The organism is Pseudomonas helleri (genome assembly GCF_009600315.1).
In the GTDB taxonomy this organism is placed as follows: Bacteria; Pseudomonadota; Gammaproteobacteria; order Pseudomonadales; family Pseudomonadaceae; genus Aquipseudomonas; species Aquipseudomonas helleri_A.
Genome location: NZ_WIWC01000012.1, coordinates 1 through 115,343, shown reverse-complemented (window position 1 = coordinate 115,343; position 115,343 = coordinate 1). Strand labels below are relative to the sequence as shown.

Sequence of the window (115,343 nt, the reverse complement as noted above, 5' to 3'; positions counted from 1 at the left end):
CAGCCCGGCCACCGCGATTATTTTGCTGCTGTGCGTTCTGGTGGCGGTCGTCACGCAATTGGGCGACAACCTCTCGACCTTGAGCGGCCTGACCTTTGTCGATTACACCATTCGCGGTCAATACATCCAGTTTGCGCCGTTGTCCGAGACCTTGGCGTCGGGGCAATGGTGGCGCCTGTTCACCCCCATGCTGATTCACTTCGGTTTCCTGCACATCGCCATGAACGGCATGTGGTTCTGGGAACTGGGGCGACGTATTGAACTGCGTCAGGGCAGCATCAACCTGATCGGCCTGAGCCTGTTATTCAGCCTGGTGTCCAACTTCGCCCAATACCTGTTCGGCGGCCCGAGTCTGTTTGGCGGCTTGTCGGGAGTGTTGTACGGCTTGCTGGGGCATATCTGGATTTACCAGTTGATGGCGCCCAACCCGATGTACAACCTGCCTCGCGGCGTGCTGGTGATGATGCTGGTATGGCTGGCGTTGTGCATGTCCGGGCTGGTGTCGATGATTGGTTTTGGCCAGATCGCCAACGCGGCACATGTAGGCGGATTGGTGATCGGTTGCCTGACCGGTTTGCTGGGCGGCCTGTGGGCCCGTCGCAAAATTGCGATGCACCTGTAGCAGCCGCCGAAGGCGGCGTCCGGCGGCGCAGCCGTCGTAAAATCAGGCAGTTCGGTATGTCTGTTAAACCTGGTATTCGGGTTTTACGATCGCTTCGCAATCGGACGCAGCCTTCGGCAGCTGCTACGAACAGCGGTGCGACATTTACCTCACTATTTTTCAAAGAGCGGAAACAGAACCATGTCCTCTTTCAACGAAATGATCAAAAACATCACTCCCGAGATCTATCAGAGCCTGAAACTGGCCGTAGAAATCGGTAAATGGGCTGACGGCAACAAGCTGACCCCCGAGCAACGCGAGCTGTCGTTGCAGGCCATGATCGCCTGGGAAGTCAACAACCTGCCCGAAGACCAACGCACCGGCTACATGGGTCCGCAGGAGTGCAGCTCCAAGTCGGCGCCGGTGCCGAACATCCTGTTCAAGTCGGATGCCATCCATTGATTGAGATTGGTCGCGGTGCAATCAGTAAAATGTCGGCACGTCTGGAACAGCCGACCGTTCAATACGCGTTTCGTTTGGGCGATACCGAGGTGCCGGTCAATCCATTGATCGGTACCAAACTGCGTCTGGAATTCCTGGGAGAGATCCACTGCTCCCACTGCGGACGCAAAACCAAGAAGAGCTTCAGTCAGGGCTATTGCTACCCGTGCATGACCAAGCTGGCGCAATGCGATGTGTGCATCATGAGCCCGGAGCGCTGCCATTACGACGCAGGTACGTGCCGTGATCCGTCGTGGGGCGAGCAATTCTGCATGACCGATCACGTGGTGTATCTGGCCAACTCCTCCGGGGTCAAGGTCGGCATCACCCGCGGTACTCAATTGCCGACCCGCTGGCTCGATCAGGGCGCCAGTCAGGCCTTGCCGATCGTGCGCGTCGCCACCCGTCAGCAGTCGGGTTTTGTCGAAGACCTGTTGCGCTCGCAAGTGGCTGACCGCACCAACTGGCGGGCACTGCTTAAGGGCAATGCCGAGCCGGTTGACCTCGCCGCGGTGCGTGATCAGCTGTTCGACAGCTGCGCCGAAGGTCTACACACCTTGCAGGAGCGTTTTGGCTTGCAAGCGGTCCAACCCTTGCATAGCGTCGAGCCCATCGAGATTTGTTACCCGGTTGAGCAGTACCCAAGCAAGATTGTCAGCTTTAATCTGGACAAGGATCCGATCGTTGAAGGCACGCTGATGGGGATCAAGGGCCAATACCTGATCTTCGACACCGGCGTTATCAATATTCGCAAATACACGGCCTACCAGCTGGCCGTGCATCAGTAAAAGGACACCCGCATGCGCACCGAACAACCGCAAATGATCTACCTGAAGGACTATCAGGCGCCCGAGTATCTGATCGACGAGACGCATCTGACCTTTGAGTTGTTCGAGGATCACACGTTGGTCCATGCGCAGTTGGTGATGCGCCGCAACCCGGCGCGCGGCGCAGGTTTACCGGCGCTGGCGCTGGACGGTCAGCAACTGCAGCTGTTGAGTGTGGCGATGGATGACGCCGAACTGACCCCTGCAGATTATCAACTGAGCGACAGCCACCTGATCCTGCACCCGACTGCCGAGCAGTTTGTGGTCGACACCAGCGTCAAGATCCACCCCGAATCCAATACCGCGCTGGAAGGCTTGTACAAGTCCGGCACGATGTTTTGCACCCAGTGCGAAGCCGAAGGGTTTCGCAAGATCACCTATTACCTCGACCGCCCGGACGTCATGAGCAAGTTCACCACCACCGTGGTGGCAGAGCAGCATCGTTATCCGATCCTGCTGTCCAACGGCAACCCGATCGCCAGCGGCCCCGACGAAGACGGTCGGCACTGGGCGACCTGGGAAGACCCGTTCATGAAACCGGCTTACCTGTTTGCCCTGGTGGCGGGAGATTTGTGGTGCGTTGAAGACACCTTTATCACCATGACCGACCGCAACGTCGCCTTGCGCATTTATGTCGAGCCGGAAAACATCGACAAGTGCCAGCACGCCATGACCAGCCTGAAAAAGTCGATGCGCTGGGATGAGGAAACCTACGGCCGTGAATACGATCTGGACATCTTCATGATCGTTGCCGTCAGTGACTTCAACATGGGCGCGATGGAGAACAAAGGTCTCAATATCTTCAACTCCAGCGCCGTGCTGGCCCGCGCCGAAACCGCCACCGACGCCGCGCATCAGCGCGTTGAAGCGATTGTCGCCCACGAATACTTCCACAACTGGTCGGGCAACCGCGTGACTTGCCGTGACTGGTTCCAGCTGTCGCTCAAGGAAGGCTTCACGGTGTTCCGTGACTCGCAATTCTCGGCCGACATGAACTCGCGGGTGGTCAAGCGTATTCAGGACGTGGCTTACCTGCGCACCCATCAGTTCGCCGAAGATGCTGGCCCTATGGCCCATGCGGTGCGCCCTGACAGTTTTATCGAAATCTCCAACTTCTACACCCTGACGGTCTACGAAAAAGGCTCGGAAGTGGTGCGCATGATCCACACCCTGCTGGGCGAAGTGGGCTTTCGCAAAGGCAGCGACCTGTACTTTGAGCGCCATGATGGTCAGGCCGTCACCTGCGATGACTTTATCAAGGCCATGGAAGACGCCAACGGCGCCGACCTGTCCCAGTTCAAACGCTGGTACAGCCAGGCCGGTACACCGCGTCTGGCGGTCAGCGAGCACTATGATGCGACGCAAAAGACCTACAGCCTGACCTTCGCCCAAAGCTGCCCGCCAACTCCGGACAAGGTTGAAAAACTGCCGTTCGTGATTCCGGTAGAACTGGCCCTGTTGAACGCACAGGGCGCTGAACTGGCGTTGCAACTGGCGGGCGAGACGAACGCTGCGGGCACCACGCGGGTGCTGTCGGTGACTGAAGCCCAGCAGACCTTCACCTTCGTGGGTGTGCCTGAAAAACCGTTGCCATCGCTGTTGCGCGGTTTCTCGGCACCGGTCAAGTTGCAGTTTGCCTACAGCCGTGACCAGTTGATGTTCCTGATGCAACACGACAGCGATGGTTTCAACCGCTGGGATGCCGGCCAGCAACTGTCGGTGCAGGTGTTGCAAGACTTGATCAGCCAGCATCAACGTGGTGAAGCACTGACCCTGGACCCGCGTCTGGTTGAGGCGCTGCGCAGCGTGCTCAACAACGCGCAACTGGATCAGGCCATGGTGGCGGAGATGCTGTCGTTGCCGGGCGAGGCTTACCTCACTGAAATCAGCGAAGTGGCCGATGTCGACGCGATCCACGCGGCCCGCGAGTTTGCCCGCAAGCAATTGGCCGATAGCCTGTTCGATGACCTGTGGACGCGTTATCAAGCCAATCGTGCGGTGTCCAAGGCCACGCCATACGTGGCCGAAGCTGAGCATTTTGCCCGTCGCGCCCTGCAAAACATCGCGCTGTCTTACTTGATGCTGACCGGCAAACCCGAGGTGTTGGCGGCGGCGCTGGAGCAGTTCGAGCACAGCGACAATATGACCGAGCGCCTGACCGCCTTGGCAGTGCTGGTCAACTCGCCTTTTGAGGCCGAGAAAGCCGCCGCGCTGGCCAGCTTTGCCGATCACTTCAAGGACGATCCGCTGGTCATGGACCAATGGTTCAGCGTGCAGGCGGGCAGCACCTTGCCCGGCGGTTTGCAGCGCGTGCAGCAGTTGATGGAGCATCCAGCGTTTACCCTGAAAAACCCGAACAAGGTGCGCGCGCTGGTGGGCGCTTTTGCCGGCCAGAACCTGATCAACTTCCATGCGGCGGACGGCTCGGGCTATCGCTTCCTGGCCGATCTGGTGATCCAGCTGAACGCCTTGAACCCGCAGATTGCTTCGCGCCAATTGGCGCCATTGACCCGCTGGCGTAAATACGACAGCGCCCGTCAGGCGTTGATGAAGGCTGAACTTGAGCGCATTCGCAACTCGGGCGACCTGTCCAGCGATGTGTTTGAAGTGGTCAGCAAAAGCCTGGCGTAACCTCTGATGTAAAAAAAGGCCCTACCCGAGCAATCGGATAGCGCCTTTTTTATGTCAGCCCGTTCAGTGTTGCATAGTCACCAAACGTGACACCGGCACCTTATTGATTTCCACCGTGTAGTTGACGTTGCCATTGATGTCTTTCACATCGTTATCGATGTATTCACCTTGATGGTTGGGCACTGAGGCGATGTGCTGACCGTCGCGGTAAATATGCACGGGTTCGCCCCGGGGTTTGTCGCCTTGCCATGTCAGCACCACCTGCGAGGTGGCCGGTAAAACCTGAGTTGTGAGCTGTCTGACGCCCAGTGCGCCAATCAAAGGCAGGCCGTCCATTGAGTGCTGTGCCGCATCCGGTTCAACGCCAAAATGTTTCAGAATTGTCGGCGTGATGTCCGCCTGACTGGCAAAGCCATATAACCCGCTGTGTCCCGGGTTAGTTGGGGCGCTGACAGGATCGGTCAGTTGCGCGTTAGCCAATTTGTTCATCGCAATAAAAGTGGTCTTTTCGCTCAGGGTTTGTTGGCCGTGGCTGTAACCGTCCGGTAGGCGGCAGCCGTGATCGGGCGAGACGATGACTAACCAGTCCTCCGTCGGGTGGGTCGCTTGACGGCGTTTCAGCGCTGACAGCAACTGGCCCACCTGCGCATCTACACCCTGTATGGCCTGCTGATACTCGGGGGCGAAACCATGATCGTGACCCGCCAGATCAGGCTCATCGAAGTGGGCGAATACCAGGTCAGACTCGCCATGTTCAAGTTCGTAACCGGCTTTATCGGCCACACATTGATCCACGTCCAGGCATTTGGTGGCACTGTCGATATAGCCCTGAGCGATGTCTTCGGCGAAGTTGTCGTTGATGGTGCCCCAACTGACAATACTGGTGGTTTTACGCTGTGGTGCCGCGCGTTTGAGTTGTTCGAACAGGCTGGGCGCCTGATTGCGTAATGCACCATTGTTGGCGTCGACTTGATGCCGGTCGACCCAACTGCCGGTCAAGATAGTCGTCCACCCCGGGCCGCTGTTGGTGAGTTGTTCGGTTGGAGTACCGTCAATGCCGCCGATGTAACTTTTGGCCAGTTTGAGGCTGCCAATGTGCGGCGCCATGTTCTGTGCGATGGCTTCCTGCAGTTTTTCGTACTGCATGCCATCCACACCAATCAACAAGGCTTTTTGAGTGTTGGAAGTTTGGTTGTCGGCAGAAGAGGGGGGGAGTGCATGAGCGGCCACAGAGGTCAAAGACAGGCTCAGGCAGGCAGTGATGGAAAACGCAACAGTGGAATAACGCATGGCAGATCTCAGTGATTGAATGGACACCGGGCGAGTATTCAGTCGGTGTATTTCACTGGGGTGAATCTGCTGCAGCCTTTAAACCACCGAATGTTTCTGCACCCGGTCAGGTTCACAGTGTGACGGGATCTTGCCTAAGCACCACATCCAACGCCGTGCGTGCATCATCCAATTGCACCAGCGTGGCATGTCGCGCGCCCAGTGCGTCGTGATTTTCGATGGCCGTCAAAATGGCTTTGTGCCGAGGCAGCGCCAGTTCATGCAAGTTGGGACGGCGATTTGAATGCTTTAACGCTTCACGCAACGCCAGCGACAGCATATTGCACAGGTTGGCGAGCAAGTCATTGTGAGTGGCATCGGCAATGCGGCTGTGAAAATCCAGATCGGGCTGTAATAACGCTTCAGGGGTATCGGCTTTCTCCATGCGCTCATAAGCATCACGGATAGCGGCGACTTCTTCATCGGTCGCATGCTGAGCGGCGAGGGCGGCCACGGCGGGTTCGATAATGCTGCGTACACTGGTCAGCAAGGCAAAAAATTCGTTTTGTGGCGAACTTTGCATTAGCCAATGCAGCACATCCGGGTCAAGCATGTGCCATTCGCGGCGCGGCTTGACCACCGTTCCCACGCGCGGTTTGGAGTACACCAGGCCCTTGGCAAGCAACACCCGGGTGGCTTCGCGCAGCACCGGACGGCTGACCGCATACTCTTCGCACAACAAGGCTTCTGCGGGCAGTTTGTCATCGGGTTTAAAGCGCCCGGAGACAATTTGCATGCCCAGTTCCTGAACGATGCGCGCGTGCATGCTTTTGCGCTCGGAGGGCTGACGATAATCCATAGGGCGTAGGTCGATCCTGTGGCAGAAAGGCACCGATGATAACAGCCACGCGAGGCGTAAACCTCACAAAACCCCGATGCAGCGCCGTTTTGTAGTCGCTGCCGAAGGCTGCGAAATGCCCGCCCGCTGATCAAGTCGTAGCAGTTGACGAGTAATGCGAGGCTACGTCCGACGATGCAATCGTCGCAAACACTATGAACGCGGTGTGCTTGATCCACCGGGTAGCATGGTTTTACGACGGCTTTGCCGCCGGTCGCAGCCTCGCAGAGCTCGTCAGCTCCTACAGTTTTTTTGCCCCTGGTGCGATTACGGGTGTTGCAGTGTCAATGCGAATGACGCGGCACTTCTGATCCGCGGCAACCCACCAGAAAGTCAAAGTCGCAGCCTTGGTCGGCCTGCATCACATGGTCGATGTACAGCTGGCGATAGCCGCCAATCAGCAGGTTTTTTGGCGGTTCGATGTCGGCCAGTCGGGCAGCCAGTTCGGCGTCGCTGATGTCCAGATGCAAACGCCCGCTGTGGCAATCCAGTTCGATCCAGTCGCCTTCCTGCACGGCGGCCAATGGCCCGCCCGCTGCAGCTTCGGGGGCCACATGCAAGACCACGGTGCCATAGGCTGTGCCGCTCATGCGTGCATCGGAAATACGCACCATGTCCGTCACGCCCTGGGCCAGCAGCTTGGCCGGCAAGCCCATGTTGCCCACTTCGGCCATGCCCGGATAACCCTTGGGCCCACAGTTTTTCATCACCAATATCGAGTCGGCGGTGACGTCCAGCTCCGGATCGTTGATGCGTGCTTTGTACATGTCGAAGTTTTCAAACACCACGGCTTGCCCTCGATGCTTCATCAACGCCGGAGTGGCAGCCGACGGTTTCAGCACGGCGCCCAGTGGCGCCAGATTGCCGCGTAATACGCAAATGCCGCCGTCCGCTACCAGCGGGTTTTCAATCGCACGGATCACTTCGTCGTCGCCATAAATGGGCGAGTTTTTCACGTTGTCCCACAAGCTCTGGCCGTTGACCGTCAGTGCATTAGGGTGCGGGATCAAGTTGTTTTCCCCCATCCGGCGCAGCACGGCCGGCAGGCCGCCCGCGTAGTAGAACTCTTCCATCAGGAAGCGCCCGGACGGCTGCAAATCCACCAGTGTCGGTGTGCCGCGTCCGATGCGGGTCCAGTCATCCAGTTCCAGATCGACGCCGATGCGTCCGGCGATGGCTTTCAAGTGGATCACCGCATTGGTCGAGCCGCCAATGGCCGCATTGACCCGGATCGCATTTTCAAAGGCTTCTTTGGTCAGCACTTTGGACAGGCGCAGGTCTTCGCGCACCATTTGCACCGCCCGCATGCCGGACATGTGCGCGAGCACGTAACGGCGCGAATCGACCGCCGGAATCGCCGCGTTGTGCGGCAACGAAGTGCCCAACGCTTCTGCCATGCAGGCCATGGTCGAGGCGGTGCCCATGGTGTTGCAGGTGCCCGCCGAACGTGACATGCCGGCTTCTGCCGAGAGGAATTCGTCGAGGCTGATATTGCCCGCCTTATAGGACTCGTGCATCTGCCAGACGATGGTGCCGGCGCCGATGTCTTTGCCCTTGTGCTTGCCGTTCAGCATCGGCCCACCGGTCACTACGATAGCGGGAACGTCGCAACTGGCAGCCCCCATCAACAGGGCAGGGGTGGTTTTGTCGCAGCCGGTCAGCAGCACAACGCCGTCAATCGGGTTGCCGCGAATGGCTTCCTCCACGTCCATGCTGGCCAGATTGCGGGTCAGCATGGCGGTGGGGCGCAGGTTTGATTCGCCGTTGGAGAACACCGGGAATTCAACCGGGAAGCCGCCTGCTTCGATGACACCGCGCTTGACGTGCTCTGCAATGGTTCGGAAGTGAGCGTTGCACGGCGTCAGCTCTGACCAGGTGTTGCAGATACCGATGATCGGTTTGCCCTGAAACTGATGGTCGGCAATGCCCTGATTCTTCATCCAGCTGCGGTACATGAAGCCGTTTTTGTCCGCGCTGCCAAACCATTGGGCGGAGCGCAGGGGAGGCATTTTATCAGACATGGCGGACTCTCTTATTGTATGACTAATTGATTTTTATGCTCCTAAAGTAGCTGGAAAAATGCCGTCTTGGAAGTGTTGTTGGGTAAATAGTATTACTATATAGTCGCTTTTAACTGAGAGATGATCCTGGCATTTTCCCGCCTGAGGCCACTCCAGAGGTGCCATAACAAAAACAATGGGAGACCGTCATATGAGCCAGGAACTCGGGCTTATTCGCCGCATTACGTTAAAACTCATTCCGTTTCTGATTCTGCTGTACCTCATTGCCTATGTAGACCGCTCCGCTGTGGGCTTTGCCAAGCTGCACATGGGCGCAGACGTCGGCATTGGCGACGCGGCTTACGGGTTGGGCGCGGGGTTGTTCTTTATCGGTTATTTCCTCATGGAGATCCCCAGTAACCTGATGCTTGAGCGCTTCGGTGCCCGGCGCTGGTTTGCCCGCATCATGCTGACCTGGGGTGCCATCACGATTGGCATGGCGTTTGTGCAAGGGCCGCACAGTTTCTACGTGATGCGCTTTTTACTCGGCGTTGCCGAAGCTGGGTTCTTTCCGGGCGTTCTGTACTACATCACTCAGTGGTTCCCGGTGCGCCATCGCGGCAAGATTCTGGGCCTGTTTATCCTCTCGCAACCGATCGCCATGATGATCACCGGGCCTATTTCTGGCGGCTTGCTGGGGATGGAAGGGGTACTCGGCCTGCACGGCTGGCAATGGCTGTTTATCGTGATCGGGATGCCGGCGATTCTGCTGACCTGGCCTGTCCTGCGTTACCTGCCGGATGGCCCGCAACAGGTCAAATGGATGACCCTGCCCGAGAAGGACTGGCTGGTCGGTGAGCTGGAAAAAGACTTGCAGGCGTACGGCCAGACCCGTCACGGCAACCCGCTGCATGCGCTCAAGGACAAACGTGTGTTGCTGCTCGCGCTGTTCTATCTGCCGGTGACATTGAGCATCTACGGTTTGGGCCTGTGGTTGCCGACGCTGATCAAACAGTTTGGCGGCAGTGACCTGACCACCGGCTTTGTGTCTTCGGTGCCCTACATCTTCGGCATCATCGGCCTGCTGATTATTCCGCGCAGTTCTGACCGTCTGAATGACCGTTACGGCCATCTGGCCGGGTTGTATGTCGTGGGCGCGATTGGCTTGTTTTTCAGCGCCTGGCTGACGGTTCCGGTGTTGCAATTGGGGGCCCTGTGTCTGGTGGCGTTCTCGCTGTTTTCCTGCACGGCGATTTTCTGGACCTTGCCGGGTCGCTTTTTTGCAGGCGCCAGTGCGGCGGCCGGGATTGCCTTGATCAATTCGGTCGGCAACCTGGGCGGCTACATCGGCCCGTTCGTGATTGGTGCGCTCAAGGAATACACCGGCAATCTGGCCTCGGGCCTGTACTTCCTCTCTGGGGTGATGGTGTTCGGGTTGTTCCTGACCGTTGTTGTGTACCGCCTACTGGAGCGCAAACACGTGCTCAAACCCACTGAATTCGCGGCCAGCGCACGTGCGGCCACTCATCCTTAAGGAAGCTTGTTATGCGTTTAGTACAGTTTGAATTGAACAACGGTGAGCGCCGCGTCGGGTTGGTTGACGGCGGTCTGGTGCGTGAAGTGCAGGATGCACGCAGCGTGCGTGAGTTGGCCCTGGCCGCGATTGAAGCGGGCATCGGGCTTGCTCAACAAGTCGACCAACAGGGTTTGGGAATGACTCATGATTATCCGCAGTTACTGGCGCAGTTGAGGATTTTGCCGCCGCTGGACCATCCTGATCCGGCGCACATGCTGATCAGCGGCACGGGCTTGACCCATCTGGGCAGTGCTTCGGCGCGTGACAAGATGCACCAGCAGGCGGGCGATGAATCGACCCTGACGGACACCATGCGCATTTTCAAATGGGGCGTGGAGGGCGGCAAGCCAGCAGCGGGGCAGGCCGGTGTCCAACCTGAATGGTTCTACAAAGGCGATGGCAGCATTGTCGTACGCCCCGGCCAGCCGTTCCCGTTGCCACCGTTTGCCGAAGATGCGGGTGAAGAGCCGGAAATCGGTGGCCTGTATGTCATTGGTCACGATGGTAAGCCTTATCGATTGGGCTTCGCCGTAGGCAACGAATTCTCTGACCATGTCATGGAGCGCAAAAACTACCTGTATCTGGCCCATTCCAAGCTGCGCAGCTGTTCGTACGGACCTGAGCTGCGGGTGGGCGAGTTGCCGCAGCATTTGGCGGGCAGCAGCCGGATTATGCGTAACGGCCAGGTGCTATGGGAGAACGAGTTCCTGAGCGGTGAAGCCAATATGTGCCACAGCCTGGAAAACCTCGAATACCACCATTTCAAGTACAGCCAGTTCTTGCGCCCGGGTGATGTGCATGTCCACTTTTTCGGCACGGCGACCCTGTCGTTTGGCGATGGCATTCGCACGCAACCCGGCGATAGTTTTGAAATCAGTCAAGCCGAGTTCGGCGCACCGCTGGTCAACGGTATCGCCCCGGTGAGCGCGGCTTTTGAACCCGGCAGCATCGGCACACTTTAAAAGGAAACCCCATGACGCAGATTCTCGGTCACAACTATATCGGCGGCCAACGCAGTGCTGAAGGCAGCACTCTGGTCAAGAGTGTCGATGCCACCACGGGCGAAACACTGCCCTACGACTTTTATCAGGCCACGGCGCAGGAAGTGGATCGCGCCGCGACCGCTGCTGCCAGCGCCTATCCGGCATTTCGGGTCTTGAGTGCCGAACGCCGTGCTGAATTTCTCGACGCCATTGCCGATGAGCTGGATGCACTGGGCGATGAGTTTGTCGCCACCGTGTGCCGTGAAACGGCATTGCCTGCAGGTCGAATTCAGGGGGAGCGAGGTCGTACCAGCGGGCAGATGCGTTTGTTTGCCAAGGTGCTGCGCCGTGGCGATTTTTATGGCGCACGTATTGATCAGGCGTTGCCGGATCGCACGCCATTACCTCGTCCGGATCTGCGCCAGTACCGCTTGGGTGTCGGGCCAGTTGCGGTGTTTGGCGCCAGCAATTTCCCCTTGGCGTTTTCCACCGCTGGCGGTGACACCGCTTCGGCACTGGCGGCTGGTTGCCCAGTGGTGTTCAAAGCGCACAGCGGACACATGGCTACCGCCGAATGCGTAGCGGACGCGCTGCTGCGTGCCGCTGAACGTACGGGCATGCCAGCGGGTGTGTTCAACATGATTTATGGTTCGGGCGTGGGTGAAGCGCTGGTCAAACACCCGGCGATTCAAGCCGTTGGCTTTACCGGGTCGCTGCACGGCGGCCGCGCGCTGTGCGACATGGCAGCCGCACGGCCGCAGCCGATCCCGGTGTTCGCCGAGATGTCCAGCATCAACCCGGTGATTATCCTGCCGCAGGCATTGGCGGTACGCAGCACTACCATTGCCCGTGAACTGGCGGCGTCGGTGGTGCAAGGGTGCGGGCAGTTCTGCACCAATCCCGGTCTGGTCATCGGCATTCGTTCACCTGGGTTTACGGCCTTTATCGAACAATTGGCCGGACACATCAGCGAGCAACCGGCACAGACCATGCTCAACGCCGGTACCTTGCGCAGTTATGGCAAAGGTCTGGACGCGTTGCTCAGCCATGACCGTATCCAACACGTGGCCGGGAACACGCAGCAAGGAAGTCAGGCCCAGCCGCAGCTATTCAAGGCGGATGTCAGCTTGTTGCTGGAGGGCGACGAGGTGTTGCAGGAAGAGGTCTTTGGCCCGACTACAGTGGTCATTGAGGTCGCTGATCAAGCCCAGCTCAGTGCAGCCATCAACGGCCTGCGCGGTCAGCTGACTGCAACCCTGATAGGCGAAACAACGGACTTTGAGCAGTTCGGCGAATTGACTGGGTTACTGGAGCAAAAAGTTGGACGTATTCTGCTCAATGGCTACCCGACAGGTGTTGAAGTTTGCGATTCGATGGTCCACGGCGGGCCGTACCCGGCGACCTCAGATGCGCGCGGTACGTCGGTGGGTACCTTGGCCATCGACCGCTTTCTGCGACCGGTGTGCTTGCAGAACTACCCGGACAGCTTGCTGCCGGATGTGTTGAAAAATGCCAACCCGCTGGGCATTCAACGCTTGGTGGATGGCCAGTTCTCGAACCGGGCCATCGGCTGATTTGATCAAAACAGGCGACGTGCTCAGCGAGCACGTCGCTGGGCGTAGGTTCGTTCGTTTATTTGGCCTATCATTACGCCTTTCCAACAGGTGAATGATTAATGAGCGAATCCAACCAGACCTTGCGTGCGGCCCTTGAAACCAGCGATATGCTGGAAATCGATGGTTTGCACGCCTTTGAATTCTCTATGGACGAGAAGGGTCTGTTCATTCAAGCCATGGACGGTCGAGCAGAAAAACGCTGGAATTTTACAGCCGCGCAAATTGACGCGGCTGTTTTTAACGATCAATTGCAAAGCTGGTTACTCAACGGTGATGCTGGCGAGCACCGCCTGGTCTGCTTAAGCGCCTTTACGGGCAATAATAATGATGATGACGAGTCCGAGGTTGCTGATGAAGCTTAAATGGTTGCCCTTGTTGTTGGCGTCGGGTGTCGGTGCAATGTCGGCGCAAGCCGCCTCCGAGAACGAAGTTGAGCTATTGGTCGGCTCTTACACCCAAGGCAAAAGCCAAGGTATCTACCGTTTGCAGTTCAACAGCGACAGTGGCCGCATCACGCCTGAACCCCTGCAAGTGTTCAAAACCGCCAATCCGTCCTGATTGACCTTGTCCAAGGATCAGCAACGCCTTTTTGTGGTCAATGAAAACGGCAAAGTCCAATCCGATGTAGTAGGGCGCATCAGTAGCCTGGCGATTGACCCGAAAACCAATGAGTTGTCACTGATCAATCAGGTCAAGTCATTGGGCGAAGAGCCGACGCATTCCAGCCTCAGCGCTGATGAGCGCTACTTGTTCGTGGCCAACTACGGGGTGTATGAAGACCCGGGTGGCAGCCTTGCCGTGTTGCCCATCAATGACCAGGGCCAATTACAGGCCGTGACGCAAATGAGCAGTCATCAGGCCAGCCTGGTCAACCCTGAGCGTCAGATGTCTGCTCACGTTCACTCAGTCGTTTCATCGCCGGATGGCAAGTTTGTGTTTGCCAATGACTTGGGCGCGGACAAGATTTTTGTCTATCGGTACGACCCGGCGGCCAACGTCGAACACCCGTTGGTTGCCGCCAATCCTGCGGCGGTTGAGCTGCCTGCAGGCAGCGGCCCTCGGCATCTGCTGTTTTCCAAAGACGGCAAGCACGCCTACCTGACGACTGAAATGAGCGCTCAGGTGTTCGTGTTCGATTACGCAGACGGTCATCTAAAGCAGCGTCAGGCGGTGGACCTGGCCCACGGCCAACCTCAGGAAAAACGTGCGGCGGGTGCCTTGCACACCAGTGCTGACGGCAAGTTCCTGTATGTCAGTAACCGCGGTAAAGCCAATGAGTTGCTGGTGTTCACCATTGATCCGATGACCGGCGAGCTGACTGAAATCCAGCGCCGTTCGGTTGAAGGTGATCATCCGCGCGAGTTCACTTTGAGCCCCAATGGCAAGTTTGTGCTGGTTGCCAACCAGATGAGCAACGCCATCGTGGTTATTGAACGCGATGCTAAAACCGGCAAGCTGGGCAAGACCGTACAAACCCTGCCGATGGATGCGCCGTCTGATGTGAAATTCATCAACCGCCCGTAAACACGGGCTGGCAGCTTTCTATCAATCCGCCTGATAGACGCTAGTGCTGCAATGAATTTCTGTGCAATGGCCCTCGGCGGTAAGTTGGTTTCACAGCCTTAAACGGCAAGCAAGCCAACCGAATCGTCGAGGGTTATCGCCATGAACTTCAATCTTTTCTCTGTTATCGCCGCTTCTGCCATCTCTGCCACTTTGGCCCTGCCAGCCAGTGCCAACACCATGGTTAGCGACAAGAAATCCACGGTTTATACGCAAAAATACCTGCAGCAAAGCGTCAATTTCTATGCCGCGTTAGCCCCTAAACCCCAACGGTGAATACCTGCGTTGTTCGTGAGTGAACACATGTTTGTGTTAACGGAATACCGCAGGCATGGAGATTAAGTTCTTTTAAATGAAGTTCGATCGCGGGCTAGCCGCTCGCACCACTTCATTGGAAAGAACTCGCCCATGACCAACCCCACAGAAACTCAAGCGCCATTAAGCCGACTCTCCTTGCTGACACAAGCAGTCAGCCGACATTTCGCGGACCGCCCCACATTGCGCACCGTGGTGAGGGCTTTGCTCGAGAAATCCCTTAAAAAAAAATTCAACCCTCCTATTACTCCAATTCACCTCGATCTATTGAAAATTATCTGGACTGTCGATGAAACGGAGCGAACGCTGGACGTTGCTCGTCAGCAGCCGATAGTTGAGGCTGTGCTTGAGCATATAGCGCTAGGGACGCCAATTAATTACACCTTCTATGAATATGATCAGTGCTATTTGGCTGAATTGTCTGATGGCACTGAACCCTCAAGTCAAACACCACCGTTTCTATCCATGTTCCAAGTCGAACAGTCGATACGTGAAGTCGTGCGGGACTGGCTGTGGGGCTACCAACAAGCATTGGTTGATTATTGGAACCAGCCCGTCGACGGTTACCGCAGTCGGCAACATTGGCTGGGAGCATTCTTTGGCGAGTTGATCATTTCTTATGCCAATACTGGCGAAGGGTTTAGTGATGAACAAATTGATGTGCTGCGCCAGGTGTTCAAGTATCCGTTGCATGCCGACCGCTTACGCTTTCTGGGGCGCACACGCCCACGGGTTTATTTCGCACAGGTTCAGGCCACTTCCTCTTCCGAGCGTATCGAGTACCTTGTGCCCGATATATTGGTCGTATATTCCATAGAGACACGTGAGCAACTTTTGGTGTGCAAGCCATCAGGTCACATAGAGTCCTTTGCATCCTTGAGCGCTTATGGTCGGTACTTGGGTCGAACTGTCAGTGCTTTGGATCAGGTAAATACCCTGCTCTGGAAGCGATATGAAGCGGATGATGATGCGCTGCAGACCCAAGCCATGATTGTGCTCAACCTTCAACTGGAGCGTATAAAAGAATTACAAACGGCGCCGGGAGCAGACAAGCCTGGCCTCGTCAGTCTTGAGCGTCAGTTATGGCTAATGAGTGATCCAGCTTGCGTCTTTGATGAAGAAAGTGAGGTGCTGTCCCTGCCTTTGGGGCGTGTATTGCAAGCGCTACCCGACTGGCTAAAAAATGCCAGCGTCAGTGACCGATTTGCCTATCGTTCGCACATGATTGATTTGGCTAATGTCATGCGTAAAGCCAAAGGACGGGTGTTTGATGAAGGTATCCCGGACTTGCACAGCTATGCGTCGAACGTACTGCGCGAACAAATGCTCAAGGATCAACCCCTGGCCCCCGGCTATTACTCCGATGACATTGAACTTGAGTTCACTGTGGCTTCAGGCCAATTCAATACCGCGGGAGTCATTGAACATGTCAAATACACACTGACCGAGTTGGCCTTGCAAAACTTGATAGCAGTGCCCAGCGGCCACATGACGATCAAGCATAAGCACAATCAATTGATTCAGGATTGGTGGATGACACCTGCTTATATCAAGTCACTGATTCAGCGGGTCAATGTGGGGGGCAACTATCCGGCTCTGATAAAACGCTTGCTGATTGACGACCTGCCCGAAGCGCAACGACGTGAAATGCTTTACACCGATCAATTACGGGCCGCATTACCCATGCTGGCCCTTGAAATGATGTTGAAAAAGCAAGGCGCAATGACATCGTGGGGATACAACTGTATTGCTGCGCTGATGAAAGTTGATCCGAACGCCAGATTGCTGGATGGAAAATCAGTGTGTATTTGCCCTTTGGCGTTGCTCAAAAAACCTAAAGAAGCCCCGGATTTTGTGCGCGCAATGTTTGTTATTGGACTCCGTGATGACCCGATGGGCCGTTGTGTGCTTTACCGGCCGTTATTCAAGGAAGTTCTGCTTGAATATCCTTCGGCACTGGTATTGCACAAAGCAATGTCCACACCCGGAGCGTTGCGTGACAGTGTGCTCCACTGGCTGCCCGATGCGGCCCGTGCTGCATATACCTCTGGTCCTCTGAATCCTGGCGCTACTCCATTGAGTGGGGACGATATTTTTTACCTGCGAGCGCTCAATACCAGTTTTTTACATAATGTCTTCCGCGACAGTGCCTTGGCCCTGGCGCTTATGGCTGATCAGCAGTCCGTATCCAACAGTGAAAGTCGTTGGGCCAGTCTTAAACAAGGCGGATGGTTACTGCTGAACACGTTTTTACCTATGCTGCGGGGGCCCATTGCCATTGCAGGATGGCTATTGCTCACCGTGTTGGCAGTGAAACAAGATTTCAAGGCGCTCGAGAGTGACGATGAAGAAACCAAAGCCCCCGCCATAATTGATTTGCTCTTCAATATTGCTTTGGTTTTGCTGCATGTTGCGAACAAACCTGATGTGTCTTCCCCGCAGATACAGCCGATCGATGACGCTCACTTGCCCACTGTCGAGTCCTCGGTTACAGCAACTGATAAGCAGTACATGGCCCCGGTTGAAGTTAACGTCCAACAAGGCTCGGTCTACTTCTCCGATGTGCCGGTTGGCAATCAGCTTAGTACCCTGGATTTTTCCTGGTTCAAGAACCCGGCCATACACTTCAATTCTGCCCAGTTATCCTGGCTGGACAAAAACCGCGCCCCGTACCCTGAAGGTAAAACCCCCGTCGCATACGGCCCGGAAAAAGGCCTCTACGTGGTCAACAATAAGTGGCATGCCGTGATCAATGGCTTTAGTTATGAAGTGTCGCCCGAAGATGAGGGCAGGGTGGTCGTGAGCCCAAAAGATCCTCTGGATACAGGCCCATGGATTAAATCCAACGGCGACGGGGTTTGGCAGTTTGATACGGGGATGTATCTGCGCGGTGGCGGTCCGAAAAGACGTCAACAGGCAACTGCCCGGCTCTTGGCCCGTGATCAGCGAATCAAAGAGTTAAACGAGAAATACGAGGCGATGGGACGCAGGGAAACCCAGGTCAACGCCGAACTTAACGCAGCACGCGCACGGGTCAATGAAACCCACAGTGGCGCGACTGCCCAGACGCTCACCTATCTTGATAAAACGGTGCGGATCAAACATTTCAGAGCGCTTCTGGAAAAAGCAAAAATTGATTACACCCTGGAGAGAGGTAACTTTCGCGAACGACATGCTTTGCTCAAACAGCCTCAAGACCATCTAACAGAGGCTAATTTCAACCGGACACTGTTCAATATTGCCTCTGATATCGCATATGCCCAACATGTCTTTATCAGTTTACTGCTCAGCCTTCACCCCGAGTTTATGGAAGCGAATTATCAGACGCTGGCCATCAACGATGTTGAACGCTTTATTAATATGCGGCGCGATTTGTACAACGCTCAGCACACGCACCTGGAGGACTTCCGCACTCAAGTCATCTGTTTGCAGGCACTTCGTGAATCGCCCAGGGTTGGTTTTAGCATGGCCAAGGAAAGTAGCCGCACCGTGATGCCTACGGTGGCACAAGCCGAAGGCAAGTCTCGATTGGCCACAGAGCTGGATTTTTTGACAACTCACATGTTGACGTTGGCGGACTTGGTACCCAAAACGCCTTTCGGTCCGCAGTGGCATGCTCTGGTCGAGATTGTTTGGCCACTGACGTTCACTGTGCAGTCACAGGCGCAGTTGATGGAGCCCGAGTTGTTCAGTCACGCTGAAAGAGTCGAAGTGCTGTTAGACATTCAGGAGCGTTACGCGCGAGCACATGACGCTTTGGCCATTTTGCATCTGGACGTGGGTGATCAATTCAAGCTGAGTGATTTCAATCGTCTGGCCGAAATGATCCAGGGATTCAGCATCAATTGCGAAAAACAACTGAACGAAGAACTCCGCCAAGAGAACGAATGGCTGCCTGCGCAACCTGGCCCTTTGCGGCCTGTTAATCAAACGTCCAAAATTATCCGAACTCGAAAACATGGGATCCTGATTGGCGTTCAACGTGCGGTTGGTCCAGGAACTCAAGTGGTTGAAGTGGGCGAGTTTGTGTCGAGTGACCCTTTTGATCGTTCACACAGCCCTGTCTCAAATAGGCCAAAACTGACATTTCGCGAGTCTTCCCCTGACCAATGGGAAGTGGTGGAGCCTTTGCTTGTATCACCTGCAAAGCGTGCCATTGGTGCGATTCGCAGTGAGTGTAATGAGCAGTTGGGACGGGTAGATCAACAAATAAATCGGGTCAAGGTGTATGCTAAAAACTCGAAATTCCCTTTGGAACTTGAAGAGATTTTGGAGCGTGACGCACAAAAACTTGAAGGCTTGGTTAATGAATTAGAGCGAGACTTTGCATCAGAGCTTCACGTCGAAAAACCTAAACCCGGTACGCCACAGTCTCTGCGCAATCGTCTGCGCGAGGGTGCCAAAAAGCTGCGTGAACAGGCCATTTGGGTTTTGAAATCTTTGCCGCCAACTGAGGCTGTCGTGGAGTTTCTGTTGACAAAGAATGAGGTACGGCTGGTCAAGGAGGGCGTGCGAATCAAGATGTTTGGGCCGCGCAACGATTATGTTCAAGAGTATCAAGTGCTCAACACCAATAATCAGGTGTTGTGGTACGCCCACTTGCATTACTCGCAGTTGAACACCGCTGTGAACGCTCCGAATGCTGCCCATTTCAAACTCAGGCTTCAGCGCAAAGTCAGCAAGCAAAGCTTGGACGCTAAAGCAAAACCCGGTGAAAAAGTCCCTGATGTTCATTACGGAAAAATCAGCAAAAAAATGCTCACTGACCGGTTTGTACCTTTGGAACACTGAGCCTCATAGCAAGGGCAGGGGCTGTGTATCCCACTAAAACTTCACTGTATTCAACACCTGCGCAGTCGGGCCTTCTGCAGGTCCGACCATCGCATAGTTGTAGTCAGGGCCTGACCAGTAGTCGGCCTGTAAATCGCCCTCGTGTCGGCTTCCCCGAGGCAGCAAGGTGTTCTGCGGGCCGGGCGGACGAATGTAAAAACTGAGGTGTTGGCCTTGCGGATTTTCGTACAGCACTATGGCCGCACCGCCCTCATCAGTGGTGAGCAAGCGGGAACTGACAGGTCTGAATCCCGCACGACTCAAGTCCGGCAAGCGCTCGGCATTGCTGAAATAACGGTCCATCCAGACTTGCATGTCGCTGTTATTCTCCACGTTATAGTCGGCTGGCATAAAACCTTGTTCAGCAAACATGCGGTGTGCGGCCAGCGCATCAGTCATGGGTAACGGGCTTGGGTTCATGGCCATTTGTTTGGCCTGCCAGCCGCCCAACCCACCCACGCTGACGGCAAGCAACAGCAAAGCAGCGGTTGCCCAATGGCGCGCGGTTTGTCGACGTTGACGTTGGCGAATGGCCGCCGGGTCGAGTGCAGGGTTGGCCGGTTGCAGCAAGGTTTGCTGCAACGCCATGCGCAGGTTTTGAGCGTCGTGCTGCCAGGCGTGGACTTGAGTTGCAACCTCCGGGTGGGCCTCCAGATACAGTTCAACCTGCTGACGCTCTGACTCGTTGAGCGCGTGATCAACGTAAGCATGCAAGTCGCGCTCACTGGGTGGGGTGGTGATCATTTAAGTCTCCGCAAAACAGGACGGGTGATTTCGCCTTCGCTGAGCAGGCGCAACGCCTGACGCGCGCGAGACAGGCGAGACATCACGGTGCCAATCGGTACATCAAGCATGTCGGCGACTTGCTGATAACTCAAACCCTCAACCGATACCCATAACAACAAGGCGCGCTGTTCGGTGCTCAGTTGATCGAATGCTTGCAGGGTCGATTGTGCGATCACTGTGCGCTCGGTGGAGGGTTGAGTGTCGTCACGACCGGTAAAAAACTCGAGCATGCGGGTGTAGCGTCGAGCGCGCCGGTGGTTGTCGACAAACTGTCGGTACAGGATGGTAAACAGCCACGCCCGCAAATCACCTTCAGGGCGTTTGCTGGCCACACTGGCAAGCGCTCGCTCCAGACAGGCCTGTACCAGATCGTCAGCATTGCTGGAGTGACGCGTCAACGACAACGCAAAGCGCCTTAGGCGCGGCATGAGCTCGCGCAGTTGCTCGTCAAATGGGGGCATGGGGATCTTTACGGTTTAGGTCTGTTAATCGGGCTGGAACCTTAAAGACGACCCGGCTTGATAGTTATTCCCGAGGCGGGAAAATAAATGCGTTAAAAATAAACGCTGCGCTGCGGGAATAAGCCTGATTGGCCTGCGTCTCATAGGCCATCCACTTGATGGCCCCGTGGCCTCGGAGTTCTTACATGGTAGATCAATTGCCGCCTGCGCGGCCCGTCAAACCTGCGTTGAGCCCGGCCAGTGTAATGCTGCGACTGGCGGCAATCGGTGCAGTGGTGGCGGTCATTGCGGGCACGTTTTTTTACGTGAACGGCACCCTGGACGCTCAGCGGTTGCGACCAAAAACCTTGGTAAATGCCTTGGAACAGAACAATGGTGTGCATCCGGGATATCGACGCAATCATGCCAAGGGTATGTGCGTGATCGGCTATTTCGAGAGCAATGGCAATGCGCAGCCGCTTTCCCGTGCGCAAGTCTTTCAGGCTGGGCGCACGCCGGTGGTCGGGCGCTTCGCCTTGCCCAGCGGCAATCCTTATGCGCCTGACAGCAGCGTGCCGATTCGCAGTTTGGCGTTGGGTTTTACCCAGGCCAATGGCCAACAATGGCGAACCGGGTTGAACAGTATGCCGGTATTCCCGGTGGGCACTCCCGAGGCGTTCTATGCCATGTTGCAAGCCGGGGCTCCGCAACCCGCCACCGGCAAGCCCAAGCCAGATGCCATGCCCGCGTTCTTTGCCGCCCACCCGGAAACGGGGCCTTTTTTGCAGTGGGTCAAGACAGCCAGACCGTCCGCCAGTTTCGCCACCGAAACCTACAACGGGATCAATGCCTTCTATCTGGTGAATGCCTCCGGGCAGCGTCAGGCTGTGCGCTGGGGGGTGGCGCCTGAAGGTCAGGACGCTCCAGGCGCGAGTGCGCCCAACGAGGCAGATTATCTGGAAAATGATCTGGTGCAACGCTTGTCGGTCGGGCCATTGAAATGGCAGTTCAACCTGACATTGGCCGAGGCGGGCGACCCGGTCAATGATGCAAGCAAACCCTGGCCAGCCGAGCGCAAAGTGGTCAAGGCCGGGACTTTGGTTCTTCAACGCGCAGAGCCGCAAAACACTGGCGAGTGCCGCGACATCAACTATGACCCGCTGATTTTGCCCAGTGGCATCGAAGGCTCGGCAGACCCTTTGCTCGCAGCGCGCTCAGCCGCCTATGCCAGTTCCTATCTGCGCCGAACCAGTGAAGTTGATCAGCTCTCCCAGGAGAAACGTCCATGAACACACCCACCTCGCATTTCGCGCCCCTGGCACGTCTGCTGCACTGGCTGATGGCGCTGATGATCATTGCCATGCTGTTTATTGGCGCGGGCATGGCAGCTTCAGTGTCTGAACGCCATGAATGGCTGCTCAACCTTCACAAACCTTTGGGTATCGCCATTTTGCTGTTGGTGGTGGTGCGTCTGTTTGTGCGCTTCTCGACTCGGCAACCGCCACTGCCAGCTGACTTGCCTGCTGTGCAAGTGCTGGCCGCCAAACTGTCCCATGTGTTGTTGTATGCGCTGATGTTTATTTTGCCGGTGGTGGGCTGGGCAATGATTTCGGCCGCGGGTGACCCGGTGATGCTCAGCAGCTCATTGCAACTGCCCTCAATTTTGCCGGCTAACCCCACGACCTTTGCCTTTCTGCGCAAGGCCCATACGTACTTGGCATATCTGCTGTTTTTGACCGTGCTGCTGCATCTGGCGGCGGCGCTGTTTCACGGTTGGATCCGCCGCGACGGTGTGCTGCAAAGCATGCTTCGCGGCAAAGCGTTGTAGGTTTACTGCGTTTTACCCATCACCGAGGTGAACAACTCAGAGGCTAAAAACCGTTCCAGCCAAGCGCGCAGGTGCGGGTAGGGCGCCTGCGTAAACCAGTCCCGGTCAACGTGGGCGAACTGGCGCACAAACGGCGCCAGGGCCACGTCGGCCAGGCTCAGTGAGTCGCCAGCCAAGTAAGGACTGTGTGACAGCAGCGTCTCCAGACGCAGCAAAAATGACGCCCCCTGCGCCCGATAATGTTCCATCGGGTACTCGGGGTAGCGAATCGCATATTTATAGCGATCCAGCTGCACCTTGAACACGCGGTCATTCTCATCCAGCAATTGTTCAATCAATGGATTGCCCGATTGCAGCCAGTTATCCGGATCATTACAGGCCAAAGCCCACCGCATGATATCCAGACTCTGCTCTATCACCCGGCCATCTGCACACACCAGCACCGGCACCGTACCTTTTGGCGATGCCAGCAGCATGTCGGCAGGCTTGGCCTTCAAGCTGACTTCAATCGTGTTCAGGGGCACGCCGCTGTAGCGCAACGCCATGCGCGCGCGCATGGCATAGGGGCAGCGGCGAAAGGAATACAGCAGGTGCGCGCTCATTTCACCTCCAGTGTGCTCAGGCCGTTACCTTGACGCTGCACGCGTATCTGCACGGGAATGCGCTCATGCATTTCCTGTACGTGGGAAATCACCGCTACCTTGCGGCCCTGCGCTTGCAGACCATCCAGCGCGTCCATAGCCAGTTGCAACGATTCAGGGTCGAGGCTGCCGAAGCCTTCGTCGATAAATAATGACTCGATTTTCAGCGTACTTGATGCCATTGAGGCCAGACCCAGCGCCAGTGCCAGCGACACAAGAAAGGTTTCACCGCCGGACAGCGAATGCACGGAACGCAGTTCATCTCCCATTTCGGTGTCCATGACCAGCAACCCCAGCGTGCTGGAGCCACGCTTCAGGCGATAGCGGCGCACCAGTTGACGCAGTTGCACATTGGCGTGGTGCACCAGTAAGTCAAGGTTGTAAGCCTGAGCGATTTTACGGAAGGTGTCGCCCGTCGCGGAGCCGATCAGCGCATTGAGCCGCGCCCAGCGCTGCCATTCGTCATAAGCTTGGGCGATACGCAGGGCCAACGCCTGATTGGCATTTTGGCGGCGTTGGTCTTCGCTTTGCCGGGCGCGCAGTTCGGCGCTCTGCTGCTCGCTAACGCCCAGTTGACCGTGCAGCTCGCTGAGCGCCTGATCCAATGCGTCGGCATCGTGATTGCCATTGGCCATTGTGTGATGCTGGGCCAACCGTTCCTCACGTTCTTGCAGCAGGACACGGGCGTGTTGCACGGCGGCGTCGGCGTCTTTCTGCGCCTGGCGCAATCCCCGCGCGCTCGCTTCGTCGTAGCTCAGTAATTGCTCAAGCCGCAGATCATCCAGCTGCGCATGGTGTGTGCGCCATTGCGCGACCTGCGCACTCAATGCGTCGTGTTCTTGTTGCAAAGCGTGCAGGCGATCCTGCTCTGCCTTGAGTTCGGCCGCCAGCTGGATCAGTTGATGGGCCGTGGCCTGCAGGGCTTCGCTGGCCTGATTGTGGGCCGCAACGGTCTGTTCCACGTGCTGGTCAAGGTGTTGTTGCCAGGCGTCGGCGCTACTGAAGTCGCCGAGCAAGTCTTTGAGCTGTTGCTCGCAGGTCTGCTGCTGTTCGCTCAGTTGGCTGACGTTGCGTTGCAGCGTGTCCAGTTGTTTAAGGTGGTTGGCGTGCTGGTCTTTCTCGCGTTCGATGTTGCGGATGCGTTCAGCCTGCTCAGTGTGTTCATCGTGCAGTTGTTCGGACTGCGCCAGACGCTCGGCGACGCGCTGATCCAGCGCCATAAAGCAGGCCGAGGCGTTTTCTTGCAAGGCTATTAACAGTGCGTCAGGCAGCAGGCTGGCAAAGGTCGCCAATTCTTCATCCAGCCGCTTGGCATCTGCGTTGAGATGCAGTTGCTGTTGAGCCAATTGCTGGGCCGCTTCTAGGTTGGTTTCGTTGGCACGCAGCATTTGCTGTTGGAGCTGTGCGGCGTCTTTTTGCAGGGTCAGCAATACGTTGAGGCGCTGTTCGTCCTGCTCGATGCTGTGCTGCAGCTGACCAAGGCGCTGGGTCAGCCAGTGCTCGCGCTTGGCAGGCTCTTGCGCTTGCCACTTTGAATACAGCGGATGCGCCTCAAGCAGTGGCGCGTGTGCCGTTTGTTCGTCGATCAGTTGCTGATGCTGTTGCTGAATTTCGCGCAGTTGGGCATTCAGGCCGCCGACTTTTTCACGCAGTTGAATCAGCACTTCCTTGAGGTCGTCGACCGCCTTGCGTGCAGTGGCTTCTTCCTGCTCGTCGTGACGGGTCAAGGTATGCAACAGGGCTTCGGGCTGGTGATACGGGTGCTCGTGGCTGCCGCACACCGGGCAGGGCTGATCGTCCTGTAACTGCTTGCGCAGTTCTTCAACGCTGGCACTGCGCGCCAGTCGCTGTCGTTCGAGCAATTGACGGGTGATCTGCAAGGCCTGTTCGGCGGTTTCGCACTGGGCCTTGGTACGCGTGCCCTGGGCGATCAACTGTTCGCGCTGGGCTTGAAGTGTTTGCAGTTTTTCGTGCAGGCCTTGCAGGCGGGTTTGCAGCGTCAGTTGAGTGTTGCACAGGCGCTGTACGTCTTCGTAATCACGCTGTTGCTGGCGGTTGTCCTTGAGCAGGCTGCCCAGCGTTTGAATTTGTTCGTTGATGGCATGGGGCTCGGCGCCCGCTTCCTGAAATAGAATCTCCAGGCTGCTGCGCAGTTCACTCAGATGGCTTGCGGCCTGTTCAGCTCGAAGCTCCAGGGCTGGCAACTCTGTGCGCCCGGTTGTGAGCGTCGTGCTCAGCCGCACAAGCTGTTGCAGGCGCGGCCGATAAGCGTCCCAACTGCCAGCCAAAGGTGCCAACTCGGCACTGTGTTCCAACTGTGTGGCGATCACTGCCGCCTTTTCAACGCCTTGTTGCTGGCGTTCAAGCAGTGACTGCAGATTTAATTCGCCCGCCTGACAGGTCTGTTGCGCCTCGCGTGTGAGGGTTTGCAAACCGTGCAGTTCTTCATTCAGGCGCTGGAGTGTGGCCTGTTCAAGGTGGGCATTCTTGAGGCGCGGGGCGCTGGTGCGCTGTTGCTGCTGCGCCTGTGCGGCCGCCAGTTGGGCGGCTTGCAGTGTGTGCTGCAAATGGGTTTGTTGCTGATTGAGTGCGGTTTGCTGGTGAAGATACCCGGCAATCTGTTCGGCCAGCGGCGACAAGTGAGTCTTGAGTTCCACCAAGCGGGCAAACTGATGGCGCTGCGGGGCCAACTGATCGAGCAGTTCCAGGGTCTGGCGATCGGCGCTCTGACTTTCCCACAGTGTTTGTGCCTGTTGCAGTTGCTCGGCGGCGCTTTGTTGCTGTTCCTGCAATTGGCGCAGGGTCTTGAGCCAGGTGTGTTGCAGCTCCAGTTGCTTGAGTTGCGCCTGCTGGTGTTTAAGTTGCTGTTGCGCCTCGTTGAACTGCAGATCCAGCTCGGTGCGGGCTTCAGGCGTCAGCGGGGTGACGCCGACCGCTTGATCCTGCAATTGTTTGTGGGCGTCACGGGCCTCTTTGGCCTTGTCGAATGCGCGCCTGCCGAGTCGGGTGTACAGCGCTGTGTCCGTGAGCTTTTCAAGCAGTTCACTGCGCTCGTTGTCATCCGCCTTGAGGAAGGCGCTGAACTCGCTTTGGGCCAACAGCACGGCGCGGGTGAACTGTTCGAAGTTCAGCCCCAGACGCGCCTCCAGCTGCACTTTGTAATCGCCTTTTTGACTGGCCAGCAGTTGATCGCTGTCCAGGTCGCGCAGGCTCTGGCGGCTGGCTTGCAGTTTGCCGGTGGCTTTTTCGCGGGCACGGTTGGCTTCCCAGCGGGCCCGATAGCGGCGCCCATCGATACCGACGAAATCGACCTCGGCATAGCCTTCGCCCGTGCCACGGCGCAGCAAGGTACGCGGATCGCCGGTGGCGATTTCGCCGTCGGCGTCCGGGACTTTGGCATCACGGCCAGTGTTGTTGAGCCGTGGCACATTACCAAACAGTGCCAGGCACAAGGCGTCGAGCAAGGTGCTTTTACCGGCGCCTGTGGGGCCGGTGATGGCAAACAGTCCAGCGCTGGCCAGCGGCTCTGCGGTGAAATCCAGTTCAAAGGGACCGGCCAGCGACGCAAGGTTTTTCAGGCGAATGGCAAGGATTTTCATGGCTGTTCACCTTCCAGCTGGACTTCTTGCAGCAACACGGCGAAGTCTTTGAGGGTTTGTTCGTCTGCCTCACTGCCATAGCTTTCTTGCCAGGCGCGGCTAAACAGCTCTTGTGGTGTCATCTGGTCGAGTTCGATCAGGCGGGCTGCGTCGTCAGCGGAGGATTGATTGCCGCTGCCGGCGTATTCGGCGGCGATTCGCACCAACCTGACCGATTTGCCTTGCAGCGCCGTTTCAATTTGCTGACGCAAATCGGGCTGTGGTTCGTCGAGGATGACGCGAACTTCCAGCCAAGGCTGGCGCTGGGTATCGGCCAGCAAATCGGTGTCAGGCAGTTCAGCCAGTTGCGTCAGAATCTCGGCCAGTGGAGCGGGGCCAATACGTTGCAGGTTGACTGCGCGGGGGATCAGGCGCGGTTCAACACTGATCAGGGTTTCGCCCTCAAGCATGACGTCGAGAATCTGATGCTGGTAGCCGATTTCCGAGAACGACAGCGGAATCGGAGAGCCGCAGTAGCGAATGCGTTCTTCGCTGTTGACCCGTTGTGGCTTGTGCAAGTGACCCAATGCGACATAGCTGATGCTTGGGCCAAACAGGCTGGCGGGCAGCGCTTCGGCGTTGCCGATGATCAGGCTGCGTTCGGAATCTTCAGAAACCGACCCCCCCGCCATGTGCGCGTGGCTGATGGCGATCAGCGCTTGCCCCGGCTGGCGTTTGGCGTTGGCGGCGGCAATCAGCCATTCATGCACCTGACCAATGCCACGCAGGTAGTTGTCGCCCAGCTGCGCGCCGGTGACTTCGGCGGGGCGCAGGAACGGCAGGGCCAGGCACCACGCAGCCGTTTCGCCTGATGCGTCGGGTAGCGGGATAAGCAGTCGCTCGGCATCCAGTTGGCCATCATCGAGCCATAACACCCGGCCCAATGCATGAGTGCGCAAACGGCGCATCAGGGGGGCGGGCAGTTCGATGCGAGAGCCTGAGTCATGGTTACCGGCAATCATCACGATGGTCAGCGCAGGCTGTTGCTCGTGAGCGCTGACAATAAAGTCGTACAGGCGCTCCTGCGCTTTGACCGGCGGGTTTACGGTGTCGAAGATGTCCCCGGCAATCAGCAGGGCATCGGGTTGTTGTTCAGCCAGCTGGGCCAACAGCCAGCTCAGAAAACAGGCGTGTTCGAAATCGCGTTCCTGACCATGCAGGTTTTGCCCCAGATGCCAGTCGGACGTGTGAAACAGGCGCATAACAAAATCCGTAAAAAGTGCTTTGAATGCGGCTCAGTCTTCCCGGTCGCGAACTCGCGTCTTCAGAAAGCCATCGCCGTCAATTATTTGGGGTAGAGCGGCGGCAGGCTGCTGGTGTCACTGCCTGCGTCTTGCTCGCGTTCGGCGGCAGGGATGTTGCGAATGGCCTTCCACAACTCTTCACCTTGCCAATGCTGGCCGGTTTCGCTGTAGAGGGCACCATTGAGGCCGTCCAGTGCGTCGGACAGCAACACAAAGCGTGCCGCCATTTCGGCCAGGGTTTCGGGTTGCTGACGGGCCCAGGCATCCAGTGCCTGTCGTGTGGCTTGCGGATCGTTGGCCAGGCAAGCGCGTTTAAGGTCATCCAGTAACGTGCGCGGGCTTGGCCCGGTTTGCGCTGCACGCAAAATCGCAGGCTGCCATCGTGCTCGCCACCACAGGCCAAAGCCGAGCAGAGAGGTTAACGTCAGAATCATGGTGCTCAGTTGCCACCGCCACAGGGTTGAATCGTCGCTCACGGCAAGCAGCTCGTTGTTGACCGGAGCATCCACAGCAAGGCTCGGGTTTTCTGCTACCTGCAAGGTGCGGGCAGGCAAGTAGCTGCGTTCCAGACGGTCTTCGTGAGTGTTCCACCACACCACTTCAACCGCAGGCAGTTCGACTTGGCCGACGCGGGTCGGCACCAGTGCTTCGCGTTCTTCGCGGCTGCCGATCAGGCCGTTCTCGCTGATTTGGTTGCTCAGTTGCGGCAGGTCCGGGTAGCGCCGTAGACCATTGACGTCGGTGGCCGGCAGGGCGGGTAATTGGGCGCTGGAAAGCCCTTCGGCCTTCAAGGTCAGGGTGCGCGTCAAAGAATCGCCGACCTGGCAATGGTCAGGCTCGGGGTTCCACGTTTCGCTCATGCTCAAGCTGCGTGCTGGCAGCCAGGCGGCGGTAGTGGGGTAGTCCGCGGGCTTGGGTTTGACCTCCAGCGCAATCTCGGCCGAGGTGACGTGAACCATTTTTCCGGGTTTGGGACCCAGCGGCGCAGGCGCGGTGGCTTGCTGGCTGTCGACCTGGGTGGCACTGAAGGTTTGCGCCGGGATGATCAGTTGGCCACTGTGTTGCGGATAAATGCCGTAGCGCACTTCGATGACGCCGTGGCGCACGCCGTTGATCATTTTCTCGTAGGTGCGCGACTCGCCCAGTTGCTCGACGATGGCGTCGCTCAGGAGCAACGGCGTCAGGCTGCTGTCGTCGTAAAGGGCGACAGAGTGATAGATGCGCAGGGTCAGGATGGCCTGCGCTTGCACGTAGACGCTGGGTTGATCAAGGCTGGACTCGATAAAAACAGGGGCCAGTTCGTTCTCGCGGGCACTGCTTGGCGAGACCGTCAAACTGATCGGCTGACTGTGGTAATCACCGACCTGCAAGGGCGGAATGATGACAGTGCCGGACTGTTTGGGCTGCAGCGTGATGATCCAGCGCGTGGTGGCTTTGTTGTCATCGCCCAGATTGGTCAGGTGGTTGACCTGACGCGTACCGCGCACCTCGAACAGGGCGTCGAGGGGTGTCAGATCGGGTTTGCCGAACAGCGTAGCGTCGTTGGATTCCAGCGTCAGTTCGACGGTTTCGCCGGAATCGAGCTGATCGCGGTCCACGCTGGCGATCAAGCCTAGCGCGTGGGCTGGCAAGGTCCAGCAACAGAGCAAAAGAAGCAAGACGCAGATGCGGTTCATTAAGGCGAGTCCTGATGTTGCTGCTGTTCGTACCAAAATTTTCGTCGCAACAGTTCGCTGGGGTTGTCAGGTATCTGTCGTAGCCACTGCTCCAGTGCCTGGCGATGTTCTTCGTCTAAATGGTCAGAAGTCGGTGCCAGAGGCCGTGTGGTGGTCGAGTCATCGTTGGTGTTTTCGCCGGGTTGCTGTTCGCTGCCGGGTGGCGGTTCGAGCGAGTCGTCGCTATTGGCCGGCGCATCAGGTTCAGTGACTGAACTACTTTCCTGATGTTGCGTGGTGTCGCCCGTTGCACTGCTGTTGCTGTTGCTGATGGGCGGCGCTTGTTCAGGTTCAGCCGGGTTTTGATCGGTTTTATCGGGCGTCGGGTTGCTCTCGGCGCGCTGTTGTTCAAGCATCTGTTCAATCAAGGCTTTGTTCTGCGCTGCCACCTGTAAGTCAGGCTGTAACTCCAGCGCCTGCTCATAGGCATCGAGGGCGGCTTCCAGTTCGCCGCTTCTGGCCAATGCATTGCCGCGATTATAATGCGCGCTGGCGCTGTTGACCTCAGCAAAGCGTTCGGCGGCCGCGGCGTAATCACCGGCCTGATAGAGGGCAATGCCTTGCCAGAGAGGGTCGTTGAAATGCTCGACCGCCTCCAGCGGTTTTTTCTGCTCCAGCAAGCGCTGGCCTTGTTGGTCAGGACGCAGCCATAGGTCGGTGAAACTCATGGCGTAGCTTGGCTGAGGCACCATAAACAGCAAGGGCAAGCACAGCAGCCAGCCGCGACGTCCGGCGCAGGCGGCCAGTAGCAACAAAGGCAACAACAACCAGTAACCTTGATCGGCCCATGTGTCCAGGTGCACGGTCTGGTCTCGATCGCGCAGGTGCCGGGGACCGTCGAGCAGACCCAGACCGCGCAAGTCGTTGTCATCCAGCCGGGCCTGACGATAACGGCCGTCGACTTCTAGGGCAAAAGCCCGCAGGGCCGGGCTGTCGAGGCGCGGTACAAGGATCGCGCCCTGATCGTCCTTGAGAAACTGCCCGCTTTCATCCACCACAGGCGCGCCGTCGCGGCTACCGATGCCCAGCATCAATAATTGCGCGTTATGGCCTTTCAGGGCCTGACGGATGCCTTCGCGCTCCTGCTGGCTGAGGGATGAGGTGATCAGCAGCAAGCGGCCCTGGCCCAAGGCGCCCTGGTCGAGAAGTTTCAGGGCTTTTTCCACCGCCAGATCAGCACGCTGGCCGGGCTGAGGCATCAAGGAGGGCTTGAGCGCTTCGAGCAAATTGCGGCTAGTGGCCAGATCATCTGATAGCGGTACCAGCGTGTGCGCGCTGCCCGCGTACACAATAATGGCCGTTTGCGCATCGTCCCGGCTTTGCAGCAGGTCATAGAGTTTGCGTCGCGCCTGCTCCAGCCGGTTGGGCGATTTATCGGTCGCGAGCATGTCCGGGGTCAGTTGCAACATGACCACCAGCGGGTCGGCAGGTTTTTGCGTGGATTGTTCCACGCGCTCCCAGCTTGGCCCGAGCAGTGCCAGCAAGGCCAGCAGCCAGGCACCTCCCAGCGCTATCCAGGGCAGTTTGCTGGAGCGGCCATTGCCGCCACTGAGCAATACCCGATGAAAGGCAACGGGCAGAATCATTTGCCAGCGCCCTGTGCGTTTTTGCCGGTGCCAGAGTTTCCACAGCAACCAGCCGAGCAGCGGCAATGCCAGCAGCCATTCGGGACGAAACCAGTGCGGCCAGAGGGCGCTCATCGGCGTCTCCGCAGGCGCAGGCGTTCAAGGCGTGAGCGCCAGTCAGGGTGTTGTTGCAGAAAATGTTCCTTGCTCAGCAAGCGTTGCAGCGGGTTGTTGGGCCACAGTTCACGGATAACCAGCAACACGCTCAGCAGCAGCGCTCCGGCCAGCGGCCAGCAGTATAACGACTGCGCCGGGCGTGCCTGGGTGGGTTGCTGGGCCACGGGTTCGAGCTGGTCGAGGGTGTCCTTGATGGCCGCTAACTCTTGGCCATCGTGGGCACGGAAATATTGGCCGCCGGTCGCCTTGGCAATCGCCTGCAAGGCGGGCTCGTCCAGATCGATGCCGGGATTGCTGCCGAGCATCCCGTTTGCGCTATTAGCCTGCGGGTCGGCGCCGATGCCGATCGGGTAGATGCGCACACCTTCCTCAGCGGCCAGTCGCGCGGCGGTCAGAGGGTCGATCTGGCCACCGTTGTTGGCACCGTCGGTGATCAGAATCAGTACCCGGCTTTGCGCCGGTCGCTGGCGCAAGCGTTTCAGGGCCAGGCCGATGGCGTCGCCAATGGCGGTGTTTTTACCGGCGACGCCGATGCGTGCGTCGTCCAGCCAGGTGCGTACGGTGTGCCGGTCGAAGGTCAGGGGCGCTTGTAAATACGCTTGGCTGCCGAACAGGATCAAACCCACCCGGTCGCCCTCACGATCTTCCAGAAAGTCGCCGAACAGACTTTTGACCAGATCGAGACGGCTGATGTCGTCGTTTTGCCAATGCATGTCGGGGAAGTCCATTGACCCGGACACGTCTACGGCGACCAGTAAATCTCGGCCACTGGCGGCAATCGGCAAGGGTTCGCCTAACCATTGCGGGCGTGCTGCAGCGGTCAGCAGCAACAGCCATATGGCCAGATACGGGATTTTCTGGCGCCATACGGGCATCGTGTTTCGGGCTTTGCGTTGAGCCAGTTCTTCAAGGTCGCTGAGAAAGCTGACTTTGAGGGCGGCTTCGCCGCTGTCGGCTGCCGGGAGCACCCAGCGCATTAACCAGGGCAAGGGCAGCAGAACGAAGATCCACGGCCAGGCAAATTCAAACATGTTTGCGAATCCAGGTTTCAACCGCTTGATTGAGCCCGGCAATGGCCTTGTCATCGAGCTTGCACTCGGGTTTATAGGCGCCTTCTACCAAGACCATCCAGCGCGTGAGCCCCGCAGCCGGGCAGCGGTTATCGAGGAACGCCAGCCACTTGCGGCCGTTGAGGGTGTGGCTCTGGCTGTAAGGGTAGTGGGTGCGGCACAGACGTTTGAGCAGGCCATTGAGTTGTTGCAGCCAGGCCCCGGCGGGCGCGCCGTCGTAGGGTTTGGGGAACCGGGCCAGCTCTTCAAGTGCCGCCAGCCGTACCGGGTCCAGAGGTTGTTCGATACGTGTGCTCTGGCGTTTGGCCGGCAGGTAACGGCGCAACCACCACAGGCCCCAGCTCAAGGCCGCAACCACGATCAACAGCAGCCACCAGCCCGGTGCGGGCGGCCAGAAGCCGAGAGGCGCTGGCTGGATCAACGGTTGCAGGTGTTCGAGGTCATTCATGGCGTTTTGCCGGGTCGTTTGGCGTTGAGGTATTCACGCAATTGCTCAACCATTTCGCTTTGTGTGCTCAATGGCATCAGCATGACCCGCAATTTTTGCGCAAGCAGCTCCCATCGGGCAATACGCGCTTCGGCTTGAGCGCGGTAGGCCTGTCGCAAGTCGTAATTAAGCGTGTCGAGTTCCAGTTGTGCGCCGCGTTCGGTAAAGCGCAGCAGCCCGGCGGCGGGGAGGGCGTGATCCAGTGGGTCAGACAGCGGTAGCAGCATTAAATCGCAGTGACGTGCCAGCAGACTCAGCTGTTGCTCGGCGGCGTCGGTTAGGGCGCGCTCGTCGCAGATCACAATCACCAAACTGCCGGGACGCAGCACTTCGCGGGCCCGAATCAGGGCCATTCCCAGCGCATCGCGATCGGACTGCACTTCGGTGTGCAGCGACTGATTGACCCTCACGAGCCGGTTCAGCAGTTGCAGCAGGCTCTGTTTGCTGCGTCGTGGCTTGATTTCGTAATGTTCATGGTCGCCGAACACCAGCCCGCCCACCCGGTCGTTGTGACTCAGGGCGGCCCAACCGATCAAGCTCGCGGCTTGGGCACCAAGGACTGATTTGAACAGCAGGCCTGAGCCGAAAAACAGCCGTCGGCTTTGTTCAGCCAGAATGAAAATGGGGCGCTCGCGTTCCTCATGGAACATTTTGGTGTGCGGCTCTTGGGTGCGGGCCGTCACGCGCCAATCGATGGTGCGTACATCGTCACCAGCCTGATAAACGCGCACCTGATCGAAATCCACCCCGCGCCCGCGCAATTTCGAGTGATGCAAACCCGCCAGTGGGCTGCGCTGGCTAGGGGAGGCGAAGAGTTGAACTTCGCGTACCCGATGACGCATTTCGATCAGTTCGGCGAGTGTGACCCGAATACCGGGTTCGGCGGGCAAGGGGTTGGTCATCGGTCAGGCAACGGCAACAACATCAAGAATGCGCTGCACGACACGGTCCTGATCAATGCCGGCTGCTTCGGCTTCAAATGACAAAATAATACGATGGCGCAACACGTCAAACAGCACGGCCTGAATATCTTCGGGGCTGACAAAGTCGCGTCCGGCCAACCAGGCGTGCGCCCTTGCGCAACGGTCGAGGGCGATTGAACCCCGCGGGCTGGCGCCGTAAGCGATCCAGTCGGCCATTTCCGGGTCGAATTTGCCGGGTGTGCGGGTCGCCATGATCAATTGCACCAGGTATTCCTCTACGGCATCGGCCATGTACAAACCGAGGATTTCCTTGCGCGCCGCGAAAATGGCTTGCTGGCTGACGCGGCGTTCGGGTTTGGTTTCTCCGTTCAGCGCTTCGCCGCGTGCCTGTTGCAGGATGCGGCGCTCGACGGCGGCGTCCGGGAAGCCGATTTTGACGTGCATCAGAAAGCGGTCGAGCTGAGCTTCAGGCAGCGGGTAAGTGCCTTCCTGCTCAATAGGGTTTTGCGTGGCCATGACCAAAAACAGCGGCGACAGCTCGTAGGTGCTGCGACCTACGCTGACCTGACGCTCGGCCATGGCTTCGAGCAACGCGGATTGAACCTTGGCAGGTGCGCGGTTGATTTCATCGGCCAGCACCAGATTGTGAAAGATCGGCCCTTGTTGGAAGACAAAGCTGCCGGTTTCGGGGCGATAGATCTCGGTGCCAGTGATGTCGGCAGGCAACAGGTCAGGGGTGAACTGAATGCGATGGAATTGTGCTTCGATGCCTTCGGCCAATTCTTTGATGGCTTTGGTTTTAGCCAGGCCGGGAGCCCCTTCGACCAACATATGGCCGTCAGCCAGCAGCGCGATCAACAAGCGGTCAATGAGTTTTTCCTGACCGAGAATCTGTGTTGAAAGAAAGGTTCGCAGCGCTAACAGCGCTTCACGATGTTCCATCGATGACTGTTCCTGAAAAGGCCGCCTGCAGCGTAAGAATTACGCCGGGGTTGGGGGCGTTACTTTAATCCATTGCAGGGGGTTGGCACTAATGGCGGGCGGGCATTTGTTGAAAAAACCCGAAATTTGCCCGGTTGTTGAGAATGCTGCTCATCTGTAGGGGCTCACAGGCGCTGAAAGTGCCATGACCGCAGGGCGACAAAGGTATAGCGGGCGCTGTACAGGTCGGGTTTGCTGGGCAGAATGGGGCTCGGGCCGCCATTGCGCTGATAAGCGTATGAATCGGTGGTTGGTGTAATAAACCCGGCGCATTAAAAAAGGCGACATCCGTAGCCTGAGCCACCGTAAAAATTGATTCAGGGTATTACATTACAGCCCCGAATTGAGCCTTTACGATCCTTAAGCAGAGGTACATCGCCTTGGTCAGCTGCTGTGTGCCTGAAGTTTATTGACCCAGCAAGCTTACGTAGTTGCCGCTGCCGCTCAGAATATTGCGCAGGGTTTCTTCTACCTCAGGCAAATCGCTCGGGTCGGTGCTGTGAAAAATCTCTAGCTTGGTGTCACCGTTGAGTGCGTCCGCGTCGTCGGCATTGATTTCGATCAGCAGAACAGTAGGGCTCAGGGTCGCCTTTACGCCCAGCAAATAGGCTGGTTCGTCAAAACTGAATTCCACGTCGTCTTCGTCCGGAAAGCGCGACATCAAGAAAATGTCATCGTCACTGCCAAAGCAGGACAGTACGGCCAGATTGTCTTCTTCAACGTCGCACGGGTTGACGACGAGCGTGGTGGTGGTCATTTGCATGGTAAAAATCCTGGCGCTCAGCGCGCATCTATAAGCGGAATAAAGGCCCGATTTTGACACTCTGAACAGATTTATGCAGTGTTGAATGAAAATGTGTCAACGAGTTCTGTAAGAGTCAGGTAAGTCATTTCTGATAATAGCTGAGGTTTTTGAGTTTCCTTTAACAAGTTTTTTCACCCGAGGCTGCTAGGGTTGTTCTCAATCAAGTCACAAGCTTACGTCCCGATGTCCGAATATGTCGCCGCACCGCAAGCAGGCCAGGCGCTTCAATCGTTAAGCTGCGTTCGGGATTGTTATCTCTAAAAAGATCCAGCCTGTTCAATCGGCAGTCGTTTTGCAGATACCCGTCCTGGAACGTGAATGTGACCCATGGGTCGCGGCCAGCTTCACTTCCTTGCCCTGCTGTTTAGTCAGCACTGGCAACTCCCCTCGCGGGAACAGCATGCGACGCTTCTCTCAATAACAAGCCCAAGCGGAGTACCACAGATGGCGTTCTTCACCGCAGCCAGCAAAGCCGACTTCCAGCATCAACTGCAAGCCGCACTGGCCCAGCACATCAGTGAACAGGCATTGCCACAAGTAGCCCTGTTTGCCGAGCAATTCTTCGGCATCATTTCTCTGGATGAACTCACCCAACGGCGCATGTCCGATCTGGCAGGCTGCACGCTGTCGGCCTGGCGTCTGCTGGAACGCTTTGACCCGGCGCAGCCGCAGGTCAAGGTGTTCAATCCCGACTACGAGCGCCATGGCTGGCAGTCCACGCACACGGCGGTAGAAGTACTGCACCACGATTTACCGTTTCTGGTGGATTCGGTTCGCACCGAGCTGAACCGTCGGGGTTATAGCATCCATACCCTGCAAACCACGGTATTGAGCGTGCGTCGCGGCAGCAAAGGCGAACTGCTGGAAATCCTGCCCAAAGGCACCAGCGGCGAAGGCGTCTCCCAGGAGTCGCTGATGTTCCTTGAAATTGACCGCTGCTCCAATGCGGCTGAATTGAATGTGCTGAGCAAGGAGCTGGAGCAGGTTCTGGGTGAAGTTCGTGTGGCCGTGGCTGATTTTGAGCCGATGAAAGCCAAGGTTCAGGAGCTGTTGGCCAGCATTGACAACAGTCCATACCTGGTTGCTGCGGACGAAAAAGCGGAAATCAAGAGCTTTCTCGAATGGCTGGTGGGCAATCACTTCACCTTCCTCGGCTATGAAGAATTTGTGGTACGTGATGAAGCGGATGGCGGCCATATTGAATATGACCCGCAGTCGTTCCTCGGCCTGACCAAGCTGCTGCGCGCCGGCCTGACGGCCGAAGACCTGCGCATCGAAGATTACGCGGTCAGCTACCTGCGTGAACCGACCCTGCTGTCGTTTGCCAAAGCCGCACACCCAAGCCGCGTACACCGCCCGGCTTACCCGGATTATGTATCGATCCGTCAGATCGACGCGGATGGCAAGGTCATCAAGGAATGCCGCTTCATGGGCCTGTACACCTCTTCGGTGTATGGCGAAAGCGTGCGGGTCATTCCCTACATCCGCCGCAAGGTCGCTGAAATCGAGCGCCGTTCAGGCTTTCAGCCCAAAGCTCACCTGGGCAAGGAACTGGCTCAGGTAGTTGAAGTGTTACCCCGAGACGATCTGTTTCAGACGCCCGTGGACGAGCTGTTCAACACCGTGATGTCGATTGTGCAGATTCAGGAGCGCAATAAAATCCGCGTGTTCCTGCGCAAAGACCCCTATGGCCGTTTCTGCTACTGCCTGGCTTATGTACCGCGTGATGTGTATTCCACCGAAGTTCGTCAAAAAATCCAGCAAGTACTGATGGATCGTTTGCAGGCTTCGGATTGCGAGTTCTGGACCTTCTTCTCGGAGTCGGTGTTGGCCCGTGTGCAGTTGATTTTGCGCGTAGACCCCAAGAACCGCATCGACATCGATCCGGTCATGCTGGAAAAAGAAGTGGTTCAGGCGTGCCGCAGCTGGCAGGACGATTACGCCAGCCTGGTGGTTGAAAGCTTCGGTGAAGCCAACGGCACCAAGGTGCTCAGCGACTTCCCGAAAGGTTTCCCGGCGGGCTACCGTGAACGCTTTGCCGCGCATTCGGCCGTGGTCGATATGCAGCACTTGATGAGCTTGAGCGATAAAAACCCGCTGGTGATGAGCTTTTATCAGCCGCTGGGTCAAAGTGCCGGTCAGGAATTGCACTGCAAGCTGTATCACGCCGATACGCCGCTGGCGTTGTCCGACGTGCTGCCTATTCTGGAAAACCTCGGCTTGCGGGTTTTGGGCGAGTTTCCGTATCGCTTGCGCCACGCCAACGGCCGTGAATTCTGGATCCATGACTTCGCCTTCACCGCGGGCGAAGGGCTGAATCTGGATATTCAGCAACTCAACGACACGCTGCAGGATGCATTCGTGCATATCGTCAGCGGCGATGCTGAAAACGATGCCTTCAACCGTTTGGTGCTGACCGCAGGCTTGCCGTGGCGTGATGTGGCGTTACTGCGTGCCTATGCGCGTTATCTCAAACAGATTCGTCTGGGCTTCGACCTGGGCTACATTGCCAGCACCCTGAACAACCACACCGATATTGCACGCGAACTGACCCGTTTGTTCAAAACGCGCTTCTATCTGGCCCGCAAACTGTCGGCAGAAGACCTGGAAGACAAGCAACAGCGTCTGGAACAGGCCATTCTGACGGCGCTTGACGACGTTCAGGTGCTCAATGAAGACCGCATCCTGCGTCGCTATCTGGACTTGATCAAAGCCACCCTGCGGACCAACTTCTATCAGCCGGATGCCAATGGTCAGAACCGTTCGTATTTCAGCTTCAAGTTCAACCCGCACCTGATTCCGGAATTGCCCAAGCCAGTACCGAAGTTTGAAATCTTCGTGTATTCGCCTCGGGTCGAAGGTGTGCACTTGCGTTTCGGCAACGTAGCGCGGGGTGGTTTGCGCTGGTCGGACCGTGAAGAAGACTTCCGTACCGAAGTGCTGGGTCTGGTAAAAGCGCAGCAAGTGAAGAACTCGGTCATCGTGCCGGTGGGGGCCAAAGGCGGGTTCGTGCCGCGTCGCTTGCCGTTGGGCGGCGGTCGCGACGAGATTCAAGCCGAAGCGATTGCCTGCTACCGGATCTTCATTTCCGGCCTGCTGGACATTACTGACAACCTCAAGGACGGTGCACTGGTGCCGCCGTTGAACGTCGTGCGTCACGACGACGATGACCCGTATCTGGTAGTTGCGGCGGATAAAGGGACTGCCACCTTCTCTGACATTGCCAACGGCATTGCCATTGATTACGGCTTCTGGTTAGGCGATGCGTTTGCCTCCGGCGGTTCGGCCGGTTATGACCACAAGAAGATGGGCATCACCGCCAAAGGTGCCTGGGTGGGCGTGCAGCGCCACTTTAAAGAGCGCGGCATCAACGTTCAGCAAGACAGCATCAGTGTTGTGGGCGTTGGCGATATGGCCGGTGACGTGTTCGGTAACGGCTTGTTGATGTCCGACAAGCTGCAACTGGTCGCTGCATTCAACCACCTGCATATCTTTATTGACCCGAACCCTGAACCGGCCAATAGCTTCGTTGAACGCCAACGTCTGTTCGACCTGCCGCGTTCGGCCTGGTCAGACTACGACACCAGCATCATGTCGGCAGGCGGCGGGATTTTCTCGCGCAGTGCGAAAAGCATCGCCATTTCGCCCGAAATGAAAGAGCGCTTCGCGATCACGGCCGACAAACTGACCCCGACCGAGCTGCTCAATGCCTTGCTCAAAGCGCCGGTAGACCTGTTGTGGAACGGTGGCATTGGCACCTACGTCAAGGCCAGCAGTGAAAGCCACGCCGATGTAGGTGACAAGGCCAACGATGCATTACGCGTCAACGGCAACGAACTGCGCTGCAAGGTGGTGGGTGAGGGCGGTAACCTCGGCATGACTCAACTGGGTCGCGTGGAGTTCAACCTTAACGGTGGCGGCTCCAACACCGACTTTATCGACAACGCTGGCGGCGTGGACTGCTCAGACCACGAAGTGAATATCAAAATCCTGCTCAACGAAGTGGTGCAGGCTGGCGATATGACCGAGAAGCAGCGCAACCAGTTGCTGGGCAGCATGACCGATGAAGTCGGCGGTCTGGTGTTGGGCAACAACTATAAACAGACCCAGGCCATATCGCTGGCGGCCCGCAAGGCTTACGAGCGGATTGCCGAATACAAGCGTCTGATGAGCGATCTGGAAGCCCGTGGCAAGCTGGATCGTGCCATTGAGTTCTTGCCGACTGAAGAACAACTGGTCGAGCGCGTCGCTTCAGGCCATGGTCTGACCCGTGCAGAGCTTTCGGTATTGATCTCGTATAGCAAGATCGACCTCAAAGAAGCCTTGCTCAACTCTCAGGTGCCGGATGACGATTACCTGACTCGCGATATGGAAACGGCTTTCCCGCCGATGCTGGTGAGCAAGTTTGCCGCGGCCATGCGTCGTCACCGTTTGAAGCGTGAAATCGTCAGCACTCAGATTGCCAACGATCTGGTCAACCACATGGGTATCACCTTTGTGGAGCGACTCAAAGAGTCGACCGGCATGAGCGCAGCCAATGTGGCCGGGGCTTATGTGATCGTGCGTGATATTTTCCACCTCCCGCACTGGTTCCGTCATATTGAAGCATTGGACTACCAAGTGCCTGCTGAAATCCAGCTGGCGCTGATGGATGAGCTGATGCGTCTGGGGCGTCGAGCCACGCGCTGGTTCCTGCGCAGTCGTCGCAACGAGCTGGATGCCGCACGCGATGTGGCGCACTTTGGGCCGCATCTGGCGGCGTTGGGGCTCAAACTTGACGAGCTGCTGGAAGGGCCTACCCGCGAAGGCTGGCAGACCCGTTATCAGGCGTATGTAGCGGCTGGCGTACCGGAGTTGCTGGCGCGAATGGTGGCCGGTACGACGCACTTGTACACCTTGCTGCCGATTATCGAAGCGTCAGATGTGACGGGACAGAACGCAGCGGATGTGGCCAAGGCCTATTTCGCGGTAGGCAGTGCGTTGGACCTCACCTGGTACTTGCAGCAGATCAGTAACTTGCCGGTAGAGAACAACTGGCAGGCGCTGGCGCGTGAAGCGTTCCGTGACGACATCGACTGGCAGCAGCGGGCAATTACCGTCTCGGTACTGCAAATGGCGGATGCACCGGTTGAGATCGAAGCGCGTCTGGCGTTGTGGCTTGAGCAGAACCATTCCATGGTTGAGCGCTGGCGCTCAATGCTGGTGGACTTGCGTGCCGCAACGGGCAATGACTATGCGATGTACGCCGTGGCCAACCGGGAGTTGCTGGATTTGGCTCTGAGTGGTCAAACAGGGCTCTGACAGCCTGAGTGGTAAAACAAAGCCCCGGCTCGGATGAGTCGGGGCTTTGTTGTTTTTGGCCGATACGGACGTTTAGATGCCAATATTGCCCAGGGTTTGCACGATATTACGCAGCGTACCGGCCAGCGCCGGATGTTCCAGTTCGAAACGCTCTACGGCGAGATTGACGCTATCGGCCAGACTCGAGTCGTTAGTGGCTTTTTCAATATCAATCTGAGCCTGAATTTGTGCGGAGAGATCATTTAAATGATCACGCTCTTCTTGAGTGAGCGGCGGATTCTGTTCCAGTTGCTCGCGCAAGGTGTCGAGTTGTTGTTGCAGTTCGCGGGCAGGCATAGCATTCATCCTTTATTGATAGGCTCTGGTATAGACCTTCGATGTTGGCAAAAGGTCGGCAGCGGGTTTCTAGATTAATCCACCCAGGCTGCACGTGCATGATTTCAATCAAAAACACCGGGGCCATTGGCAGGCTTTACGGGCAAACTCGCAGTGCATTGAACGTCCGGCGTGGGCATATGTCTGTGTAGGGTATTTCTTTGGGGCTGTGATAAATGCAATTGCCGTTATACTCCATCCCTGACCCAGGGCGTAGCGCCCAAGTATTAAGTATTTTCAAGGAGCTTTGCTATGCGCTGGACTGATCGTCTCGCTCAAATTTTTGTCTGTGCCGGTGTGGCGATGGCGCCATTCGCTGCCAATGCCGCGACCGAAGATGACCCATGGGAAGGGGTCAACCGCGTCGTTTTCATCTTCAACGAAAAACTCGACACCTATGCCCTGAAGCCGCTTGCACAGGGTTATCAGTTCATTACGCCGCAGTTTCTGGAAGATGGCATCCACAACATGTACCGAAATGTCGGTGACGTGCGCAACCTGGCCAACAATGTGTTGCAAGCCAAGCCCCATGCGGCGGGCGTAGACACCGCTCGTCTGTTGATGAACACCATTATTGGTGTCGGCGGTTTCTTTGATGTGGGCACAAAAATGGGCCTGCAACGCAACGATGAAGATTTCGGTCAGACGCTTGGTCGTTGGGGCGTAGCTAGCGGTCCGTATGTCGTTCTACCGCTATTGGGGCCTAGCACCGTACGTGATGCGATTGGTATCTACCCGGATACCTTTGTCGAACCGTACCGCTACATGCATGACATCCCGGCGCGTAACACCACTGCAGCCATGGAAATCATTGATACCCGTGCCAGCTTGTTGTCTGCTGAAAAGCTGATCACCGGCGACCGCTACGTGTTTATTCGCAATGCCTATCTGCAAAGTCGTGAGTTCCGTGTGAAAGACGGGCAGGTTGAAGACGACTTTTAATTCTGCTGTGGCTGAGTAAAGAACGGCCCCGGTGGCCGTTTTTTTATGGGCTGGAGTTGAGTATTAATCGCGTTTAACGCTGTTTATACCTTGGTTTTAGTTGGGGTTGTTGGGGTTCTTATAACTCGCTGGAATTTAACCCGCGGAACACTCAAGTCGACCATCGCCCTGAGCTTGAAACCCCGCGCGGATGGGAGTACCGTCTGCGCCTTACACGGGCACCTTTTGCGGATCGAGCACGACAGCCGATTTGAAACAGGGATGTTCACAAGCCATTTCCGTCGTTGAATCCGATGCGTTCGTGATTCTACGCCAACCCCATTCTGGCGCCGTTTGCCCACATGCAAAAAACCAGTGCCACGCTGCTGATCATTGATGACGACGAAGTCGTGCGCGCCAGTTTGGCGGCCTACCTTGAAGACAGTGGCTTCAGTGTCCTGCAAGCCAGCAATGGCATACAGGGTCTACAGGTGTTCGAGCAACAATCGCCAGATCTGGTGATCTGTGACTTGCGTATGCCGCAAATGAGTGGCCTGGAGCTTATCCGTCAGATAAGCGAGCGCTCACCGCAAATGCCGGTGATCGTCATATCGGGTGCGGGGGTCATGAGTGATGTGGTTGAGGCGCTGCGCCTGGGGGCGGCGGACTACCTGATCAAGCCGCTTGAAGACCTTGCCGTGCTGGAACACTCTGTTCATCGAGCGCTGGATCGTGCTCATTTGTTGCTTGAAAACCAGCGCTACCGCGACAAACTGGAGTCAGCCAACCGCGAACTCGCAGCTAGTCTGAATTTACTGCAGGAAGACCAAAACGCCGGCCGGCAGGTTCAGATGAACATGTTGCCCATCAGCCCATGGTCTATTGATGAATTCGACTTTGCCCATCAGATTATTCCGTCTCTGTACTTGTCTGGCGATTTTGTCGACTACTTCAGGGTTGATGAGCGTCGGGTAGCTTTTTATCTGGCTGACGTTTCCGGCCACGGTGCTTCTTCAGCCTTTGTGACCGTACTGCTTAAGTTCATGACCACACGCTTATTGTTTGAATCCAAACGAAACGGAACCTTGCCTGAGTTCAAACCGTCTGAAGTACTGGGGCATATAAACCGTGGCTTGATCAACTGCAAGCTGGGCAAGCATGTGACGATGGTGGGTGGTGTGATCAATGAAGAGACCGGTGAATTGACCTATAGCATTGGCGGTCATCTGCCATTGCCTGTGTTGTATACGCCGGACAGCGTGAGTTACCTCGAAGGGCGAGGGCTGCCGGTGGGCTTGTTCAACGAAGCCACGTATGAAGATCATGTTTTGAAATTGCCGGACGTTTTTAGCTTGACGCTGATGTCGGACGGCATATTGGATCTCTTGAATGAGCCTACGCTCAAAGAGAAAGAAGCTGCGTTGCCTCAATTGGTCAAAGCAGCAGGCGGCAGCCTGGATGGTCTGCGTCAGGTTTTCGGATTAGCTACACTCGGGGAGATGCCGGATGATATCGCCTTGTTGGTGTTGAGCAGGAATCTTAAATGAGTACCGGTAGAATTCAGTTCGCCGAACAGGACGGTACCTTCGTCCTGAAGTTTGTGGGTGAAGTGCGTCTGACGTTGTGTTCGGCTCTGGATGCGACAATCGAGAGGATCTTCACCGCGCTGAACTTCAACGCCATCGTGATAGACCTCACTGAAACCCTGAGCATCGACAGCACCACGCTGGGTTTACTGGCGAAGCTGTCTATTTTGTCGCGGCAAAAAATAGGTTTGTTGCCCACCGTTGTTACCACCCACGAAGACATCACCCGACTGCTGGAATCGATGGGCTTCGATCAGGTGTTCAACATCATCGGCAAACCGATTCCGTGTCCTGATTGCCTCACAGACCTGCCGTCTCAGGATCAGACTGAAGAAGTGGTGCGCGTCAAAGTACTGGAGGCTCACAAAATACTGATGGGCCTCAACGACTCCAACCATGAAGCGTTCCATGACCTGGTGCACGCTCTGGAGCGTCATTGAGTTGTAGTGAGAACTGATCAAAAAAGGGGCCGTTCCTGCACAGGAGCGGCCCCTTTTTTTGATGAAGATTAACGGCCTTCCAGCAGCTCCGCGGCTTGATCAAGCAACGCCAAAGGGTCCGCAGCTTTGTGAATATCCACCGACAGCAACTGTCGAAAGCGTCGCGCACCCGGAAAACCCTGACCTAATCCAAGAATATGCCGCGTGATGTGATGCATCGCCCCACCCGCTGCAATATGCGCGGCGATATAAGGTCTTAACAGCGACAACGCTTGCGCCCGAGTAATCACAGGGTCAGTACTGCCGAACAACTGCTGATCGACCTCGGCCAGGATATACGGATTGTGATAAGCCTCACGGCCGAGCATCACCCCATCAAACACCTGCAAGTGTTCCTGGCATTGTTCAAGGGTTTTGATCCCGCCATTGAGGATGATCTCAAGCTCAGGAAAATCCTTTTTAACCTGTGCGGCCACGTCATAGCGCAGGGGCGGAATGTCACGGTTCTCCTTGGGTGAAAGCCCTTCCAGAATGGCGATACGCGCATGCACCGTGAAACTGGTGCATCCGGCCTCGCGCACTGTACCGATGAAATCACACAGCTGCGCATAACTGTCGCGGCCATTGATACCGATACGATGCTTTACTGTGACGGGAATCGACACCGCGTCGCGCATTGCTTTCACACAATCGGCCACCAGCGTTGGGTGTGCCATCAAACAAGCGCCAATCATATTATTCTGCACCCGATCACTCGGGCAGCCGACATTCAGATTCACCTCGTCATACCCGGCCTCCTGCGCCATGCGCGCGCATACGGCCAAATCTGCCGGAGTACTGCCACCCAATTGCAGAGCCAGAGGGTGCTCAGTCTCGTCATGGCGCAAAAAGCGTTCTGCATCCCCATTGATCAACGCGCCAGTGGTGACCATTTCGGTATACAGCAATGCGTTTTTGGACAACAAACGCAGGAAGAAGCGGCAATGACGATCGGTCCAATCCATCATAGGGGCCACGCTAAAGCGGCGAGATGGCTCTGAGCGTGAAGGGCTAGTGTTTACTGGGGATTCGGCTTTTTCGGAATTCATTAATACTGATCTTTTATACAACGATTTTACCCATTTACCCTGCTTTCTGATGTCGACTGCTACGTTGTAGCGATCGCATTGGGCAATGTAGCAACTTGAATGGGCACGATTACAGCACGTAAGCGCAAGGACAACTCATCAGCCTACAGGGCGCGGATACGCATTTATCGGGATGGCTGGCAGTTTATCAGGAAAGCTTAACTTTCACTCCGAACTGGACGACTTGCAGAACCCATTGCGGTGACGTGCTCAACACCCTCTGCCAGAATTACTCCGCCCACCTCAACGGCACCGTCGAAGCTGTGCTCGTTGCCAACCAAGGGCAGGCCGATGAGGTCCAGCCGTTTCGGGTGGGGGGGTAATTATTCATCTGCTGGATTTGCCGGTACCGAGTGATGAGGTGGTGATGTTGTGGAGTTAGCCTAAAACGCATTCTAATTCCGCCACATCAGATGCAAAGGCAATTGAGGTGTTTGCGGCAACAATCCTCCATCGCTCGCCAGTTTCCCGCTACTGATCGGCACCACACCATAATGCAGCGCATCAGTAGCAACCTCGATTCGTAACAGCATTTCATCGACACCAATGTCGAACAACTGCCCCACGTGCTTCAACTTAAATGCCTTAGGCAGCCTGCATGTTCCATTGCACATCAAAGCGTATGTCAGCGCATGACAAGTGCATGCAAGGTATGAAACAGGTGCTCGAGAATTTTTCCAGCGGATGCATCAGTGTCAGGCTTCGAGGAGGCGCTCGTGAATGGCCTGTGCCCTGGGTAAAACGTATCCTGCAAGCTCAGCGCTTGTACTTGCTGTAATCGCGCGGGCATGCAGGGTGCGGTGCTGGAAAGCACCAGGCAAAGGATCGCCGCCTCGCGCAATGCCCCCCTAGGCCGACCGTCATTCGATCTGGCCAATGCCTCAAACAACTTATGCAGGAAGCAGGACAGGTGAAACAGTTCGTCTTCGTTCAACTCAACCATGTGGCTCCAGGAGATGTTGACGTGACAATTGAAACGGTGCTGTTTGTCGATTTCGGGCAGCGCCCGCCCCAGAAAAAGACACTCGCTGGCTGCCACCAGCACATCCGGCTGTACGTCCTCGACGACAAAGGCAAAGCCCTTGAGTAGATGTGCTTCTTCAGGATCTGCCGGGTTGTGATGCAACATCACCGATGGCAAATAAGGCTCTTTGGATGATGCGTCACACAACTCGGCCTTGATGAAAAAGCCGAGTGCGGCCAAGCCGTTCAGTGCCCGCAGAATGATCTCGACCAGTTGCTGACGGTAATCCCGGTTGAGTTGGCCTTGATGGTCGAAGATGTGACCGTCAACTTCCTTGATCTCCCACAGGATGTTATGCAGATAACCGGTTGTTTCGTGATACCAGTACTTCAACCTCCGCGCGTCATCGCCGATCGGCTCCAACAATGTTGCAGGAGGTTTGGTTTGCCTCAGTTCCTGCAATTCTTCTTGCAACCTCATAACTTCCAGCTCGGACGCCTTGAGCCTGGCTTGTAACTGCCGGTCGCGAGACTTGAGGCTGGCGGCGAGCTCCTCCCCAATCGCGAGCTTGCCCAGTCGGATTTGCCCCGGAACTGGATTAGCAAAACGCGCAACCGGAAGCCGCACACCCGGACCCAGCAACTGATCACGCCAGTGAGCGAAGGTCAGTTCCTTCGACGCGCTCGCAGACAATCGGCCCTTCAGGGCACGGTCAAGCACCACTTCTTCCACGTCAGTAAAGTCTGCCAATACACCATATTTGCTCAGAACACTCAGTTGAGCTGCCTTTGCTTTGCTCTCTGAACCCATAGTCGCTCTCCCTGCCTCAATGCTGTCTACCGAAAAATCGTCGAGAGCATGCCAGCAGGCTTGGCAAACTGCCACTATCGCGTGAGTTGGGTATATTGGCCGATGACCTCTGCCATCCGTACCGGGAAATTTGCCTAGGGTTGAGTTTGCTGCTGAACCACAAATCTCTTGTCACTCGATAAGTCGGACGCGACATACTGACTTGCGCCCAACCCCTGGACTCAAGATTCCAATTGCATTGCGAGTCTTCTAAAGGTTAACGCCCGGACCCACGCCTACATACTCGTCTTCACTGACACCATGAAATTACGCGGACACCCATAATATTTGCCAAACGTCTCAATGCCGATGGTCGAGTAATAACGCTTTGTGGCGACCGTCAGCGCCTGTCAATCTGCCGCCTATCATCGCGGGCAGCTCGGTTGGACGCGTCAAAGAAATCAGGTCGACTCAGCAGAGGATTCACCCACATTCAAAGTAAGGTATTAGCCATACCTAATCGTCCTGACGAATTTGGATGTGGAACCTAGTGAGTAAAGGCACAATTGCCCGGCCCGCGTTCGCTGGCATCATTCTTGAAGAAGGACCAGAAGTGCTTATTACTATCCTAGACCTTCTTGAAATGCTCAGAATTTTCGAACTCTGGGATGTCTGGAAGGATGCCAGGAACGCTACTGAAGGGACCAGACTCTACCGCTGGAGGTATGTTGTTCAGGGCCTCGTGCTTCTGATTGTGATCCCCGTGGTGCTCCTTCTACCTCTGTGGGTCGTTTTTTTGTTCTTTAAGGCATGACGATTGCTGTGGCTCATTTCGCCAACGGTCTGGGAAATCTCCTTTTCAACGAGGTAATTAATCGTGTCGTGGAGAGGGATATGACACATTACGCGCGGAAAGTTGGTAAGTACCAGTGGTGCCATTTTCCGTACGAAGCCATTGCTATCCTACGATCAGCCACTCACGGCTCAAGAGGAATCAGCAATCGGTCGATAAGCTGGCGCAACGTGTCGCGCTCGGTGGCACTCAGTTGCTGTGTCAGCACTCGCTCGACGTTGCCTACCCGTGGCTTGAGTTCCGCCAGCAACTCGCGCCCAGTTGTGGTCAGGAACAGGGTATTACGGCGTTTGTCTTGTGGATCGCTGATCCGTTCGACCAGACCATTACGCACCATGCGTGCAGCCAGTTCGGCGATGGTGGAACGGTCAAGGTCGAGTTCATCACCCAATTCGCGCTGACTGACTCCCGGGCGTTGCTCAAGCACCAGCAGCACCGCGTATTGCACGCTGGTCACATCAGTGGACACTTCGCGCATCCAGATAGCAACGTGACGCTGTTGTGCTCGACGTATCAAGCTGCCGGTATGCACGAGAATCCTGGGTGTGTTGTCAGTCGGCACGGTGGGGCCTTATTAGTGAGGGATCAAAACGGATTCAAAGAATGCCTCCAGTTCGGTGTATCCGTCCAGTCCAAGGACATGCGCCACATATTGGTCAGGTCGTACCAGCACCAGGGCTCCGCGTTGACGATCAATGCCGCGCAATTCAAAGATGTTGGCCTGTGGGTCAACGCTGAACGCTTTCTCGTAGTCAATCAGTCCAAAACGTCCTTTTCGCGGCAATAAGAGTGAGGGGAGTTGTTCGACGTTAAGGTCTCGGTGCGACTGCTGATAAACGGCACGGACATCAAGCACGCTGTCGAGGTCCGCGCCCGGTGGGGTGAATTTGCGAACAGGCGAGTCCGGATGGTGCTCCAGATAGTCGCACAGCGCGTGCAAGGCCTCACCTGAGGCATCGGCAAAGGCAAAAAGTCTCCAGCGGCCATCGGCGGTCACTGTGTGACCTAAGTGCATGGGGCGTGCGTCGGCCAGGCGAATCACCGGTGCCGAGTGAAAACGTGTGCCTATGGTCAGGCCGCTGGCGAGGGCTTGCCAGGTGCCTGGCCCGGTCAAGGGGCCCGGACGATAGCGGGTCGCGACCCCCGCTGTGTATTTGCCAGCTTGCACAAAGTAGGCTTGCAGCGCTGCCGGGTCCACGCCCCCGGCGGCGGGGTTCAGAGGGTCTTTGGGGCGCGCACCGATCATGGCTGACCATTCCTTGTCGAAGCCGATCAGTTCTTGAGCCACTGGCTGACGTTCCTGTGAATAACTGGCCAGCAGGGAGGTGGGGCTGCGGCCTTCCAGCACGGCCGCGATTTTCCAGCCCAGGTTGAACGCATCCTGCATCGAGACGTTCATGCCTTGTCCAGCCTTGGCACTGTGGGTGTGACAGGCATCGCCCGCGATGAATATTCGCGGTTCGCGCGGGGCGCCCGCCGCATCGGCGGCGTCGTCGAATCGCTCTGTCAGGCGCTGGCCAACTTCGTAGACGGAAAACCAGACGACGTTTTTCACGTTCAAGGTGTAGGGCTGCAAGATGCGTTGGGCCGTGCCGATCAGTTGCTCGGCACTGGTCGCACGGATCGCTGCGCGGTTTTCTTCGGTGACTTCACCTAGATCGACGTACATGCGAACCAGATGGCCGCCTTCGCGTGGAATGAACAGCATGTTCCCGGCGTCAGCCGATTGAATGGCGACCTTGAGCCGTATATCCGGGAAGTCTGACACGGCCAGCATGTCCATGACGCCCCAGGCATGGTTGGCGGCGTCACCATGCAATTGCTGACCAATGGCCGTGCGCACTTTGCTGCGTGCTCCGTCACAGCCCACCAGGTAGCGCGTGCGGATCTTCACGGTCTGCCCGGTGTCGGTGCGTTTCAGCGTCGCTAGTACGGGATGTGTTGAATGTTCATCGCGGATGACATCGATCAGTTCCAGGTTGTAATCCGGCTCCAGCCGTTGCGGCAATTTGAGCAGGCTATCGAGCAGGTAATCCTGAATGCGTGCCTGATTGACGATGACGTGGGGAAACTCCGAAAGGCCGTCTTCAGTGTCCTGGACCCGGCCGGTGCGTTCGATGTGCTGACGGTCATCGGCCTTGGGCCTCCAGAATGCGGTCTCATTGACCCAGCAGGCTTCACGCAACAGTTGCTCGGCGAGGCCAAACGCATTGAACATTTCAACGGTTCGGCAGGCGATCCCGTCAGCCTGGCCCAATTGCAAACGACCCGCACGGCGCTCGACAACGCGGGTTGTGATGCTTGGGAACCTTGCAAGTTGTGCCGCCAGCAGTAAACCCGCCGGGCCACTGCCGACGATGAGTATGTCTACCGATTCCGGCAGAAGGAGGGAGGGGGCAGGGGTATGAAGTTCCGGGTCGCCCGTCTGGAAACCGTTCAGGTGAAATTGCATGGCGTTTTTCCTTGTTGTTATTAATGGAGTAAGACGCTGCCATACAATATGCTCAGTATACGAACTAATTCAATCCCCCTTACTCAATTGGGCTCATACGCTGGCTTGGAGCGGTCGTGAACGTTGGGCACGCAAAAGCCCGGTATCTCGCTATTTCAGCGTGGCACCAGGCTTTTGCAGGGGGGAAGGGGTCAATCAGTCGCGATGTTTGTTTTTGTGCTTGTTTTTATGTTTACCGCCCGACCGATGCTTTTTGTCGTGATCGTCGTCACCCAGATTGCTGCCTACGGCGCCTCCGACCACGCCGCCAAGCCCCGCACCGATGGCTGAGCCCGTAGAGCCGCCAAGTTTGTTGCCGATGACTGAGCCGCCCGCCGAGCCTAAGCCACCGCCGATGGCTGCCTCGGTTTTACGACCCTTGTCGGCACCGACCGCACCCCCGGCCGCGCCGCCGACGCCTGCGCCAATGGCCGCTCCGGTAGAGCCGCCCAGTTGTTCGCCCACGATATTGCCCAAAACACCGCCAAGCCCGCCGCCGACAGCGGCAGATCCATCGCCAGCGGCCATGGCGCCTTGCGAAATTACAACGCCCATTAACAGGGCTGATAAGGTCATTCGCATGTTCTTAACCTCTGGAGAGAATTATCACCATCAGGGATGCAGCGATCCCACACTATTGATCGAGGCGTGGGTTCAAAGTTCTTGTATCGACTTCGCATCATAGGCCTAGGTTGTAACAATATGTTTATGCGGCTGTGGAACCTAATCCACGTTTGAGGTCTAGATTGCTGAGTAGGAAATTTCTTTTTGAGAGTACTGATATGTTGACTTCGCGTTCACTGGTTACCGCATTGACTTGCTTTGCGCTGGCGTGTGGCTCGGCTACGGCGTTAGCCGATCCCGGGAACGGTAATGGCAATGGGCCAGGTAATGGCGGTGATAAAGGAAAGCCGCCCGTTCAGCAGGGTCAAAAGCCTCAAGATACGCATCAAGGCAAGCCAGGTGGTAATCAGCCCCAAGGCAAGCGTCCAGATGGCAATGCCCACAACAAGGGCCCCAGCGTAAACCGCCAGCATGCTTTGGGCATCGTGGGTCAGCATCGCGATTACTGGAGCCCAGGCCCGGCATTGCCACCGGGTGTTCAAAAGAACCTTGCGCGTGGCAAGCCGTTGCCACCGGGCATCGGCAAAAAAATCGACGGTCGACTGGCCAAACAACTGCCTCACTATGACGGCTATGAGTGGCGTCAGGCCGGGACTGATTTGATTCTGGTTTCCGTGGCCAGCGGCATCATTTATGAAGTGCTTAATGGCGCGTTCCATTAAGCGCTGTCGATCGTAGACGCTACACCTGTGCAGATTTAGCCACCACCGGGCGCGTGCGGATGGTCACTCGGGAAATGTGTTTCATAGGCCCGGCAGACCCTGAGCACCGCGTCATCGGCAAATCGCGCGCCGACCACTTGCAAGCCGACCGGCAGGCCATTGTCTGCCAGACCGCAAGGCACTGACGCGGCAGGTTGTTGAGTCAGGTTGAAGGGGTAACTGAAGGGCGTCCAGTGCATCCATTCGCGGTAGTGCGAGTCTGGCGGCACGTTATGCCCGGCCGCAAACGCGGTGATGGGCAACATCGGTGTTACCAGAATGTCGTAGCGTTGATGGAAGTCGCTCATCTGCGCCACCAGCGCGGCGCGCGCCTCAAGGGCGCTGCTGTAGTCCTTGAGGCTGATGCCTTCGCCCAGTGCGGCGATGCGTTGCAGGCCGGGATCCAGCTGGTCGCGCTGGGCACTGTCCAGTTGCCCGGCCAGGCGGGCCGCTCCGGCAAACCATAACGTATTGAACGTATTCAGCGGGTCGTTAAATCCAGGATCGACACACTCGACCTCTGCGCCCAGTTCACTCAGGCGCGCCACCGCACGGGCGATGACGGCAGCCACCTGCGGATCGACCCTGACATAACCAAAGTCGGCGCTGAAAGCCACGCGCAATCCCTTGAGGCTTTGCTCTGCGGGTAACCACGGCGTGGTTCGCGGTGCGCCGATCAAACCATCACGAGCATCTGGTTGGGCGACGGTTTGCAGCATCAAGACGGCGTCTTCGACCGTGCGGGTCATCGGCCCAAGATGCGAGAGGATGGTCATGGAGCTGGCAGGCCATTGCGGCACATAACCGAAGGTCGGTTTGATCCCGAACGTGCCGGTAAAGGCACAGGGAATGCGGATCGAGCCTCCGGCATCGCTGCCTTGATGCAAAACCCCCAGATTGAGGGAAGCCGCGGCCGCCGCACCGCCAGACGAACCACCTGCCGTCATGCGGGTGTCCCACGGGTTGCGGGTGATGCCGTACAGCGGGTTGTCCGTGACGCCTTTCCAGCCAAATTCCGGGGTAGTGGTTTTACCCAGCAACACGGCTCCGGCTTGACGCATAAAAGCCGTGAACGGTGCATCCACGTCCCACGGGCCGTGTGCCGAGGTGGTTCGCGAGCCCTTGCGCGTGGGCATGCCCTGGGTCAGCGTCAGGTCTTTGATGGACGCCGGAACACCGTCCAGAGCGCCGCGGGGTTCGCCTTTAAGCCAGCGTTGTTCCGAGGCGCGGGCTGAGCGCAGGGCACCTTCGGCATCAATATGGCAGTAAGCGTTGACCTGCGGGTTGAAGCGTTCGATACGTGCCAGCGCATCTTCAGTCACGTCGACGGGTGACAGGCTTTTATTGCGGTAGCGCTCCAGCAGTTCAACAGCGCTCATTTGGCCCATCTCAGTCGGCTGGCTCATTGTGTTGGCCCTCCCTGAGCCGCATTGACCATGGCCCGCAGCAGCACGGCGCAGCCATCGGCCAGATCCTGCGGTGCTGCGTTTTCAATTTCGTTATGGCTGATACCGCCTTCGCACGGCACGAAAATCATACCGGCGGGGCCCAGTTCTGCGACGAAGATAGCGTCGTGACCGGCACCGCTGACAATCTCCATATGACTGAGGCCCAACTGCTGCGCGCCTTTGCGCACGGCATCGACACACGCGGGGTCAAAGTCCAGTGGCGGGAAGTCGGCGGTGGGCGTCAATGTGTAGCTCAAACCGTGGGCGCTGCTGGCTTCTTCGATGGCGTGACGCACTTCATCGACCATGGCCTGCAGTTGGTCTTCATGCAGGTGACGCAAGTCGATGGTCATGTGCACCTGACCGGGGATCACATTGCGCGAGCCGGGGTGCAGTGTCAGGCAGCCGACGGTGCCGCACGCGTGCGGTTGATGCTGCAGGGCAATACGGTTGACGGCGCTGACGACCTGCGCGGCGCCGACCAGTGCATCCTTGCGCAGGTGCATCGGGGTTGGCCCGGCGTGGGCCTCGACGCCAGTCAAGGTCAGGTCAAACCATTTTTGCCCCAGGCACCCCATCACCACGCCAATGGTGATGGCCCGATCTTCCAGCACCGGGCCTTGCTCGATATGGGCTTCAAAGTAGGCACCCACGGGATGCCCCAACACCGCACGGCTGCCGGCGTAACCAATACGCTGTAACTCGGCGCCGACCGACAAGCCCTGTTCATCCTGTTTATTGAGGGTGTCTTGCAGGTCAAATTTGCCGGCGAACACCCCGGAACCCATCATGCACGGCGGGAAACGCGAGCCTTCTTCGTTGGTCCACACCACGACCTCGATAGGCGCCTCGGTGACCAGATTCAGATCATTGAGGGTGCGGATCACTTCCAGCCCGGCCATGACCCCGTAACAACCGTCGAATTTTCCGCCCGTGGGCTGGGTGTCGATATGGCTGCCGGTCATGACTGGCGCCAAGTCGGTTTGACGACCGGCACGGCGCGCGAAGATATTGCCGATGGCGTCAACACTGACGCTGCAACCGGCGTCTTCACACCAGCGCACAAATAAATCCCGGGCTTGACGGTCAAGGTCCGTGAGGGCCAGACGGCAGACCCCGCCTTTGGCGGTGGCGCCAAGTTGCGCAAGGTCCATTAACGATTGCCACAAGCGCTCAGGATTAATCAGTGGCGCGTTGCTGTTAAACACAGTGGATAAGGTGACAGGGCTGTTCATGACGACTGTTCTCCTTCAGGCGCTCAGGGCCAGATAACGGTTTTTGATGGTCGGGTCGGCACGAAACGCGGCAGCGCTGCCTTCGTACACCACGCGGCCTTGTTCGAGCACGTAATGGCGGTCGGCAAGCGCGTCGCAGACCTTCAGGTTCTGCTCCACCAACAGCACGGGCAGGCCGTCCTCCTTGATCGTGCGCAGAATTTTCACCAGCTCATCGACAATCACCGGCGCCAGTCCCTCGGTCGGTTCATCGAGGATCAACAGCTTGGGGTCATTGACCAGTGCCCGAGCGATGGCGAGCATTTGCTGCTCGCCGCCGGACAATGCGTGGCCGGCATTTTTGCGCCGCTCCTTGAGGCGCGGGAACATCGCGTAGACATCCTCCAGTTGCCAGCGGCTGCTTTTGCGCTGAGCGATGCGCAGGTTTTCCTCAACGCTGAGCAAGCGGAAAATGCCGCGATGCTCGGGCACCAAGGCCAGCCCCTCGCGGGCAATCTCAAAGACCTTGCGCCCGACCATGTCCTGGCCATTGAAGCGCACCTGGCCCTGGCGCGGGCAGATGATCCCCAGAATGCTGCGCAACGTGGTGGTCTTGCCCGCGCCGTTGCGCCCGAGCAACGTCACCAGCTCACCCGGATTGACCTGCAGCGAAACGCCTTCAAGGACGTGGCTTTTGTCGTAATAGGAATGGATAGTGTCGACAGTCAGCATCAGGCGGCTTCTCCCAGATAGGCAGTGCGTACACGTTCATCGGCGCGGACGAATTCAGGCGTGCCTTCGACCAGAATCTGGCCTTGGCTCATCACGGTGATGCGTTGGCTGATGGACATGACAATGCTCATGTTGTGTTCAATCAGCAGCACCGTGTGGTCGCGGCCCAGGTCGCTGATCAGTTGGGTCATGATCGGAATATCGTCGATGCCCATGCCCGACGTTGGTTCGTCGAGCATCAGCAGCTTAGGTTTGGAGCAGATCGACATGCCCACTTCGAGCACCCGCTGTTGGCCGTGGGACAGCTCACCGGCCAGGGTGTTGGCGCGTCGGGTCAGTTGCAGGCGTTCGAGCACCTGATCGGCCATGTCGTGGTGTTGGCGGCGGCTGTCCACATGCCGCCAGAAATTAAGAGCGCCCAATCCATCCCGGCCTTGGGCCGCCAGACGCAAGTTCTCGCGCACGCTGAGGTTCTGGAACAGGCTGGTGAGCTGGAATGAACGGGCCATGCCCAGCGCGACGCGGCCGTGGGAGGGCTTTTTAATGATGTGCTTGCCATCGAACACGATAGTGCCTCCAGTGGCCTGACGCTCACCGGTCAAGCAGTGAAACAGGCTGGTCTTGCCCGCACCGTTAGGGCCGATCACGGTGTGAATGGTGCCTTGCTCGACCTTCAGGTTGACGCCGTTGACCGCATTGAACGCGCCGTAGGCCAGTTGCAGGTTGTCGGTTTGCAGCAGGGGGGGAGTGGTGCTCATGGCTGTTCCTCCTGAAGGGGTTGTTGGCGTTTGCGCGAGCCTTTGATCCTATCAAACAGGCTGGAAAATCCGCCCCACAAACCGCCGCGCATAAACACCACCACCAGAATCAGAATCACCCCCAGCAGCATCAGCCAGCGCGGCCACAAGTCAGACAGGAAGTCGCCGAGCAACACAATAGTGCCCGCACCCAGCAAGGAGCCAAACAACGACCCGGTGCCGCCGACAATGGTCATGATCAGAATGTTCTCTGACATGGCGAGGTCGATGTTGGACAGGGGGACGAAATGCAGCAGCATGGCGTAGAGCGCCCCGGCAATCCCGGTGACGGACCCGGACAACATAAACACCAGAATCTTGAAGTGCCGCGTGTCGTAGCCGATGGCCGCGGCGCGGGTTTCGTTTTCGCGGATGGCCATCAGCGTGCTGCCGAAAGGCGAAGCAATCACCCGGCGGGCGCCGATGAAAATCAGCAGGAACAGCACAGCGACGAAGCCGTAGAAATAGCGTGCGTCACTGAGCGACATCAGCACGGTATCGCCGATGCGAATTTCGGGGCGGGGCACGTCCAGCAGGCCGTTGTCGCCACCGGTCCAGTCACTCAGGGTATAGGTCAGGAAATAAGCCATCTGGCTGAAGGCCAGGGTCAGCATCACGAAATAAATACCGGTTCGGCGGATGGCCAGTGCGCCCACCAGAAACGCCAGAAAGGCGCCCACCAGCGCGGCACCGAGCAAGGCACTGAACAAACCCAAATGCAGATGAATCATCAGCAAGGCCGCGCAGTAAGAACCGGCACCAAAGAAAATACCTTGGCCGAAAGACAGCAAGCCGGTGTAGCCCAGTAACAGGTTGCAGGCCAGTGCGGCCATGGCGAAGATCAGGATTTCAGTGGCCAGCGTGGCCGAGGGCAACACCAGCGGCAGGCCGATCAAGACCGCGATGACCAACAGCAGCATGGCGCGCGATTGGGTCTTGGCGAAGGGCAGGGGGTTTTTCTCATTCATGTCAGGCTCTCCCGAACAGGCCATAAGGGCGCAGCAGAATCACCACGGCCATGGCGCCGTAGATCATCAAGCTCGCGCCCTGAGGCCAGATAGTGGTCATCAGGCTTTGCACCACGCCCACCAGTAAACCGCCGACCAGCGCACCGCTGAACGAACCCATGCCGCCGATGACCACGACCACAAAGGCCACACCGAGGATTTCCGGGCCAACGAAGGGCTGCGCACCGCGTAACGGCGCGAACAGCACACCGGCAATCCCCGCTAACCCCGCGCCAAGGGCGAAGGTCATGGAAAACAGGCGAAAGATATTGGTGCCCAGCAGGGACACGGTTTCGGTGCTCTCGCTGCCCGCACGAACCAGCGCCCCGAAGCGCGTGCGCTCCAGCAGCAACCACAGGGCAAAACCGATCAGCGCCGAGAAGGCGATCAGAAACAAGCGGTAGTAGGGGTACACGAAGTCGCCGATCACCAGTACGCCACGCAGTAACTGTGGCACGGCCACGCTTTTGCCCACCGGGCCCCAGATCATCACGCTGGCTTCCTGAATGATCAGGGCGATACCCAGCGTGACCAGAATCTGGAACATGTGCGGCAAGTGATAAATGCGCTGGATCAGCAGGCGTTCGATCAGCCACGCCAGCCCTGCCACCAGCAAGGGGGCGAAGAGCAGTGACAGCCAGAAGTTACCGGTCAGGCTGACCACCGTGTAACAGATATAGGCGCCCAGCAGAAAAAACGCACCGTGGGCAAAGTTAACGAAGTTGAGCAGGCCAAAAATGATCGTCAGTCCCACTGCGATCAAGAAGTAGATCATCCCCAGGCCAAGGCCGTTGAGAATCTGAAACAGGTAAAGTTCGAGCATGCAGATACCCTCGGCAAGCGATCACGCGTCATCGTTTGCCCGTTGAAAGGTGCTTGAAAACCGTGATTTAACCCAACACGCAGCCCGTGCTTTCGACCGACGCAAACGAGCGTCCGGAACTGATCACCGTGGCCAGATCGTCCGCGTCCCTCATTTGATCGGCGGGTTTGCCCACCAGCAGGTAATAATCCTTGATCACCTGATGGTCGCCGGCGCGGATCGACTCCGCGCCCGTTGGGCCTTGGTAGTTCAGGCCCTGCATGGCGTTGGCGACGGTCGGCCCGTCGAAGCTGCCGGTCGACGCGATGGTGTCGAGCATGACCTTGGTGCTGATGTAATCAGCCGCCAGCGGGTAGGTGGGGTTAATCCCGTATTTGGCCTGAGTGGCTTTGACCAGCTCGCGGTTGAGCGGGGTATCGACCTGATGCCAGTACTGCGCCCCGAGGTAAACCCCTTCGAGAATATCGCTGCCCAGTTCCTGAAATTGATCCAGCCCGGCGGACCAGACCAGCAGCACTTTCATCCGCTCCTTGATGCCGAAATTCACCGCCTGACGCAGTGCGTTGTTCGATTGGCTGCCAAAGTTGAGCAGCACCAGCACATCGGGCTTGGCGACGATGGCATTGGTCAGGTAGCCGGAAAACTCCTGCTCCTGAAGCGAGTGATAGCTGTTGCCGATGTGTTCCAGACCGTGTTCATCCAGCACTTGGCGGGTGCCGTCCAACAGCGCTTCGCCGAACACGTACTGCGGGGTGATGGTGTACCAGCGTTTGGCATCGGGCAGGGTTTTGATCAGGGGCACCAGGGTTTCGCGGATGGCGCCGTAGGTTGGCACCGACCAGCGAAAGGTCGCGCTGTTGCAATCCTTGCCGGTGACTTCATCGGCCCCCACGGGCGTCATGAAGACGCCGCCCGCCTTGTTCACTTCCTTGGCCACGGCAAGCGCCGACGAAGACAGTGTGCAGCCCTGAAAGAAGCGTGCCCCGTCCTGTGCGATGGCTTCCTGCACTTTGCGCACCGCCTTGCCGGCGTTGCCTTCCGTGTCGATGACCTTGTAATGGAGCGGTCGGCCGAGCAGTTGCGGGTAGTGCTCGACGGCCAGACGCGAACCCATGTCGGCGAACTTGCCATAACTGGCGAAAGGCCCGGACATCGACTTGAGGCCATAAAAGGTGAACGGTTCGCTGGCGAAGGCCTGACGGATGCCCGGCGCGAGGCCAAGAGCACCGGCAGCCGCCAGTCCCGCTTTCAACAACGTACGACGCTGCATGGAATGACTCCCTGATTTAATTATTGGCAGGAGTAGCAATGGCAAACGGCGGAACAGGGCCCGTGGGCAGGCCTTTTTTATTGGGGATAGCTCATACGGTGTGGTGCTAGCTGTGATCGAACTCCAGCAAAAAATGCGGGCTGACTTGACCTTCAAGTGCGCTCATATGGTGTTCGGCATCGCACATGTGTTCGTGCATCAAGGTGCGTACCCGCGGCTCGTCTTCAGCGCGCAGGGCAATCAACAACTGCTTGTGATAATCGAGGTTGGCGGCGTCGAATTGCTTGCGCTTGGGTTTGTAGGCTTTTTTCAGCACCACCAGATCGCGCAGCAAATCGTTGAGAAATTGCGCCATAAAGCTCAGTAAAGGGTTGGGGCAGGCATGGGCCAGCAGCGTGTGAAATTCAAGTTCCGCCAAACGCTGTTCACGCTGGCCGGCCTCGCTGTCTTCGGGAGCGCTGCAAAAATCGACATTGGCTTGCAGCGCTGCGAAGTCCTGGGCACTGAGTCGGCCAATCACCGACACGGCCAGTTCCACTTCGATGACTTTGCGCAGTTGGTAGACCTGCTCGCCATCCAGATGCTGGAAGTGCAAATAGTTGCGTAAGGCCCGGCTGGCGGGTTCGGTCCCGGCCTGATTCAAATAGGCGCCGCCGCTGGGGCCGGTGCGAGTGCTGACCAACCCTTCAACTTCCAGTGCCTTGAGGGCTTCGCGGGCCGACCCTTTGGAGCACTGAAAACTTTCCATCAGCTCGCGTTCAGTAGGCAGGCGGTCACCGGGCTTGAGGGCGTCGGTCACAATCGAGCGTTTGACCGATTCGACAATCACATCGGAAAGCTTCTGGCGTTTGCGGCGCAGCGGGCGACTTAGCATAGGGTCTATTTATCGTATTAATGCGGATTAATAGTAATAAATAGCGCTTGGCCCGATCCGTCAATGAAAGACCGGGCAGCGTGTCGCTTTCAGCTCAAAGGGGTCGGTAATGGAGTGGTCGCTGACTGTCAGCCCTTTTTGGACGAGACAATGCTGGCCACCAGCCGCGGTTTGCAGTTGAGGTAAGCCGAGGATTGCAGCCATTTTTGATCCGGATACCAGGCAAACATGAACTGCCCATCCTTGAGTTTGTCTACCACGGTACGGGCAATCTGCGGGCGTACGGCAGGGCAGCCCTGACTGCGACCGATGCGGCCTTGGGTCTGGCTCCACAGCGGATTCACGTAACTGGCCGGGTGGATGACGATGGCCCGATCACGGGCGCTGTCGTTGAAACCCGGTTCAAGCCCGTCCATGCGCAATGAGTAGCCGTTGGCACCCTGATAGCTTTCCTGAGTGCGAAACAACCCCAGACTGGATTGATGGCTGCCCTCGTTATTGGAAAATTGAGTGGCGAAGTTTTCACCGGACTTTTGCCCGTGGGCCACCAGATCACGCAGCACCAGGGTCTTCTTTTGCAGATCGAAGATCCACAGGCGGCGGGCGGTCGACGGTTGCGAGTAATCAATCACAGCCAGGTTTTCGGCCGGGCTGGCACCATTGTTGACGGCGCATTGCATGGCACTCAGAGCGCTTTGCAGGACGAGGGGGTTGAGTTCCGGGGCGGCTTGGGCAAGGCTGTTGTAGAGCCCTTGTTTGGAAATATTGGCGGCGAACGCAGGGTTGCACAGGGCTCCCAGCGTCGCGGCGACCAGAAAGAGTCGTCGCAAAGTAATCAGCATAGATAACGATATTCCACTGTTTAAAGGTTACTGAAACTCCGTCACCCGATGGCTGCTATGTTTAAGACAGTCAGAATAGAGCTGCTAGCCTTCGGGGTCAGCCGTGACGGTAATACGGTGAATTCCTACGCAACGGCCATGGATTGGAGTAAAGCAGTTGATCAAAAAACACGCAGTTTACTTGAGCATTGCCTTGCTCGTAGCGCCATTGGTCGCGTCGGCGGACGACATGGTCGTTGCGCCAGTCAGCCCCGTGCAGATGGCATTGCTTCAATTGCCGCAGTCTTGCCCGGCGCTGGCCACGGGCATTGACGCGCAACAACAGGCGCTGTTGCAGGCGTTCTATCAGGCTCAGAGCGATCAAATGGTCTGGGCCGACCCTGGCCGTGTTGCCGCGTTGAAGGCAGCCTTGGCGCAATTGGCCGACGATGGGCTGAACCCGGCTCACTATCCATTACCCGTGGGTCAGGACCTGTGTGCCGATATCGGCACCAGCCAGCAATACCTCAAAGCGTTGCATGATCTGCATTTTGGACGTCTGTCCCAGAGCCGGTACGAGCCGGTCTGGCATTCTGATTCAGTGGTGGCACCGGACCGGCAAGCTGAACTGTTGGCCCTCGCCGTACCCGGCGTTCAGGACGTGAGTGCGGCGTTCGAGCGGGCCAGACCCGCCTTCGAGCAATACCAGAACCTGCGCAAGGTCTATGCCCGTTTGCGTCAGCAGCCCTTGACGCAGTGGCAGCCGATCCCCGATGGCCCCTTGCTGCGCCCCGGCATGCAGGACTCTCGGGTACCGGCACTGGCCCGGCGGCTGGCCGATGAGGGTTATCTGAGCCGTCAGGCTACCGTCAACAACACCTACAACAATGAACTGGTCTCAGCGGTTAAAAGCTTTCAGCTGGACCACTCGTTGCAGGCTGATGGCGTGATCGGCGCTGGCACCATCAAGGAACTGAACGTCAGCCCGGCCACACGCCGCGCTCAACTGCGGGTCAATCTGGAACGTTTTCGCTGGATGGCCCACGACTTCGAGCCGACCAGCCTGTTGGTCAACGTCGCTGCGGCACAACTGGCGGTGTACCAGAACGGCCATCCCGTGTGGCAAACCCGCACTCAGGTCGGACGCCCCGACCGGCAGACGCCCTTGCTCAAATCCACGGTCAATCGATTGACCCTTAACCCGACGTGGACCATTCCGCCGACTATCTTCAAAAAAGACAAACTGCCGCAGATTCGCCGTGATCCGTCTTTCCTGAGCCGTCATGACCTGCAAGTGATCGACAGCAGCGGGCGGCCCATTTCCCCCGGCAGTGTTGACTGGGATCGCCCAGGCAACATACTCCTGCGCCAAGGGGCCGGGCCGCGCAATCCGCTGGGGCGCATCGCCATTCGCTTCCCCAACCCGTTCTCGGTGTACCTGCATGACACGCCCAGCCAAGCACTGTTCAGCAAAGGCCCCAGGGCCTTCAGCTCGGGCTGTGTAAGGGTTGAATCAGTGTTTGAACTGCGTGACTGGCTGGTGACCCCGTCCGAGAAAGTGCGCACTGAGGAGTTGCTCAGCACCGGCCGTACCAGTGAGTTCAGGTTGTCCAACCCGATGCCCATCCTGATGACCTACTGGACGGCGCACGCCGATAAAGACGGCAAAGTGGTGTATTCGCCGGACATTTACAATTTCGACCGGGCGTTGATCGCGGCGCTGGCTAAACAGGGCTAAACCCCGGACTCATCATCCTCGGTTTAACAAATCCCGTAGCAGCTGCCGCAGGCTGCGTCCGGCGGCGAAGCCGTCGTAAAGTTATATTTACGTGCGCTTCGCGCCCAAACGCAGCCTACGGCAGCTGCTACGGGTTCTTTACACATTTCACTGTCATGAGATTTTTTATGCCCCGTTGGCCAGATTCACGTTTTACCGATTTAACCGGCACTGCCCACCCCATTATTCAAGGGCCCATGCTCGGTGCCGGCAGTGAGATCATGATCGGCGTTGCTCAGGCAGGCGGGCTGGGTTCTCTGGCCTGTGCCACGTTAAGCCATGAAGCGATTCGTGCCGAGGTCGCGGCGTTTCGTGCCGTGAGTGATCAGCCACTCAATCTGAATTTTTTCTGCCATCAGGCTCCGGAGCTGGACGAAGCCCGTGCGCAGCACTGGAAATCGCTGTTCAAACCCTATTACAACGAGCTGGGCGCCGACTTTGACGCGCCGACTCCCGTGTCCAGCCGCGCGCCGTTTGATGAAGCCACCTGTGCGCTGGTCGAAGAATTACGCCCGCAGGTGGTGAGTTTTCATTTTGGTCTGCCCGACGCCGCGCTGGTGGCACGGGTAAAAGCCAGCGGGGCAACGATCCTCAGCTCAGCCACCACCGTGGCCGAAGCGCAGTGGCTGGAGCACCACGGCTGCGATGCGATCATTGCCATGGGCTATGAAGCTGGAGGCCACCGGGCGATGTTTTTGAGTACCGATCTGGCCAGTCAGATCGGCACCTTTGCCCTGGTGCCACAGATTGTCGATGCGGTCTCGGTGCCGGTGATTGCGGCGGGCGGAATTGCCGACGCGCGCGGGATTGCGGCGGCCTTTGCGCTGGGTGCCAGTGCGGTGCAAATCGGCACGGCGTACCTGTTCTGTCCGCAGGCCAAGATCAGCCAGCCGCATTACAAGGCCTTGCGTGAGGCAGGCTCCAGTGACACGGCACTCACCAACCTGTTCACCGGGCGCCCGGCGCGCGGGATTCTCAACCGGGTGATGCGCGAAATGGGCCCGATCAACCCTCAAGCGCCAGCGTTTCCGTTGGCGGGCGGTGTGTTGCTGCCGCTCAAGGCGATGAGTGAGCCTGCCGGTTCCGGCGACTTTATCAACCTGTGGGCGGGGCAGGCGTTCCCGTTAAGCCCCGGGCGCACGGCGCAATTGTCGGCGTATGAGCTGACCCGCCGCTGGGTCGAGGATTATGCGGCGCGCTCCACGGGCAAATAGCCCGTGGGCGCGGCATGACTGGAGGTGCGTATCAGCAGGGCAATGGAGCCCAGCACCGGCAAGCTGACCAGCAGCAGGGCGTAGCGCAGCGATTCCACGCCGAACCGGGGCACTAGCGCATCACTGAGCAATCCGGCGAGCAACGGCCCGGTGCCGACGCCCAGCAGCGTAGAGATGATGGTCTGCAAGGCCATCGCCGTGCCTCGGCGGTTGGCGGGCACCAGTTGCGTCACCAGATTGTAGGAAGGCGCGACCCACCACACCGCAAAAAAACTGTAGAGCGCACACCAGAGCATGGCGCTGGGCACTGGCACTTCACCCAGAGACAGCCACACCGTCGAAGGCCACAACAGATAGGCGGCCAAGGCACAGGTTGCCGCCACGTGGCCAATGATCGGAATGCCCACTTGCCAATGTGGGTTGCGCGGCGTCAGGTGATCGCTTAGCCAACCGCTGAACAGCGCACCAATCCCGGCAACGCCGCCACAGATAAACCCGGCCAGTAAGCCCGCGTGTTGCAATGACAGGCCGTGGGAGCGCACCAGAAAGCTGGTGTTCCACATGCCGATGGCATACGAGCTGAGGGTGGTCAGGCCGCCCGCCATGATCAGGCAACGGTAGGCGGGCAGGGCCCACAGCTTGCGGGCTTCACTGGCCATGCTTTGCAAGGGATGGGCCGCATGAGTGCTGGCCAGATCCCAGCGCCCACGGGGCGGGTCTTTGGCCAGCACGGCCAGCGCCAGCGAAAACAGCAGCGCGGGCATGCCGATCACGATAAACGCCATGCGCCATCCATAGTGCTCGACCACCCAGGCGCCGAGGCTCAAGCCAATAACGGCAGAAAAGGTCGGCGCCGCCGTAAAGCAACTGATCGCAAACGAGCGCCGGTGCGGCGGGTACAAGTCGGCAATCATCGACATGGACGCCGAGGTGGTGGGGGACTCGCTGACCGCCACCGCCATTCGCGCCAGTGCCAACATCCAGAAACTCACGGCCAGCCCGCACAGCATGGTCGCCACCGCCCACAACAGGCAGGCAATGGCCAGCAGACGGGTGCGGGACATGCGGTCCGCCAGACGCCCGGCGGGCAGGGCGAGCAGGGCATACACGCCGGCAAAGGCCAGGCCTGAGATCAACCCCATGGCCGTGTCGCTGACCCCGAATTCCCGTTTGATCGGTTCAATCATCACCGCCAGAATCTGGCGGCCGACAAAGTTGTCGGCAAACACCGCCGCCAGCAACAACAGCAATGCGTGGCTGCGCCAGCCGACGTGAGTCTGGGTCATAGTCAGTTTCACCTTTGATAAACGACAAAGGCGCTGACCCGTTCTGCGTCAGCGCCTTTGTTCAGGGCGAGCTTCAGGCCCGTTGGCGGGCGAGGGTCATGGCGGTGTCTTCAATCATGTCTTCCTGACCACCGACCATGCCGCGACGGCCCATTTCGACCAGAATTTCCCGTGCCGGTACGCCGTACTTTTTCTCGGCGCGCTTGGCGAACAGCAGGAACGAGCCATAGACACCGGCATAGCCCATGGTCAAAGCATCGCGATCACTGCGGATCGGGAAGTCCATGATTGGCACCACCAGGTCTTCGGCCACGTCCTGAATGCCGAACACGCTGACCCCGGTGTCGATACCCATGCGATCACACACCGCCACCAGAATTTCCATCGGCGTATTGCCCGCGCCTGCGCCCAACCCTGCTGCAGCGGCGTCGATGCGCGTCGCACCGGCTTCGATGGCAGCGATGGAGTTGGACACGCCCATCGACAGGTTGTGATGGCCGTGGAAACCGATTTCGGTGTCCGGGTGCAACGCTTCACGCATGGCCGCCACACGGGCCTTGATGTCATGGGGCAGCATGTAGCCCGCTGAGTCGGTCAGGTAAATGCAGTTGGCGCCGTAGCTCTCCATCAGTTTGCCTTGCTTGACCAGTCCTTCGGGGCTGTTCATGTGCGCCATCATCAGAAAGCCGACGGTGTCCATGCCCAGCTTGCGGGCATAGGAAATGTGCTGTTCGGACACATCCGCCTCGGTGCAATGGGTCGCGACCCGGATGGTATTGACCCCCAGCTCATAGGCCATTTGCAGATGGTCTACCGTACCGATGCCGGGTAGCAACAGGGCCGATACTTTGGCCTGTTTCATCATGGGAATCACCGCCGACAGGTACTGCTCATCGGTGTGGGCAGGAAAACCATAGTTCACTGAGCTGCCGCCCAGACCGTCACCGTGGGTCACTTCAATCAGCGGTACACCGGCCGCATCCAGCCCGCAGGCGATGCTTTTCATTTGCTCAAGGGTGATTTGATGACGCTTGGGGTGCATGCCGTCGCGCAGGCACATGTCATGCACGGTGATTTTTTTGCCGCGAAGGTCCATGGGGTGCTCCTTAAGCGAGGGCGGGTTGAGCGGCGGTGGCCTTGAGTTGCAGCTCGCCGTTGAGAATTTCTTCGGCGAACATCTCGGCCGTACGTGCTGCCGCAGCGGTCATGATGTCCAGATTGCCGGCGTATTTGGGCAGGTAGTCACCCAATCCTTCGACCTCCATGAAGATCGACACCCGATTGCCATCGAACACCGGGCCGTTCACCAGTTTGTAACCCGGCACGTACTGCTGCACTTGCTCGATCATGGCGTGCAGGGCCGCCGTAATGGCGGCTTGATCCGGTTCGGTTTCGGTCAGGCAATGCACGGTGTCGCGCATGATCAGCGGCGGTTCGGCGGGATTGACGATAATGATCGCCTTGCCTTTTTTCGCACCGCCGACCTGCTCGATGGCATTGGCCGTGGTGCGGGTAAATTCGTCGATGTTTTTACGCGTGCCGGGACCGACCGATTTGGACGCCGCTGTGGCAACAATTTCGGCGTACGCCACGGGCTGCACGCTGGAAACAGCCGCCACCAGGGGAATGGTGGCCTGACCGCCGCAGGTGACCATATTGACGTTCATCGCGCCGCGTTTGAGGTTGTCCTTGAGGTTGACCGGCGGCACGCAGTACGGACCGATAGCCGCGGGGGTGAGGTCGATCATGAGCACGCCCAGCGCGTTGAGCTTGCGGCTGTTTTCGGCGTGTACATACGCGGAAGTGGCGTCGAAGGCGATCTGGATATTGTCGGCCAGTACATGCTCAAGCAGACCGTCCACGCCATCGCTGGTAGTTTTAAGACCCATCTCCCGGGCACGGCTCAAGCCTTCGGAAGTGGCATCAATGCCCACCATCCACACCGGCCCCAGAACTTCGCTGCGCAACAGCTTGTACAGCAGGTCGGTGCCGATATTGCCCGGCCCTATGAGGGCACACTTGATTTTTCTGGTCATGGTCAGGGTCTCAGACGTGATTTAAGGCACAAAGCGCAGGCGGGCAGAGCCAAGACCGCTGAGGGTCAGGCTGACTTCATCGCCCGGTTGCACCGGCACCAGTGGCGCCAATGCTCCAGACAAAATGATTTCGCCTTTGCGAAACGGAATGTCGAACTTGCCCAGGGTATTGGCCAACCAAGCCACGGCCTCGCAGGGGTGGCCCTGTACCGCTGAGCCGAACCCGTGCCCGGCAGGCTGGCCGTTCTTCAGCAGCTGTAGCTCGACCTGGGTCAAGTCCAGTTCGCGCGGGTCAATGCGTTGCTCACCCAAGGCAAATACACCGCAGGACGCGTTATCGGCCACGGTGTCTTGTATGCGGATTTTCCAGTCGGCGATGCGCGAGTCGACAATCTCGAAACACGGCACTACCCATTGCGTGGCGGCCATCACATCTTGGGCCGTGATGCCCGGCCCGCTGAGGTCTTCAGCCAGAATAAAGGCGATTTCGCCTTCGGCCCGAGGTTGCACCAGATGGTGGGCGCTGAAACTGACTTCGCTGTTATCGGCGACGTGCATGCGGTTGGTCAAAAAACCGAAGTCGGGTTGATGCACATCCAGCATCTCTTGAACGGCACGGCTGGTGACGCCGATTTTTTTGCCGATCACCTGTTCGCCCAAGGCCACCCGGCGCTGTAAAAAGCGCAGGGAAATCTGGTACGCGGTTTCCAGAGTCAGGTCCGGGTAACGCTGGGTCAGCGGTTGCAGGCTGCGGCGTTCCAGCAACGCATGGAACAACTCATCGCCCAGCGCTTCAATCAACTGTGAGTCCATAAACACTCTCTCTAAATTGTCGTAGCAGTTGCCGCAGGCTACGTCCGGTTGCGAAGTAATCGTCAACCCACTGCCCCCGGTTTATCTGACACAACGCGTTAGCCGATTTGCGACGGCTGCGCCGCCGGACGTAGCCTTCGGCAACTGCTACAGGTTCAGCCCGGCCACACGCTGGATTCAGCGCCGCCGTCGACTTCCAGAATCTTGCCCGTGACCCAGCGCGAAGCCGGGCTGGCCAAGTACAACGCCGCGGCGGCAATGTCTTCCACTTCACCCAGACTTTGCATCGGTGTGGCCTTGATCATGCCGTCGCGCATGGCCACCGGCAGGACGCGGTTCAGGGCATCGGTCAAGATCGGCCCGGGAGCAATCGCATTAACCCGCACCACCGGCGCAAAATCCTGGGCCAGTAGCCGGGTCATATGGCTCAGCGCCGCCTTGGCGGTGCCGTAGGCGCTGAACTGGGTCTGCGCATAACGCGCCGCCCCTGAAGTGATATTGATAATGTTGCCCGTGCCAGCCGCGCGCATATGCGGCACGCAGAGTTGGCACAGGTGATAAGCCGACGACACGTTGAAGCGCAGTATTTCTTCAAAGCGTTCGACGCTGAGCGTCAACGGGTCGTTGGGGCCAGCGCCCCCGGCGTTATTGACCAAGTGAGTGATAGCGCCCATGTCTTCGCGGGCCTGCTCAATCAGCGCGCTGCGTTGCTCATCGACCGTTACATCACAGGCAATGGCCAACGCCCGTCGGCCCAGACTGCGCACTTCTTCAGCCACGGCCTCAACATCGGCCAAGGTGCGAGCGGCCAGCACCACATCTGCACCCGCCTCGGCGTAGGCCAGTGCAATACCCCGGCCAATGCCCCGGCCACCTCCGGTAATGACCGCTACGCTGCCGGTCAGGTCGAAGCGTTTGATAATGCTCATAAGGGTCCTTTTCCTTCTTCTAATTAAAAATCAGCGAGGCGCCCACAAGTCAGGCAAACCGGGATCGCTGACGCTGATCAGGCGCTTGAGCAGCACCTTGAGCGCTTGCGCATCGCCGGGCCCCATCTTGGCTGCCAGGTCTTCTTCCACCGCCTTGGCCAGAGCCAATTGCTGCACAGAGGCTTCGCGTCCATTGGCGGTCAGGACATAGCGCGGGTCTGTGCTGCTGTCTTCGACGGCAACCATATTTTGTTTTTCAAGGAAGCGCATGCTCGCCAGCGTCACCACGTGCCCGGTGTAACTGACGAACGTGTTGATTTCACTCAGGCTCAAGTTGTCGCGGATACACAGCACCGACAGGATAAAAAACGCATGCTCGTCCAGTTGCTGATTGCTCAGCAGGCGATGTAAGGCATCCAGCAGTTGGTAGTGGGCACGGCCCAGCAAATACCCCAGCAAGTCCTCGGTGTAGCTGCATTCGGGTGGCGGCGGGGTGGTGGCAAGACGCAGCTCGCTGCGCGGCTTGCGGGTGGCCAGCGCGTATTGACCGCTTTGAAAGGCCAACGGGGCGCGGTCGCTGTGGTCGAAGGCGAGCACCTCGCCGACAAAAATCACATGGTCGCCGCCTTCATATTGAAAGGCTGTGCGGCACTGGAAACGTGCTGTGCAGTCCTGCAACAGCGGCGCTTCGCTGATGCCACTGTCGAGCTGGATTTGCTCGAACTTGTTTTCACCTTGCATGGCAAAGCGTCCGGACAGGGGTTCCTGTTCAGTCGACAGCACGTGTACGTTCCAGTGTTTGCCGGATGTGAACACCGGCAAGCTGCGAGCGGTTTTGGCCAGGCTCCACAACACCAGCGGCGGGTTGAGCGACACCGAGTTAAAGCTATTGGCGGTGATGCCAATGGGTGAACCGTCCTCGGCCTGGGTGGTAATGATCGTCACCCCGGTGGTGAAGGTGCCGAGTGCGGTACGAAATGCCTGCGGATCGAAATTGCTTTGCACTGCCATGACGGACCCCATGGATTGAATTGGCGTGCTGGCAGTATTCCCTCGGCAACGGTGTGTTACATCGTCTTAACGGACTAACGAATTGGGCCGATTATCGTCCGATTGGACGAGGCGTGCAGGCCGCGATTTGTCTAGCGTCGGGTCACTTTAATGCCAGCCCGCATTTGCCCTGAGAGGACACGCCCAATGACTTATTCCGACACCGCCGCCGAACAGTTGCCCAGCCTGCTGGCAGCGCAGAAAAAAGCCTTTATCGAGGCTGGCCCGGTCAGTGCCGAGCAGCGCCAGGAACGGATTCAGCGGGTCATCGAGCTGTTGGTGCGCTATCAGCAGCCGTTGGTCGAAGCCATAGACCTGGATTTTGGCGGGCGGCCTCAGGGTTTTTCCTTGATGAATGACGTGATTGGTTCGCTGGCATCGCTCAAATATGCCCGTGACAATCTTTCAAGCTGGATCGAAGACGAGCCGCGTGAGGTGTTTGCCCCTTATGACCAACTGGGCGCCAAGGCCTGGGTGATGCATCAGCCCAAAGGCTCGATTGGCATTCTGGGCACCTGGAATGCGCCGCTGTTCACCTTGCTCAGCCCGCTGGCGTGCGTGCTGGCGGCGGGCAATCGGGCGATCCTCAAACCTTCGGAAGTGGTGCCGCGCACGGCCGCAGTGCTGGCGAGCGCTTTTGCCGACCTGTTTGACCCGCTTGAGGTCGCCGTGGTGTTGGGTGATGCCGACGTAGCCCAGGCGTTTACCGCGCAGCCGTTTGACCATCTGGTCTTTACCGGCAGCACGGCGGTGGCCCGTTCGGTGATGCGCAACGCCGCCGAAAACCTGGTGCCGCTGACCCTTGAGTTGGGGGGCAAATCACCCGTGATTATTTCCCGCAGTGCCGAGCTGGCCAAGGCGGCGTTCAGCATTGCCGTGGCCAAGGCCAATAACGGTGGGCAAATCTGCATCAATCCGGACGTGGTGTATGTGCCCCGTGAGCAACTCGAAGACTTTATCGGTGCCTTGGGCGATGCCTACAGCGACCTCTGTCCCCGTGTTGAGGACAACCCTGACGTGGTGGCCGTGGTCAATGCGCGGCATTTGCAGCGCGTTGAACGTTATGTGCAAGACGCCCGCGAGCGCGGTGCCCGGGTAGAAAGCTTCCCGCAGGCCCTCAAGGCCGATCCTCAGGCGCGGCGTCGACCGCTGCAAGTGGTGATCGACCCGCCACGGGACAGCCAGATTATGCACGAAGAAATCTTTGGGCCCGCGCTGGTGGTGCTGCCCTACGAGCAGATGGAACAGGCGCTGGAGGATATTCACCGCCGTGAGCGGCCATTGGCACTGTATTACTTTGGTCAGGATGAAGACGAGCAGCGCTACGTGTTGCAGCACAGCATTTCGGGCGGCGTCACGATCAATGACGTGATGATGCACGCCGCCTTGCACGACGCGCCGTTTGGCGGCATCGGCGCTTCCGGCATGGGGCATTACCACGGCCGTGAAGGCTTTTTACAGTTCAGCCATATGCGCACCGTGTTCAAGGCACCGAGTCATGACCCGCGCCGCGAGTGGGGCTTGTTGCCGCCCTACGGCGAGCACTTCCTGCCGACCATGCAGTCGATGGTCACCGCTGTGTAGTCGCTGTTGAAGGCTGCGATCGAACGCGAAGCGCTCGTTGCGCCCATCGCAGCCTTCGTACCTCGTCAGCGACTACGGGAAAAATTTCCATAAAAATAAAATGAAGCTGGAGTAATCCTTTGCAAAACCCTGCCACAACACCTGAAGAACCCACCGGTTGGCAACGACGTCATGTGCTCAAGGCGGGCGCAGTGGCCGCAGGCGTTGGCCTGCTCGGCCGTTTTGCCCATGCCAGTGGTGGCGATGCCGTGTCACCGGCCGACTATCAGTCGATGGACGCCTGGGACATGGCCAATGCCGTGCGCAAGGGCGAACTGGCGCCCGAGCACTTGCTGGCGGCCGCAATGGCGCGCTGTGATGCGGTCAACCCCAAGGTCAATGCGGTCAACATGCGTCACGACGAGTACGCCACGGCGTTGCTCAAGTCGCGCCGCGCTGGCGGTACGTCAAATGCTGGCGCGCTGGCCGGGGTGCCGATCCTGATCAAAGACCTCAACACGCCGCTGGAGGGCACTCGCACCACCCATGGCTGCCGTTTGTACAAGGATGCACCACTGGCCTCTCAAACCAGCACCTTGATTGCCCGGTATCAGGCCCAGGGTGCGGTGCCCTTTGGCAAAACCACGTGCCCGGAATTCGGCCTGACCACCACCACCGAGTCCCTGCTGTGGGGGCAAACCCGCAACCCGTGGAACCTGGCCCATAGCGCAGGCGGCTCCTCCGGTGGCGCAGCGGCAGCGGTGGCCGCCGGGATTGTGCCGGTGGCCCATGCCACCGATGGCGGCGGTTCTATTCGGATTCCGGCGTCCTACTGCGGCGTGGTCGGCCTTAAGCCCAGCCGTTACCGCACACCCAGCGGCCCCGGCAAATATGAGGGCTGGTTTGGGGCCAGCGTGGGCAACGTGGTGTCGCGCAATATCCGCGACATGGCCTTGTTCCTCGATATTGGTCAAGGCCATGAACCCGGCAGCCCGTACTGGGCAAAGCCACTGGTGCGCCCGTACGTGGACGAGATTCAAACCGCACCCGGCACGTTGCGCATTGGTCTGGTGCGTGAATCCTTGACCGGCGCGCCGCTGGACCCTGCTGTGGCGCGGGTACTGGATGAAATCGTCAAGCGCCTGAGTACGATGGGGCACAACGTGGAAGAGGTGCAGCTCAAGGTTGATCCGCGCCAACTGTTTGGCGCCCATGGAGCGGTGATAGGCGATGCTTTGCTGACCATGATCCATGACCGTGAGCAAGCACTGGGGCGCACAGCCACGGCGGACGACTTCGAGCGCGTCACACAGGTGGTGTTGGGCAATGCCAAAAATGTCACGGGAGAAGGGCTGTACCGCGCCCGACAATCGTTCGAAACCATTGGCGGCTACATGGAGCAGCAGTTTCAGACCTTTGACGTGATCCTCTCGCCGGTCACGGCCAATGTCACGCCGCAGCTGGGTTTGCTCAGTCTCGATCAACCGTGGGACAGCTACGCCCACAACGCCATGGGCAGTGCGGCGTTTACGGTGCTGGCCAATGTCAGCGGGCAACCGGCGATTTCGCTGCCGGTGGGCATGAGTGATAACGGCTTGCCCATCGGCATGATGTTTACCGGGCCGCTGGGCGGCGAAGACGTGCTGCTGCGCTTGAGTGCGCAGATTGAGCAGGATCGGGGCTGGGCGAAGTTGCCGGTTGTTTGAAGGCACCTCTGAACGTAGTCCACTTTGACGATGATGGCTATCGCCGCAAGTTGGATTATTCGTCATACAGCGCCCGCGCATTCGCGCAGCGAGAGACTGACGGAGAACACACGGATGGATCAGATACGAGAGAAAAGTCCGATAGAGCTTGAGCTGCTGGAACGCGCGCGGCAATTGATTCCCGCGCTCAAAAGCCGCTCGGCTCAGGCGGACAAGGACTGCAAACTGCCCGACGCAACCGTGCGCGATATGCAGGAGGCCGGTCTGTTTCGTGCCTTGCAGCCCAAGATGTGGGGCGGTCACGAAGTGGACCCGCGCACGTTCTTTGAAATCCAGATGACCTTGGCCGAAGGCTGTATGTCGACCGCTTGGGTCTTTGGTGTGGTCGGTGTTCACCCTTGGCAGCTGGCGCGTTACCCGGTCGAGGCGCAACGCGATGTGTGGGGTGAAGACAGCTCCACACTGGTGGCCTCGACCTATATGCCGGTGGCTAAAGTCACACCGGTCAAGGGCGGTTATCAGGTCAGTGGGCGCTGGGGTTTTTCCAGCGGTAGCCAGCATGCCAAATGGTGTTTGCTCGGTGGCATCGTCCCGCAAGACGAAATGGGCCCGACCGAGCACGGCACTTTTTTGATCCCGGCCACCGATTATCGGATCGAGCAGAACTGGGATGTGCTGGGCCTGCGCGGCAGCGGCAGCCACGACATCATCGTCGAGGATGTGTTTGTACCGGCCCATCGTGTGCAACGCACCAACAACTACAGCATCGAAGCCACCCCTGGACGGCTGGTCAATACCCATCCGATGTACGCCATTCCCTTTGCTCAGGTGTTTGCCCGGGCCGTATCGTCGTCGGCCATTGGCGCGCTGCAAGGGGCGATCACTGAGTTTCGCGACAACGCCGCCAAGCATATCGGCAAACACGGCGCCAAAACCGCTGAAGACCCGGCCGCACAGGCGGCAGTTGCCGAAGCCACCATCACCGTCGACGCCCTCAAGCTGGTGTTGATGCGCAACTACGCCAATCTCATGGCATTGGCCAGCGCAGGTGAGTACCCGGACGTTGAAACCCGTTTGCTGTATCGCTATCAGTCCTCTCATGTGACCAATGTGTGCGCCGACCGGGTCAGCGACCTGCTGCGCTGCATGGCAGCCTCGGGGTTGTACAACACCAACCCGGTGGCGCGCTATTTCCGCGATCTGCATCAGGCTCGCGGGCATATTGCCAACAATGAGGCGGCTTACCGACGCAGCTTCGGTGTAGTGCAACTGGGCCTGCCCAACGCAGACCCGTTTGTTTGACCCTGTGAATTACTGACCTCAGCGGATGGCATAACAATAATGACGGCTCACGTTCAGTCTCAGTCCACCTATGACGTAATAGTGGTTGGCTCCGGTGCCGGGGCCATGACCTCGGCACTGTTTGCTGCCGATCAAGGCCTGTCGGTTCTGATTGTCGAGAAAAGCGACAAGTACGGCGGCACCTCGGCGATTTCCGGCGGGGGGATCTGGATCCCCAATAACCATTACTTCGCCGCGCTAGGCGGACAGGACAGCCCTGAGTTGTCGATGCAATACCTCAAGGCCGCCACGGGTGAGCACGGTGATCCGGTGCGGTTGCAGGCGTATCTGGACAACGCCGCTGCCATGATCAAACAGCTCACGCAAACCAGCCGCGTGCGTTACGCCGTGGCGGCCAAATACCCGGATTACTACCCGCAGTTGCCCGGCGCGCTGGCCGGTGGCCGCACCCTGGACCCGGAGCTGTTTGACACCAGCCTGTTGGGCGAAGAGTTACCCAACCTGCGCAAACCTTCGCCCTCGACCCTGTTAATGGGGCGCATTGCCTGGACAGCACGGGATGCGCACAAGGCCATGGCGCGCAGTTTTGGCTGGCAATGGCTGATTTTCAAATTGATGGCGCGCTACAAGCTCGACTTTAAATGGCGACGCAAAAGCAAATACGACCGCCGCGCGGCATTGGGCAGTTCACTGGTGGCGTCCTTGCGTCGCTCGTTGATGGACCGCAATGTGCCGCTCTGGCTTAACACTGATTTTCAGGACGTTGTGCTGGACGGCGATCGCGTGTGCGGGATCACTGTGAGCACGGGCGGCAAAGTGCTGGAACTCAAGGCTCGGCGCGGGGTGATTTTTGGCTCGGGTGGGTTTGAGCAGAATCAGACCCTGCGCGAAAAATTCCTGCCACAACCCACCCGCACACAGTGGAGTGCCACGCCACCGGGCAATAACACCGGTGCCGCGCTGGAAGCGGGGATGAACATCGGTGCCGCCACGGCATTGATGGACTGGGCCTGGTGGGCGCCGACCATTGCCGTGCCCGGCGAAGAAAAACCCCGCGGCGTGTTTGCCGAGCGGGCGTTCCCCGGTGCCATCGTGGTCAACAGCCTGGGCCATCGGTTTGTCAACGAAGCGGCGCCGTACCTCGAATTTGTCGACGCCATGTACAAGGACAACCACAAAACCGGCGGCCGGTCGGTGCCCTCGTGGGTGATTTTCGACGGCCACTTCCGCTTCCATTACGCGATGGGGCCGTTGATGCCGGGGCAGGTCGTGCCCGACAGCCGGTTGCGCAAGGAATGGCTCAACAGTGTGTATTGGAAGGCTGACACTCTGGATGCGTTGGCGGAGCAAATCGGCGTCGATGCGAGCGGATTGAACAGCACGGTGAGCAAGGTTAATGCGTACGCGCAGACCGGCGTTGATCTGGACTTTGATCGGGGCGGCAACGTGTTTGACCGCTATTACGGCGACAGCAACATCAAACCCAACCCGTGTCTGGCACCGCTGCGCAAAGGCCCTTACTACGCCATGCGTCTGGATGCCGGTGACATTGGCACCAAAGGCGGACTACTGACCAACCAGTTTGCCCAGGTGGTGCGTGAAAACGGTCAGCCGATTGCCGGTCTTTATGCCATCGGCAATTGCTCGGCGTCCGTGATGGGCACCAGCTATCCCGGCGCGGGAGGCACCCTGGGCCCGGCGATGACCTTTGGTTATATCGCGGCCAATCATATTGCCAGCCATGCACCCGTCACCGCAGACACTCGCGCGAAGGTACTGTCATGAGCCAGTCCAGGGTCGACAGCAATACCCCGATCCTCGCGCCGTTACAGGCCCACACCCTGACGGAACAGGACTGGCACGACAGCTGCGATGTGCTGGTCATCGGCTGGGGGGCAGCCGGTGCCTGCGCGGCGCTGGAAGCCCGCAGTCAAGGCTGTGAGGTGATGGTTGCCGACCGTTTCACCGGCGGCGGGGCCAGTGCCAAAAGTGGCGGTGTGGTTTACGCCGGCGGCGGTACACAGCAACAGCAAGACGCCGGTTTCACTGATAGCCCGCAAGCGATGTTTGATTACCTCAAGCACGAAACTCAGGGCGTGATCAGCGACGCCACGCTGCGTAAATTTTGCGCGGACAGTGTGAGCAATTTGCACTGGCTGGAAGGCCACGGCGCACGCTTCGCCCACAGCGTGCCACCGGGCGGTAAAACCTCATACCCCAGTGACGGCTACTTCTTGTATTACTCGGGCAATGAAAAAGTGCCGTCCTATGCCGGTCTACAACCCCCTGCACCCCGTGGCCATCGCACGGTCGGCAAAGGGCAGTGTGGGGCCGTGCTCTATGCACAACTCAAAGACGCCTGCCTGCGCGCCGGGGTCCAGCCTTTGCTGCAATCGGCCGCACGGCGCATGGTCGTGGATGCCACCGGGCGCGTCGTGGGGGCTGAGCTGTGGAGCATGCCCGCAGGCAGCCGCGAGGCGCATCTGCATGCGCGTCTGGCCGCACGTGCCGAGCGCTTGCAAAATTTTGCACCCGGTTACTGTGACCGCCTGCGCCAAAAGGTCACTCAGCTTGAGCGCGATCATGCGCAACCGATTTTAGTGCGGGCGCGGCTCGGTGTGATTCTCAGCACCGGCGGCTTTATTTTTAACCGTGACTTGATCCGCGAGCACGCGCCCAAATTTCGCCGCAACTTTAAAGTCGGGGCCACGGGCTGCGACGGCAGTGGCTTGCGTCTGGGCCAGTCAGTGGGCGCGCAAAGTGATCGTCTGAGCCGAGTTTCGGCCTGGCGCTTTATCAACCCGCCGTATTGCTGGCCCAAAGGGATCGTGGTCAACACCCAGGGGCAACGCTTTTGCAACGAAGAAGTGTATGGCGCGACCTTGGGCCAGCCGCTGTGTGAAGAGCAGGGCGGTCAGGCCTGGTTGGTGCTGGATGCACGTTTGCGCCAACAAGCGATTCGTCAGGCGTTGTTCGGCGGCTATTGGTGGTTTCAAAGCCTACCGGCGTTGGCGTTGATGCTGCTACGGGTGCGCAAGGGCCAAAGCCCTGACCAACTGGCGCAAGCGTGCGGCATGCAGCCCGGCCAGTTGAACGGCGCACTTCGCGCCTATAACGCAGCGGCACGGGGAGAGGCCGAGGATGCTTTTGGCAAGTCCAAAGACAGCCGTCAGGTGCTCGACAAAGGTCCCTTTTACGCCTGCAACATCAGCGTGGACAACCCGATTTTTCCCCTGGGAGCCTTGACCCTGGGCGGTCTGAAAGTCGATGAAAATAACGGCGCGGTGCTGGATGACCTCGGCCAGCCGATTGCCGGGCTGTTCAGCGCCGGGCGTACCGCCATTGGCGTCGCGTCGCACTTGTATATCAGCGGTTTGTCACTGGCTGATTGTGTATTTTCAGGGCGCCGCGCGGGTCTGGCGATCAGCAACACCCGGCCTGTAGACGGTGCGGTGGAGCTGTCAAAACACCGCCCGGCATTGAGCTGCGCATCGACAGTGGCCCGTTTTTGATGAGTATTTAAGATGAATACACCGGCCTATATCTCCCTGCGTGTGGCGCACATCATCAGCGAAACCCACGACAGCAAGTCGTTGGTGTTCGATGTGCCTGAGGCCCTGCGTGAGCAATTTGCCTATAAGGCGGGTCAATTTCTGACCTTGCGCGTTCCTCACGAAGGCGGTTGGTTGCCACGCTGTTACTCGCTGTCGAGCACCCCGCTGGTGGACGAACCCTTGCGCGTCACCATCAAGCAAGTGCGCGATGGCCGCGCGTCCAACTGGCTGTGCCAGCAACTGCGCGAAGGCGATCAGCTTGACGTGCTGGTGCCGGCCGGGGTCTTTGTACCACGGCATTTTGCCGATGATTTCATCCTGTTTGGCGGCGGCAGCGGCGTCACGCCGGTGCTGTCCATCCTGCGTTCGGCGTTGATCGCGGGCACCGGCAATATCCTGCTGATTTACGCCAACCGCGATGAAGCCTCGGTGATCTTTGCGGCTGAACTCAAAGCACTGGCCAGCGCCTACCCGCAGCGCCTGCAAGTGATTCACTGGCTGGACTCGGTTCAGGGTATTCCGGCCGTGGCCCAATTGGCGCAGATGGCCAAACCCTTTACCCATGCCCAAGCCTATATCTGTGGTCCGGGGCCGTTTATGGATGCTGCCGTCAGTGCCTTGCAGCACATTGGCATGGACCACGGGCGCATTCACGTCGAGCGGTTTGTCTCCCTGCCCGAAGATGGCAGCGTGGCGGCCCCGGCCCCGGTCAACACCGACGTGATCGGCAGCCAGCTGTCAGTGCGCCTCGATGGCGAAGAATACGAAGTGCCCTGTGCCGAAGGTGAAACCCTGCTGAACGCCATGCAGCGTGCGGGTTTAAGCCCGCCCAGTTCCTGCCTTGTCGGCTCCTGCGCGACCTGCATGTGCACCGTTGAGCGCGGCAGTGTCAACATGCTGCGCAACGATGCCCTCGACGCTCAGGAACTCAACGATGGCTGGGTACTGGCATGTCAATCAGTGCCCAACAGTGAACACCTGCGCGTGTGCTTTCCTGAATAACCTGCCAGACGAGTGACCGATGACTTCCAGCCCGAACAGCATTCCCGAGTTACTCCAGTTGGCCGCCCGCGACCATGCAGGGCGTACCGCCATCGAAGAAAATGGCCTGTGCACCGACTACCGCGAGTTGCCGCACCTGGCGCTGGGCGTCACCCGCAGCCTGATGGCACTGGGCATTCGCAAAGGTGATCGCGTGGCGATCTGGGCCCCCAACGGCCGCGACTGGATCATCGCCGCGTTGGGTATCCATTGCGCCGGAGCGGTGATGGTGCCGATCAATACCCGCATGAAAGGCAACGAAGCGGCCGACATCCTGCATCGCAGTGGCACTCGCCTGTTGTTCGTGCAACCGGATTTTCTCGGTGTCGACTACCTGGCATTGCTGGCGCCCCATCGACCGGTTGGGCTGGAACAGTTAATCAAACTCGGCGACGCCAGTGCCTGGGACGGTTTTTTAGCGCTGGGCGCGGCGATCAGCGAGGAGGATGCCCAAGCCCGTGCGGCCAGCGTCGGCGCGCAAGACCTGAGCGACTTGCTGTTCACCTCCGGAACCACGGGCAAACCCAAAGGCGTCATGAGCGCTCACGGGCAAACGATTCGCGCGTTCAGCGAGTACGTGAAGGTGATCGGCCTGGTGGCGGGCGACCGCTACTTGGTGATCAACCCGTTCTTCCATGCGTTTGGCTACAAAGCGGGGTGGCTGACCTGCCTGCTGGCCGGGGCAACCATCCTGCCGCACCCGGTCTTCGATGCTGAAGCGGTGTTTCAGCGCATTGCGGCTGAAAAAATCAACGTACTGCCGGGGCCGCCCACCTTATACCTGTCCATGCTGGCCCATCCCAAACTGGCCGAGACCGACCTGTCGAGCCTGCGCATTGCCGTCACGGGCGCGGCCACCATCCCGCCGATCCTGATTGAACGCATGCGTCGCGAACTGGGTTTTGCGGTAGTGACCACAGCCTATGGGTTGACCGAATGCGGGGGGCTGGCCACCATTTGCGACCCTGACGCCGCCAGCGACGTGATCGCGGGCACCAGCGGGCGGGCGATCCCCGGCACTGAAGTGAGCATCCGCGACCCGCAGAACCACGCATTGCCGGCAGGCTCAACGGGGGAAATTTGCCTGCGCGGTTTTCATGTCATGCAGGGTTACTTTGAAGACCCCAAAGCGACAGCTGAAACCATTGACGCCGAAGGCTGGTTGCACACGGGTGACATAGGCGTGCTGGACACGGCGGGGAATTTGCGGATCACCGATCGCTTGAAAGACATGTTTATCGTCGGTGGATTCAACTGTTACCCCGCAGAAATTGAAGCGGGATTGATTGAGCACCCGGCGATTGCCCAGGTGGCGGTGATTGGCGTGCCCGATGAACGCATGGGGGAGGTGGGCTGTGCTTGTGTGGTCTTGCGTCATCAGCAAACGCTGGATGAGGCTGGCTTGATTCAGTGGGCACGCGAGCACATGGCCAACTACAAAGTGCCGAGGGCTGTACGGTTTTATGAGGCCTTGCCGGTCAATGCGTCGAATAAAGTGGCGAAGAATGAGTTAAGGGCGGAGTTTACGGGCTAGTTGTTTTGCCTTGAATGGCCGTTAAACAGCGGTAAAAACCTGTGGGTAGCCGCCTTGCGAACAGGCCGATGAAACGCTGGATGCTGGCGACTCCCACGGGCCGTTTCTGCCGTGTCACAACTTACTGTCCGAGCTGTCGCTGCCTGTTTAGCTCTGTGTTGAGCCAAATGCCCGCCGGTTGTACGCCTGTTGGGCATCGAACTTCATAGGCGGTGCCCGTCATGCTGCTTTTAGTGGCCCCTAGAGCAATGAAGTCTTCTGCACTGCTCACCCGGTTCTTACCTTCGAGATAAGCCAGCTTTTTACCCAAATGGGCACTCGCCTGTGCACCGGGGTATTCTTTGCCGTTGCGCACAAACCGACACTCACTGTGTTCGACAAAATCCAGCAAGCCCTGAATCTCTTGAGCGGCCTGCGCTGTGGTTTGAGCCTGTACAGAGGGCAGCATGATCATTAGGCTCAGACCCACCGCGCTCAACCATGGGCGGATGAGGCGAGCTTTCCATCGTTTCAAAATACGCATGATGTTTCCTGATATTCATTGACTGTAAAGAGTGTTTAGTCAGAGGCCACTGATGGGCGTGCCATTATTTCAGTCTGCGGGAGGATGGTATCGGCTAACCATAAGTTCGTTGTCTTGGCTGAGTGACTGCTTAATGTTCCGACCTGTGAATCCCGTCACTTGGCCATCTTGTGAATACGCGACCTCGATATAGCCACCCTCAAGAAAGTCCATGCGATAAATCCGTGTCTGATCCACTGTTCGCACTGTCAATGACTCGATTTCGGATATGTCCTTGATACCGACCGATTTGGGCATAAGGTGTTCGATGGTGGTATCACCGTTAACCATGCTTATCGTTACCCCGTCAGGGCGAGTGACCCTCACACCGCCCTCAATTTTTTCCACGAAGTTGCCATATGAATGAGCTTCTTTAAACATGCCTTGTTCGTCGTACTGAACAATGGTTTCACCCTCTACTCCAGGCGTTGGCGGGGCTGTATCAAACGTGATCGTCACATCGTCATTTTTAGATTTGCTCATGATGTTGCTCCATTGGGTTGTAGTTGCTTCTGCGGGCAGGCTTGGCCGCTGCTGCACGTCGGCTCCAGAAATTGGTTTTCGCTGAACGAGGGTGAGCCCGGCATGGGTTTGCCGGTGGCCGGGTCCAGAGTTTTAGCCTTGGCCAATTGCTGGATCAGTTCTGGCGTGGGCTTGGGCGGCGGGATATTGGCCAGCCGGGCTTCCAGCCATTGCAACTTGCCGTCCCAGGCGGGGAGTTTGGCCGGAGGCAGCGGGAGGATTTCGTTGACTTCGGGGACTTTAGGGTCGGCGTAGGAATAGTTGCCTAGCACTTTGCTTATTTTCATATAGCGCTCGACACGCTCCAGGTCTTCCTGTTGGCCGAGAGAGTCAAGTTCATCGAATGAGGGGTGATTACGAAAGACTTTTCCTAACTTATAAGCAGAGGTGCTATCACCCGCTGCTACTCCCAATTGAAGTGCTTCGAGCGCTTCTGGATAATGCCCATCTATCGACAGATCAACCCCTAATGCACGGGCAGCCTCTCCATTGCCTTGCTCAGCCGCGCACTGGCGCATCATTCGGGCAACCGTAGGAGCAATTCTGATTGGCGCCATTTTCTCGCCCACATACGCCTGGGCTTGTGCATTGCCGCTATCGGCAGCCTTGCGGAAGTAACGCAGGGCCATTTCCGGATCTTGTTTCAGCCCCGCAGAACCCTGTTGCAGGAAGATTCCAACAAAGTAATATCCCGTCGCCACCCCCTCGCTGATCAGTCGCTCACTCAAACGTAGATACTCGTCACCTCGAAGCTGGAAATGTCCGCGCATGGCACCGTTCTGCAGGTTGATGTTGGCCTTGTAATGACCATTTTCGGCAGCAATGCGGTACAGCCGCTCAATCTCGACATCAACGCTTTTGTCCTGCTTGAGCTGATTGTTTTTTTGCAGCCAGCGGGCGTACTTAAACAGCACATCAGTGTCAGTCGAAGGCGCAGGAATAACTTCGTGAACGCAGGTAAAGGCCAAGTCCGCCTTGATATCGTCAAGCGGTTTCAATGGGGTTTTATCGCTCCTATTGCAGGCGATCAGCAGCAGACTTGCCAGCACGGTTGCAAGGTGCTTTGGTCTCATCACACCAACCACCAGCACACAGCTTCTTCTTGCTGCGTCCACTTGGGTGACAGGGGCCAAAACCGTGGGTAGTAGCGCTGGACTGTCTGCAAAGGAAATACATCGCCTTGCTCGAAATGACTAACGACGCTGGGTGTGACGACTCCACGACCACGCAACCTGCCGACTTTCCAGTAACCGCTTTGTGGGCAAGGTTGCCCGCTATAGCAGAAGGGGGCAGACAAATGGGCCTGGCTAAAGCCGGGCGAGCCCGGCATGGGTTTGCCGGTGGCCGGGTCCAGAGTTTTGGCCTTGGCCAATTGCTGGATCAGTTCTGGCGTGGGCTTGGGCGGCGGGATATTGGCCAGCCGGGCTTCCAGCCATTGCAACTTGCCGTCCCAAGCGGGCAGTTTGGCTGGAGGCAAGGGGAGGATTTCGTTGATTTCGGGGACATTGGGGCTTGCGTAGGAATAGTTGCCTAGCACTTTGCTTATTTTCATATAGCGCTCGACACGTTCCTGGTCTTCCTGTTGGCCGAGGTAATTAAGTTCATCGGTCGGGGGAGGATTACGAAAGACCTTTCCTAACTTATAAGCAGAAGTGCTGTCGCCCGCAGCAACGCCAAGTTGTAAGGCTTCTAACGCTTCCTGATATCGGCCTTTGCCCTGAAGATTTATCCCTAATGTCAACGCCGCTTCGCCATTGCCTTGCTCTGCTGCGCAACGGCGCATTTGTCGGGCGATGTCGGGGGACATGTCGCTCGGTGCCAGTTTTTCGCCCACATACCCCTGAGCTTGTGCATTGCCGCTATCTGCAGCCTTGCGGAAATAACGCAGGGCCATTTCCGGATCTTGCTTGAGCCCGGCGGATCCCTGTTGCAGGAAGATCCCGACAAAGTAATATCCCGTCGCCACCCCCTCGCTGATCAGTCGCTCACTCAAACGTAGATACTCGTCACCTCGAAACTGGAAATGTCCGCGCATGGCACCGTTCTGCAGGTTGATGTTGGCCTTGTAATGACCATTCTCGGCAGCAATGCGGTACAGACGCTCGATCTCGACATCAACGCTTTTGTCCTGCTTGAGCTGATTGTTTTTTTGCAGCCAGCGGGCGTACTTAAACAGCACATCAGTGTCAGTCGAAGGCGCAGGAATAGCTTCGTGAACGCAGGTAAAGGCCAAGTCCGCCTTGATATCGTCAAGCGGTTTCAATGGGGTTTTATCGCTCCTATTGCAGGCGATCAGCAGCAGACTTGCCAGCACGGTTGCAAGGTGCTTTGGTCTCATCACACCAACCACCAGCACACAGCTTCTTCTTGCTGCGTCCACTTGGGTGACAGGGGCCAAAACCGTGGGTAGTAGCGCTGGACTGTCTGCAAAGGAAATACATCGCCTTGCTCGAAATGACTAACGACGCTGGGTGTGACGACTCCACGACCACGCAACCTGCCGACTTTCCAGTAACCGCTTTGTGGGCAAGGCTGCCCGCTATAGCAGAAGGGGGCAGACAAATGGGCCTGGCTAAAGCCGGGCGAGCCCGGCATTGGTTTGCCGGTGGCCGGGTCCAGAGTTTTGGCCTTGGCCAATTGCTGGATCAGTTCTGGCGTGGGCTTGGGCGGCGGGATATTGGCCAGCCGGGCTTCCAGCCATTGCAACTTGCCGTCCCAAGCGGGCAGTTTGGCTGGAGGCAAGGGGAGGATTTCGTTGATTTCGGGGACTTTAGGGTCAGCGTAGGAATAGTTTGCGAGCACCCTCCAGATTTTTTCATAGCGGTCGGCGCGTTCTAGGTCTTCTTGTTGGCCGAGGTAGGAGAGTGTGTCACTTGGAGGAGGGTTACGAAATCCCATGTTCAAACGAGAAGCCGCACCTTCAGTGCCCGCAGCTACTCCTAGATGTAATATCTCGAGCGCCTCTTTGTAGCTTTTCTCATTTTTAAGACTAATGCTTAGCATCACAGCCGCTTTACCATTACCTTGCTCAGCCGCACATCTGCGCATCCTTCGTGCAACGTCCGGCGCGATATCTATCGGCGCCAATTTATCGCTCACGTAGCCTTGGGATTGAGCACTGCCCATATCCGCTGCCTTACGAAAGTAGCGCAGCGCCATCTCTGGATCCTGCTTTAAACCAGCCGAGCCGTTTTTCAGGAAGATGCCAATAAAGTAGTAACCCGTAGCCACATTGGCGTCGATCAACTGCTGACTCAGACGCAGGTGTTCATCGCCCCGTAGATTGAACTCCCCCCGCATGGTGCCGTTTTGCAAATTAATATTGGCCTTGAAATGACCGTTTTCGGATGCAATGCGGTAAAGACGCTCAATCTCGGAATCTACTGTTTTGTCCTGCTTGATCAGGTTGTTTTTTTGCAACCAGCGGGCGTATTGAAAAACTAAGTCGGTGTCGGCCGAAGGCGCAGGAATAGTTTCATGTACGCAGGTAAAGGCCAGCTTGGCCTTGATTTCGGTGAGCGGATTCACAGGAGGGGCCTTCTTCGTGTAGGTAAAGGCACTGCGACTGTCGCAGGCCGCCAGCAATAGGCAGGTCAGCAAAAAAAGGCGGTGCATCAGTCATAATCACTCAAGGTGGCATCGCCATAATAAAATTCCACAAGTGGTGCATAAGGATTTTTCTTATCCTCTCGAAGGCTTTGATTTTCATTGATGATTTCCCGCCACTTATCAAACGCCACCGCCGGATCATCCTGCGCCCCCATCCCACCCGTATGTTGCTCCCACAACCTTCGCCGCAGCCCCTGGGTCACACTCGCCCACTCATGAGCAATATTCAGCTCACTGTCCACCTGCATGCTGCGGGTGTTGATATTGGCCGAGCCGTGAGTAGTGAACACGTCGTTGACGATCATTAACTTGGAATGGATGTACACCGGCATCCACGCTTGCCCTGGGAGTGAGTCGGGCGCAACCAGCGAGCAGATGTGAATTTTCAGGCCTGGATAGTGCTGAGCGGTGAGGGTGCTCTTCATGACGGCCTCTATTTCCTGCTCGAGCGCAATCTGCGCGGTGCGGTCGCGCGGGTCGGATTGAGACTTGGCTGCGGCTCTGAGTGCTTCAACGCGTTGCAGTTTGGTCACTTCGGGAATGGTCTCGGCGCGCCCAAGACTTTCGAGCATCCGCTGGGTATTCACCGTGCCGGCGCCGATGCCGTCGTTGGTGGCATTGGTTATGACAAACAAATGCAAAGCGCCATGCAGGCCCGGATCACGCCCGGCTCGGGTCTGGCTGGCCGCTGCTTTTTTGATGGCTTCAGCCAGCGGCGGCCAACGAAAGTACTGGTTTTCGATGTAGATAAACTGCGTGGCGTTGTTCACTGCTTTCAGGTAAAGCTTTTCAATATCGCGAATGCCTTTCTGAGCCTGTGTGCGTAAAAGTTGGGCCAGCTGTACGTTGGCCCCAGGCGTGCATTGCAGTTGTGGGCCGATCACCTTGGCCTGACGGGTGTGAAGCAGGTCTTCACCGGTTTCCTTGAGCCAGGCCGAGGCAAAGTTATGGTGCAGGTGTTCCAGAATCGGTCCGCTGATCTGACTGGAAATATCCTGACGCGGTGTATCACCCCGAGGGCCGGCATTGGGCGCGGGTTTGCTGCCTTCCTTGCGGTTCAACGCTGAATGGGCATCGCTGTCCCAATACTCGTCGAGCATGTTGTGGCCCATGACAAAACCCACGGCGGTGTCTACACATTCGTAATCGACGAGCACGCTTTTTTGGTGATGGGTTGCGCTCAACTTCAAGGTTTGATGCATCCGGGTACTGATCAACGGGTCGAGGCTGTTGGATTTCACCTGCTTGGCAATCTCGGCCCTTTCAGCCCAACTGAACCCCCGGCTGACAAACACTGGCAGGTTGTGTGTGGCCTGCAACAGGGCCTTGTCGTCGGCGACGGCACATTCGGCAAACCATTCCCGGTCAAGGGCGTATTGCTTTGGCGTGGAGTGCTGCAGTTCGCGGTCCTTGAGCCTTACGTTGCCCTTGCCAGGCAGGTTGGCCTCGCCAGCAAAACCGGCCAGATTTAACGGCATCTCCCACCCCAGCACACGCACTCGCACGCCTTCACGGGCTTTGGCCCTGAGCAAGTCACCGATGCACACCTGGTTTTTGCCATCCCGAATAAAGTACATCGAGGGCTGAAACCCCCAGCAGATGATGTCGACGGTTTTGGTGGCTTTCTCGATGGCCAGATGCACAGCCTTGAAGGTTTCTTCGCCGTTGACCAGAGGCTGATACGTGGCCAGGGCCGGGGGGTATTCACTGTTCTGCACATACCAGGGCAAGGTGCACGTGGCCTCGTTGGTGCGTTGCAGGGCGACCGGGGTCACGATGTCGGGGTAGGTCATTGGGCTTCACCTGGCGTCTGGTTCTTATCAATCGCAGCTGCGTACAGGGTGCGGTGCTCCTTGTGAGAGGAGGGCTGGCTAATCTCATCGTGGCTGTTCGAGGTGTGGTTATGCAGTCCACGATTGGCCAATGGCCCGTGTTCGGCATTGCGGTAATCAGTGGGTATCGGTATTTGATAATTCACGCCATTAGCCATTGCCAACTGGTATTGACGGGTGATGACTTGATGCTCAATCAACAGATAGCCCGTGTTATCCAGCACGCCTTTTTTAAGCGCCAGGCCGTCTGCATAAAGTGTGTAAGGCATGCCCGCCCAGCCGCCAGCCGGGGCATTCGGCGCTTGTAACACGTTGAGCCGAAGTGTTTCTTTGGATTGGCTTTGCGGATAATCCGGGTGAGCCGCCGACATACTGGCCGGGCCGCTGTAATCGAAATGCCCCGACTTGACGCCGTAGTCCCCCAGCGTCCCCGACTCGATACCGTTCGGGTCGAGGGTGATGTAGCTGCCGCCAGCATTGAGGATGATTTTCTTTTTGGCGGTGATGTGGATTTCGTTTTCGGTGCTGGTGATCTCCAGACCATGGCGGGCCATCAGTTGCAGGGTGTCGTTTTGCGCCTGAATGCTCACCGCGCCTTGGTTGGCAATCAGCTTGATGCCCAGCTTGCGCACAAACAGGCTCAAGCCTTGGCCCACACCCATAAACAGGCGCTTGACCACGCTGATGTCGGCTTGGCCTCCGGCGTTGAGCATCAGGTTGTTTTGCGCCGCCAGTTGCAGGTGGTTGCCGCTGGTGAGTGCAATACCTTGGGGCGCGCTCAGTAATAAAACCGATGCCTTGAGCTGGTCGAGTTGTTCGCGCATAAGCGAGAGTTGTGCCTGCACATCAGCCGGATCGGCGTTGGCTGTCTGCGCATCTTTAGAGAGTGACTCAAGCTGGTCGCCTGCCTGTTGCAAACGGCTCGTGGCGGCACTCATTTCGAGCATTTGACCTTGCGCCCTGGGCTGGGTGTCGGCACTGATAAACATGCCGCTGCCCGCCCGAATGGCCCCGTGGCCATCAGTACGCAGCTCCGCGCCCTGACCCCGAGGTTGGCGCTTGCCGTCGACCAGATGCCCAAGGTTGAGCTGGCTCTTGCCACTGTGTTCAGTGCTGAGCTTGATGTGTTCCTGGCCGCGGGTATCGTCCATGCGCAGTTTGTTGTTGGTCGGGGTGCGCAGCACGTTGCGCCGCTCGTTGCGCATGGTCACGTGGTCCGGGTGCTCACTGTCGTGCAGGGCATGGGCGATGTAGGGGCGATCCGGGTCGCCTTGCTCGAACGCCACTGCCACTTCGGTGCCTTGGACCAGCGGCAAGTGCAGGCCGTGGGTGTCACCGGCGTAAGGCCGCGCCAAACGCAGCCACATGCTTTCCTGGCCCGGCTTCCAGGTGTCGCGGTCGAACAGGAAGCTCACCCGATAGCGGCCTTCCTCGTCTAAGTCGGCGTAGAGATAGTTGGCATCCGGGCTGGTGACGCGGGCCGGGACGGTGCCGGCGATTTGCGGTTTGGCCAGCAGTGGTGGACGAAAGCACACGGTTTCTGCATAGGGAATGGCCTCGAAGGTGACGACAAGGCTGCTATCACGGGCCGCGCGGGTGATGATGCGGGTGATCACCGCCCTCGGCGCAAAGGCCTGCGGCGCGCCGCCTGTGATTTTCAGGACTTGAGCGGGGGCCAGCGTCGCGCTGCTGCTGATGCCGCTGAGTTGGGTCTGGCCATTCAGGTAGCGCTCGTGACGCAAACGGGCGTAGAAATAGCCGCTTTCGCTTTGCAGGTCTTCGTCCTGTGCCAGCGTATCGCCCCGCACGGTGTAGGGTTCGGCGTAGTGGTAAGCCTCGCCGTAGGTGCCTTTGGCGCCGCGGGTCTGGTCAACCTCGCCATCGAGCCAGGCCCTGGCGTCACGGTGGTGGTAGGCGCGGATGTTGATGTTTTTTTCCACCACCTGATGGCTCGATTGAAGGTGCCAGACGCCGTCTTCCCCGCTGCTGCTCAGCCCGGATTGTGGGTAGTACGGCAGTTCAACATTGAACTGGTAGTTGCGCTGATCGTCGTGAAACTCCACCACGTCGATGCGCAGCCGATCATCGCTGGTGAAGCGGTACCAGATGCCCACCTCGGCCAGCAGGCGGGCGATAAACGCCAGGTCGCTCTCGTCGTACTGCATGACCTGTTCGCGCCTGGGGTATTCGCGCTTCAGATCAAATAGAAAATCCTGGCCTCTGAAGTCGTGACGGCTGCGCAGAATGCTCTCGACAATCTCCGGCACCGATTGATGCTGGTAGATCCGAAACTGTTTGCCACGGCCGAGCAGGGCCAATCGCGGCTCAAGGGTGAGTTCGTAGCGGGCTTCGTCAAGGGAGGCAGACAGTCGTTTGAAGGCCGTAACCACACCGTACAGGGTGCGCAGCGCATTGACTTCTGGCTTGCTGAACCCCGGTAGCGCCGGGCCAGGCGGTGGGCCATGCAGGCAAAAACGCGCGTCGCGTCCCAGCATCTGATCGACCGCAATATCGCCGTCGGTGCTGGTGAACTCCACGCGGTAGGTGAAGGGTTGGCTCAGGCACTCTTCGCCCTCAAAGGTCAGTACATCCAGCCGGGTGGCAAGCCCATGCACATCGATTGAGTGGCGACTGTGGTCGAAAAAAACAGGCAGGTTCATTCAAGACTCTTAGGCGACGTACAGGGCATAAACTAAAGCCATGGCACGGCGGATTGGGCGATAAATGGGTGTTAAAGCAATTAGGGTCTGTACGAAATGTTTTCGAGCGAAGGTTAGGCAAGGCGAAAACAGGCGAGGAACGGTCGGGGTCGCGCACGACTTAACGTGTTGTTAATGAGCATTCCGGGCCTGTTTTCAACGCCGCATAACCGAGCGCAGATACATTTCGTACAGAGCCTAACAAACACACGAGGCGCACTGCGTTATAGAAGGCAGGCGTTGTTGTTTGTGAATATCGCTTTTTAATGTCGGAGATAGTGGCTTGCTCTGAAATATAAAACCAGCGCCAAGCCCAAATTTGGGAAGTGTCCTACAGGTATTTATTTTTAAAAGTTCAGAATTTTCCTATTGATTGAAGCGAGAGGGTCGCGAAGTGCAACTTCGATTTAGATTAGTATTTTTTAAACTTCAGACTTTTCTTATTGATTGAATGAGTAAGTTGTTTATTTAAAGTGTATTGAGGGGTATGCACTTGTTTTCACAGCGGCGGCATACCGTCGTTATCCAACGGTAATCTCGGCCGGAAGTATAAGGCGACTCAGTGACCTTCAAATCGCGGCGTACGCTTTTCTATAAACGCCTGCATTCCTTCCTTCTGATCCCGCGAGGCAAACAACAGCGCATTGGCTTTGCGTTCCAGAGCCAGGCCAGTCTCCAGCGGGGCATCGACGCCAGCCAATATCACTTCCTTGATCTGTTCGGCGGCCAAGGGCGGCATGGCGGCGATCAATGTTGCCAATTTCAACGCATGGGCCTGTACCTGGGCATCTTCGACCACGTCGCTGACCAACCCGGAAATCCAGGCCTCTTCAGCGGTAATCGGTTGCCCGGTCAAGGCCATGCGCATGGCTTTCGCTTTGCCCACTGCCCTCACTAAACGTTGGGTGCCGCCAATGCCGGGCATGATGCCGATGCGGATTTCTGGCTGGCAAAATTTGGCGCTGGTACCCGCCACGATAATGTCCGCCAGCATGGCCAATTCGCAGCCGCCGCCGTAGGCATAACCACAGACCGCCGCAATCACCGGCTTGGGGCAGTGCTGGATCGGCGCCCAGACCCGTTCGGTATGGCGTTGGTAAATATCGATCGGCCCCACGCCGGCCATGCTGTTGATGTCGCCGCCCGCGGCAAACACGCTGTCCCCTCCGGTCAGCAGGATGCAGCGCACTTCGGGGTTTTCGGCCAGTTCTGTGAAGTAACGCGAGAGCAAGGCTTGCAGTTCAAGGCTCAGGGCATTGGTGGCGTGCGGACGATTGAGGCGCAGCAGGGCCACGCCCTGGGCCGGAAATTCCAGCAATACCGGCGCAGCAGTTGGGTCAGACATGGGGTTCCTCATTGAGCAGGGCGCTGTCAAAACAGCCTGCAGGGGAGTGTTGCCTTCACGCGGGCGCGCTTCATCGTCCGTTCAGACGACGAGCACCCTCAACGTAGCCCCTAGAGTGGCTCTATCAGTAGAAGAGGAGCGTGTCATGGGCCAACTCTCAGGGCTGGACTACAGCGGTAAGGTGGTGCTGGTCACCGGCGGTACTAAAGGCATCGGGGCCGGGATCGCCAGCAGTTTTCTCCAGGCCGGCGCGCAGGTGATTGTGTGCGGCAGGACAGCACCCGAGGTGTTGCCTCGGGGCGGCACCGCGCAGGCCATTTTCATGGCTTGTGACGTGCGCGATGTGGATTCGCTCAAGGCGTTGTTTGACGGTATTCGCGCCGATTTCGGCCGCCTCGATGTGGTCATCAACAACGCCGGTGGCAGCCCGGCGGCCGAGGCCGCCAGTGCTTCGCCGCGCTTTCATGAAGGCATTATCCGTCTCAATCTGATCGCCCCCCTGAATGTCGCGCAGCAGGCCAACGCCTTGATGCAACAACAGGCCAGCGGCGGTTGCATTGTGTTTATCGGCAGTATCAGCGCCTTGCGCGCATCGCCCGGCACCGCAGCGTATGGCGCAGCCAAGGCCGGTGTGCTGGCCCTTGTGCAGTCGCTGGCGGTGGAATGGGCGCCCAAGGTGCGGGTGGTCGCGGTCAGTCCGGGACTGGTTCGCACTGAGCAATCGCACCTGCACTACGGCGATGAACACGGCATTGCTGCGGTCAGTGCCGGGATTCCCGCCGGGCGCATGGCCGTGCCCGAAGACATTGGCAACGCCTGCCTGTTTATCGCTTCGCCCCTGGCCGGTTATGCCAGTGGCTGCAATCTGTTGTTGCACGGCGGCGGTGAACGTCCAGCTTTTCTGGGTGCCGCGCAGAGCGCAGCGCACTGATCGACCTTTAGCGGCGACCAGTGGGTTGCCGTTCTCTACACGCAGGAGACGAACGTGGCTGATTCTCAATTGCTAACCGACGTGCGCGCCCTGGTGGGGCGTGACTATGGTCGCGTCTACGCCTGGGACGAGGTCAACGCCCCGATGATTCGCCAATGGTGCGAGATCATGGGCGTCGACAACCCGCTGTACACCGACCCGACCACGGCTGCCAACAGTGAGCAGGATGGACTGGTGGCACCCGCGGCGATGTTGCAGGTGTGGTGCATGGAAGGCTTGCATGCCAACAATTACCCGCCGGGCTCGACCACCGAAAACCCGTATGAAGTGCTCAAGCTGATCGAGGGCTACGGCTATCCGTCCGTGGTGGCGGTCAACTCCGAGCTGACCTTCAACCGCAACCTGCGTCCGGGCGAAAAGCTCTATTACACGACGCGTCTGGACGCCGTGGGCGACGAGAAAACCACGGGGCTGGGCACCGGTTTTTTTGTCACCTTGGTGATGAGTTATTTCGTCGAGCACAAAAGCGGCGACGAGGCGGTGGGCGAGTTGTTGTTTCGCGTCTTCAAGTTCCGCCCGGCCACGGATCACAGTGTCAAGGCCGAGCCAGCCAAGGCTGAGCCCGCGCCGGTGATCAAGCGTCCTAAACCGGGCATGAGCGATGACACACGGTTTTTCTGGGAAGGGTGCGATGCGGGCAAGTTGCTGATTCAGCGCTGCACCCAATGCCAGACCCTGCGCCATCCTCCTGCGCCGGTGTGTATCGAGTGTCACTCCTTTGATTGGGACAGCGTTGAGGCCAGTGGCCGCGCCAGCCTGTATTCCTTTGTGATCATGCATTACCCCGAAGTCGCGCCGTTCGATCATCCCAACCCCATTGGTTTGATCGAACTTGAGGAGGGTGTGCGTCTGGTGGCGGGGCTGGCGGGTGTAACCCGTGAGGACCTGCGTATCGGCCAGGCCTTGCAACTGGAGTTCCAGACCTTCGACGGTGAAATGACCTTGCCGATGTTCCGGCCGGTCGCCGGGCAGGGGGCTTAGCATGGATTTTGAATTGACCGAAGATCAGCGCGCGATTGCCGAAATGGCGCAAAGCGTGTTTGCCGACTATTGCACCGATGACCGCTTGCGCCAGTTCGATGCCCGCGATGACGCCTATATGGAGCCGTTGTGGCAACTGTGCGTAGAGACCGGTTTGCAGGCCTTGGCCATCCCGGAAAATCAGGGCGGCAGCGGGCTTGGAATGACCGAGTTGATGTGCGTTCTGGAGGCGCAAGGGCGAGCACTGGGGCAAGTGCCGTTGTGGCGCCATCAATTGGCAGCCGCAACCTTGGCCCAGTTCGCGGACTCGGCCCTGCACGCCTGGGCGGTTGAGGCGGCGGCGGGACGTACCTTGCTGACCCTGGACCTGAGCGGGCTGAACACGGCACACGGGATGACGCTGCACGCGCAGCCGGTGGCAGGCGGATGGCGCCTGAGTGGCCGGGTTAGCGCTTTGGCGCTGGCTGAACAGTCTCAGGCTGCTGTGCTGTTGGTCAGCGTTGAAGGCCAGCCGCGTCTGGCGTTTGTTGAACTGGCTGCACAGGGAATCACCCATGTGCCGGGGCGTATGACCCACGGCGAAGCGATCGCCGATTTGCAGATTGACGGGCTGTCCATCACCGCGCAGCAATTGCTCCCGGTGGCCGCTCTGGACTGGCTGGAGCCGCGCAGCACGGCAGCATTGGCGGCCTTGCAGTTGGGCGTCAGCGCCGAACAAATCAGCCGCACGGTGGCGTACGTCACCGACCGCCGCCAGTTCGACCGCAGCATAGGCAGTTTTCAAGCGGTGCAAATGAGCATGGCCAACGCCCATATCGCTCTCGAAGCGTTGCGCAGTTGCCTGTGGCAATTGTGCTACCGCCTTGACGCCGGTTTGCCTGCGCCGAGCGAAGCGCTGGCCACCGCTTGGCAGGCCTGTGAAGCGGGCCATCTGATCGGGCATAACGCTCAGCACGTACATGGCGGTATCGGCGTCGACCTGACCTACCCGATGCACCGTTTTCTCTACTGGAGCCGCGCGCTGGGCAGTGCCCTGGGCGGATCGGCAGCAAGCCTTGAACGCCTCGGCGATTGGCTGAGCCATAACGACAAGCTGGGATGGAAATATGACCTTGAAGAACACCAAGCGCTTTGATGACGTGCGCCCCGGCGAAGCACTGCCGCCTCTGGCGATCCCGATTACCGTGGGGCTGGTCACGGGCGGCGCGATTGCGACCCGCGACTATTTCCCCGGCCACCATGACCTCCACGCCGCGCAAGCGCTGGGGTCACCGCATATCTTTATGAACATCCTGACCACCAACGGTCTGGTGCAACGCTATGTCGAAGAGTGGGCCGGCCCGGCAGCGCGTTTTGCGTCGCTGAAAATCAAGCTTGGCGCACCCAATTACCCCGGCGATTGCATGACCTTCAACGGCGCCGTAACGGGCCAGGATGCCGCCACCCGCACGGTGGAAATCACCCTCAGCGGCAAAAATTCCATGGGCAACCACGTGACCGGTACGGTCGCGCTGGTTCTGCCTTGATAGCGGGAGACAGCACTCATGACGCAATCGTCACTTTCCGGTAGCGCAGCCATTGTCGGTTTGGGCGCCACTGAATTTTCCAAGAACTCTGGCCGCACCGAGCTGCGTCTGGCCATGGAAGCCACATTGGCTGCGCTTAAAGACGCCGGTATTGATCCCAGTGAAGTGGAAGGGTTCAGCTCGTACTCCGTGGACAAGGTTCCGGAATACGAAATTGCCCGCCTGCTGGGTTGCAAAGACGTCAAGTTCTTCTCCCAGGTGCCCCACGGCGGTGGAGCCGCCTGTGCGCCGATCATGCATGCCGCGATGGCCGTCGCCACCGGTGTGGCCAAGGTGGTGGTGGTGTATCGCGCCATGAACGAGCGTTCGTGGTATCGCTTCGGCAGCGGCAGTTACGGTTTTGCGTCCACGCCGATTTTTGAAAACGTCAACTATGGCTGGTACATGCCCCACGGCTTGCATACACCCGCGTCGTGGGTCGGTATGTTTGCCCAGCGTTACATGCACACCTATGGCGCGACCTCAGAAGATTTTGGCCGCGTGGCCGTGGCCGTCCGTGATTTTGCCGCGACCAACCCGGCGGCGTTTTTTTATGGCAAGCCAATCACGCTGGAAGAACATCAGGCGTCACGCTGGATCTGTGAGCCGCTGCACTTGCTGGACTGCTGCCAGGAATCGGATGGCGCAGTGGCGATGGTGATTACCTCGGCCGAGCGCGCCAAAGACTTGCGCCAAAAGCCGGTGATGATCAAGGCCGGTTCTCAGGGGATTACCTCTGGCCAGCAAATCATGACCTCGTTCTACCGCGATGACATCACCGGGTTGCCGGAGATGGGCGTGGTGGCCAAAGAGTTGTATCGCCAGTCAGGCCTTGGCCCAGAGGCCTTGCAGACAGCGGTGATTTACGACCATTTCACCCCGTTTGTATTGCCTCAGCTGGAAGAGTTCGGCTTGTGCGAGCGGGGCGAAGCCAAGGAATTTATTCGCGCGGGGCACCATGCCCGTGGCGGCAAATTCCCGATCAACACCCACGGCGGGCAGTTGGGCGAGGCCTATATCCACGGCATGAACGGCGTGGCGGAAGCGGTACGGCAAGTGCGTGGCAGTGCTGTCAATCAAGTGGACAGTGTTGAAAACGTACTGGTCACGGCCGGTACGGGCGTACCCACCAGCGGTCTGATTTTGGGAGCAGCCTGACATGTACGTCGACCTCACGCCCGCGCAACACGCCCTGCGCCATAAAGTGCGCGATTACTTCCAAAACCTGATGACGCCTGAGCTGCGTGAGCAATTGCGCGGCAAGGAAGGCGGCGAACTGTACCGTAACACCATCCGCCAGATGGGCCGTGACGGCTGGCTGGCCGTGGGCTGGCCCAAGGAACATGGCGGTCAGGGTTACGGCCCGACCGAGCAGTTTATCTTCTTTGAAGAGGCCAATATTGCTGGGGCGCCGCTGCCGTTTGTGACCATCAGCACTGTGGGCCCGGCCTTGATGGCCCACGGCACCGAGGCACAAAAAGCCAAATTTCTGCCGGGCATTGCGGCAGGTGAAATAATTTTCGCCATCGGTTATTCAGAGCCGGATGCGGGCAGCGATCTGGCGGTACTGAAAACCACCGCCCGGCTTGAGGGCGACACCTTCGTGGTGAATGGCAACAAACTCTGGACCTCGGGTGCCGAGTCGGCCGATTACATCTGGCTGGCCGCGCGTACCGACCCGGAACGGCCACGGCACAAGGGCGTGTCGATCCTGATTGTGGACACGCGCGCAGAAGGTTTCTCCAGCACCGTCATCCCCACCACCAGCAATCCGACGGCGGCGACTTATTACGACAACGTGCGGGTGCCCCACGACATGTTGGTGGGTGAGTTGCACGGCGGCTGGAAGCTGATCACCGCGCAACTGAACCATGAGCGTCTGGGGCTGGGTGCCTGGTCCGACAAAGTGGTGGGGTTGTTTCGCCGGGTTTTGATGTGGTCCCGGGAGGCCGATGAAAACGGCGTTAAAGCGACCGACAAAGCCTGGGTGCGGGCCGGGTTGGCGCAGTGTTATGCCCGACTCGAAGCGATGCGCCTGATCAACCTGCGCATCGCTGCCGACCTGGAGCATGACCGCATGGATGTGGCTCTGGCGTCGACCACCAAGGTCTATGGCTCGGAATCGGGCATCGAGATTCTGCGCGTGCTGAGCAACATCGTCGGCGCCAACGGGCTGGTACGCAGCGGTTCGCCTGCGGCGTTGATGCAAGGCGATCTGGAGTACGAAGTGCGTGCCTCTGTGACTCTGACCTTTGGCGGTGGCACCAACGAGATCCAGCGCGAGCTGATTGCCCAGTTTGGTTTGGGTATGCCGCGCACTCAGCGTTGAACGCCCCCCCATTCGCCCCGTAGCAGCGGTCGAGTAGAACGAGGCCGCGTCCGACTGCTCAGCAGTCGTAAACAGAGGCAATACGGTGTGTCAGGCATACCGAAAAGTCAGGATTTACGAGGACTTCGTCCCCGAACGCAGCCTCGCAAAACTCGACAGCTGCTACGAATTCATCAGAGGTAATGACATGAGCGCGATTGAACAGTTCAGAGAGCAGACCCGTAGCTGGCTTGAGGCCAATTGCCCGCCGTCCCAGCGCAAAGCCATTCCTGAAGGGGAGATGGTGTGGGGAGCCCGTGATGTCGAGTTCCCCGATGCTGACGCTCAGCTATGGTTCGAGCGCATGCGTGACAAAGGCTGGTTCTGCCCCGACTGGCCGCAAGCCTACGGCGGTGGCGGCCTGAGTCCGGAATACAACGCCGTTCTGGAAAGCGAGCTACGCCGTCTTAAATGCCGCCCGCCGCAAATCAACCTGGGGATCTGGATGTTGGGCCCCGTGTTGCTGGAGTTCGGCACTGAAGAGCAGAAACTCAGCCTGTTAACCCCCATGACCCGTGGCGAAGTGCGTTGGTGCCAAGGGTTTTCCGAGCCTAATGCCGGTTCTGATCTGGCCAGCCTGAAAACCACTGCCCGCGATGAGGGCGATCACTTTGTGGTGGATGGCAGCAAGATCTGGACCTCCTACGGCGACAAGTCGGACTGGATGTATGCACTGGTCAGAACCGATGGCAGCGCCAGTAAACACGCGGGCATCAGCCTGATTGTGCTGGACATGAAAAGCCCCGGTGTGAGTGTTGCGCCAATTGATTTGATCAGCGGTAAATCGGCGTTTTGTCAGGTGTTTTTTGACGCCGTGAAAGTGCCCAAAAGCCAGTTGATTGGGCCTTTGCACGGCGGCTGGAACCTGGCCAAACGCTTGTTGCAGCATGAGCGCAAAGCCATGTCCAAGTTCGGCGAGTTCAGCTTGCCGACGCATTTCAACCTGCGGGCGCTGGTGCAGGAGTACCTGCCTGAACCCAGCGGATTAAGCGAGTCGGCGGTGGCGGCGAGGGCGGTGGCCTGCACGATGAACGAGCACAGCTACAACCTGACGGTGCAACGCATGGGTGAAGAAGCCCGTGCCGGGCAAGACGTCAGCGGATTGATGTCGATCATGAAACTGGTGCACACCGAACAGGAACGCGAAAAGTTCGAGGTGCTGCTGGATGTCATGGGGGTCAATGCGCTGGGCTGGGACAAGGCTGCGTTCAGTCCTCAGGAACAGGCGATTACCCGCGGTTGGTTAAACAGTTTTGCCCTGACGATTTCTGGCGGTGCGTCGGAAATTCAGCTCAATGTGATCGCCAAGCGGGTCTTGGGCCTGCCTGAAGTCAAGTAAGGATCCAGACCATGAACCTGCTTTATAGCGAAGATCATCGGCTGTTGGCCGACAGCGCCCGCGAGTTTCTGGCGGCGCGCAGTCCCGTGTCCCGTCAGCGCGCCTTGCGCGACGAGAGCAGTCAACTCGGCTTCGACAGCCAACTGTGGCAAGAGGCTGTAGCTCTGGGCTGGAGTGCAATTCCGTTCCCGGAAAACCTCGGCGGTCTGGATTTCGGCTGCATGGGCCTGGGCCCGATTTTTGAATCCATCGGCAGCAACCTAAGTGCGTCACCCTTGCTATCAAGCGTGGTGCTGTGCGGTTCTTTGTTGCACCTGCAAGGCAATGCGCAACAGCAGGATCGCTGGTTGTCGGCCACCATCAGCGGCGAGCAGCGTCTGGCGCTGGCACTGGACGAGCGCCCACGGCACAACCCCGCGCAGCTGGCGGTGCAAGCCGTGGCCAATGCGCAGGGGTTTTGTCTGAACGGGCAAAAAACCTTCGTGATCGACGGGGTAGGGGCTGATGGCTACCTCGTGGCTGCAGGTAATGCACAGCAAGGCGTCAGCCTGTTTCTGGTGCCCGCCGGTGCGCAGGGTTTAAGGGTTGAACCCTTGTCGCTGATTGACTCGCGTAACCACGCGCACGTGCAACTGGAGCAGGTGCAAGTTGGGCCAGATGCCTTGCTGGGTGATCTGGGGTCGGCCGGTGCGGCGTTAACCATCGCACTGGATCGCGGCCGTGTGTGCCTGGCGGCCGAGATGCTGGGCATGGCTGAAAAACTCTTCGCGTTGACCCTCGATTACCTGAAAACCCGCGTGCAGTTCGACGTCGCCATTGGCTCCTTTCAGTCCCTGCAACATCGGTCGGCCCAGCTCTATGTGGAGCTGGCACTGGCACGCAGCGCAGTGATCGCCGGTTTGGCTGCGCTGGACGATAGCGCTTTGAGCGAGGTGGAGCGTCAACGACTGGTGAGCCTGGCCAAATGGAAGGCCGGGCTGATGGCCGTCAAGGTGGCCAATGAAGCGGTGCAAATGCACGGCGGTATTGGTGTCACTGACGAACTGGATGTCGGTTTGTTTCTCAAGCGCATTCGTGTGGCACAGGCTTGCCTGGGGGATGCCGATTATCACTGCGAGCGTTATGGCGCACTCGCTTGAACCGGTGTGCAGGGGTTCAAGCCCGGAGACTAACAAGATGAAACTTGAACAATGGCAGAACGCCTGGGATCAACTGATTGGTCCCGGGTCGCCTTATGAAGTGCTGACGCCTGTGGCTGGTGGCCCCAGGCACTTTCGTCATAGCGCTGAAAGCGTCTGGGCTGCAATTGACACTGGCCGGGTTCACGCGGATCGCGAATTTCTGGTGTGGGAGCAACAACGCCTGACCTTCACCCAGTTTTTTGATCAGGTCGATCGTCTGGCGGGCCAGCTGGTGCACCGCTTTGGAGTGCGCAAGGGCGATCGTGTGGCGATTGCCATGCGTAACCAACCGGCCTGGCTGGTGGCGTTTGCCGCAATCCAGCGTTGCGCTGGTGTGTGTGTGCCTTTGAACAGCTGGGGCCTGCGCGACGAATTGTTCCATGGGTTGCAGGACAGCGGTGCGCACCTCTTGCTGTGCGACGAGCCGCGCCTGCAACTGCTCAAGGATGACCTGCGCGAACACGGTTTGGCGACGGTGGTGGTGGGCATGGACCCCAACCAGCCTCGCGACGAGCATTGCCAGCGTCTGGAAGAGCTGCTGGCTGAGCCGTTGCGGGATGCGCCGGTGCCGAGCGTCAAAGCTGATGACCCGGCGATGATCCTATACACCTCGGGCACTACCAGCTTGGCCAAGGGCGTGCTGTCGACCCATGGTGCGGTGTGTCAAGCTCTGGTTGCGCTGGAGTTTCAAGGCGTTTTCTGCGCGGTTAGCTCACCTGAGCGCATCAGTGTCGTCATCAACAGCGGCTTTGCCCCGACCACCCTGATGGCGGTGCCGCTGTTTCATGTCAGTGGGCTGCACGCCCAGTTCCTGCTGGCCCTGCGTGGCGGTCGACGGCTGGTGCTGATGTACAAGTGGGACGTGAACAAAGCCTTCGACCTGATCCGCGACGAACACTGCACCCAGTTCAATGGTGCCCCGGTGATGATGCAGCAACTGCTGACCTCGCCACGCTTCGGCAGTGCCGATACCCAGAGTCTGTACGGCTTGGGTCTGGGCGGGGCGGCACCCTCGGCCAGCCTGTTGGCGCACTTGACCCAACGCAAACCCGAGGCCGTCGGTGGCAGTGGCTACGGTCTGACCGAAAGCAACGGTATCTGCGCGGCCATTGGTGGTGATCAGTTCATCTATAAGCCTGCGTCGGCTGGCTGGCCCTTGCCGATTGTCGATGTGCGCATTGGCGATAACCCGCAGCGGCCAATGCCTACGGGCGTCAGCGGGCTGATTTGGGTGCGCTCGCCGACCTTGATGACTGCCTACTGGAATCTGCCTGAAGCCAGTGCCCGGACCTTGAGTGATGGCTGGCTCGACACCGGCGATATTGGCCATCTGGATGACGAAGGTTTTCTCTATATCACTGACCGCGCCAAGGATTTGATCAACCGTGGCGGCGAGAAAATTTCCGCAGCCGAGATTGAATCCTGTGCGTGTGAAATGCCCGGCGTGATTGAAGCCGCCGCCTTTGCCGTGCCGGACGATGTACTGGGCGAGGTGGTGTTTGTGGTGGTGCGCGGCCATGCGGGCGACTGCCCCGACAGCGAAGCCGTGCGCGGGTATTTTGCCCAGCGTCTGGCGAGCTACAAAGTGCCGGCACAGATCCATGTGCAACACACCCCATTTGCTCGCAATGCGTCGGGCAAGCTGCTCAAAGGATTGCTCAAAGAAGTGCTGGTAACGGCCTGATTAGTCTTTGTGGACGATGTGCTCGCCGGTGGATGGCGAAGAATGGACCCATACCCAGCAAGCCTTATTCGCGTAGGAGGCAATACATGAAAATAACAAGAACAGGCGTAGTGCTCGCAGCCACCCTGGCCGTCAATGGCCTCGCCATAGGGTCGGCATTCGCTCAGGTATCGCCCGCCGAAGCGGCCAAACTGGGTAAAGAGCTGACCTGTGTGGGGGCCGAACAGGCCGGCAACGCGGCGGGTACTATCCCGCCTTACACCGGCAAATACCTGGGGGAAGTGCCGGGTTGGAATCACGTCAAATTTTCCGGCGACCAGCCGATTGATCCCTATGCCGCTGAAAAACCGATTTTGGTGATCACGGCGCAGAACATGGATCAATACGCCGACAAGCTCACCGAAGGCCAAAAAGCGCTGCTCAAGCGTTATCCGACCACCTACAAGATGAATATCTACCCCGGCCACCGTGATTACCGCTACCCGGATTATGTGTGCAAGCGGGTCATGAGCAACGCCTTGAACGCTAAGCTGGTGAACGATGGCATGGGCTTCGAGGGGTTGGGGCAAGTCCCGTTCCCAATTCCGAAAACCGGCATGGAAGTACTGTGGAACCACCAACTGCCAGCCCGTGCCTGGACCGAAGAAAAAACCAGCGATTTGGCCTCGGTCTTGCCTAACGGTAGCATTGGCTGGGGCCGTGCCTTTGCCCGTAACTTGTCCCAGGCCAACTCGCCGGTGGTTGAGCCCCAGACTTCGGGCAAGATTCAGTCGATGAGCAACAACCAGACCCTCAAGCCTGCGCGTGACAACGGTACGTTGAACATCGCTCACGAACCCTACAACTTCTCCACCGATCAACGTCAGGCCTGGACCTACAGCCCTTCAACCCGGCGCGTGCGCCAATTGCCGGGTTACGGGTATGACCAGCCGATGATCGGCACCAACGGCACCATGACCGTCGACGAAGACCGTTTGTATAACGGCTCGCCAGAGCGCTTTAACTGGAAGTTGATCGGCAAGCGCGAAGTCTACATCCCGGCCAATGCCTACAAGGCGAACGCCGGTACGGTCAAATACGCCGACATGCTGACGCCCAACCATCCCAATCCGGACTTGATGCGCTATGAACTGCGTCGTGTCTGGGTCCTTGAAGCGGACCTGAAAGAAGGCTACCGCCATGTGTATGGCAAGCGTGTGCTGTTTCTTGACGAAGACACATGGCACTCGGTTCTGGCAGACAACTACGACGCACGCGGCCAGTTGTGGAAGCACGCCATGATCAACTATTACTACCACCCGGACATGAGTGCCTGGCAGGCGGGTTCGCAGTTCTTTATCGACTTGAACTCGGGTCAATACACCGGCTACGGCATGACCAACGAAGCGAAGAAAGGCCCGATTCTCAACGAGGGTAAATTTACCCCCGACCAGTACACCGCTGACGCGGCACGGGCGATGGGGAGGTAGGCCAGGCTGTAACCCTTAAGCACGATCAAAAGCCCTGTCGGTTAGACGGGGCTTTTGCGTTTTGGGTGCTGGGGCTTGACCCAGCGTTTGGCAATCATTTCCAGCGTGCTGCAAAACACGAAGCACACCCGCGCGATAAGCATGAATATTTCGCTTCGTTTTTGAGCTGGTTTTGCTTGTGCTCTTGATTTGCCGCCCCGCTCGCGAGTGCCTACGCAGGGGCCCAGTGTCGTCCTCACTGTTTCGGTGGCCGCAGTGACATTGTTCTTAAAATAAAAAGCTAAAAGCGAATTTATCCTCCCCTTGATCCCCTCTTAAAACTTCTTGGCCTTAATCACTCCCCGCTTTATGTCGCCTTTAAACCCTGCTGACTTCTGAGTTGAACAATGCGGAAACCCCCTTTCCGGCCAACTTCATCCCTCTAGGTCCAAACCGGAAGTACCGCTTCACAAAAACAAAAAATAATCAATATAAAACAACAAGTTATCTATTGGCACTGGTTTTGCTGATGAGCAACCAAGGAGAGCACGTACATGGCTATTGATACCGACTACATCCAGGCTCAAGCCAAACTTCTGGCTGAATATGAAGTCCAGCGCGAGTTGGCGCAGGCCCAGCGTAACGAGACCAAATACAAAGCCCAGCTGGAGGCAGTCACCGCCCTGGATACAGCGCTCAAAGCTTTGGGCAATGCGATTAAAAGCTTCAAGGGCGCCGACAAAAGCATGCTGATCAATGCGGCTACTTTCAGCGCTGAAGGCATCGCCAGCGCCACGGTGGGTGCCAGCGCCAAAGAGGGCAGCTATCAGTTTTTTGTCGAGCAACTGGCCAGTCGGCATCAGGTCTCGCTCAGCGGGCTGGGTGATGATGCCGCCGACTCGGGCAACTTGTATATCAAGCAGGACGGCGTCGAGTTTGCCGTCGATCTCGCCGCTGCGGACAGTAACGGCGATGGCGCTCTGTCCCAGGAGGAGCTGGCTTCGGCAATTAATAATCATCCGGATAACGAGGGCGTCAAGGCCACGCTGGTGCGCAGCGGCGGTGAAGTGACGATGGTGCTGAGCGCCGAAGAAACAGGCGAGCAGTACGCCATTGAAATGCGCACAGATGCCGCAGGCAGCCCGCTCGAAGCCAGTCTGGGAGCCGCCAAGGAATTGTCCAAGGCCCAGGACGCCATTATCTACCTAGGGGCAGACGCCAACGGGATGAAGCTGCAGCAAAGCTCCAACACCTTCAAGGACATGATCGAAGGCGTAAGCCTGACGTTCAGCAAAGTGCATGAGGCCGGGGACGAGCCGCTGACCGTCAATATCAGCCGTGACCAAACAGCTACCAATGACAAGCTCAATGAGTTTGTCACTGCGATCAATACGATGTTGAGCACCTTCGATGAGCTGACCGGCTCAGGAGGGGAAAACGGCGAGCGCGGCGCACTGGCGGGCGACTCCAGCATCCGTGCCATAGAGGCCATGCTCAACTCGGTCTGCGCACGCCTTTTGGCGGCGTTACGTTGATGGAGTTTGGTGTGCTGGCAGGGTCGGACGGCAAGCTCAAGCTGGATACCAAAGCTTTCGAAAAAATGCTGGATGCAAACCCGGAAGGTTTCGAAAAACTCTTTTCAGGTTCGGGAAACTTGCTCGAAACCCTCGATAAAAGGCTCGGTACTTATACCAGCGGCAGCACAGGGGCCATGAAGGCGCGCAAGGATAACCTCAATAACCTGCTGCAACGTGTCGACGAGAAATACGAGGATCTGGAAATCAAATACCAGAATCACTATCAGCGCTATCTCAAGCAGTACACCCAGTTGGCGCAGGTGATGGCGGCGATGGAACAAACCTTCAGCATGTTCGGATGATCTGAAAAATGAATGACGGCTATGACCACTACCGCGCAATCGACCTCGACACTCAAGTGTCTTGCGCTTCTCCTTATGAATTGGTGCTGGTGTTGTTCGATGGGCTTCTGGATGAGTTGTCTCGCGCCCGTGGACACATTGAAGCCCGGCATTTCGACCTCAAAGGCCAGTCGCTGGAGAAGTGCATGAACATCATCAACGCACTCAACAGCACCCTCGATCATGAACAGGGTGGGGAGTTGATTGTCAGTCTATCGTGTGTTTATGACTATTGCCTGCATCGTCTGGTTGAGGTCAGTGCTTCGTTGTCGGTCAGCGGAATAGATGAAGTAACGCACCTGCTCGAGCAGATTCGCGAAGGGTGGGAGGGTGTCAATGCCATCCGCAGCTGAGTTTAGTCGTCTGGCCCAGCTGCAAGGGTTGCTCGCCGAAGCCCTGGCCAGGGAGGACTGGGTGCGTATCAGTGAAGTCGACGGGTGGATACGGCTTTGCCTTGAGCGCTTGCAGGATGCCCAGCCCTTCAACGACGAAACCCGACACAAACTGGCGCCGCTCAAGGCGTTGCACGGTCATGCCTTGCAGGCGTGCGCCCGCGAGTGTGCGCGTTTGAGCCAGATATTGGCGAACCACACTGACTATGCAGAAGGGCGTCAGGCCTATTCGTTGGCAGACAGTCTGCAAGGAGTGAACTAGGCCATGTCCGCATCGCTTTCTTTGCTCGGCGGTTTCAGCCAGCCGGCGGCGCAACCTGCGCCTGACGCGGGTGTGGAGGGTGCAATCGAGGCCCTCGTGCAGGTGATCTATACCCCGCAAACGCCGGAGCTTGAGTTGCCGTTGCCGTTGCCGTTGATGGACATGCCCGCCGAGGCCGTGCAGCTACAAGATCAAGAGGAGCAAGCGCCCGCTGTCGAGGTGCTGGCGGACCCACAGCAATGGCTGCTTATGATGCTCAACCAGCAAGCGGTCAATGTGCAGGCCCGCGACTCAAACGCAGCGTCTGCACCGCCCCCGTCTCCTGCGCGCGTATTGACGCGACTGGCGGTAGATGCCGGCGTATTGCAGAGGTTAAACGAGCCGACGCCATTACCTGATGCGCCCTTGACGCTTAACCGCACAACTCAGGGTGAACCCATGGCGTTGTCGCTCGATCCTCAGGTTTTGGCGGCTGCACGTGAAGGAGCGGGGGCGACCACGCCCGTCAAGACCGCTGTAACAGCCGTACCCGCTGAGGGCCAGTGGGCTGGCATAGCGAAGCCAGGTTTAGTGAGTTCCGAGCGAGCTGACGCGACGGTGACGCCGATTGCCCTGACCGGCGCGTCACCCTTGTCAGAGCCTGTGCTTGAGCGCGGGCTTAAGCTGGTGGCCCCTCAAGCGCGCTGGGGTGAGCAGATGCTCAATGCCTTGCGTGAAACCGTTGAGATCCAGGTTCAGCAGCGCTTTCAGCAAGCCACGATTCGTCTGGATCCACCGGAGTTGGGCAGCCTTGAGATCTTCATCAGTCATGAGTCCGGTCGCTTGAGTGTGCATATATCGGCCGCCCAGACCGATGTTGCTCGCTTGCTCGCGCACTCCAGTGAGCGCATGCGTCAAGAGTTAGTGCAGCAAAATCTGCTTCACGTTGACGTACAGGTTTCGAGCGATTCACGAGGGCAGTCGTCTCGAGAACAGGCGCGCCAGCAGTCTGAACCCGCCATCGCTCAGGCGATCGATGAAGCGCAGATACCTGAGATCGTACCCACAGGGTATGGCAGTGACGTACTTGTCACGGTGTAACAAAAAATACGGCGCTTGCGCCACACCCAAATTCAACTCGAAGTGGATTGAAAGACTGTATGCGGATGCCACGTGTAATTTTGTTAATCGTAGGGCTGAACATGGTCATCACGTTGGGAAGTGTCGTGTTTGGCTATCTGTATTTGCGCCCTGACAAGACCTCGGACGTTGAGCAGGTGCAAAAGGTTGGCGAGGCTACGATTGCTCAGGATCCAGCTAACTATGTGTTTTATCCGGTAGATAAAATTGTCGTGAATCTGCGAGGCGACGACCGCGAGCACTACTTTGTGCTCGATCTCGCCTTGCAAGGGGATGCCGAACAGTCCGCGAGCGCATTCAAGCAGGCCGAGCTATTGGTGCGCAATGCAGTGGTTGGCTCCTTGTCGACGCTCCCGCTCAATCAACTGCGTGCGTTGTCGCTCACTGATCTGCAATCACGTCTTGAGCAAGACCTGCGCAAAAGTTTCAGTGCCAAAGGACTGGGCATACCGTTCACGTCGGTACTGGTCAGCAAGATGCTGGTGCAGTAATTGCCCACATGAATAGCGATCGTCTGGCTGATTACGGCCCCGATGCGGGCGACCCTTGCGCGGTAGTTACAGCGCCTGAAGCTGAACAGCGCTGGATAGTGAACTACCTTCCGCTGGTCAAACGGATAGTCAATCAATTGTCTCTGCAAACCAGTCAGGTGCTTGATCGTGAAGACATGGAGCAGATTGGCCTGATGGGTTTGCTGGAAGGACTGCGTCGCTATGGCGTGCCCGATGAGCACTTTGCACGCTTTGCAGCGCTGCGAATTCGGGGTGCCATTCTTGATGAGTTGCGCAGGCTTGATTGGCGCCCGCGGCAAGTTCGCCAGCAGGCTCACAAAACCCGGGATATTTTGCGCAACCTGACGCGCCAACTGGGTCGCCAGCCCCGCGATGAGGAAGCCTTGCAGGCCACGGGGCTGAGCCCTTCGCAGTTTCAGGCGTACTTGCAAGCCGAGGCGGGAGAGGCGCTAGAGAGCCTGGATGCCCTGTTGCTGGACACCAGCCGGGACTTTCATAACGGCGACGCCAGTGTCGAGGCAATCGTAGGCAACCAACGAATGTTGATTCAGGCGCTGGACGAGCTGAACGAGCGGGAGCGGCTGGTATTGACCCTCTACTACTTGCACGAGCTGAACCTGAAGGAAATCGGTCTGGTGCTCGACATCAGTGATGCGCGTGTGTGCCAGCTGAGCAAACAGGCCATTGATAAGGCCAGAACCTTCTTAACCAAGAGTAATTAACGTGCAGAAACTGTTAGGTGCATTGATCATTATCGGCTGCGTGCTGGGTGGTTTTGTGATTGCCGGAGGGAGCATGTCCGTGTTGTGGCAGCCCTCGGAAATGCTGATCGTGGTGGGGGCTGCCCTGGGTAGCATGATTATCGGAAACCCCAAGGAAGTGCTGCTTGAGATGTGGGTGCAGGTCAAAGGGGTGTTCTCCTTTCGCCGTCGCGGTGAGGCGTTTCAGCGAGAGTTGCTGATGCTGCTTTATGAACTGCTCGAAACTGTCGACATGGGTGGGCTTAAAGCGCTTGATGCGCACATTGAAGAGCCGGATCAGAGTGATCTCTTCACAAAATACCCGCTGATTTTGCAAGAGAAAAACCTGATGGCATTTATTGCCGATAATTTCAGGTTGATGGCCATGGGAAAAATCAGCGCCCATGAACTTGAAGGTTTTCTTGAGCAGGAACTCGACGCCATGCACGAGGCTTTGCTGCTGCCTTCACGCTCGTTACACAAAGTGGGCGAAGCCATGCCGGGATTCGGCATCTTGGCGGCAATCATGGGCATCATCATCACCATGGACAGTATTGGTGGCTCGGTGGCTGAAATCGGAACCCACGTGGCAGCAGCATTGGTAGGTACGTTTCTCGGGATTTTCTTTTGTTATTGCATGATGGAGCCGCTGAGCAATGCAATGGCGCAGCGCATCAGAACCGAGATGTCAGCCCTGGAGTGCGTGCGCACGACCCTGGTCGCCCATGTGGCCGGCAAGCCAACGCTGTTGGCGGTGGATGCGGGGCGCAAGTTGATTGAGCAGGACGTCAAGCCGGCCTTCCAGATGTTGGAAAGGTGGGTGACCAGTTTTGAGGACGGACGCAATGAGGACGCGTGAAGACAAACACACCCCGATTATTGTCAAGCGTCGCAGCAAGCGGGGGCACAACGAACACCAAAGCGGTGCTTGGAAAGTAGCCTTTGCCGACTTTGCGCTGGCGATGATGGCGCTGTTTATGGTGCTGTGGGTTATTCAGCCGCAAGCCGACGCGGAGCGCATTGCAAAGGGTGTGCTGGCATCATCGGTGATTGAAGGTGGAGCAGGGGTGTTCGACGATCTGAGCTCAGTGCCTGTGGCATTTGAAAGCTTGCCGGAATTTGATTGGGTGCCGCGCCGTCAAGACGTGCAGCTCAGCGACTCCCGCTCAGAGGCTGTACAGCGTTATGACAGCGAGGCAGACCTCCAGGCGTTGGCCAGGCTTATGGCCTTGCTGGCTGAGAGCACTGATTCGAAGTCCAATCTCGAAGTGCATGTAGTGCCTCAGGGTTTGAGAATTCTGATCAAGGATGATGACAAGCGATTTATGTTCGAGCGAGGCAGCGCGACGCTTGACCCGCACTTTCGCAGCCTGCTGGCTGCGCTGGCGCAAGCGCTGGCCAAGGTGCAGAACAAGTTGATTATCAGCGGGCATACCGATGCCGTCCCGTACCGGGATTCACGCGGTTATGATAACTGGAATCTATCCGGCGAAAGGGCCTTGCAAGCTCGCAGTGTACTGGTGAACTCAGGGTTACCGGTGCAAGGTATTTTGCAGGTGTCGGCGCAAGCCGATGTCATGCCTTTACGACCTGAAGACCCCATGAGCGGGGCTAACCGGCGTATTGAGTTGCTGGTCCTGACCGAGCAGGCAGAAACACTCTATAAGCAGTTGTTCAACGAAAACTTCGCGCACTATTCCCCCGGTGCCGTTGACTATGTAGAGCCCGTCCCAACACCCACTGATAAGCCTCATTAGCCCTGCCCGGTACAATGCGCAGCCGTTTGGCTGCGCATTGCCGGTCGTCAATGGACGGGCTGAGTGACCCCTTCTATGCATTCGCGCAGTTGGTTGTCGCTGATGGTGTGAAGTTGATCATCCTGCAAACTTATATAGTTCGCACCTGATTGGCCTGAGCAGTAAATATGGTAGGTCTCATCGTCGATCGTCACGATTGACAACTCCAGCGGCTTGCTGCTCATGCTCACGAGCCGTGTGCTGAGGCCGCGCGTCACGTTGATAAGGTGTTTGAGTTGGTCTTTCTTTGTCTCGACATACATCACCGTGTGATCCCCCACAATGTGCAGGCTGGCAAATAATTGGCTGGGATGTGCGATCAGGATGTAACTCACAAACCCTGCTGTAGCCATTGCCCGGATAGCCCACTTGTGCTGGATTTCAGTGCGTGAAACCGACCGTAATGAAAGCGTTTGCCCCCTGTCGCTTTGAATGTCTGGAGGCGTGACCGCGCTCTGGGCCACAACGAAGTCAGGATTAAACCGATAGCCGCGCCGCGTGACGGTCTGAATGATCTTTCGATCTTTTTCATCGCCTAAAATTTTGCGCAAGGTATAGATCTGCTGATTTAGACTTCCCTGGCCGACGATACGATTGGGCCAGGCGTAGGCGGTCAAGGTGTCGCGGTCAATCATTTCTCCCGGCTCTTGCATCAATCGGTCAAGCAGTCGGCCGCCGGAAAACCCCAAGTCTATGATTTGTCTGTTGGCACTTTTGTACAGGGTCAATGTGCAAAGTGCTGAGCAGAAAAAAGCCAGGCACTCGCCATGCCCGGTCTTCAAGTTCGCGGAGAGTGTGTTCATAGGGGTAGGCTTCTCTACGATAAAGTCAGAGAATTTTCCAGCGCTGGGCGAAAGAATGATGCAGGACGTTTCTTTTTTTTGTGTAAACCATCAGATTTTTTCCAAAAAAACGCCCTTGATTGCAAGGGCGCTTTCTTGTTCGGGGACGGCTTTAGCCCAGCAATGACATGACCAGGCCAGGCATTTGACCGGTTTGCTTGAGCATGGAGATGCCCGACTGCATCAGCATCGAGTTTTTGCTCATCATGGCGCTCTCACTGGCGAAGTCGGCATCCATGATGCGTCCTCGGGCCATTTCAGTGTTGTCTTTCATGTTGGCCAGGTTGTTGGCGGTATGAGCCAGACGGTTGATGTTGGCGCCGAACTGGCCGCGTAACTCACCGACGTCTTTCAAGGCTGCGGACAGTACGTCGATCTGAGCATTAGCAGCGCCGCTGGTGCTGATTTCAGTACCAGGTGTACCCGAAGTCGTGTAGTTCGAGGACAGACCGTCCAAGGTGGTGCCCAGGGCGGCGGCTTGTGCTGTGACGTCCAGGGTCAGTGTTTCGGCTGCAGTTGCGCCGATCTGGAAGCTGACAGCGGCACCGAATTTACCTGTGGCACCGTCCTTGCCGAACAGCTTCTCGCCCGCGTAAGACGTGTTCTCCATGATGTTGCCGAGTTCTTTACCCAGTTCATCGTATTCGGCCTGCATGGCTTTACGATCGTCGTCGCTGTTAGTTCCGTTGGCAGATTGTGTGGCCAAGTCTTTCATACGTTGCAGGATGTCGGTCATCTCGCCGAATGCGCCATCGGCGGTTTGCAACAGCGATGATGCGTCATTCACGTTACGACCGGCCACAGCCATGCCTTTGGTTTGAGCGTTAAGGCGAGTGGCAATTTGCAAGCCTGCTGCATCGTCAGAGGCGGAGTTGATTCGCAGGCCAGTACCCAGGCGTTGCTGGTTAATAGCCAATGCGTTGTTGGTTTTGTTCAGGTTGGTCTGAGTCAGCAACGATGAGTAGTTGGTATGAATGGTAAGAGCCATGGTCAGTATCCTTGGTTGCACTGAGGTGAATGCAGGCGATAAGTGCCCGCTCACCCTACAAAGGCGACGCACTATTGATGAGCCTTAAGTTTTATTTGCGCGTTTTATAATCCGAGTGCTCAGCCCTGAACTTGAAGGAAGCGTGATTTCCGCATGCCCGGCAAAGGGGCAGTTAAAAGAGGAAGTAATTAGCACTTTGCAGTAACGAGATATCTTTAAAACTATATTTAAATCAGATGCTTATATTTTATTTTGGTGTTGGCACGAGGTCTGCAGTTGCCCGGAAAGACCGGTTATAGCTGTTCATAAGAGTGTCAGTTATTTGCCCGTAGACAGGCACACGTTGGCGGAGTTTTACGCTTGACGGTTTATCCGATTCGCACGCTTATTCGAAGTCAACGCTCATGAATAAAGACCTGTATGTCAGCAGTCCACTCCTGCCCGAACTGGATGATTTCATTCCGTATTTGCGTGATATCTGGGACAGCAAACGTTTGACCAATCTGGGGCCTTTTCACCAGGCCTTTGAACAGGCTCTTGCGGATTACCTTAACGTTGAACATTTATCATTATTCAACAATGGCACCACCGCGTTAATGACTGCGCTGCAAGCTCTGGCCATTGAGGGTGAAGTCATTACCACCCCTTACACCTTTGCGGCCACCGCCCATGCACTGGTATGGAATCGGTTAACGCCGGTGTTTGTCGATATCGATCCGCAGACCTTCAATCTCGATCCCGCCGCTATTGAGGCGGCGATCACCCCGCATACCCGCGCTATTTTGCCGGTGCACTGCTATGGCGTGCCCTGCGATGTTGCCGCTATTGGGGAAATCGCCCGGCGTCATGGCTTGCGGGTGATCTATGACGCGGCTCATGCCTTTGCGGTTCAGGATGGGCAGGGCAGCGTGTTGCGTCATGGCGACATGAGTATTTTGAGCCTGCATGCGACTAAGGTTTTCAACACCTTTGAAGGCGGCGCCATCATCAGCCCGACGCTTGAAACCAAGCGTCTGGTGGATCAGCTGCGTAACTTTGGGTTTGTCGATGAAACCACGGTGGTCGCCTGTGGCATCAACGGAAAAATGAACGAAATCAGCGCCGCTTTTGGTCTGTTGCAACTGACCCATATTGATGCGGCACTGCAACGTCGCGCCACGTTTGACGCGTTGTACCGCGACCGTCTGGATGGAGTGCCAGGCATTACGCTATGCCGTGAATCCGACAACCATGGCTACTTCCCCATTTTGATTGAAGATGCCTATCCACTGAGCCGTGACCAGCTATACGACGCCTTCAGGCAACAGCAGATCTATACCCGCCGTTATTTCTACCCGCTGATAACAACCATGGCCGCCTATCGCCAGCGTCAGCAGGCTGTTTTCCATGCTCTACCTGTGGCCACTCATGTCGCGCAGCGAGTGATTTGCCTGCCCCTTCATCCCGATTTAACCCTGAACGATGTTGAACGTGTGCTGGCCGTGATCTGTGAGGCTCCATCGGTACCCCTCATTTCTCGCGCTACGCCCCTAACCGTGTCTGATTCGAAGAGACTGCAACCATGAGTACTGAAGCCTTTATCGCCAACTTTATTGATGCCACCGACTTTCAGGTGCCTGTCGACATTACGCTGGACACACGGCTGTCGGCTTTGGCCGAGTGGGACTCCCTCGCTGCGCTTGGAGTCATTGTGATGTTTGACATGATCTATAAAAAAAGCGTAACCGGCGAAGACCTGTATGCCGCCACCACGGTCGGTGATTTGTACCGCAAGGTGGGTTAAGCCATGCCTCAGTGCACCCTGAATCACGTCCGCTTTAGTGGCATGGCCACATGCGTGCCCAGAAACAGCGTCTCCAATCTACTGGATTGCAAACCGCAGCTGCGCGATGAGCGTGAGCGGTTGGTACGTAATATCGGGATCGAGTTTCGCCGCGTGGCACCCAGTTGGCAGTGCTTCTCGGATTTGGCCTTTGACGCCGCGCAGACGCTGCTTGACGCCTTGAATTGGCAGCGCAGTGAGATTGATGCGTTGATTGTGGTCACCCAATCCCCAGACTATCGGGCGCCTGCCACCGCCATCATTTTGCAGGATCGCCTGGGATTGCCCCATTCAACCCTGGCCTTTGACGTCAATCTTGGGTGCTCCGCGTATCCCTATGCGCTGCACCTGCTGGGCTCGATGATTGCCAGTGGCAGTGTCAAAAAGGGCCTTGTGTTGGTCGGTGACTGCACCTCCACGCCCAACGATCCTTTGTTCTCCGATGCGGGCACGGCGACAGCGATGGAGTTCGATGCCCACGCTGCACCCATGTACTTCGATCTGAACAGTGATGGCAGTGGTTATCAGGCCATAATTCTGCCAGTGGGAGGTCACCGAGAGCCGACCGCCATCGAGCATCTGCTGCCGCACCGTCAGGATCCGCAAGCGCTTTGGCGCCGGCCTTTGGACCTGATACTCGATGGTCCGGCCGTACTGACATTTTCGACGCAGCGCATCCCGCCTGCTGTCGAAAAATTGCTGGAGTACGCACACGTCAGCAAGTCGCAAGTGGACTACTTCATCTTCCATCAGGCGAACCGGATGATTAACGACACCTTGCGCAAAAAACTTGAGTTGCCCGTTGAAAAGGTACCCAGCAGCCTGCGTGATTTTGGTAATACCAGCGGTGCGTCCGTACCGTTGACCATGACCGCACGCCTCCATGAACAGCTTGAGAGCGGACCTCACCGCTTGCTCCTGTGCGGTTTCGGGATTGGTTTGTCGTGGGCGACCTGCCTTGTGGATATAGACGGCGCGTGCTTTCCGGCATTGATTGAATCATGAGTGCGTACAACCCCTTCAGCCTGCAAGGCAAGCGTGTACTGGTCACAGGGGCGAGTTCCGGATTTGGTCGGGCGATTGCTTTGGGCTGCGCAAACATGGGTGCAGAGGTGATCGCTACAGGGCGCAATGTAGAGCGTCTCAGTGAAACACTTGAGCATCTTAACGGCATCTCCTCCCTTGGCCATCGTGCTGTCATCGGTGACCTGACCGAACCGCATGACCGAGCGATGCTGGTGGAGACATTGGGTGAGGTACACGGGGTTGTGCACAACGCGGGCACGTCTGTCATTTGCCCGACGCGGCAGATGACCGAGCAGCACCTGCGGGATCTGCATCGACTCAATGTGGAGTCGCCGATGTTGCTGACCCAGGCGCTGCTTCGCAAAAACCTGATCGCGAACGACGGCGCCATTGTTTTCATTGCGTCGGTAGCCGCGTTTCAAGGTGTACCCGGCGTAGGGGCCTATTCGGGCACCAAGGCCGCGGTCATTGCGATGGCGCGTTGTCTGGCGCTGGAAGTGAGCAAACGTCGTATTCGGGTTAACTGCCTGGCGCCGGGATTGGCCAACACACCCTTGTTGGACTCACTGCGTAAATCGCCGGCCTCCGTGAGTGAACAACTGGCGAGTTACCCGTTGGGTTTTGGTGAACCGGAAGACATTGCCCATGCCGCTATTTTTATGTTGTCAGGGGCGAGTCGCTGGATAACGGGTGCCACGTTGGTAATGGATGGAGGGATGAGTGTGCGTTAAAGCGCAAGCAATTGATCGGCATCAACACCAGTTTTTGATCCGCTTTTGATCCGCTTTTGATCTGGTTTTTGATCTGGTTTTTGATCTGGTTTTTGATCTGGTTTTTGATCTTGATCTGCCGCCCCGTCGGGAGGCCGAGAGGAGGTTTCGCGGAGTGGGTCGACCGGCATGGATGCCGGGAGAGCCGTGTTGGGCC

At 57.9% G+C, this 115,343-nt stretch carries 96 protein-coding genes and 3 pseudogenes (1 of these 99 running past the window's edge); 51 read left to right on the top strand and 48 right to left on the bottom strand.

The genetic code is table 11. The features are described from left to right. From GHN86_RS10195 to pepN, 4 genes are all read left to right on the top strand, one after another. On the top strand, nucleotides 1-622 hold the 3' portion of the coding sequence (locus GHN86_RS10195; protein ID WP_153379093.1) for a rhomboid family intramembrane serine protease. 257 nt of this gene lie to the left of the window's left edge; 622 of the gene's 879 nt are visible here — the last part of the coding sequence; its start codon lies beyond the left edge, outside the window; its stop codon occupies nucleotides 620-622. A gap of 180 nt (nucleotides 623-802) precedes the next feature. After that, on the top strand, nucleotides 803-1,063 hold the full coding sequence (locus tag GHN86_RS10190) for a YeaC family protein (protein ID WP_122782382.1): 261 nt from the start codon (nucleotides 803-805) through the stop codon (nucleotides 1,061-1,063). Beyond that, the gene (locus GHN86_RS10185) at nucleotides 1,060-1,890 is read left to right on the top strand and encodes a DUF2797 domain-containing protein (RefSeq protein ID WP_153379167.1); all 831 of its coding nucleotides are present in this window, start codon (nucleotides 1,060-1,062) and stop codon (nucleotides 1,888-1,890) included. Before GHN86_RS10190 ends, GHN86_RS10185 begins: the two co-directional genes overlap by 4 nt. Before the next feature lie 12 nt (nucleotides 1,891-1,902). Further along, nucleotides 1,903-4,560 (top strand): aminopeptidase N, encoded by a 2,658-nt coding sequence (gene pepN / locus GHN86_RS10180; protein WP_153379094.1) that lies wholly within the window; start codon nucleotides 1,903-1,905, stop codon nucleotides 4,558-4,560. 63 nt (nucleotides 4,561-4,623) lie between these two features. Here pepN and GHN86_RS10175 read toward each other — a convergent pair whose 3' ends face one another. The 3 genes from GHN86_RS10175 to GHN86_RS10165 form a co-directional block, all read right to left on the bottom strand. After that, nucleotides 4,624-5,850 carry an alkaline phosphatase family protein gene (locus GHN86_RS10175; RefSeq protein WP_153379095.1) on the bottom strand — a complete coding sequence of 409 codons (1,227 nt, stop codon included), beginning with the start codon at nucleotides 5,848-5,850 and terminating at the stop codon, nucleotides 4,624-4,626. Nucleotides 5,851-5,962: 112 nt separating this feature from the next. Then, nucleotides 5,963-6,688: a FadR/GntR family transcriptional regulator gene (locus tag GHN86_RS10170; protein ID WP_153379096.1), complete on the bottom strand. Its 726-nt coding sequence runs from the start codon at nucleotides 6,686-6,688 to the stop codon at nucleotides 5,963-5,965. 323 nt (nucleotides 6,689-7,011) lie between these two features. Continuing rightward, on the bottom strand, nucleotides 7,012-8,748 hold the full coding sequence (locus GHN86_RS10165; protein WP_153379097.1) for an IlvD/Edd family dehydratase: 1,737 nt from the start codon (nucleotides 8,746-8,748) through the stop codon (nucleotides 7,012-7,014). Nucleotides 8,749-8,938: 190 nt separating this feature from the next. Between GHN86_RS10165 and GHN86_RS10160 the strand changes: the two genes are divergently transcribed. From GHN86_RS10160 to GHN86_RS10135, 7 genes and pseudogenes are all read left to right on the top strand, one after another. Continuing rightward, nucleotides 8,939-10,261, top strand: coding sequence for an MFS transporter (locus GHN86_RS10160; RefSeq protein ID WP_153379098.1), 1,323 nt, complete (start codon nucleotides 8,939-8,941; stop codon nucleotides 10,259-10,261). Between the two features lie 11 nt (nucleotides 10,262-10,272). Beyond that, complete coding sequence (gene araD1 / locus GHN86_RS10155) at nucleotides 10,273-11,265, top strand: AraD1 family protein (protein WP_153379099.1); 993 nt, start codon at nucleotides 10,273-10,275, stop codon at nucleotides 11,263-11,265. 11 nt (nucleotides 11,266-11,276) lie between these two features. Next, nucleotides 11,277-12,860, top strand: coding sequence for an aldehyde dehydrogenase (NADP(+)) (locus GHN86_RS10150; RefSeq protein WP_153379100.1), 1,584 nt, complete (start codon nucleotides 11,277-11,279; stop codon nucleotides 12,858-12,860). Between the two features lie 101 nt (nucleotides 12,861-12,961). Continuing rightward, nucleotides 12,962-13,264 (top strand): DUF5629 family protein, encoded by a 303-nt coding sequence (locus GHN86_RS10145; RefSeq protein WP_153379101.1) that lies wholly within the window; start codon nucleotides 12,962-12,964, stop codon nucleotides 13,262-13,264. Further along, nucleotides 13,254-14,426, top strand: a pseudogene (locus tag GHN86_RS10140) (lactonase family protein). The gene GHN86_RS10145 and the pseudogene GHN86_RS10140 overlap by 11 nt, the downstream one beginning before the upstream one ends. A 141-nt stretch (nucleotides 14,427-14,567) precedes the next feature. After that, nucleotides 14,568-14,741 carry a hypothetical protein gene (locus GHN86_RS23405; RefSeq protein ID WP_194286226.1) on the top strand — a complete coding sequence of 58 codons (174 nt, stop codon included), beginning with the start codon at nucleotides 14,568-14,570 and terminating at the stop codon, nucleotides 14,739-14,741. 132 nt (nucleotides 14,742-14,873) lie between these two features. Continuing rightward, on the top strand, nucleotides 14,874-19,571 hold the full coding sequence (locus GHN86_RS10135; RefSeq protein WP_153379103.1) for a dermonecrotic toxin domain-containing protein: 4,698 nt from the start codon (nucleotides 14,874-14,876) through the stop codon (nucleotides 19,569-19,571). A 33-nt stretch (nucleotides 19,572-19,604) separates the two neighbouring features. Here the strand turns inward: GHN86_RS10135 and GHN86_RS10130 are convergent, their stop codons facing one another. Both GHN86_RS10130 and GHN86_RS10125 read right to left on the bottom strand, forming a co-directional pair. Next, on the bottom strand, nucleotides 19,605-20,354 hold the full coding sequence (locus GHN86_RS10130) for an anti-sigma factor family protein (protein ID WP_153379104.1): 750 nt from the start codon (nucleotides 20,352-20,354) through the stop codon (nucleotides 19,605-19,607). Further along, nucleotides 20,351-20,857, bottom strand: coding sequence for a sigma-70 family RNA polymerase sigma factor (locus tag GHN86_RS10125; RefSeq protein WP_153379105.1), 507 nt, complete (start codon nucleotides 20,855-20,857; stop codon nucleotides 20,351-20,353). The genes GHN86_RS10130 and GHN86_RS10125 overlap by 4 nt, the downstream gene beginning before the upstream one ends. Before the next feature lie 185 nt (nucleotides 20,858-21,042). On the opposite strand from GHN86_RS10125, the gene GHN86_RS10120 reads away from it, so the two are divergent. Continuing rightward, entirely contained in the window at nucleotides 21,043-22,125 is a 1,083-nt protein-coding gene (locus GHN86_RS10120; RefSeq protein WP_153379106.1) for a catalase family peroxidase, read from the top strand. Then, nucleotides 22,122-22,664 carry a cytochrome b gene (locus tag GHN86_RS10115; protein WP_153379107.1) on the top strand — a complete coding sequence of 181 codons (543 nt, stop codon included), beginning with the start codon at nucleotides 22,122-22,124 and terminating at the stop codon, nucleotides 22,662-22,664. Before GHN86_RS10120 ends, GHN86_RS10115 begins: the two co-directional genes overlap by 4 nt. Before the next feature lie 2 nt (nucleotides 22,665-22,666). Here GHN86_RS10115 and GHN86_RS10110 read toward each other — a convergent pair whose 3' ends face one another. The 10 genes from GHN86_RS10110 to GHN86_RS10065 all read right to left on the bottom strand — a co-directional run bounded on the left by GHN86_RS10110 (nucleotide 22,667) and on the right by GHN86_RS10065 (nucleotide 35,868). Continuing rightward, a complete protein-coding gene (locus tag GHN86_RS10110) occupies nucleotides 22,667-23,266 on the bottom strand; it encodes a glutathione S-transferase (protein WP_153379108.1) in 600 nt (199 codons plus the stop codon). Next, the gene (locus GHN86_RS10105; protein ID WP_153379109.1) at nucleotides 23,263-26,904 is read right to left on the bottom strand and encodes an AAA family ATPase; all 3,642 of its coding nucleotides are present in this window, start codon (nucleotides 26,902-26,904) and stop codon (nucleotides 23,263-23,265) included. Before GHN86_RS10105 ends, GHN86_RS10110 begins: the two co-directional genes overlap by 4 nt. Further along, a complete protein-coding gene (locus GHN86_RS10100) occupies nucleotides 26,901-28,145 on the bottom strand; it encodes an exonuclease SbcCD subunit D C-terminal domain-containing protein (protein WP_153379110.1) in 1,245 nt (414 codons plus the stop codon). Before GHN86_RS10100 ends, GHN86_RS10105 begins: the two co-directional genes overlap by 4 nt. A gap of 83 nt (nucleotides 28,146-28,228) precedes the next feature. Continuing rightward, nucleotides 28,229-29,863, bottom strand: coding sequence for a BatD family protein (locus tag GHN86_RS10095; protein ID WP_153379111.1), 1,635 nt, complete (start codon nucleotides 29,861-29,863; stop codon nucleotides 28,229-28,231). Beyond that, nucleotides 29,863-31,602 carry a VWA domain-containing protein gene (locus GHN86_RS10090; RefSeq protein WP_153386510.1) on the bottom strand — a complete coding sequence of 580 codons (1,740 nt, stop codon included), beginning with the start codon at nucleotides 31,600-31,602 and terminating at the stop codon, nucleotides 29,863-29,865. The genes GHN86_RS10095 and GHN86_RS10090 overlap by 1 nt, the downstream gene beginning before the upstream one ends. Next, nucleotides 31,599-32,675 carry a vWA domain-containing protein gene (locus GHN86_RS10085; RefSeq protein ID WP_153379113.1) on the bottom strand — a complete coding sequence of 359 codons (1,077 nt, stop codon included), beginning with the start codon at nucleotides 32,673-32,675 and terminating at the stop codon, nucleotides 31,599-31,601. The genes GHN86_RS10090 and GHN86_RS10085 overlap by 4 nt, the downstream gene beginning before the upstream one ends. Further along, a complete protein-coding gene (locus tag GHN86_RS10080; protein WP_153379114.1) occupies nucleotides 32,668-33,162 on the bottom strand; it encodes a DUF4381 domain-containing protein in 495 nt (164 codons plus the stop codon). Before GHN86_RS10080 ends, GHN86_RS10085 begins: the two co-directional genes overlap by 8 nt. Continuing rightward, nucleotides 33,159-34,103, bottom strand: coding sequence for a DUF58 domain-containing protein (locus tag GHN86_RS10075; RefSeq protein ID WP_153386507.1), 945 nt, complete (start codon nucleotides 34,101-34,103; stop codon nucleotides 33,159-33,161). Before GHN86_RS10075 ends, GHN86_RS10080 begins: the two co-directional genes overlap by 4 nt. A gap of 3 nt (nucleotides 34,104-34,106) precedes the next feature. After that, a complete protein-coding gene (locus GHN86_RS10070; RefSeq protein ID WP_048364979.1) occupies nucleotides 34,107-35,066 on the bottom strand; it encodes an AAA family ATPase in 960 nt (319 codons plus the stop codon). A 445-nt stretch (nucleotides 35,067-35,511) separates the two neighbouring features. Continuing rightward, nucleotides 35,512-35,868 carry a hypothetical protein gene (locus GHN86_RS10065; protein ID WP_153379116.1) on the bottom strand — a complete coding sequence of 119 codons (357 nt, stop codon included), beginning with the start codon at nucleotides 35,866-35,868 and terminating at the stop codon, nucleotides 35,512-35,514. Nucleotides 35,869-36,354: 486 nt separating this feature from the next. Between GHN86_RS10065 and GHN86_RS10060 the strand changes: the two genes are divergently transcribed. Continuing rightward, complete coding sequence (locus GHN86_RS10060; RefSeq protein WP_153386505.1) at nucleotides 36,355-41,211, top strand: NAD-glutamate dehydrogenase; 4,857 nt, start codon at nucleotides 36,355-36,357, stop codon at nucleotides 41,209-41,211. 72 nt (nucleotides 41,212-41,283) lie between these two features. Here the strand turns inward: GHN86_RS10060 and GHN86_RS10055 are convergent, their stop codons facing one another. Next, nucleotides 41,284-41,547, bottom strand: coding sequence for a DUF4404 family protein (locus tag GHN86_RS10055; protein ID WP_153379118.1), 264 nt, complete (start codon nucleotides 41,545-41,547; stop codon nucleotides 41,284-41,286). A 291-nt stretch (nucleotides 41,548-41,838) separates the two neighbouring features. Here GHN86_RS10055 and GHN86_RS10050 point away from each other — a divergent pair, with 291 nt between their 5' ends. The 3 genes from GHN86_RS10050 (at nucleotide 41,839) to rssC (ending at nucleotide 44,533) form a co-directional block, all read left to right on the top strand. Next, nucleotides 41,839-42,528 (top strand): VacJ family lipoprotein, encoded by a 690-nt coding sequence (locus tag GHN86_RS10050; RefSeq protein WP_153379119.1) that lies wholly within the window; start codon nucleotides 41,839-41,841, stop codon nucleotides 42,526-42,528. 341 nt (nucleotides 42,529-42,869) lie between these two features. Beyond that, a complete protein-coding gene (gene rssB / locus GHN86_RS10045) occupies nucleotides 42,870-44,054 on the top strand; it encodes a two-component system response regulator RssB (protein WP_153379120.1) in 1,185 nt (394 codons plus the stop codon). After that, entirely contained in the window at nucleotides 44,051-44,533 is a 483-nt protein-coding gene (rssC, locus tag GHN86_RS10040) for an anti-sigma factor antagonist RssC (protein ID WP_153379121.1), read from the top strand. Before rssB ends, rssC begins: the two co-directional genes overlap by 4 nt. Before the next feature lie 68 nt (nucleotides 44,534-44,601). Here the strand turns inward: rssC and dusA are convergent, their stop codons facing one another. Then, nucleotides 44,602-45,621 (bottom strand): tRNA dihydrouridine(20/20a) synthase DusA, encoded by a 1,020-nt coding sequence (gene dusA / locus GHN86_RS10035; RefSeq protein ID WP_153386503.1) that lies wholly within the window; start codon nucleotides 45,619-45,621, stop codon nucleotides 44,602-44,604. A gap of 176 nt (nucleotides 45,622-45,797) precedes the next feature. Here dusA and GHN86_RS10030 point away from each other — a divergent pair. Then, nucleotides 45,798-46,042 (top strand): annotated as a pseudogene (locus tag GHN86_RS10030) (tail protein X). Nucleotides 46,043-46,055: 13 nt separating this feature from the next. Here GHN86_RS10030 and GHN86_RS10025 read toward each other — a convergent pair. From GHN86_RS10025 to GHN86_RS10005, 5 genes are all read right to left on the bottom strand, one after another. Further along, the gene (locus GHN86_RS10025) at nucleotides 46,056-46,226 is read right to left on the bottom strand and encodes a hypothetical protein (protein ID WP_153383035.1); all 171 of its coding nucleotides are present in this window, start codon (nucleotides 46,224-46,226) and stop codon (nucleotides 46,056-46,058) included. Nucleotides 46,227-46,285: 59 nt separating this feature from the next. After that, nucleotides 46,286-47,434 (bottom strand): hypothetical protein, encoded by a 1,149-nt coding sequence (locus tag GHN86_RS10020; RefSeq protein ID WP_153383037.1) that lies wholly within the window; start codon nucleotides 47,432-47,434, stop codon nucleotides 46,286-46,288. A gap of 956 nt (nucleotides 47,435-48,390) precedes the next feature. Beyond that, complete coding sequence (locus tag GHN86_RS10015) at nucleotides 48,391-48,828, bottom strand: MarR family winged helix-turn-helix transcriptional regulator (RefSeq protein ID WP_323369603.1); 438 nt, start codon at nucleotides 48,826-48,828, stop codon at nucleotides 48,391-48,393. A 12-nt stretch (nucleotides 48,829-48,840) separates the two neighbouring features. Further along, a complete protein-coding gene (locus GHN86_RS10010) occupies nucleotides 48,841-50,718 on the bottom strand; it encodes an FAD-binding monooxygenase (RefSeq protein WP_153383039.1) in 1,878 nt (625 codons plus the stop codon). Between the two features lie 195 nt (nucleotides 50,719-50,913). Continuing rightward, entirely contained in the window at nucleotides 50,914-51,339 is a 426-nt protein-coding gene (locus tag GHN86_RS10005; protein WP_153386501.1) for a glycine zipper domain-containing protein, read from the bottom strand. A gap of 200 nt (nucleotides 51,340-51,539) precedes the next feature. Here GHN86_RS10005 and GHN86_RS10000 point away from each other — a divergent pair, with 200 nt between their 5' ends. Further along, nucleotides 51,540-52,043: an anti-virulence regulator CigR family protein gene (locus GHN86_RS10000; protein ID WP_153382340.1), complete on the top strand. Its 504-nt coding sequence runs from the start codon at nucleotides 51,540-51,542 to the stop codon at nucleotides 52,041-52,043. A 35-nt stretch (nucleotides 52,044-52,078) separates the two neighbouring features. Here the strand turns inward: GHN86_RS10000 and GHN86_RS09995 are convergent, their stop codons facing one another. The 9 genes from GHN86_RS09995 to GHN86_RS09955 form a co-directional block, all read right to left on the bottom strand. Next, on the bottom strand, nucleotides 52,079-53,488 hold the full coding sequence (locus GHN86_RS09995) for an amidase (RefSeq protein WP_153382342.1): 1,410 nt from the start codon (nucleotides 53,486-53,488) through the stop codon (nucleotides 52,079-52,081). Then, nucleotides 53,485-54,765 carry a Zn-dependent hydrolase gene (locus tag GHN86_RS09990; RefSeq protein ID WP_153386499.1) on the bottom strand — a complete coding sequence of 427 codons (1,281 nt, stop codon included), beginning with the start codon at nucleotides 54,763-54,765 and terminating at the stop codon, nucleotides 53,485-53,487. The genes GHN86_RS09995 and GHN86_RS09990 overlap by 4 nt, the downstream gene beginning before the upstream one ends. Nucleotides 54,766-54,780: 15 nt before the next feature. Continuing rightward, a complete protein-coding gene (locus GHN86_RS09985) occupies nucleotides 54,781-55,476 on the bottom strand; it encodes an ABC transporter ATP-binding protein (RefSeq protein ID WP_153382344.1) in 696 nt (231 codons plus the stop codon). Continuing rightward, complete coding sequence (locus tag GHN86_RS09980; protein WP_153382346.1) at nucleotides 55,476-56,234, bottom strand: ABC transporter ATP-binding protein; 759 nt, start codon at nucleotides 56,232-56,234, stop codon at nucleotides 55,476-55,478. The genes GHN86_RS09985 and GHN86_RS09980 overlap by 1 nt, the downstream gene beginning before the upstream one ends. Beyond that, nucleotides 56,231-57,241, bottom strand: coding sequence for a branched-chain amino acid ABC transporter permease (locus tag GHN86_RS09975; RefSeq protein WP_153382348.1), 1,011 nt, complete (start codon nucleotides 57,239-57,241; stop codon nucleotides 56,231-56,233). Before GHN86_RS09975 ends, GHN86_RS09980 begins: the two co-directional genes overlap by 4 nt. A gap of 1 nt (nucleotide 57,242) precedes the next feature. Continuing rightward, nucleotides 57,243-58,103, bottom strand: a complete 861-nt coding sequence (locus GHN86_RS09970) for a branched-chain amino acid ABC transporter permease (protein WP_153382350.1) — start codon at nucleotides 58,101-58,103, stop codon at nucleotides 57,243-57,245. A 67-nt stretch (nucleotides 58,104-58,170) separates the two neighbouring features. Further along, a complete protein-coding gene (locus tag GHN86_RS09965) occupies nucleotides 58,171-59,373 on the bottom strand; it encodes an ABC transporter substrate-binding protein (protein WP_153382352.1) in 1,203 nt (400 codons plus the stop codon). A gap of 106 nt (nucleotides 59,374-59,479) precedes the next feature. Further along, nucleotides 59,480-60,247 (bottom strand): FadR/GntR family transcriptional regulator, encoded by a 768-nt coding sequence (locus GHN86_RS09960; RefSeq protein ID WP_153382354.1) that lies wholly within the window; start codon nucleotides 60,245-60,247, stop codon nucleotides 59,480-59,482. 128 nt (nucleotides 60,248-60,375) lie between these two features. Beyond that, complete coding sequence (locus GHN86_RS09955) at nucleotides 60,376-61,089, bottom strand: murein L,D-transpeptidase catalytic domain family protein (protein ID WP_153382356.1); 714 nt, start codon at nucleotides 61,087-61,089, stop codon at nucleotides 60,376-60,378. Between the two features lie 157 nt (nucleotides 61,090-61,246). Between GHN86_RS09955 and GHN86_RS09950 the strand changes: the two genes are divergently transcribed. Together GHN86_RS09950 and GHN86_RS09945 are read left to right on the top strand one after the other, a co-directional pair. Continuing rightward, a complete protein-coding gene (locus GHN86_RS09950) occupies nucleotides 61,247-62,806 on the top strand; it encodes a L,D-transpeptidase family protein (protein WP_153382358.1) in 1,560 nt (519 codons plus the stop codon). Between the two features lie 167 nt (nucleotides 62,807-62,973). Continuing rightward, entirely contained in the window at nucleotides 62,974-64,059 is a 1,086-nt protein-coding gene (locus GHN86_RS09945; RefSeq protein ID WP_153382360.1) for an NAD(P)H-dependent flavin oxidoreductase, read from the top strand. Here GHN86_RS09945 and GHN86_RS09940 read toward each other — a convergent pair. The 6 genes from GHN86_RS09940 to GHN86_RS09915 form a co-directional block, all read right to left on the bottom strand. After that, nucleotides 64,032-65,345 carry a spinster family MFS transporter gene (locus GHN86_RS09940; RefSeq protein WP_153382362.1) on the bottom strand — a complete coding sequence of 438 codons (1,314 nt, stop codon included), beginning with the start codon at nucleotides 65,343-65,345 and terminating at the stop codon, nucleotides 64,032-64,034. The genes GHN86_RS09945 and GHN86_RS09940 overlap by 28 nt on opposite strands. Before the next feature lie 73 nt (nucleotides 65,346-65,418). Continuing rightward, nucleotides 65,419-66,441 carry a 4-hydroxy-2-oxovalerate aldolase gene (gene dmpG / locus GHN86_RS09935; RefSeq protein ID WP_122784336.1) on the bottom strand — a complete coding sequence of 341 codons (1,023 nt, stop codon included), beginning with the start codon at nucleotides 66,439-66,441 and terminating at the stop codon, nucleotides 65,419-65,421. 10 nt (nucleotides 66,442-66,451) lie between these two features. Next, entirely contained in the window at nucleotides 66,452-67,381 is a 930-nt protein-coding gene (locus tag GHN86_RS09930) for an acetaldehyde dehydrogenase (acetylating) (protein ID WP_153386497.1), read from the bottom strand. A 21-nt stretch (nucleotides 67,382-67,402) separates the two neighbouring features. After that, entirely contained in the window at nucleotides 67,403-68,194 is a 792-nt protein-coding gene (locus tag GHN86_RS09925; protein ID WP_153382366.1) for a fumarylacetoacetate hydrolase family protein, read from the bottom strand. A gap of 155 nt (nucleotides 68,195-68,349) precedes the next feature. Next, entirely contained in the window at nucleotides 68,350-69,123 is a 774-nt protein-coding gene (locus tag GHN86_RS09920; RefSeq protein ID WP_153382368.1) for a glucose 1-dehydrogenase, read from the bottom strand. A gap of 30 nt (nucleotides 69,124-69,153) precedes the next feature. Further along, entirely contained in the window at nucleotides 69,154-70,134 is a 981-nt protein-coding gene (locus GHN86_RS09915; RefSeq protein ID WP_153386495.1) for a flavin reductase, read from the bottom strand. Nucleotides 70,135-70,320: 186 nt separating this feature from the next. Here GHN86_RS09915 and GHN86_RS09910 point away from each other — a divergent pair, with 186 nt between their 5' ends. From GHN86_RS09910 to GHN86_RS09880, 7 genes are all read left to right on the top strand, one after another. Next, complete coding sequence (locus GHN86_RS09910) at nucleotides 70,321-71,757, top strand: coniferyl aldehyde dehydrogenase (RefSeq protein WP_153382372.1); 1,437 nt, start codon at nucleotides 70,321-70,323, stop codon at nucleotides 71,755-71,757. A gap of 119 nt (nucleotides 71,758-71,876) precedes the next feature. After that, a complete protein-coding gene (locus tag GHN86_RS09905; protein WP_153386493.1) occupies nucleotides 71,877-73,442 on the top strand; it encodes an amidase in 1,566 nt (521 codons plus the stop codon). Between the two features lie 114 nt (nucleotides 73,443-73,556). Further along, nucleotides 73,557-74,744 carry an acyl-CoA dehydrogenase family protein gene (locus tag GHN86_RS09900; protein WP_153382376.1) on the top strand — a complete coding sequence of 396 codons (1,188 nt, stop codon included), beginning with the start codon at nucleotides 73,557-73,559 and terminating at the stop codon, nucleotides 74,742-74,744. Between the two features lie 39 nt (nucleotides 74,745-74,783). Next, complete coding sequence (locus tag GHN86_RS09895) at nucleotides 74,784-76,529, top strand: FAD-binding protein (RefSeq protein ID WP_153382378.1); 1,746 nt, start codon at nucleotides 74,784-74,786, stop codon at nucleotides 76,527-76,529. After that, a complete protein-coding gene (locus tag GHN86_RS09890) occupies nucleotides 76,526-78,256 on the top strand; it encodes an FAD-binding protein (protein ID WP_153386491.1) in 1,731 nt (576 codons plus the stop codon). Before GHN86_RS09895 ends, GHN86_RS09890 begins: the two co-directional genes overlap by 4 nt. A 12-nt stretch (nucleotides 78,257-78,268) precedes the next feature. Next, the gene (locus GHN86_RS09885; RefSeq protein ID WP_153386489.1) at nucleotides 78,269-79,300 is read left to right on the top strand and encodes a ferredoxin--NADP reductase; all 1,032 of its coding nucleotides are present in this window, start codon (nucleotides 78,269-78,271) and stop codon (nucleotides 79,298-79,300) included. Nucleotides 79,301-79,319: 19 nt separating this feature from the next. Next, nucleotides 79,320-80,873, top strand: coding sequence for a FadD3 family acyl-CoA ligase (locus tag GHN86_RS09880; protein ID WP_153381949.1), 1,554 nt, complete (start codon nucleotides 79,320-79,322; stop codon nucleotides 80,871-80,873). Between the two features lie 121 nt (nucleotides 80,874-80,994). Here the strand turns inward: GHN86_RS09880 and GHN86_RS09875 are convergent, their stop codons facing one another. The 8 genes from GHN86_RS09875 to GHN86_RS09840 form a co-directional block, all read right to left on the bottom strand. After that, entirely contained in the window at nucleotides 80,995-81,396 is a 402-nt protein-coding gene (locus GHN86_RS09875) for a DUF5329 domain-containing protein (protein WP_153381947.1), read from the bottom strand. 69 nt (nucleotides 81,397-81,465) lie between these two features. Beyond that, nucleotides 81,466-81,918 (bottom strand): hypothetical protein, encoded by a 453-nt coding sequence (locus GHN86_RS09870; protein ID WP_153381945.1) that lies wholly within the window; start codon nucleotides 81,916-81,918, stop codon nucleotides 81,466-81,468. Then, complete coding sequence (locus GHN86_RS09865) at nucleotides 81,915-83,030, bottom strand: sel1 repeat family protein (protein ID WP_153381960.1); 1,116 nt, start codon at nucleotides 83,028-83,030, stop codon at nucleotides 81,915-81,917. The genes GHN86_RS09870 and GHN86_RS09865 overlap by 4 nt, the downstream gene beginning before the upstream one ends. Further along, entirely contained in the window at nucleotides 83,030-84,295 is a 1,266-nt protein-coding gene (locus GHN86_RS09860) for a sel1 repeat family protein (protein WP_153381958.1), read from the bottom strand. Before GHN86_RS09860 ends, GHN86_RS09865 begins: the two co-directional genes overlap by 1 nt. Further along, nucleotides 84,295-85,572, bottom strand: a complete 1,278-nt coding sequence (locus GHN86_RS09855) for a DUF6396 domain-containing protein (RefSeq protein WP_153386487.1) — start codon at nucleotides 85,570-85,572, stop codon at nucleotides 84,295-84,297. Before GHN86_RS09855 ends, GHN86_RS09860 begins: the two co-directional genes overlap by 1 nt. Continuing rightward, nucleotides 85,572-87,359 carry a phospholipase D-like domain-containing protein gene (locus GHN86_RS09850; protein ID WP_153381942.1) on the bottom strand — a complete coding sequence of 596 codons (1,788 nt, stop codon included), beginning with the start codon at nucleotides 87,357-87,359 and terminating at the stop codon, nucleotides 85,572-85,574. The genes GHN86_RS09855 and GHN86_RS09850 overlap by 1 nt, the downstream gene beginning before the upstream one ends. Next, nucleotides 87,356-90,058 (bottom strand): type VI secretion system Vgr family protein, encoded by a 2,703-nt coding sequence (locus GHN86_RS09845; RefSeq protein ID WP_153381939.1) that lies wholly within the window; start codon nucleotides 90,056-90,058, stop codon nucleotides 87,356-87,358. The genes GHN86_RS09850 and GHN86_RS09845 overlap by 4 nt, the downstream gene beginning before the upstream one ends. Before the next feature lie 598 nt (nucleotides 90,059-90,656). Continuing rightward, a complete protein-coding gene (locus tag GHN86_RS09840) occupies nucleotides 90,657-91,442 on the bottom strand; it encodes an enoyl-CoA hydratase (protein WP_153381937.1) in 786 nt (261 codons plus the stop codon). A gap of 145 nt (nucleotides 91,443-91,587) precedes the next feature. Here GHN86_RS09840 and GHN86_RS09835 point away from each other — a divergent pair, with 145 nt between their 5' ends. From GHN86_RS09835 to GHN86_RS09750, 19 genes are all read left to right on the top strand, one after another. Next, nucleotides 91,588-92,373 carry an SDR family oxidoreductase gene (locus GHN86_RS09835; protein WP_153381935.1) on the top strand — a complete coding sequence of 262 codons (786 nt, stop codon included), beginning with the start codon at nucleotides 91,588-91,590 and terminating at the stop codon, nucleotides 92,371-92,373. A gap of 54 nt (nucleotides 92,374-92,427) precedes the next feature. Then, entirely contained in the window at nucleotides 92,428-93,414 is a 987-nt protein-coding gene (locus GHN86_RS09830; protein WP_323369511.1) for a bifunctional MaoC family dehydratase N-terminal/OB-fold nucleic acid binding domain-containing protein, read from the top strand. 1 nt (nucleotide 93,415) lies between these two features. Continuing rightward, on the top strand, nucleotides 93,416-94,549 hold the full coding sequence (locus GHN86_RS09825; RefSeq protein WP_153381933.1) for an acyl-CoA dehydrogenase family protein: 1,134 nt from the start codon (nucleotides 93,416-93,418) through the stop codon (nucleotides 94,547-94,549). Next, the gene (locus GHN86_RS09820) at nucleotides 94,521-94,940 is read left to right on the top strand and encodes a MaoC family dehydratase (protein ID WP_153381931.1); all 420 of its coding nucleotides are present in this window, start codon (nucleotides 94,521-94,523) and stop codon (nucleotides 94,938-94,940) included. Before GHN86_RS09825 ends, GHN86_RS09820 begins: the two co-directional genes overlap by 29 nt. 18 nt (nucleotides 94,941-94,958) lie before the next feature. Further along, a complete protein-coding gene (locus tag GHN86_RS09815) occupies nucleotides 94,959-96,137 on the top strand; it encodes a lipid-transfer protein (protein WP_122784355.1) in 1,179 nt (392 codons plus the stop codon). A 1-nt stretch (nucleotide 96,138) separates the two neighbouring features. Then, nucleotides 96,139-97,308, top strand: coding sequence for an acyl-CoA dehydrogenase family protein (locus GHN86_RS09810; protein WP_153381929.1), 1,170 nt, complete (start codon nucleotides 96,139-96,141; stop codon nucleotides 97,306-97,308). 187 nt (nucleotides 97,309-97,495) lie between these two features. After that, a complete protein-coding gene (locus GHN86_RS09805) occupies nucleotides 97,496-98,686 on the top strand; it encodes an acyl-CoA dehydrogenase family protein (RefSeq protein ID WP_153381927.1) in 1,191 nt (396 codons plus the stop codon). Nucleotides 98,687-98,697: 11 nt separating this feature from the next. Beyond that, a complete protein-coding gene (locus GHN86_RS09800; protein WP_153386485.1) occupies nucleotides 98,698-99,825 on the top strand; it encodes an acyl-CoA dehydrogenase family protein in 1,128 nt (375 codons plus the stop codon). Nucleotides 99,826-99,862: 37 nt separating this feature from the next. Then, a complete protein-coding gene (locus GHN86_RS09795) occupies nucleotides 99,863-101,551 on the top strand; it encodes a class I adenylate-forming enzyme family protein (RefSeq protein ID WP_153381923.1) in 1,689 nt (562 codons plus the stop codon). A gap of 86 nt (nucleotides 101,552-101,637) precedes the next feature. Then, entirely contained in the window at nucleotides 101,638-103,020 is a 1,383-nt protein-coding gene (locus GHN86_RS09790) for a DUF1329 domain-containing protein (RefSeq protein WP_153381921.1), read from the top strand. A 533-nt stretch (nucleotides 103,021-103,553) separates the two neighbouring features. Further along, a complete protein-coding gene (gene fliD, locus GHN86_RS09785) occupies nucleotides 103,554-104,534 on the top strand; it encodes a flagellar filament capping protein FliD (protein ID WP_323369965.1) in 981 nt (326 codons plus the stop codon). Further along, nucleotides 104,534-104,878, top strand: a complete 345-nt coding sequence (gene fliD / locus GHN86_RS23955) for a flagellar filament capping protein FliD (protein ID WP_323369964.1) — start codon at nucleotides 104,534-104,536, stop codon at nucleotides 104,876-104,878. The genes fliD (GHN86_RS09785) and fliD (GHN86_RS23955) overlap by 1 nt, the downstream gene beginning before the upstream one ends. 8 nt (nucleotides 104,879-104,886) lie before the next feature. Then, nucleotides 104,887-105,270 carry a flagellar export chaperone FliS gene (fliS, locus tag GHN86_RS09780; protein ID WP_153381917.1) on the top strand — a complete coding sequence of 128 codons (384 nt, stop codon included), beginning with the start codon at nucleotides 104,887-104,889 and terminating at the stop codon, nucleotides 105,268-105,270. Continuing rightward, a complete protein-coding gene (locus GHN86_RS09775; RefSeq protein WP_153381915.1) occupies nucleotides 105,254-105,571 on the top strand; it encodes a hypothetical protein in 318 nt (105 codons plus the stop codon). The genes fliS and GHN86_RS09775 overlap by 17 nt, the downstream gene beginning before the upstream one ends. A 3-nt stretch (nucleotides 105,572-105,574) precedes the next feature. Beyond that, the gene (locus tag GHN86_RS09770; RefSeq protein WP_153381913.1) at nucleotides 105,575-106,651 is read left to right on the top strand and encodes a flagellar hook-length control protein FliK; all 1,077 of its coding nucleotides are present in this window, start codon (nucleotides 105,575-105,577) and stop codon (nucleotides 106,649-106,651) included. A gap of 65 nt (nucleotides 106,652-106,716) precedes the next feature. Next, entirely contained in the window at nucleotides 106,717-107,181 is a 465-nt protein-coding gene (locus GHN86_RS09765) for a flagellar basal body-associated FliL family protein (RefSeq protein ID WP_228384988.1), read from the top strand. A gap of 8 nt (nucleotides 107,182-107,189) precedes the next feature. Then, nucleotides 107,190-107,924 (top strand): FliA/WhiG family RNA polymerase sigma factor, encoded by a 735-nt coding sequence (locus GHN86_RS09760; RefSeq protein ID WP_153381909.1) that lies wholly within the window; start codon nucleotides 107,190-107,192, stop codon nucleotides 107,922-107,924. A gap of 1 nt (nucleotide 107,925) precedes the next feature. Continuing rightward, the gene (gene motA, locus GHN86_RS09755; protein WP_323369509.1) at nucleotides 107,926-108,801 is read left to right on the top strand and encodes a flagellar motor stator protein MotA; all 876 of its coding nucleotides are present in this window, start codon (nucleotides 107,926-107,928) and stop codon (nucleotides 108,799-108,801) included. Next, a complete protein-coding gene (locus tag GHN86_RS09750) occupies nucleotides 108,788-109,699 on the top strand; it encodes an OmpA family protein (RefSeq protein ID WP_153381907.1) in 912 nt (303 codons plus the stop codon). Before motA ends, GHN86_RS09750 begins: the two co-directional genes overlap by 14 nt. Nucleotides 109,700-109,746: 47 nt before the next feature. On the opposite strand, the gene GHN86_RS09745 is transcribed toward GHN86_RS09750, so the two are convergent. Together GHN86_RS09745 and lafA are read right to left on the bottom strand one after the other, a co-directional pair. After that, nucleotides 109,747-110,541: a winged helix-turn-helix domain-containing protein gene (locus GHN86_RS09745; RefSeq protein WP_153381905.1), complete on the bottom strand. Its 795-nt coding sequence runs from the start codon at nucleotides 110,539-110,541 to the stop codon at nucleotides 109,747-109,749. Nucleotides 110,542-110,692: 151 nt separating this feature from the next. After that, complete coding sequence (lafA, locus tag GHN86_RS09740; RefSeq protein ID WP_153381903.1) at nucleotides 110,693-111,568, bottom strand: lateral flagellin LafA; 876 nt, start codon at nucleotides 111,566-111,568, stop codon at nucleotides 110,693-110,695. A 404-nt stretch (nucleotides 111,569-111,972) separates the two neighbouring features. Between lafA and GHN86_RS09735 the strand changes: the two genes are divergently transcribed. Genes GHN86_RS09735 through GHN86_RS09720 form a run of 4 tightly spaced genes read left to right on the top strand, consistent with a single transcriptional unit; the run spans nucleotide 111,973 to nucleotide 115,147 of the window. After that, the gene (locus tag GHN86_RS09735) at nucleotides 111,973-113,133 is read left to right on the top strand and encodes a DegT/DnrJ/EryC1/StrS family aminotransferase (RefSeq protein WP_153381901.1); all 1,161 of its coding nucleotides are present in this window, start codon (nucleotides 111,973-111,975) and stop codon (nucleotides 113,131-113,133) included. Beyond that, nucleotides 113,130-113,351: a phosphopantetheine-binding protein gene (locus tag GHN86_RS09730; protein ID WP_153381899.1), complete on the top strand. Its 222-nt coding sequence runs from the start codon at nucleotides 113,130-113,132 to the stop codon at nucleotides 113,349-113,351. Before GHN86_RS09735 ends, GHN86_RS09730 begins: the two co-directional genes overlap by 4 nt. A 3-nt stretch (nucleotides 113,352-113,354) precedes the next feature. Beyond that, nucleotides 113,355-114,395: a ketoacyl-ACP synthase III gene (locus GHN86_RS09725; protein ID WP_153381897.1), complete on the top strand. Its 1,041-nt coding sequence runs from the start codon at nucleotides 113,355-113,357 to the stop codon at nucleotides 114,393-114,395. Continuing rightward, nucleotides 114,392-115,147 carry an SDR family NAD(P)-dependent oxidoreductase gene (locus GHN86_RS09720; protein ID WP_153381895.1) on the top strand — a complete coding sequence of 252 codons (756 nt, stop codon included), beginning with the start codon at nucleotides 114,392-114,394 and terminating at the stop codon, nucleotides 115,145-115,147. Before GHN86_RS09725 ends, GHN86_RS09720 begins: the two co-directional genes overlap by 4 nt. On the opposite strand, the pseudogene GHN86_RS23400 reads toward GHN86_RS09720, so the two are convergent. Continuing rightward, nucleotides 115,144-115,343, bottom strand: a pseudogene (locus GHN86_RS23400) (hypothetical protein); the annotation flags it as partial. The gene GHN86_RS09720 and the pseudogene GHN86_RS23400 overlap by 4 nt on opposite strands.

Excerpts from the sequence above, each read along its gene's own strand:
- GHN86_RS10190 (WP_122782382.1), top strand. The coding sequence starts at position 803 with ATGTCCTCTTTCAACGAAATGATCAAAAACATCACTCCCGAGATCTAT.
- pepN (WP_153379094.1), top strand. The coding sequence starts at position 1,903 with ATGCGCACCGAACAACCGCAAATGATCTACCTGAAGGACTATCAGGCG.
- GHN86_RS10175 (WP_153379095.1), bottom strand. The coding sequence starts at position 5,850 with ATGCGTTATTCCACTGTTGCGTTTTCCATCACTGCCTGCCTGAGCCTG.
- GHN86_RS10170 (WP_153379096.1), bottom strand. The coding sequence starts at position 6,688 with ATGGATTATCGTCAGCCCTCCGAGCGCAAAAGCATGCACGCGCGCATC.
- GHN86_RS10165 (WP_153379097.1), bottom strand. The coding sequence starts at position 8,748 with ATGTCTGATAAAATGCCTCCCCTGCGCTCCGCCCAATGGTTTGGCAGC.
- GHN86_RS10160 (WP_153379098.1), top strand. The coding sequence starts at position 8,939 with ATGAGCCAGGAACTCGGGCTTATTCGCCGCATTACGTTAAAACTCATT.
- araD1 (WP_153379099.1), top strand. The coding sequence starts at position 10,273 with ATGCGTTTAGTACAGTTTGAATTGAACAACGGTGAGCGCCGCGTCGGG.
- GHN86_RS10150 (WP_153379100.1), top strand. The coding sequence starts at position 11,277 with ATGACGCAGATTCTCGGTCACAACTATATCGGCGGCCAACGCAGTGCT.
- GHN86_RS10145 (WP_153379101.1), top strand. The coding sequence starts at position 12,962 with ATGAGCGAATCCAACCAGACCTTGCGTGCGGCCCTTGAAACCAGCGAT.
- GHN86_RS23405 (WP_194286226.1), top strand. The coding sequence starts at position 14,568 with ATGAACTTCAATCTTTTCTCTGTTATCGCCGCTTCTGCCATCTCTGCC.
- GHN86_RS10135 (WP_153379103.1), top strand. The coding sequence starts at position 14,874 with ATGACCAACCCCACAGAAACTCAAGCGCCATTAAGCCGACTCTCCTTG.
- GHN86_RS10130 (WP_153379104.1), bottom strand. The coding sequence starts at position 20,354 with ATGATCACCACCCCACCCAGTGAGCGCGACTTGCATGCTTACGTTGAT.
- GHN86_RS10125 (WP_153379105.1), bottom strand. The coding sequence starts at position 20,857 with ATGCCCCCATTTGACGAGCAACTGCGCGAGCTCATGCCGCGCCTAAGG.
- GHN86_RS10120 (WP_153379106.1), top strand. The coding sequence starts at position 21,043 with ATGGTAGATCAATTGCCGCCTGCGCGGCCCGTCAAACCTGCGTTGAGC.
- GHN86_RS10115 (WP_153379107.1), top strand. The coding sequence starts at position 22,122 with ATGAACACACCCACCTCGCATTTCGCGCCCCTGGCACGTCTGCTGCAC.
- GHN86_RS10110 (WP_153379108.1), bottom strand. The coding sequence starts at position 23,266 with ATGAGCGCGCACCTGCTGTATTCCTTTCGCCGCTGCCCCTATGCCATG.
- GHN86_RS10105 (WP_153379109.1), bottom strand. The coding sequence starts at position 26,904 with ATGAAAATCCTTGCCATTCGCCTGAAAAACCTTGCGTCGCTGGCCGGT.
- GHN86_RS10100 (WP_153379110.1), bottom strand. The coding sequence starts at position 28,145 with ATGCGCCTGTTTCACACGTCCGACTGGCATCTGGGGCAAAACCTGCAT.
- GHN86_RS10095 (WP_153379111.1), bottom strand. The coding sequence starts at position 29,863 with ATGAACCGCATCTGCGTCTTGCTTCTTTTGCTCTGTTGCTGGACCTTG.
- GHN86_RS10090 (WP_153386510.1), bottom strand. The coding sequence starts at position 31,602 with ATGAGCGCCCTCTGGCCGCACTGGTTTCGTCCCGAATGGCTGCTGGCA.
- GHN86_RS10085 (WP_153379113.1), bottom strand. The coding sequence starts at position 32,675 with ATGTTTGAATTTGCCTGGCCGTGGATCTTCGTTCTGCTGCCCTTGCCC.
- GHN86_RS10080 (WP_153379114.1), bottom strand. The coding sequence starts at position 33,162 with ATGAATGACCTCGAACACCTGCAACCGTTGATCCAGCCAGCGCCTCTC.
- GHN86_RS10075 (WP_153386507.1), bottom strand. The coding sequence starts at position 34,103 with ATGACCAACCCCTTGCCCGCCGAACCCGGTATTCGGGTCACACTCGCC.
- GHN86_RS10070 (WP_048364979.1), bottom strand. The coding sequence starts at position 35,066 with ATGGAACATCGTGAAGCGCTGTTAGCGCTGCGAACCTTTCTTTCAACA.
- GHN86_RS10065 (WP_153379116.1), bottom strand. The coding sequence starts at position 35,868 with ATGCAAATGACCACCACCACGCTCGTCGTCAACCCGTGCGACGTTGAA.
- GHN86_RS10060 (WP_153386505.1), top strand. The coding sequence starts at position 36,355 with ATGGCGTTCTTCACCGCAGCCAGCAAAGCCGACTTCCAGCATCAACTG.
- GHN86_RS10055 (WP_153379118.1), bottom strand. The coding sequence starts at position 41,547 with ATGCCTGCCCGCGAACTGCAACAACAACTCGACACCTTGCGCGAGCAA.
- GHN86_RS10050 (WP_153379119.1), top strand. The coding sequence starts at position 41,839 with ATGCGCTGGACTGATCGTCTCGCTCAAATTTTTGTCTGTGCCGGTGTG.
- rssB (WP_153379120.1), top strand. The coding sequence starts at position 42,870 with ATGCAAAAAACCAGTGCCACGCTGCTGATCATTGATGACGACGAAGTC.
- rssC (WP_153379121.1), top strand. The coding sequence starts at position 44,051 with ATGAGTACCGGTAGAATTCAGTTCGCCGAACAGGACGGTACCTTCGTC.
- dusA (WP_153386503.1), bottom strand. The coding sequence starts at position 45,621 with ATGAATTCCGAAAAAGCCGAATCCCCAGTAAACACTAGCCCTTCACGC.
- GHN86_RS10020 (WP_153383037.1), bottom strand. The coding sequence starts at position 47,434 with ATGGGTTCAGAGAGCAAAGCAAAGGCAGCTCAACTGAGTGTTCTGAGC.
- GHN86_RS10010 (WP_153383039.1), bottom strand. The coding sequence starts at position 50,718 with ATGCAATTTCACCTGAACGGTTTCCAGACGGGCGACCCGGAACTTCAT.
- GHN86_RS10005 (WP_153386501.1), bottom strand. The coding sequence starts at position 51,339 with ATGCGAATGACCTTATCAGCCCTGTTAATGGGCGTTGTAATTTCGCAA.
- GHN86_RS10000 (WP_153382340.1), top strand. The coding sequence starts at position 51,540 with ATGTTGACTTCGCGTTCACTGGTTACCGCATTGACTTGCTTTGCGCTG.
- GHN86_RS09995 (WP_153382342.1), bottom strand. The coding sequence starts at position 53,488 with ATGAGCCAGCCGACTGAGATGGGCCAAATGAGCGCTGTTGAACTGCTG.
- GHN86_RS09990 (WP_153386499.1), bottom strand. The coding sequence starts at position 54,765 with ATGAACAGCCCTGTCACCTTATCCACTGTGTTTAACAGCAACGCGCCA.
- GHN86_RS09985 (WP_153382344.1), bottom strand. The coding sequence starts at position 55,476 with ATGCTGACTGTCGACACTATCCATTCCTATTACGACAAAAGCCACGTC.
- GHN86_RS09980 (WP_153382346.1), bottom strand. The coding sequence starts at position 56,234 with ATGAGCACCACTCCCCCCCTGCTGCAAACCGACAACCTGCAACTGGCC.
- GHN86_RS09975 (WP_153382348.1), bottom strand. The coding sequence starts at position 57,241 with ATGAATGAGAAAAACCCCCTGCCCTTCGCCAAGACCCAATCGCGCGCC.
- GHN86_RS09970 (WP_153382350.1), bottom strand. The coding sequence starts at position 58,103 with ATGCTCGAACTTTACCTGTTTCAGATTCTCAACGGCCTTGGCCTGGGG.
- GHN86_RS09965 (WP_153382352.1), bottom strand. The coding sequence starts at position 59,373 with ATGCAGCGTCGTACGTTGTTGAAAGCGGGACTGGCGGCTGCCGGTGCT.
- GHN86_RS09960 (WP_153382354.1), bottom strand. The coding sequence starts at position 60,247 with ATGCTAAGTCGCCCGCTGCGCCGCAAACGCCAGAAGCTTTCCGATGTG.
- GHN86_RS09955 (WP_153382356.1), bottom strand. The coding sequence starts at position 61,089 with ATGCTGATTACTTTGCGACGACTCTTTCTGGTCGCCGCGACGCTGGGA.
- GHN86_RS09945 (WP_153382360.1), top strand. The coding sequence starts at position 62,974 with ATGCCCCGTTGGCCAGATTCACGTTTTACCGATTTAACCGGCACTGCC.
- GHN86_RS09940 (WP_153382362.1), bottom strand. The coding sequence starts at position 65,345 with ATGACCCAGACTCACGTCGGCTGGCGCAGCCACGCATTGCTGTTGTTG.
- dmpG (WP_122784336.1), bottom strand. The coding sequence starts at position 66,441 with ATGGACCTTCGCGGCAAAAAAATCACCGTGCATGACATGTGCCTGCGC.
- GHN86_RS09930 (WP_153386497.1), bottom strand. The coding sequence starts at position 67,381 with ATGACCAGAAAAATCAAGTGTGCCCTCATAGGGCCGGGCAATATCGGC.
- GHN86_RS09925 (WP_153382366.1), bottom strand. The coding sequence starts at position 68,194 with ATGGACTCACAGTTGATTGAAGCGCTGGGCGATGAGTTGTTCCATGCG.
- GHN86_RS09920 (WP_153382368.1), bottom strand. The coding sequence starts at position 69,123 with ATGAGCATTATCAAACGCTTCGACCTGACCGGCAGCGTAGCGGTCATT.
- GHN86_RS09915 (WP_153386495.1), bottom strand. The coding sequence starts at position 70,134 with ATGGCAGTGCAAAGCAATTTCGATCCGCAGGCATTTCGTACCGCACTC.
- GHN86_RS09910 (WP_153382372.1), top strand. The coding sequence starts at position 70,321 with ATGACTTATTCCGACACCGCCGCCGAACAGTTGCCCAGCCTGCTGGCA.
- GHN86_RS09900 (WP_153382376.1), top strand. The coding sequence starts at position 73,557 with ATGGATCAGATACGAGAGAAAAGTCCGATAGAGCTTGAGCTGCTGGAA.
- GHN86_RS09895 (WP_153382378.1), top strand. The coding sequence starts at position 74,784 with ATGACGGCTCACGTTCAGTCTCAGTCCACCTATGACGTAATAGTGGTT.
- GHN86_RS09890 (WP_153386491.1), top strand. The coding sequence starts at position 76,526 with ATGAGCCAGTCCAGGGTCGACAGCAATACCCCGATCCTCGCGCCGTTA.
- GHN86_RS09885 (WP_153386489.1), top strand. The coding sequence starts at position 78,269 with ATGAATACACCGGCCTATATCTCCCTGCGTGTGGCGCACATCATCAGC.
- GHN86_RS09880 (WP_153381949.1), top strand. The coding sequence starts at position 79,320 with ATGACTTCCAGCCCGAACAGCATTCCCGAGTTACTCCAGTTGGCCGCC.
- GHN86_RS09875 (WP_153381947.1), bottom strand. The coding sequence starts at position 81,396 with ATGCGTATTTTGAAACGATGGAAAGCTCGCCTCATCCGCCCATGGTTG.
- GHN86_RS09870 (WP_153381945.1), bottom strand. The coding sequence starts at position 81,918 with ATGAGCAAATCTAAAAATGACGATGTGACGATCACGTTTGATACAGCC.
- GHN86_RS09865 (WP_153381960.1), bottom strand. The coding sequence starts at position 83,030 with ATGAGACCAAAGCACCTTGCAACCGTGCTGGCAAGTCTGCTGCTGATC.
- GHN86_RS09860 (WP_153381958.1), bottom strand. The coding sequence starts at position 84,295 with ATGAGACCAAAGCACCTTGCAACCGTGCTGGCAAGTCTGCTGCTGATC.
- GHN86_RS09855 (WP_153386487.1), bottom strand. The coding sequence starts at position 85,572 with ATGCACCGCCTTTTTTTGCTGACCTGCCTATTGCTGGCGGCCTGCGAC.
- GHN86_RS09850 (WP_153381942.1), bottom strand. The coding sequence starts at position 87,359 with ATGACCTACCCCGACATCGTGACCCCGGTCGCCCTGCAACGCACCAAC.
- GHN86_RS09845 (WP_153381939.1), bottom strand. The coding sequence starts at position 90,058 with ATGAACCTGCCTGTTTTTTTCGACCACAGTCGCCACTCAATCGATGTG.
- GHN86_RS09840 (WP_153381937.1), bottom strand. The coding sequence starts at position 91,442 with ATGTCTGACCCAACTGCTGCGCCGGTATTGCTGGAATTTCCGGCCCAG.
- GHN86_RS09835 (WP_153381935.1), top strand. The coding sequence starts at position 91,588 with ATGGGCCAACTCTCAGGGCTGGACTACAGCGGTAAGGTGGTGCTGGTC.
- GHN86_RS09825 (WP_153381933.1), top strand. The coding sequence starts at position 93,416 with ATGGATTTTGAATTGACCGAAGATCAGCGCGCGATTGCCGAAATGGCG.
- GHN86_RS09820 (WP_153381931.1), top strand. The coding sequence starts at position 94,521 with ATGACCTTGAAGAACACCAAGCGCTTTGATGACGTGCGCCCCGGCGAA.
- GHN86_RS09815 (WP_122784355.1), top strand. The coding sequence starts at position 94,959 with ATGACGCAATCGTCACTTTCCGGTAGCGCAGCCATTGTCGGTTTGGGC.
- GHN86_RS09810 (WP_153381929.1), top strand. The coding sequence starts at position 96,139 with ATGTACGTCGACCTCACGCCCGCGCAACACGCCCTGCGCCATAAAGTG.
- GHN86_RS09805 (WP_153381927.1), top strand. The coding sequence starts at position 97,496 with ATGAGCGCGATTGAACAGTTCAGAGAGCAGACCCGTAGCTGGCTTGAG.
- GHN86_RS09800 (WP_153386485.1), top strand. The coding sequence starts at position 98,698 with ATGAACCTGCTTTATAGCGAAGATCATCGGCTGTTGGCCGACAGCGCC.
- GHN86_RS09795 (WP_153381923.1), top strand. The coding sequence starts at position 99,863 with ATGAAACTTGAACAATGGCAGAACGCCTGGGATCAACTGATTGGTCCC.
- GHN86_RS09790 (WP_153381921.1), top strand. The coding sequence starts at position 101,638 with ATGAAAATAACAAGAACAGGCGTAGTGCTCGCAGCCACCCTGGCCGTC.
- fliD (WP_323369965.1), top strand. The coding sequence starts at position 103,554 with ATGGCTATTGATACCGACTACATCCAGGCTCAAGCCAAACTTCTGGCT.
- fliD (WP_323369964.1), top strand. The coding sequence starts at position 104,534 with ATGGAGTTTGGTGTGCTGGCAGGGTCGGACGGCAAGCTCAAGCTGGAT.
- fliS (WP_153381917.1), top strand. The coding sequence starts at position 104,887 with ATGAATGACGGCTATGACCACTACCGCGCAATCGACCTCGACACTCAA.
- GHN86_RS09775 (WP_153381915.1), top strand. The coding sequence starts at position 105,254 with ATGCCATCCGCAGCTGAGTTTAGTCGTCTGGCCCAGCTGCAAGGGTTG.
- GHN86_RS09770 (WP_153381913.1), top strand. The coding sequence starts at position 105,575 with ATGTCCGCATCGCTTTCTTTGCTCGGCGGTTTCAGCCAGCCGGCGGCG.
- GHN86_RS09765 (WP_228384988.1), top strand. The coding sequence starts at position 106,717 with ATGCCACGTGTAATTTTGTTAATCGTAGGGCTGAACATGGTCATCACG.
- GHN86_RS09760 (WP_153381909.1), top strand. The coding sequence starts at position 107,190 with ATGAATAGCGATCGTCTGGCTGATTACGGCCCCGATGCGGGCGACCCT.
- GHN86_RS09750 (WP_153381907.1), top strand. The coding sequence starts at position 108,788 with ATGAGGACGCGTGAAGACAAACACACCCCGATTATTGTCAAGCGTCGC.
- GHN86_RS09745 (WP_153381905.1), bottom strand. The coding sequence starts at position 110,541 with ATGAACACACTCTCCGCGAACTTGAAGACCGGGCATGGCGAGTGCCTG.
- lafA (WP_153381903.1), bottom strand. The coding sequence starts at position 111,568 with ATGGCTCTTACCATTCATACCAACTACTCATCGTTGCTGACTCAGACC.
- GHN86_RS09735 (WP_153381901.1), top strand. The coding sequence starts at position 111,973 with ATGAATAAAGACCTGTATGTCAGCAGTCCACTCCTGCCCGAACTGGAT.
- GHN86_RS09730 (WP_153381899.1), top strand. The coding sequence starts at position 113,130 with ATGAGTACTGAAGCCTTTATCGCCAACTTTATTGATGCCACCGACTTT.
- GHN86_RS09725 (WP_153381897.1), top strand. The coding sequence starts at position 113,355 with ATGCCTCAGTGCACCCTGAATCACGTCCGCTTTAGTGGCATGGCCACA.
- GHN86_RS09720 (WP_153381895.1), top strand. The coding sequence starts at position 114,392 with ATGAGTGCGTACAACCCCTTCAGCCTGCAAGGCAAGCGTGTACTGGTC.